This is a genomic window from Bacteroides sp. OF03-11BH (assembly GCF_003604005.1).
Lineage (GTDB): Bacteria > Bacteroidota > Bacteroidia > Bacteroidales > Bacteroidaceae > Bacteroides > Bacteroides ovatus.
Genome location: NZ_QTMW01000013.1, coordinates 1 through 115,343, shown reverse-complemented (window position 1 = coordinate 115,343; position 115,343 = coordinate 1). Strand labels below are relative to the sequence as shown.

Below are 115,343 nucleotides of genomic sequence, written 5' to 3'. Positions count from 1 at the left end.
TTAGAAAAACGCTGTTTGCAGCGGTTTTGCTTTTCCAGCTGAACGCTATTGCCGCCTTTGGTCAGACGGTGGTGAAAGGTAGTGTGAAAGATAATACAGGTAAACCCATCAGCGGTGTAGTGGTGACAGACGGGGCACATTTCAATACGACTGATGCAGAAGGAAATTATGTTCTGAACACTGATCCGACACGTTATCCAATGGTTTACATCTCTACTCCGGCAGCGTATGAGCTTCCTTCCAAAGAGGGGGTAGCAGATGGTTTCTATCAATATCTGGATGCCGGGAAAAGCGAAAACCAATGTGACTTCGTATTGACTAAACGGCAGAAGCCGGTGGATGAATTTGTCTACATCGTCCTTTCCGACCCGCAAGTGAGAAACGAAAAGCAACTGGACCGCTTCCGCACGGAAACAGTGCCCGATCTGAAACAGACTGCCGACTCACTAAAGAACTTCGAAATCATCGGCATGGGACTGGGGGATCTGGTGTGGGATGCCATGAACCTGTACGCTCCTTACCGGCAAGCGGTGTCCAACTTGGGAATGACGATGTTCCAACTGATGGGAAACCACGACTTCAACCTGCTCTACAAATCTATAACGCAGACGGATCATCCGGCGGATGGTTATGGGGAACAGAATTATTATCAGTCATTCGGCCCGGCTAACTATTCATTCAATATCGGTAAAGTGCATGTGATAGCAATGAAGGATATTGATTACGACGGCAACAAGAAATACACGGAACGCTTCACGCCGGAAGATTTGGACTGGTTGAGAAAAGATTTAAGTTATGTGCCTAAAGGAAATATCGTGTTCCTGAACGTTCACGCTCCAGTAGCTAATAACACGGTAGCTGCGGGGGGAAATGCGCGCAACGCCAATGCGCTTTTCCAACTGTTGAGGCCTTACCAAGTACATATTTTCTCCGGACACACGCACTTTTATGAAAATCAGTTGCCCGCCCCTACCATTTACGAACATAATATCGGAGCGGCCTGCGGCGCATGGTGGGCAGGACACGTGAATCGTTGCGGAGCACCAAACGGTTATCTGGTGGTACAAGTGAAAGGTGATGATGTGAAATGGCGTTACAAGGCAACAGGGTGTTCGCCGGACTATCAGTTCCGGCTTTACCAACCGGGAGAGTTTGAAAGCCAGAAAGACTATGTGGTAGCCAATATCTGGGATTGGGACTGGACGTATACGGTAAACTGGTACGAGGATGGAGTGTTGAAAGGTGCTATGCAGGCTTTTGACGATGAGGATCAGGATTATATCAATATGGTAAAGGGAAAGAAAACGGGTTATCGCACACGTCATCTTTTCCGTGCACAGCCTTCTAAAGATGCAAAATCTGTCAAGGTGGTGGTTAAGAATCGTTTCGGGGAGATATTCACGGAAGAGATAAAACTCTAGTTTTATTTCGGTCTGTTTATACTGGTAGTAATTATAATTATACTGGTAGTAAATTATAAAAGTCATGAGGGAGTTTAAGCTTTAACTTCCTCATGACTTTTATTTTTGAAACAATCTCACTTTAACGGAAAATCCGGCACATTGCTACTTTCATCGGTACTTTCCTCATCGCCCATAGTGCACAAAGCAGGGAACAGATGGCGCAGACCACAAATGTAACTCCGGTAGATACAAGGATATTTCCCAAGCCGACCAACGGAGAAACAATACCTCCGGAAGCAAAACAGAGTGCTCCCAACAGGGCGGAAGCTGCTCCGGCGTAACGGCGTTCGCTATCCATCGCCAAGGTGGTGGAGGAAGTAAAGGTCAGTCCCATTGTGAAAAGTAATGCGAACATCAGCAGTTCATAGGTCCAAAAGCCGCATCCGTTATACAAGGCAATCATCACACAGACGGACAGACACAACATACCGATGCATCCGGTCAGCGTCCCAGTTTCAGGTTGGCGGAATTTCACGGAGATAGCTGCTGCCACCCCGATAGCTACCGCATTCACCGCGAAGCAAGCTTCACCTTACGGTACATATTATATCGCATCTTTACTTCAGGAGTGGTTGTGCTTCTTTCTATTCTTTCTCCTATTTGATATGCTAGCTGCCATTCGTTAAAAAACATTATATTTGAGCCTATATAGGGTTACAACTTACTTGTTTTTTTTCATAATTTTGCAAACCAAAAATAGAAAAATAGGTATCAAGATGAAACTAAGATATTATCAAATCGCCATTCGTTACAAGAACAAAATGCATGACTTTCACGGTTGGGGTGTAGCAGCGCAGATTTGATAACCCTCCTATTTTCACTACAGAGAATTCACTACAGAGAATGCCAGAGAACACAGCGTTCAAATAATCTTCATTAATTTGTGTCAACTGACATATTTCAAAAGAAAAAAACTCTGTGTTACTCTGTATTATTCCGTGGTGAAGAAAATTCAAAATTCTACTATTAATTAAATTTCTTTTCACTTTATGAGCAAAAAAAGATGGCTCATAGTGCCGCTATGTGCCGTGCTATGCAGTCAGGGACTGTTTGCCCAGACGCTTGACAGGAGAGTGTTGGGCATTGACGAAATGTTCCGTCTGGCAGACGAGAACAGTCAGAGTATTCAAACGTATAAAACCGGAAAGGAAGCAGCCGATGAAGCTTTGAAGGCTGCCAAGTCACAACGTTTGCCGGACATAGGTGCCTCACTCTCATTTAGTTACCTGGGCGACGGATATATATGGGACCGTGACTTCAAAAACGGGCAGAATATCCCTATGCCACACTTCGACAATAACTTTGCGTTGGAAGCGCAACAAGTGATTTACGCCGGAGGAGCCATCAACAGCAGTATTACTCTGGCTGAACTCGGTCAGCAAATGGCTGCATTGGACTGGCAGAAGAACCGTCAGGAAATCCGCTTTCTCCTGACCGGCTATTACCTGGATTTATACAAGTTGAATAACCAGCTGCAAGTGTTACAGAAGAATCTGGATTTGACGGAACAGGTGATCCGCAACATGGAATCACGCCGCACACAGGGAACGGCCTTAAAAAATGACATCACCCGCTATGAGCTACAGAAAGAGACGCTGAAACTGCAACTGGCAAAGGTGCAGGATGCCCGCAAAATAATGAATCATCAACTGGTGACTACCTTACATCTGCCTGCCGGAACAGAAATCGTTCCCGATTCTACCTTGCTGAACGAGGAAGTGACAGCATTAGCCGAAAACGACTGGCAAATGATGGCCAGTCAAAGCAATGTCGGACTGCAACAAGCCCAGCTGGCTATGAAAATGAACGAGCAGAAAGTGAAATTGGAACGCTCGGAACTGCTTCCGAAAATTGCACTTGTGGCCGGTGAACATTTAGATGGTCCTATCACCATCGAAGTCCCGGTGCTCGACAATAACTTCAATTACTGGTATGTGGGGGTCGGTATCAAATACAATCTTTCTTCTTTATTTAAAAACAACAAGAAAGTGCGCCAGGCAAAACTGAACGTCCGCAGAGCACAGGAGGAATATTCACTGGCACAGGAACAAATAGAAAACGGTGTACAGGCGAACTACGTCAACTTTCTCACCTCTTTCACAGACCTGCGTACACAGGAGAAAAGCGTGGAACTTGCCGACCAGAACTATAACGTAACCAGCAACCGTTATAAAAACGACCTTGCTCTGCTCACCGATATGCTCGATGCCAGCAATATGAAACTAAGTGCCGACCTCGGTCTGGTCAATGCACGTATTAACTTGATATACAGTTATTATAAAATGAAATATATCACACACACTCTCTAGCAGAGAAGTAATGACTTATCAAAAAGAATCCAACTTATAATAGAACCAAATTCTCATCTCTCTTAAAATAGAACAGATTATGATAGCTAGAAAAACCCAGAAGATAATATACAACATTGTAATTATCTGTTTACTTATCGGTGGTGTCACTTATGTTTGTTCCCGGTTTATCCACTTGGGAAATATCGAATATACGGATAATGCGCAGGTGAAACAACATATCACGCCGATCAATACCCGTGTACCGGGATTCATCAAGAAAATCTACTTTGACGAGTATCAGCAAGTGCGCAAAGGCGACACGCTTCTTATCATCGAAGATGCGGAATTCCGTCTCCGTGTGGCACAGGCAGAAGCGGATTTGGCGAATGCCACCGCAGGACGCCAGGCCACTACCATCGGTATCGCCACTACGCAAAACAATTTAAGTGTGAGCGACGCAAGTATTGAAGAAGTACGTGTACAGATGGAAAATGCCAAACGTGAACTGAACCGTTTTGAGAAACTGTTGCAGGAAGACGCAGTGACGAAACAGCAATATGACAACGTACATACAGCATACGAAGCTGCCAAAGCTCGTTATGAACAGGTGTCACGGGCTAAAATGTCTACTTCTTTAGTGAAAAGTGAGCAGACTCATCGCCTGGGACAGAATGAAGCAGGTGTCCGCCTGGCAGAAGCTGCGTTGGAACTTGCCCGTCTGAATCTCTCTTATACAGTCATCATTGCTCCGTGTGACGGCACGACAGGAAAGAAAGAAATCCTGGAAGGGCAACTGGTGCAACCGGGACAGACTATGGTTGATATCGTAGACAGCAGTGATTTGTGGGTAATCGCCAATTACCGCGAAACCCAGCTTCCGAATATCAAGGAAGGTGCAGAAGTGGAAATAACCGCAGACGCCGTGCCGAACGTCACATTCAAAGGAGTAGTAGAATCCATCTCCGATGCAACAGGAGCCGCCTTCTCAATGATTCCGCAAGACAACGCCACCGGAAACTTCGTGAAAGTGGAGCAACGTATTCCCGTACGTATCAGTCTGAAAGGAAACAAACCAGAAGATTTGAAACGCATGCATGCCGGTTTTAACGTGGAATGTGAAGTGAAATATTAACACTCCAATTCCCAATCGCTTTAATTTTTTAATTTTCAATTCTTAATTTTCAATTCTTATGAGTGCTCCTGTTCTGAACGGTCCTTTTGTTTTGCCGATGTTCCGCAGTTTCGTGCCGCGGAAGATGCAACCGTGGATTTATCTTTTCATAGCCGTCACCTTCCAACTTTCGGGAGGTGTCTATTTGGGTGCATTGAATCAGATGATCGGCAGCATGTCACTGATGCGGGAGGATATTTTAATGTGCATGTACGCCAACCTGGCCGGTATGGCGATCTACTTTCCGTTACTGTTCCGCATGAAGTTTCGTTTTACCAATAAAACCCTGCTTACATCGGCCGCACTGGGAGTATTACTCTGCAACCTGATAGCACCGCATATCACCTTTCTCCCTCTATTGTGGTTGGTCTGCTTCATCGAAGGTATGTGCAAAATACAGGGAACTTTCGAGTGTATGTCAAACATTCAGCTGTGGATGACCCCTAAACGGGATTTCACCGTTTTCTTTCCCTGGCTTCATATTGTAATTTTGGGAAGCATCCAGCTATCTGACCTACTTACGACCCGTTTGATGTATCATTATCACTGGACATACATGAACCTGTTCGTTGCCGGTCTGATGCTGATTGTCTTATTGATACAGTTCACTTGTGTGAAGCATTTCCGGTTCATGCGTAAATTTCCTCTGTTTGGTATCGACTGGCTGGGCGGGATACTATGGGCTGCCTTATTAGCGGAAATCGCCTTCCTCTTCAACTACGGAGACTGGTACGACTGGTGGAACAGCCCGGTCATCCGCCAACTTACCATCGTGATTTTCATCACTTTAGGAATTTGTATTTGGCGCATGATGACCGTTCGACACCCATTTCTCGAACCAAAGATGTGGACGTACCGCCATTTTTTGCCTTTATTGGGATTAGTCACTTTAGTGGAAGCGTTCCTCGCCACGGAGCACGTGCTGGAGGAAGTCTTTTACGAGGAAGTAATGAAATATGAAGAACTGGTCAGTTCCCAACTCGATTGGCTTGCCATTGTCGGTATCGTATGCGGTTGTGTGTTTTCGTATTGGTGGATGCACGTCAAGCAGTATAATTATGTACGCCTGGTCATTGTCGGCTTTATCGGGTTGATCGGTTACCTGATCGGTTTCTACCTGACTTTATCCACCGACATCCATATTTCACAGCTTTACCTGCCGACCGTATGTCGGGGCTTCGCTTATGCCGTATTGAGTGCTACTTTTATGGTGTGTCTGGAGGAAATCATGACTTTCCAGCATTTCTTCCAGGGATTAAGTGTGTTCAATATGCTGCACATGGTAGTAGGCGGCGTAGTGGGAGCCGCAGTCTATGCACAGGGATTGGCGTATTATGTTCCCGACAATCTGGCCCGTTACGGTTCAGCCATCGATCATGTAGCTTTCAGCAGTAGTCCGTTCAATCTGGGTCACTATATGGAAGAGTTTATCAGTCAGATGATGGAGATAAGCATCAAGCAGATTTACGGCTGGGTGGCTTATGCCTGCATTTTCCTCTTCCTATTGTTATTGCTTTACGATTTCCCGGCTCGACGCTCACTAAAAAATATACCAAGCTGGAAAGAGGTGGCAAGGGAGGTGAAAAATACGTTCTGGCGGACAACACACACGCCGTCGGAGAAAGAAATAGAAAGATAACTATTAGACACAGATCGTATGATAACCGCATGTTTATATCAAACGAAAAATATGTGATCCTGCGTCATCTGTATCTGATAATAGTAAGTTGTCCATTAATTGTATCCGACTTCATTATTTTAGCCATTTTGCTATAAAATTAATAGAAATTATTAATCAACAGCTACAATTTCGAACTTTTATTCCTACATTTGCGGTCAAATGATAACTTATTAACAAATTTCATAAATACCATGGCTAAAATAACGAAAGAAGCCGCTTTGCTCTATCATTCACAGGGCAAACCCGGTAAGATTGAGGTAGTGCCTACCAAACCTTACAGTACACAAACCGACTTATCACTCGCATATTCTCCCGGTGTAGCAGAACCTTGTCTCGAAATTGAGAAGAATCCGCAAGATGCGTATAAATATACGGCTAAAGGTAATCTGGTAGCCGTTATTTCCAACGGTACAGCCGTACTCGGACTGGGTAATATAGGTGCATTGAGCGGTAAACCTGTAATGGAAGGTAAAGGTCTGCTTTTCAAAATTTACGCGGGCATCGACGTTTTCGACATCGAAGTGGATGAAAAAGATCCGGAGAAATTTATTGCTGCAGTAAAGGCTATTGCTCCTACTTTCGGAGGTATCAACCTGGAAGACATCAAAGCTCCCGAATGTTTTGAAATCGAACGTCGCCTGAAAGAAGAACTGGATATACCTGTCATGCACGACGATCAGCACGGTACTGCTATTATCTCCAGTGCCGGTTTGGTGAATGCCCTGCAAGTGGCCGGAAAGAAAATCGAAGATGTAAAAATCGTTGTGAACGGTGCAGGTGCATCTGCCGTATCTTGTACTAAATTGTATGTGTCACTGGGTGCACGTCTCGAAAACATCGTCATGCTGGATAGTAAAGGCGTTATCAGCAAGGCGCGCACGGATCTGAACGAACAGAAAAGATTTTTTGCAACCGACCGCACGGATATTCACACGCTGGAAGAAGCAATCAAAGGTGCAGATGTATTCCTCGGCCTGTCGAAAGGAAATGTGTTAAGCCAGGATATGGTGCGCAGCATGGCTCCGATGCCGATTGTGTTCGCATTGGCTAACCCGACACCGGAAATCTCTTACGAAGATGCCATGGCAGCACGTCCTGACGTACTGATGGCTACCGGACGTTCCGACTATCCGAACCAGATTAATAATGTAATCGGTTTCCCGTATATCTTCCGCGGTGCTTTGGATACTCACGCTAAAGCTATCAACGAAGAGATGAAGATTGCAGCCGTACACGCTATCGCTAATCTGGCAAAACAGCCGGTACCCGATGTAGTTAATGCGGCATACCACGTGAACAACCTCTCTTTCGGCGCGGAATACTTTATCCCGAAACCGGTAGATCCACGCCTCATCACCGAAGTTTCCTGCGCAGTGGCAAAAGCTGCTATGGAAAGCGGAGTGGCCCGCACTGAAATCAAAGACTGGGATGCTTACTGTGTTCACCTGCGCGAATTGATGGGTTATGAATCCAAGCTGACCCGCCAACTGTATGATACAGCCCGCCGTTCACCGCAACGTGTCGTATTTGCCGAAGGTATCCATCCGAATATGCTGAAAGCTGCCGTTGAAGCGAAAGCCGAAGGTATCTGTCATCCTATCTTATTAGGAAATGACGAGGCTATCGGAAAACTGGCAGAAGAAATGGATCTTAGCCTGGAAGGTATTGAAATCGTCAATCTCCGTCACCCGGACGAATCGGAACGCCGCGAACGTTACTCACGCATTCTTGCAGAAAAACGTGCACGCGAAGGCTTTACTTATGAAGAAGCCAACGATAAAATGTTCGAACGCAACTACTTCGGTATGATGATGGTGGAAACAGGAGATGCGGATGCTTTCATCACCGGACTTTATACAAGATATAGCAATACGATCAAAGTGGCCAAAGAAGTAATCGGTATCCAACCGGGCTTCAAACACTTCGGAACAATGCATATCCTGAACTCCAAGAAAGGTACTTACTTCCTGGCAGACACACTGATTAACCGCCACCCGGATACGGAAACATTGATTGACATCGCTAAATTGTCTGATAAAACAGTTCGCTTCTTCAATCACACGCCGGTTATCTCAATGTTGTCATACTCCAACTTCGGTGCTGATACTGCAGGTAGCCCTGTGAAAGTGCACGAAGCTGTTGCCCACATGCAGGAAGAATATCCGGAACTGGCTATTGACGGTGAAATGCAGGTAAACTTTGCCATGAACCGCGAATTGCGTGATACCAAATATCCGTTTACCCGCCTGAAAGGAAAAGATGTAAATACATTGATTTTCCCGAACTTGAGTTCAGCAAACGCCGGTTACAAACTGTTGCAGGCAATGGACCCGGATACGGAATTCATCGGCCCTATCCAGATGGGATTGAACAAACCTATTCATTTCACCGATTTCGAAAGCTCTGTCCGCGACATTGTCAATATCACAGCTGTAGCCGTGATCGACGCCATCGTTGACAAAAAGAAAAGAGGAGGTAAATGAAACGTCCGTTATCCAAATCACAAATAGTTTGCATCAGCCTGCTTTGGTTGGCGCTTTGCTATCTAGTTCTGACAAAAGCCGAACGAATTGACGGGATGACGGTGGTAATGCTTGGCATTTCGGCAGCATTAGTATTTATTCCTGTCTATAAGTCGATCAAAAAGAACAAATAAATATCTTTTTTCCTATTTTTAATGCGATAAAATATCAAATTTGATGTTTTATCGCATTTTTCTTTATAAAATGTTTGCTAGTTCAATTTTTATCTTTACTTTTGCAACCGAAAATAAATATCCGATGTACCCATACGCAGATGTGCAAATCTGCTATATAGCACAAAAGCACATAGTCAAACGGTATATTAGCAAATTGTCAAATTAGCACTTTATTTATATCAACCAATTAAAGAAAGAAAAGATTATGAATGCAGCAAAGGTATTAGACGATCTGAAAAGAAGATTTCCCAATGAACCGGAGTATCATCAAGCAGTAGAAGAAGTACTTTCTACTATTGAAGAAGAATACAACAAACATCCGGAGTTTGATAAAGTAAACTTGATCGAACGTTTGTGTATTCCTGATAGAGTATATCAGTTCCGTGTGACTTGGATGGACGATAAAGGTAATATTCAGACCAATATGGGTTACCGTGTTCAGCATAACAACGCAATCGGCCCTTACAAAGGCGGTATCCGTTTCCACGCATCTGTGAACCTTTCTATCTTGAAGTTCCTTGCCTTTGAACAAACATTCAAAAACTCACTGACTACTCTGCCAATGGGTGGTGGTAAAGGTGGTTCCGACTTCTCTCCTCGTGGAAAGTCAAATGCCGAAGTAATGCGTTTCGTACAGGCATTCATGCTGGAACTGTGGCGTCACATCGGTCCTGAAACTGACGTTCCTGCTGGTGACATCGGTGTTGGTGGCCGCGAAGTAGGTTTCATGTTCGGTATGTATAAAAAACTGGCTCATGAATTTACCGGAACATTTACAGGTAAAGGCCGCGAATTCGGTGGTTCACTGATTCGTCCGGAAGCTACAGGTTACGGTAACATCTACTTCCTGATGGAAATGTTGAAGAGAAAAGGAACTGACTTGAAAGGTAAAGTTTGTCTGGTTTCTGGTTCTGGTAACGTTGCTCAATATACAATCGAAAAAGTAATCGAACTGGGTGGTAAAGTAGTTACTTGCTCTGACTCTGACGGTTATATCTACGATCCGGACGGTATCGACCGCGAAAAACTGGATTATATCATGGAACTGAAGAATCTGTACCGTGGCCGTATCCGTGAATACGCAGAAAAATATGGTTGCAAATATGTAGAAGGAGCTAAACCTTGGGGTGAAAAATGTGATATCGCTCTTCCTTCTGCTACTCAAAATGAATTGAACGGTGACCACGCTCGTCAGTTGGTAGCAAACGGTTGTATCGCTGTATCTGAAGGTGCTAACATGCCTTCTACTCCGGAAGCTATCAAAGTATTCCAGGATGCAAAAATCCTTTATGCTCCGGGTAAAGCTGCTAACGCCGGTGGTGTATCAGTATCAGGTCTTGAAATGACTCAAAACTCTATCAAATTAAGCTGGAGCGCTGAAGAAGTAGACGAAAAGCTGAAGAGTATCATGAAGAATATCCACGAAGCTTGCGTTCAGTACGGTACAGAAGCTGACGGATACGTAAACTATGTGAAGGGTGCTAACGTAGCCGGATTCATGAAGGTTGCTAAAGCAATGATGGCACAAGGTATCGTATAATCAGCAAAAGATATATAAGCTATAGTTTATTTAAAAGCTCCCGTCTTCCGTGAAGGAAGTGCGGGAGTTTTTTTATGCAATAAAAAGATGTACGACACCCGGGTGTCAGCACAATAATCTTTGTAGAAAAATAAATAGCAGACAATACACACACAATTCATAGTTATTCTCTATCTTTAGATAGAAATTATCTGTTTGACAAGCGAGCAAAAGAAGCCTATCTTTGTTATATATTATAAACCCCGGATGAAAGAATAAAAGGAAACAGTCTGCTTATACTTGTATCCGACTAAAAAATCTATTTATGGAAAAGAAAAAACTTACTGCAGCGAACGGTCGTCCTATCGCTGACAATCAAAACTCGCAAACCGCAGGTCAACGCGGACCTGTAATGTTACAAGATCCCTGGCTTATAGAGAAGCTTGCCCATTTTGATCGTGAAGTAATTCCTGAAAGACGTATGCACGCTAAAGGTTCGGGAGCTTACGGTACGTTTACTGTCACCCATGACATTACAAAGTACACCCGTGCTGCTATTTTCAGTAAAGTCGGAAAACAAACAGAATGTTTTGTCCGTTTCTCCACCGTAGCCGGAGAACGTGGAGCTGCTGATGCAGAACGTGACATCCGTGGTTTTGCTATGAAATTCTATACGGAAGAAGGTAACTGGGATTTGGTGGGTAACAACACTCCTGTATTCTTCTTACGTGATCCGCTTAAATTTCCGGATCTGAATCATGCCATCAAACGAGATCCGAAAACCAATATGCGTAGCCCGAACAGTAACTGGGACTTCTGGACGCTTTTACCGGAAGCATTACATCAAGTTACTATCACTATGAGTCCGCGTGGTATTCCTTATTCATATCGCCACATGCACGGATTCGGCAGTCATACTTATAGTTTTATCAATGCAGAAAATCAACGTATTTGGGTTAAATTCCATCTGCGTACCTTGCAGGGTATCAAGAATCTGACAGACCAGGAAGCAGAAGCAATAGTTGCTAAAGATCGCGAATCTCATCAACGTGATCTCTTCGAGAGCATCGAAAAGGGCGATTATCCGAAATGGTTATTCCAGATTCAGTTAATGACGGAGGAAGAAGCGGACAACTATCGTATCAACCCGTTTGACCTGACTAAAGTATGGCCGCACAAAGATTTCCCTCTACAAGATGTTGGTGTCCTTGAACTGAACCGCAACCCGGAAAATTATTTTGCTGAAGTGGAACAAGCTGCTTTCAACCCGATGAATATTGTAGACGGTATCGGTCTGTCTCCCGACAAAATGTTACAAGGTCGTTTATTCTCTTATGGCGACGCACAACGTTATCGTCTAGGAGTGAATGCAGAACAAATTCCGGTCAACAAACCTCGTTGTCCTTTCCACGCCTATCATCGTGACGGTGCTATGCGCGTAGACGGTAACTACGGTGCTACTAAAGGGTATGAACCGAACAGTTACGGCGAATGGCAGGATTCTCCTGACATGAAAGAACCGCCTCTCAAAGTTACCGGTGAAGTTTACAACTACAATGAACGGGAATATGACGATGATTATTATAGCCAACCGGGTGACTTATTCCGACTGATGCCGGCTGAAGAGCAACAATTATTATTCGAAAATACAGCCCGTGCCATGGGAGACTCCGAATTGTTTATCAAACAACGTCATGTGCGCAACTGTTACAAAGCCGATCCTGCATATGGAACAGGAGTTGCCAAAGCGCTGGGTATTGACTTACAAGAGGCTTTGAAAGAATAATCTGCTATCACTTTCCTCTACAGGTACTCCTTCTTCCCAAAGAAAGAGTACCTGTTTTCTTATACCCCATAAGGTATAATTCATAAATCTACAACTAAATTTATACCCTAAAGGGTGTAAAATAGAAAATTTACATTATCTTTGTACCCAAAAGGGTATAATATGAACGATAAATCATTATCAGAATACGTCAAGCAAATGCGTAAAGAACATAACTTGACCCAAGTAGAACTGTCCGAAAAATCAGGAGTCGGGTTACGTTTTGTACGCGAACTCGAACAGGGGAAACAGACTTTGCGTCTTGATAAAGTAAATCAAGTGCTTAGTCTCTTTGGAACGGAAGTGGGTGTTGTACCAATAAGTAAATTCAACAAGCTATGAGACAAGCACTCATATACAACCAAGACCAGTTGGCAGGATTGCTTACAGAAGATGAAAATGGCTATACCTTTCAATATGATACAGCCTACATTAAATCCAGCGATGCGGAATCTATCAGCCTCACACTGCCAATCTCGGAAAAGCCATATACAAGTCTAATATTATTCCCATTCTTTGACGGTCTTATTCCTGAAGGCTGGCTTTTAGATATTGCTGAAAAAAGTTGGAAGATAAATCGACGTGACCGTATGTCACTACTGCTTGCCTGTTGCAAAGATTGCATCGGTGCAGTTAGTGTGATTCCCATCTTAAATAAAGAATAATGATGAGCAGATGCCTATATTGTTATCAGGAACTTGGCGAGGGAGAAACTGATTTTCACCCTCAATGCGGAAAGAAAATATTTGGGAGCAAAACAGTTCCTCTCCTACCTTATACAAAAGCGGATATTAAGCAACTTGCCGAACAAGTCATACGCTCACAAACCACACTTACAGGAGTGCAAGCAAAATTGTCTCTCGATATATCATCGTCCCCCAACCAACCGCAACGCTTTACTATCGTTGGTTTATGGGGACGTTATATTCTCAAACCGCAAACGGAACAATTTAAATACATGCCTGAAGTTGAGGATTTAACGATGCATCTTGCCGAATTGGCTAAAGTGAACGTTGTCCCTCATTCATTGATTCGTTTTGCCGATGGCGAATTGGCCTATATCACTAAACGCATAGATAGAACCGCAAAGGGTGAAAAGTTGCCAATGGAGGATATGTGCCAGCTCTCGGAACGCCTCACAGAGTATAAATATAAGGGCTCTTATGAAAAGATAGCAAAGATAATTATGCAATATTCCTCTGTGCCAAAACTTGACGTAATAAATTTCTGGGAACAAGTCGTTTTCTCATGGCTGACCGGAAATGCGGATATGCATCTGAAAAACTTTTCACTTTATAGTCAGCGTAAAGGCTATTATTCACTGACCCCGGGATATGACATGATCTCTACGGCACTCCTCATGCCGGAGGACACTGAAGAATTGGCTTTGACACTTAATGGAAAAAGACGCAAAATCAAGCGTTCTGATTTTGAAGTTGCCATGAATAGTTGCAGTTTAGAGAAAAAGATCATAGACAACCTATTTTCTAAATTTACCAAAGTTGCCGAAAAATGGTTAGAGTTCATAGATATTTCTTTCTTGCCTAAAGAAATGAAGCAACAGTACAAGCTGATTATAACAAGAAGGTATCAATCCTTCTTTGATGCGCAAATATAAAAACAGGCTAATACAACGAAATGACATGAAACTTAGAGAGGATAAAATTCTAAACATAAGGATCTATTAATTAGATATTTAATAGTTCCTTTCCTCTCGCTTTAAGAAAGAGGGCTTCCGAAAAGAAGCGGACAGCCTCTTTTATATATCATTACCGACAACTCTGATTTTTCTTTTAACATTCTACAGAAATAGCCACTCAACTATTTTAACTATCTTTGTCCCCTGTATAACCCCTTAATATTTATAACAGACTGATGAAACTAAAAAATTTATTCGCCGGAATGATATTATGTCTGGCAGTTGCTTCCTGCATTCAGGATGAAGCTCAAAATGTTGAAGCAGCTATAGATGGATGCAGTGGAAACCATATCCAACAGTACTTGATTGATCGAAATGACTTCACCATTCAGTTGTATGTATCAAAAGCTGCTGACCCATCCAAAACAAACATCAATTTCGACCTCCCTACTGGAGCTTCTATAAAGCCGGTACGGCAGTTAACCGGAGACGAAGCTAACGTCTATAACTTTAATGACGAAAACCCTAGAGAATTTAAAGTTACATCAGAAGATGGTGCTTTTTCTGCGACCTATACAATCAAACTTTGGCAGACAGAAATGCCTTTAGTATACGATTTCGAGACGCTAAGTTCAGATGCTCCTTATCACAAATTCTATGAAGATAAATCTTCTGAAAATATTATCCGTCGACTAGAGCTAGCTAGTGGAAACCCTGGATTCGAATTAACAAAAATGGCAAAAACACCAGAAGACTACCCCACGGTACAAGTAAACGGAGGAGTTAATGGCGGCAAATGTGTAAAACTGACAACGAAAGACACAGGTAGCTTTGGAAGTATGGTAAAAATGTATATTGCTGCTGGTAACTTATTCGTTGGCTCATTTGAAGTAGGACAAGCCTTAAACAACGCAATGAAAGCCACTCGCTTTGGTTTCCCATTCTTCTACTATCCACTCAAGTTGGAAGGATGGTATAAATATAAAGCAGGTGACAACTTCTCATCAAAGGGAGAAATCATAGATGGAAAAAAAGATAAATGTGACATTTACGGTGTACTATATGAAACAGATGATAATGTACAATTCCTTGATGGCTCTACTTCACTCACTTCACCCAATATTGTAGCCTTGGCACGAAACCTTGATGCACTTCCTGAAACAGAGAGTTGGAAACAATTCAGTTTTAATTTCGAACCAAAGAATGGCAAATCTATTGACTCTGACAAACTAGAGAAAGGTATCTACAAACTTGGCATCGTATTCTCTTCCAGTGTAGATGGTGCTAAGTTTGAGGGAGCTGTAGGTAGTACGCTTCATATAGACCAAGTAGAGATTGTCTGCACTTCTAACCCGAGTGAATACCCCGTAAATCAATAATAAACCCAACCAATTGATAAGATAATGAAGAAAACAATATATAATAAAGTAGTAGGGATTGTATTCCTCGCAATACTTTTTTCACATGTTGCATATGCCCAAAACGAACGTAACAAAGCTCTTATCTACTCATATTTACATGGATGGGAGTATAGTATCAAAGCCGGATTGAGCATTGGAGGTACTTCTCCTCTTCCCCTACCTAAAGAAATACGTAGTATTGATAGCTATGCGCCAAACATAGCTATTGCTATTGAGGGAAATACCACAAAATGGTTCGGCAAAGACAAAAAATGGGGAATGACCGCAGGTATACGGCTTGAGAATAAAACGATGACTACCGAAGCTACCGTAAAAAATTACGGAATGAAGATCATCAATACTAATGGTGGCGAGCTACAAGGTCTTTGGACTGGTGGCGTAAAAACAAAAGTGAAAAATTCATATCTCACCATTCCTGTATTGGCTAATTATAAGATAAGTGACCGTTGGAAAGTATCACTTGGTCCTTATGTTTCTTATATGACTGAAGGCAACTTCTCCGGACATGTATATGAAGGTCATCTACGCACGCCTGATGAAACAGGCCAGCGTGTCGACTTCAACGGTGAAAGTATTGCAACTTATGATTTTTCAGACAACTTACGCAAATTTCAATGGGGAGCTCAATTAGGCGGTGAGTGGAAAGCTTTCAAACACCTTAATGTCTATGCGGATTTAACATGGGGACTAAACGATATCTTTAAGAAAGACTTTGATACAATAACATTTGCAATGTATCCTATCTACTTGAATATTGGGTTTGGATATGCGTTCTAAAAGAGTAACAGATATAGAACAGGCACAATGCAGTGCACATTACAGCCGTTTTTAATATAGGATTCTTATGTACCAAGAAGTATTCTACTAAAAATATCCCCGCTACAATTCAAATTTGTAACGGGGATAAATATTTTTTCTAAGAGGAACACTCAATATATTAATAATATTATTCTCCGATGATTTCTAGTTCGTCAACAAATAATGTACTATTAACCGCACCTTTAAATGAGTCTCCAGCTTTACTTGATGAGCAAACAATAGCCATTTTATATTTTTTTGATGAATCATAAACCTTACCTTCAAAATAAGTAAATGCTTCATTAAATTCGACCCATTTGTCTTCTGTATCCGAACCATCTTTTATTTGCGCAATAGCTACACGATATTCCGAATTAGTTATCGTATTCCCATCCAGTATAACTTCTTCTTCTTTTTCATTTGTAGCTTCATACAATAAAGCATAAATTCCACATTGATCTTTATCACCTGTATTTTCTTTTACATCATTTTTATCAGAACCATCTACAAAATTGTCCCCAGCTTTATACTTAAAGGCTCCCTTAAAATAAAGAGGCTTTTTAGTATAAGAAATACCAAACTTGGTCAACTTCAATTGTTCCTTAGGATCAGTAACGGCTTGAAATTCAAACCTACCAGTAAATAAAGAACCCGGCGTTATAGCAGGTGCCATACCAAAACCTGCACCCTTTGTATATTGAGTTATCAACTTAGCTGCAGTACCTTTATAACCAGCTTCTTTTTCTTCCAATGTACCATAAGACAAATTGTACTTATTAGTAAAATCAAAAGCTTTAAGATATGCAACACCATTATTAGCCGTAGCCAATTCATCAAGAGGAAGAGGAGAAGACCATTTCATTTTATCAGGATTAGTTTTGTCTGCTTGTTCACCCCATTCTTCAAATGAATATTTCAATATATTATTTTTCCCTACAATAGAAACTGTATATACCTTTGTAGTCCCATCCTCTGCCATCACAATATATTCCACAGATTTACCACCTGAAAAATCTTGTGCTATACCACTGACAGGAGAAACTGTAGCTTTATCAGAAACTTGAAACGTAGGAATCAATGCCTTTAAATCATCATTAGTTGTAGCATCATTAACTTTAAAAGCTATAGTTCCATTTTCATCATCAATGACAGGTTGTTCTGTAACAAACTCACTATCAATCACAAAATCTGAAATCTTCGCTTCACTGCTTTCATTACCAGTCATCTTATCTCCTTCAAAAGCAACATCCACTGTTTGGCCCAAAGCTGCAACAGTTACACCAATTTTCATACTAACTTTTCCGTCTTTCACTGTTCCACTTACTGACGTAGGAAGTGTTCCTAACAATTGACCAAACTCTGTAGTAAACTTCAGATCTTTCTGACCACTAAAAGATTGTACTCCATCTTTTTCTTCCACAGTACAAGGCACTTCAATATCACCTACCAATTGACCTGCAAATGAAAATTTTTTCAAAGACAATATGACTTGTGATGTTTGATCACCTGATTTAGCAATAGATATCACTTGAGAGACAGGATCAGCTGCACTTCCATCAATGGATACTACCAAATTACCTTTATAGCTACCACTAATATCAGTAACTTCTGTCTGATCATCACCATTCTTTCCATTATCATCATCGTCACTACAAGACGTAAACAATGTCGCAGTACACAATACTGCAAACAGATAATAAAATAATTTCTTTTTCATTTCTAAATTCTCTTTTTAATTAATAAAAGCAAATACGCGATATACCATCGCATAGATCCAAAATTTCACAGCTGCAAAGTAACTACTATTTCCACATCTCCGCAAGGTCTATTTTTCTTGTTTCTGTTCTATTTTTAAAGAAATATACTCAAAACCCCTTGTAATATACCATTTTTCAAGTCAAAATTATAATTTAAGAAAAGAAAAGAGAGCCTATTTCCCTAAATCTACATATCTTTGTTATAAAGTAAGAAGTACGAAACATGGAAGAATTACCCAAAATAGACTTACCTGAAGAATGGCTTATAGGTACAGGAGTTAACAAAGAATTACTCAAATTATATACAAATTTTCCCTGCCGATTGAAATCGGAAATATTCGTATTATGTATGGATGGAGAAATTGAGGCTTCAGTTAATCTAAACCGTATCACAGTACGAGCTAACGATTTTGTTACTATCATGCCGGGAAGCATTCTTCAGATACACAGTGTAAGCGGAGAACCAATACTTTATTTTGGAGGATTCTCATCAAAATACATAGAACAAGCCAATTTGACACCTTCATCTATCAAGACTTTATTTATAACGATAGGACGACCTGTCATTTCATTAAAACCGGAAGGGGCCAAGTTATTGGCGGAGTACTTTCAATTCTTGATAAAATTATATGCCTTTTTCAATGAATCAACCCGTAAAGGTATTACTCCGCACTTGTACAACAACATACACGCAGGGATAGCTGCCATGTATAACACCCAACTACAAAACACCAAAGAATTTTTATCTAAAGGTGAATTAATCTACAAAAACTTCACTCAACTGGTGATGCAGAATTACAATCATACCCGAAATGTAGCATGGTACGCCGAAAAACTCAAAATCTCAAATATTCACCTATGTACAACAGTTAAGAAAGTCACTGGGAATACATGTGCAGAAATCATTGCACACATGGTCATCATGGATGCCAAATCACAATTAAAGTCCACCCATCTTTCCATTCAAGAAATTTCTAATTCACTCAATTTTGCCAACACATCGTTTTTTGGCAAATACTTTAAACGATATGTCGGCATGAGTCCATTAACCTATAGAAATAACGGATAAATAGAATAAACCATACACCACCTTAAGCCTCCGGCATCAAGACTACTCCCAGCTTCTTCTTACCGTCCATCTTGACTACCACAGGCTTTTCAAAGCGAACGTGACGGAGATAGTTCGTTTCCTGCACTGCCGGTTGCGCATTGAGGAAATCCTGATTATACACTCCATCATTCATAAAGGCGTTTATCGTGAAATACCCTACCCCGAAAGAAGTCAGATTCTGGAAAAAGTGTGTCCCCTGACTGGGATCTACCCGGTAATTAGTCAGACCGGCTTCCACAATCACACGGGCAGCTGAAATATGAGGCCACTTCACCGGAATACCAAGCCATGCATCACTGCTCCCCCAGCGTCCCGGACCAACCAATATATAGTTCTTTCCTTCGTTCAGGAACTGTTGATTGATCTTTTCTATCTCCCAAGCAATCGTCTGATTATTGGAGGCACTATAATTGTCCGTTTTTACATAAACCACATCATATACCTCATTCATAATGCCGTGTCCCAATGAATTATACGAACGGAGAATCACATTCTCATCAGGAATCTCGTTCAAATCTTCGTCCAGCATTTCTTTGCTGTCTACGATAGGACGAATCTGCAATAGATAGAAAGTTCCGGATTTATCATGTTCGCGACTTAACGTTGCAGCAAATTCAATTTCAACCGGACGGCGCATCTCCTGTTCACCATATTTCAATACTAACTGCAGAATACGAGCTAACGGAAAAACATCATGTTGCAGGATATTAGCAAAAGTAATCACCTTACGTCCTCCCGGATATAAACCATCACGAATGATCTGATCGTACGGATCGTAGGTAGAAGCAATATAACGCAGAGCACCGTCACTTTCTGCCTCTTTGACATGAAGTTTCAGCAAATTAAAACCATCGTCGATAGAAAAATCATGTCCGGCATTTTTCAAATCCAATGCATAGAAACGGGTTTGAGTCTCCTTGAGAGCAATTTCCATTTCGCTGGTCTGTAACACCTGATTAGGATGATAAGGAGAAAAACGAAGGGTCATGCCACCGTCAACAATATATTTTCCTAATCCCAAAGCCAGATTCACCGTTCCCTCTTCTGCCTTTTCATTCCCCAACGGATAATAATTGAGCGAGCGTGCCACACCGGACATGGAAGGATAATAACGGTCACCATACTGATTGCCAACTACTTCCTGTAAGATAACAGCCATTTTCTCCTGATCGATTACATTCGACGTAGCTTGCATATACGCTTTGCTGTCACGGAAATAAACCGAAGCATACACCCCTTTGATGGCATCGGAAAGCATCCGCAACATTTCATAGCGGTCGTCCAGATAAGGAATCATGTAAGTGTTGTAAATTCCGGCAAACGGTTGATAGTGAGAATCCTCCAACAAGGAAGAAGACCGAATGGCAATCGGAGACTTCACGACATCGAAGAAAGTGAAAAAGTCCTCTATCAACCGGTCCGGCAACTTTGCCTTCAGGAAATATTTTAAAATCGTGGCATCATCCGCATCCGACAACGCAATCTGATACAGATTGTTGGTGTCCATGAACTCATCAAAGACATCCGTGCAAAGCACCACTGTTTTCGGAATAGCAATACGCGCATTTTCAAACTCGTCAAACTCCGGATGACGCTTCACCATATTATCAATAAATGCCAGCCCACGCCCTTTTCCTCCGAGAGAGCCATCCCCGATACGGGCAAAGTTAGAATAACGGTCGAAGCGGTCGCGCTTAAAGACCGCCACGACTCCCTGGTTCTTCATCTTACGATACTTCACAATCGCCTCAAAGATGATTTTACGGTGAGCATCCACATCCTGAAGACTATTCCAGGTTATCGGTTTCAAAAATTCAGCCACCGGGAACATGGCACGTGAATAAAACCAACGCGACACGTGATTCCTGCTGATATGATATAAGAAAGATTCCGCAGGTACGGCAAAAAGAATGTTTTGCAGCTCCTTCAAATTCCGGACGCGGGCAATCTCCTCCCCGGTATCCGGATTGCGGAAAATAAAATCACCAAAACCAAAATTATCGGAGACGATACGGCGCAAATCAACGTCCATCTTCTTGGAGTTCTTATCGATAAAGCTGGCACCATACTTGGCTGCATAAGACGAATTTTCAGATTCGGAAGACTGAATAATCAAAGGAACAAACGGATCATTCTTACGTATCTCCGCACACAGCTTGATACCTGCCAGACCGTCTTTCTCTCCCCGTTCCACTTTCGGGAAACGGACGTCAGTGATTACCCCCAATATATTATTCTGATACTTATGATAGATCTCCATCGCCTCCTGATACGTACGTGCCAACACTATTTTAGGACGTCCGCGCATACGGAGCGTACGCTGGTGTGCATTCAAGGCTTCGGTAGAGAATTCCTGACTCTGCTTCAACACGAACTTATACAGATTCGGCAAAATGGAAGAATAGAAACGAATGCCATCTTCCACCAAAAGAATCAGCTGCACACCGACCTCCTGTACATCGTGTTCCAGATTCATCTTGTCCTCTATCAACTTAATGATAGACACCAACAGGTCGGTATTACCCAACCAGCAGAACACATATTCGAACGCACTTAAATCTTCATTGATAATCCGTTTGGTAATACCATGGCTAAAAGGAGTCAGTATGACGATAGGAATATGCTCGTATTTCTCTTTAATGTGACGGCCGATATCGAAACTGTCATTATCCCCCGTGCTCGGCATACAAATCACCAGGTCGAACGACATATTTTCCAACTGTGACAATGCTTCCTCCTCCGTAGATACCTGCGAGAAACGAGGTGGATAGCGCAGAGACAAAGAAGTGTATTCATTGAAAATCTTCTCATCAATGCGCCCGTCATCCTCCAACATGAAAGCATCGTAAGGATTAGCGATTAATAACACGTTAAAAATCCGCCTTGTCATCAAGTTAGCGAATTGTGTATCTTTGAAGTAAAGCTGGTTTAATTTATATTTACTAAGCATAAAGTCATTCTCCTTTCTTATTTCAAATCGTCTATCTGCAGAATCACATTTTGCAAAGTTAATTCTTTAAATCTCATTTTCCACCATCTTCTTTATAAAGTTTACTTGTTTATCTCTTATTATTTTGTAGATTTGTAACTTTAAGTTTATTCAAAAAGACTTTTTATTCACATGAAAAAAGTAACTTTATTAATGAGTGGAATCATGGTGATGTCATGCGCTCCCCAACAGAAAAAGCTAGTCTACCCCGAGACGGCAAAGGTAGACACCGTAGACGTGTACTTCGGTACACAAGTTCCCGACCCTTACAGATGGCTGGAAAATGACACCAGTGCAGCTACTACTGCCTGGGTAGAAGCACAAAACAAAGTAACGAATGAGTATCTAAGTCAGATTCCATTCCGGGAAAACTTGTTGAAACGATTGACCACACTGGCCGATTACGAGAAGATCAGTGCGCCAATCAAGAAACATGGCAAATATTACTTCAGTAAAAATGATGGCCTGCAAAACCAGAGTGTATTCTACGTACAGGATTCACTGGACGGCGAGCCTCGCGTTTTCCTCGACCCGAACAAGCTCTCGGACGATGGCACAGTGGCACTGACCGGTCTTTACTTCTCAAACGATGGCAAATATACCGCTTACAGTATCTCACGCAGCGGATCGGATTGGTCTGAAATATTTGTCATGGACACTGAAAGTGGCAAGTTATTGGAAGATCACATCGAATGGGCCAAATTTACCGGTGCCGCCTGGCAAGGAGACGGATTCTACTACAGCGCCTACGATGCTCCCGCCAAAGGAAAAGAATTCTCCAACGTAAACGAAAAGCACAAAATCTATTATCACAAAATAGGTGAACCGCAATCGAAAGATAAACTGATTTATCAGAATCCGGCTTATCCGAAACGTTTCTATACAGCCAGCACCAGCGAAGACGAACGTATTCTCTTCCTCACAGAATCCGGTGCCGGAAGAGGCAACAACTTATTTATAAGGGACCTGAAAAATCCGAATTCTCCTTTTATCCAACTGACTACCGACCTCGACTACCAATACTACCCGATTGAAGTGTTCGGCGACCAGATTTATATTTATACTAACTATGGTGCACCGAAAAACCGGATCATGGTAGCCGACATCAACCGTCCGAAACTGGAAGACTGGAAAGAACTCGTTCCCGAATCGGAAGCCGTTCTTTCAAATGCAGAAGTGATCGGTGGCAAACTGTTCCTTACTTACGACAAAGATGCTTCGAACCATGCATACGTTTACGGCCTCGACGGCAAGCAGATTCAGGAAATCCAACTGCCTTCACTCGGTTCGGTAGGCTTTAGCGGCAACAAAGACGATAAAGAATGTTTCTTCGGATTTACTTCATTCACCATTCCGGGTGCCACTTACAAATATGATATGGACCAGAACACCTACGAACTATACCGTGCACCGAAAGTACAGTTCAACTCGGATGATTTTGTGACGGAACAAGTATTCTTTGCCAGCAAAGACGGTGTAAAAGTCCCGATGTTCCTTACCTATAAAAAAGATCTGAAGAAAGACGGCAAAAATCCTGTATTCCTCTACGGATACGGTGGTTTCGGCATCAGCCTCAACCCGGGTTTCAGTGCAATGCGCATCCCATTCCTCGAAAATGGCGGTATCTACGCACAAGTCAACCTGCGTGGTGGCAGCGAATACGGTGAAGACTGGCACGTAGCCGGAACTAAGATGCAGAAGCAGAATGTATTCGACGACTTCATCTCTGCTGCCGAATATCTTATCAACGAAAAATATACGAATAAAGATAAAATCGCCATTGTAGGTGGCTCCAATGGCGGTCTGCTGGTAGGTGCCTGCATGACACAGCGTCCGGACCTGTTCCGTGTAGCAATTCCGCAGGTAGGCGTGATGGATATGCTTCGCTATCATAAATTTACTATCGGTTGGAACTGGGCAAGCGATTACGGAACAAGCGAAGACAGCAAGGAAATGTTTGAATACCTCAAAGGCTATTCTCCATTGCACAACCTGAAACCGGGCACAAAATATCCGGCAACACTGGTAACCACTGCCGACCATGACGACCGTGTGGTTCCCGCCCATTCATTCAAGTTTGCCGCTACGCTGCAAGCAGACAACGACGGTACAAACCCGACACTGATCCGCATCGACAGCAAAGCAGGTCACGGTGCAGGCAAACCGATGGCAAAAGTACTTGAAGAACAAGCAGACATCTACGGTTTCATCATGTACAATTTGGACATGAAGCCGGATTTTAAGAAGTAAAAAGTACAAAGTATTAAATTCAGGTATCAAGTATTAAGTATTAGCACTGAATACTTGATACCTAATGCTTTTTCTACTATCATTTTATCATTATTTAATCAAAATAATGGCATAAAATCAATCACATCTGAAAAATTTTCCTATATTTGCAGTGAGTTAGTTGACATTTTATCAGAATTAACCTTTTAAAATATAGTATCATGAACATCCAGAAAATCATGTCCTCTTTGGAGGCTAAGCATCCCGGTGAATCTGAATATCTTCAGGCAGTGAAGGAAGTTCTTCTTTCTATCGAAGATATATACAATCAACATCCTGAATTTGAAAAAGCTAAAATCATAGAAAGATTGGTAGAACCTGACCGTATCTTCACTTTCCGTGTGACATGGGTGGACGATAGAGGCGAGGTACAGACCAATCTCGGCTATCGTGTACAATTCAATAATGCGATAGGCCCATATAAAGGTGGTATCCGTTTCCATGCATCCGTTAATCTTTCCATTTTGAAGTTCCTCGGCTTCGAACAAACATTCAAGAATGCACTGACTACCCTGCCTATGGGTGGCGGTAAAGGCGGTTCCGATTTCTCTCCACGCGGCAAGAGTGATGCTGAAATCATGCGTTTCTGCCAGGCATTTATGCTGGAATTGTGGCGTCATCTCGGACCGGACATGGATGTGCCTGCCGGTGACATCGGTGTAGGAGGACGTGAAGTGGGCTATATGTTCGGCATGTACAAAAAACTGACTCGTGAATTTACCGGTACATTCACCGGCAAAGGATTGGAATTCGGCGGTTCATTGATTCGTCCGGAAGCTACTGGTTTCGGAGGACTGTATTTTGTCAACCAGATGCTTCAGGCAAAAGGGATTGATATAAAAGGTAAGACAGTGGCAATCTCCGGTTTCGGCAACGTTGCCTGGGGAGCAGCTACTAAAGCTACCGAACTGGGTGCAAAAGTGATTACGATTTCCGGTCCGGACGGATATATCTACGATCCGGATGGTATCAGTGGTGAAAAAATTGACTATATGCTCGAACTTCGTTCTTCGGGTAACGATATTGTGGCTCCTTATGTCGAACAGTATCCGAACGCAACCTTCGTAGAAGGAAAACGCCCGTGGGAAGTGAAAGCAGACATCGCACTTCCTTGCGCCACCCAGAACGAATTAAATGGAGAAGATGCTCAAAATCTCATAAAAAATGACGTACTTTGCGTCGGAGAAATTTCCAACATGGGATGTACCCCTGAAGCTATCGATCTTTTCATTGAACATAAGACGATGTATGCTCCCGGTAAAGCGGTCAACGCAGGTGGTGTAGCCACTTCCGGTCTGGAAATGTCTCAAAACGCAATGCACCTTAGCTGGAGTGCTGCCGAAGTGGACGAAAAACTCCATGCAATCATGCACGGCATCCATGCACAATGCGTGAAATACGGCACGGAACCCGACGGATACATTAATTATGTGAAGGGTGCCAACATTGCCGGATTTATGAAAGTAGCTCACGCAATGATGGGGCAAGGCGTTATTTAGAAGACTTTGTTTAGTTGTATTTGTATTTGTGGTTTGCGCTGCTCGTCTCCTGTGACAGGACGCGGGTAGCGCTATTTTTTTGAGATTAACATTATTTTCGCTGGAATTAATTATCTTTGTAGCATGATAGGTTAAATAATAGTTTGTGAATTTGTTATATGCGATAAACAACTCACAACTAATAATTTACCATTATTGGTTTTGTAATTAATAATCAAGTAATAAATAAAAAATGCTACAACCCGAATTGAAATTTCGCCGTGACAAAATTCGCAGTCTGATGGTGTCGCAGGGCATTGACGCCGCACTTATCACGTGTAATGCAAATTTAATTTACACGTATGGCTGTGTAGTCAGTGGCTATCTTTACCTCCCCCTTCATTCGCCTGCACTATTATTTTTTAAACGTCCTAATAACATCACAGGAGAGCACTCATTCTCTATCCGCAAACCGGAACAAATTGTTGATCTGCTGAAAGAACAAGGATTACCGATGCCAACCAAACTGATGTTAGAAGGTGACGAACTTCCTTATACGGAATATTGTCGTCTGGCCGGTCTCTTCCCGGAAGCGGAAGTGGTAAATGGTACCCCGTTGATTCGCCAGGCACGCAGCGTGAAAACACCTGTAGAAATTGAAATGTTCCGCCGCTCCGGCATTGCTCATGCAAAGGCTTATGAGCAGATTCCAGGTGTTTATCGTCCCGGTATGACGGATATTGAATTTTCCATCGAAATAGAACGCCTGATGCGCCTGCAAGGTTGCCTCGGAATTTTCCGGGTATTCGGACGCAGTATGGAAATATTCATGGGTAGCGTACTGACCGGAGATAATGCCGGTTACCCCTCTCCTTATGATTTTGCCTTAGGCGGTCAGGGACTTGATCCTGCCTTGCCGGGAGGAGCAAATAAAACTCCGTTAAAAGAGGGACAAAGCGTTATGGTGGACTTAGGTGGCAACTTCAACGGTTACATGAACGATATGAGCCGTGTATTCTCCATCGGCAAACTGCCCGAAGAAGCTTACACCGCCCATCAGGTTTGTCTGGATATCCAAGAAAAAATTGCTTCCATTGCCAGACCGGGTATTGCCTGTGAAGTGCTTTACGACACAGCAGTCGAAGTGGTCAAAGCAGCCGGATTTGCCGACAAATTTATGGGAACAGGACAACAAGCCAAATTTATCGGTCACGGCATCGGGCTTGAAATTAACGAAGCTCCGGTACTGGCTCCCCGCATAAAGCAACAATTAGAACCGGGTATGGTCTTTGCCCTCGAACCGAAAATCGTTATTCCGGGTGTAGGTCCCGTAGGTATCGAGAACTCTTGGGTAGTGACCAACGAAGGAATAGAAAAACTGACGAACTGCAATGAAGAAATCATTGAATTAAGTTAAACAGACGATGAAAAAGATGTGTCCGGCAAAGAACAGGCACATCTTTTTCTACTAATAATAACACACTTAACCCCCAAAACCAATGAAACAACCTTTCATTCTAACCCTTGTATCCTCTGTTGCCTGTGCTGTAACAGCCGCCAACAAAGCACCGGAAAACACCACACCGACAAAGTCAAAAACACCCAACGTTGTATTTATCTATGCCGACGATCTCGGCTACGGCGATCTGGAATGTTACGGAGCTAAAAACGTACAGACACCCAACGTCAACCGACTGGCAAAATCGGGAATCCTTTTCACCAATGCTCACGCAACAGCCGCCACCAGCACCCCTTCCCGCTACTCCATGCTAACCGGAGAATACGCATGGCGCAAAGAAGGAACGGATGTAGCGGCAGGAAATGCCGGAATGATTATCCGTCCCGAACAATACACCATGGCAGATATGTTCAAAAGTGTCGGTTACACCACTGCCGCAGTAGGCAAATGGCATCTGGGACTCGGAGATCAAACCGCCACTCAAGACTGGAATGCTCCGTTACCGTGCGCACTGGGCGATTTAGGTTTCGACTATCATTACATTATGGCAGCCACAGCCGACCGTGTACCCTGTGTATACATCGAAAACGGGAAAGTAGCCAACTATGATCCGAGTGCTCCCATCGAAGTCAGTTATCAAAAGAACTTCGAGGGTGAACCTACCGGAAAAAGTAATCCTGAATTACTTTATAACCTCAAGCCAAGTCACGGTCACGACATGTCGATCATTAATGGAGTTTCACGCATTGGTTTTATGAAAGGCGGTGGAAAGGCACTCTGGAAAGACGAAAACATTGCTGATTCACTTACCACACACGCCATTCAATTCATCGAGGAAAACCAAAACAAACCTTTCTTTCTCTACTTTGCCACCAATGACGTACATGTGCCCCGCTTTCCTCACGACCGTTTCAGAGGAAAAAATCCGATGGGATTAAGAGGCGACGCTATCGTACAGTTCGATTATTGTGTCGGTGAAATCCTGAATACACTCGAAAAACTGGGATTAAGAGAAAATACACTCATTATTCTTTCAAGTGACAATGGCCCGGTAGTAGACGACGGATACGATGACAAAGCAGAAGAACTACTCAACGGTCATAGTCCTGCGGGACCACTACGGGGCAACAAATATAGTGCCTTTGAAGGAGGAACCCGTATTCCTGCCATCGTCAGCTGGCCTGCAGGAGTAAAAAAAGGAATGACTTCAGACTTATTGGTTTCACAAGTGGACTGGCTCGCCTCTTTCGCTTCCCTGACCGGAGCTACGATGCCTAAGAATACTGCACCGGATAGTTACAACTATCTGGGAAGTTGGCTGGGTAAAGAAAAGACAGACCGCCCGTGGGTGATAGAGCAGGCTTCTAATCACACACTTTCCGTCCGCACCAAAGACTGGAAATACATCGAACCGAATGACGGACCGAAAATGATTCAATGGGGACCGAAGATAGAAACCGGAAACTCTAAAGAACCCCAGCTTTATAAGATGAAAGAAGTGAAAGAGGTAACCAACTATGCAAAGAATATGCCGGAGAAAGTGGCAGAACTGCAAAGTATCCTTCAAAGCGTACGCGAAGGAAAGGACTTAATCGGGAAATAATTCCAGATATGAAACACTGAAACGCTTTTATTTTAATGACAACAATATCATGAATTATCAATCAATCCCGTTGATAGGCAGTGCCCTGCTCCTATCTACCCTATCTGCCAACGGACAGAAAAAAAATACCCAGCCCAATATCCTCTTCATCCTTTGTGACGATATGGGATATGGAGACTTAGGATGCTACGGTCAACCATTTATCCGTACCCCTCATATAGACGCCATGGCCGGTGAAGGAATGCGTTTTACGCAAGCATACGCAGGAAGTCCCGTCAGCGCCCCTTCCAGAGCTTCATTCATGACAGGACAACATTCAGGCCATTGTGAAGTACGAGGTAACAAGGAGTACTGGAAAAATGCACCGATCGTGGAATATGGACAGAATAAAGAATACTCAATAGTGGGGCAACACCCTTATGATCCCGACCACGTAATCCTGCCGGAGATAATGAAAGATAACGGCTATACCACAGGTATGTTCGGTAAATGGGCCGGAGGTTACGAAGGTTCCTGTTCCACTCCCGACAAACGGGGGATAGACGAATACTACGGTTATATCTGTCAGTTTCAGGCTCATCTTTATTATCCCAATTTCCTGAACCGTTATAGTAAAGCGTTGGGTGACACCGGAGTGGTACGTGTAGTGATGGATGAAAACATCCAATATCCGATGTATGGTCCCGACTACCTGAAACGTCCGCAATATTCGGCCGACATGATTCACCAGAAAGCATTGGAGTGGCTGGATCAGCAAGACGGCAAACAACCGTTTTTCGGCGTATTGACTTACACCTTACCTCATGCGGAACTCGTTCAGCCGGAAGATTCTATCCTGAATGAATACAAAGCTAAATTCAACCCGGATAAAGAATTTAAGGGAAGCGAAGGCTCACGATACAACGCCATCACGCATACACACGCCCAATTTGCCGGAATGATTACCCGCCTGGACTATTACGTGGGCGAAGTTTTGAAAAAACTGAAAGAAAAAGGACTGGACGAAAACACATTGGTTATTTTCTCCAGTGACAACGGCCCTCACGAGGAAGGCGGAGCTGATCCTACTTTCTTCGGCAGAGACGGAAAACTACGCGGACTGAAACGTCAATGTCACGAAGGAGGAATACGTATTCCATTTATCGCCCGTTGGCCGGGACACATACCTACAGGCGAAGTAAACGATCACATCTGTGCATTTTATGATTTAATGCCGACGTTCTGCGAAGTTATTGGTATCAAAGACTACGAAAAGAAATACCGCAATAAGGAAAAAGAAGTCGATTATTTCGATGGGATTTCTTTCGCCCCCACACTCCTGGGTAATAAAAAGCAAAAGAAGCATGATTTTCTGTATTGGGAATTTGATGAAACAGACCAGATTGCCGTACGCATGGATGATTGGAAAATGGTAGTGAAAAAAGGAACACCGTTCCTCTATAATCTAAAAACAGATATTCATGAGGATCATGACATAACACTCCAACATCCGGATATCGTGGAAAAGATGAAGGCTATCATCTTTGAACAACATACTCCGAATCCTCATTTTTCGGTGACGTTGCCCAAACGATAAACACACAGATAAAGAAATAATGAGTAATCAGCAGTTGGAAAGCAAGTTATCATTCATTCCTATACGGTTTTCACCACAGAGGACACGGAGGGTACAGAGGTGAATCTTGTTCATGCCGGTACTGAAATGAACTAATTTCGAGCTTGTGCAGATTTATTTTTGATACCTAATGGGGTTATGGCTAATGATACATGAATTTATTCGTCTGACAATTGTTGTTCTTTCGTCTGACAATTGTCAGACGAAAAAGAAACAGCTGTCAGACGAAAGTTCAACAACTGTCAGACGAATAAATCTATGTATGATGAATATTAAATCATCGCATATTACCAATTAAATCTTAGAAGAACTAAGATTAGTTCATTCCTGCCTTGTTTTACTCCAATTCAACTACTGATTCGCATAAATCAGTGTCTGAATACTATAGGATTACGATGCCTGATTTTATATCTGTTCCGTCCTTCTATCAGCGAATAGGCGTCATTCCCATCTTCTTTGCCCGTTCCAGCATGAAAGCATGAGCCGCCTCATATTCATTCGGAATCACTCCATCCAAGATTGCATCTTTGATAGCACTCTTCAAGACTCCGACCTCACGACAAGGTTCCAAGCCGAAAATCTCCATAATTTCTTCTCCGCTCACAGGTGGCTGGAAATTACGGACACGGTCTTTCTCTTCCAAATCCTTCAGTTTCTGTCGAACCAACTGGAAGTTATTCAGGAAACGCTGTTTACGTTCCATATTCTTGGAAGTAATATCCGCTTCACAAAGCATCATCAAGTCGTCAATGTCATCACCCGCTTCGAAGAGCAGACGGCGTACAGCCGAGTCTGTCACCACATCATCTGCGATAACGATCGGGCGCATGTGCAGGCTGACCAGCTTTTGTACATACTTCATCTTCTCATTCATCGGCAACTTCATCTTGCGGAAGATATGCGGAATCATCTTTTCACCGATAAAGTTATGATTATGGAACGTCCATCCCGCTTTAGGCTCCCAACGTTTCGTGGCAGGTTTGGCAATGTCGTGCAACAAAGCAGCCCAACGCAGCCAAAGATTATCAGTCTTCTTGCTGATATTATCCAGCACTTCCAACGTATGATAAAAATTATCCTTGTGAGAACGCCCGTTCCGTGTTTCCACACCCTGCAAGGCAGCAAATTCCGGAAAAATCAACGACAGCAAACCGCTACGCTCCAAATCAATAAATCCTTTTGAGGGGATTGGAGAAAGAATAATCTTATTCAGTTCGTCCGCAATACGTTCACGGGATATAATTTCAATCCGTTCCTTATTCCGGCAAAGCGATTCGAAAGTATCATCGTCAATGTAAAAACCCAATTGCGTAGCAAAACGGATGCAACGCATCATGCGCAAGGGATCATCGCTGAAAGTAATATCCGGGTCGAGGGGAGTGCGGATTGTCTTTTCCTTCATATCCTCCAAACCTCCAAACGGATCTACCAATTCACCAAAACGTGCTTTATTGAGACATACGGCCAGAGCATTGATCGTGAAATCGCGACGATTCTGATCGTCTTCCAGCGTGCCGTCTTCAACAATAGGTTTACGCGAATCCCGTTGATAAGATTCTTTACGTGCACCAACAAACTCTACTTCCGTGCCTCTATATTTTACTTGTGCTGTTCCGAAATTCTTGAAAACAGAAACATGAGCACCACGTCCCAACTGTTTTCCAAGGGCTTCCGCCATTGCAATTCCACTTCCTACAACTACTACATCTATATCTTTAGAGGGACGTTGCAGAAAAATATCACGAACATAACCACCTACCACATAACACTCCATACCGAGTGTATCAGCCGTTTCGGCTATCTGTCCGAAGATGGGTTCGCTAAAATGCTGCTTCAATTCCTCTTGAGTCAACTCTATCATTCTTTTTAGTTATAAGTTTTGAGGGGACAAAATTACAAAAATAAGGGATATATTTGTATTTTTGCCGCTAATAAAACCAGTAAATAGAATTTGTGATGAAAAAACTGATTATCCTCTTTTGTGGTACGCTGGCATTAGCTGCCTGCGGAAATGGCCTTGAGAAAAAAGCCAATGAAAAACTGATGGTTGCCAAGGCTGCCTACGAACGTGGCGACTATGAAGAAGCTAAGTTACAAATTGACAGTATCAAGATTCTCTATCCCAAAGCGTTCGAAGCACGTAAGGCGGGACAGGCACTGATGCTCGATGTTGAAACAAAGGCACAGCAAAAAACGCTTGCTTACCTGGATAGCGCCTTTCAGGCAAAGACAGAAGAATTCAATGCCATCAAGGACAAATTCAAACTAGAAAAAGATGCCGAATATCAACAAGTCGGCAACTACCTCTGGCCTACACAGACCATTGAAAAAAATATGCACCGTTCGTACCTCCGCTTCCAAGTGAACGAGCAAGGTATAATGAGTATGACTTCCATCTACTGTGGTGCCGGCAACATTCACCATACAAAAGTGAAAGTGATTGCTCCTGACGGCAGTTTTGCAGAAACTCCAAGCTCCAAAGACAGCTACGAGACAACGGACATGAACGAGAAAATAGAAAAAGCTGACTACAAACTAGGGGAAGACGGAAATGTGATCGAATTCCTGAATCTCAATAAAGACAAAAATATCCGTGTGGAATATATAGGCGACCGCACCTATAAAACGACAATGAGTCCAACCGACCGCCAGGCCGCAGCAGGTGTTTACGAATTAGCACAAATCCTCTCGGCCATGGAACAGATTAAAAAAGAACAAGAGGAAGCCAACCTGAAAATCGGATTCATCAATAAGAAGAAAGAACGGAAAGCACAGGAAGAAATTACCGATTAGTAAAAGGAAAGCCATCCACCAGAAAAAGCCATTGGTTAATAATAAAATAGACGGGAATAGTTGTTATTTTTCATAAACGACAACTATTCCCGTCAAATGCATAATGAGACTCTTAATCCTCTGCGTGAGAGAAAAGGCGTTTCCTGGTAGGGAGAAAAGGCGTAGTCTGCCATCATCAAACGGCGTAGCCTGATAACCAAAAACGGCGTGGTCTACACGCCTTTATTTTATCCTTCTATTCAACTGATTATTAGCCTTTTCCTGCTTTGATTTTCCGACCCGTTTTCCGGTCGTCTTCTTTTTACCGACTGCAGACTTTGTCTTTCCGGCAAAAGGATTGTTACTTTTTTTGATTAACATAGACAGCACTTATATAAACAGTACTTATTTCTTATAATTCTTATTCTCCTTCGTAATACTCACCCAAAAACCAGCGAGCCACAAAATCCCAGTTTTCCTGCAATAACTCCTTTCCGTTCTCAAACGGGAACTGTGCTTCCGGCAACAAATCGTGTTCCATTCCATATTTCAGCAGATCGAACGGACACAAACCTTCTTCACAAAACAGCTCGTATGCTTCCTCTTCAGCCAGTTCGGCATTGTAGAGCGGATTACGTTTGTCTGCAAAATATTCGGCTACATCAGGACCGATCAACAACCCTTTCGGATTGGCAAAAACCACAAAGTTACCGAACTCCTTTAAGTCAGGCAACAAAGAATCCTCTTCATCTTCCCACTTCAACGACTGCACAAAGAAAAATTTTAGCGCTTCGTAAGAGTCAAAGTATAAAAGCGGTTCACCTTTGCTCGCTTCAAGGAAACGTTCTACGTTCGTAGGCATCTTTTCTCCCGGCAAAGCTACCGGCAGAGGCATCCGCTTCTTTTGCATCAGCTCCGTTTCCATCAGCCAGTCCGTTGCCAGATAATCGCTGATAGGAGCCAATTCGAACGCAGCATCCAAACGGTTGTAAAGCGTATCCGCAAACTCCAGCAAATCCGCATCCATCGGGTTCTCTACTCCATCAAAATCATCGCCAACCGGAGAATTGATGGCCCACAAAAGGAAAACAATATCTTCACGGTTAATTTCGTCCGGCAAATATTCCTCCGTCAGTGCGTAAAAAGGCAAATAACGTCCGTAGCTTTTCCGGTGCCAATGAATAAACTGACGCCAATTTCCTCCGTCTGCTACGCAATCTTCCAAATACAAGGCACACGTCAAAGCCACTCGCTTCTGGTCTTCCTCCCACTCTCTCCCACCGTATATAAAAGAATCTGCCACCAACGGCAATAGCTGGTTAGCGAAATCCAGATACCATTCATCCGTATCCACTGCTTTTGCACGACCATGAGCGTCCAGCCATGCTTTCATATATATCTTCTGTTGCTTCATACTACAAACGTTTCAAAGCCAGTTTGATAACCTTTTCTACCGGAGCATCCGGCTCCTCCTTCAAGATAGCCAACACCACCTTCTGTGAAGGTGCAGCAGCAAAGCCTAGCATCGTCAATGCAGACACCGCCTCTTCCTGCACTTCCGCATTGGCAGGTTGCAACAACAAACCTGCGGAAGCCCCTCCGGCAGCAGACATACCCATTGTTTTTATCTTATCTTTCAGGTCGACAATCACGCGTTGCGCAGTCTTCAGCCCGATGCCTTTCACCGTTTTCAACATGTTCGCATTTTCAGTACTGATTACGTTCACCAGTTCGGCAGGCGAGAGAGCCGAAAGAATCATACGAGCCGTGTTCCCACCGATTCCGGAAACGGAAATCAATAATAGGAAAATCTCCCGTTCCTGTTTCTCGGCAAATCCGTAGAGCACATACGCATCTTCACGAATCGCCTCGTAAATATATAGCTTACAACTTTTCTTTCCCTGAATAGCCGAATAGGTATTCAAAGATATATTGGCGGCATATCCCACCCCGTTACAGTCGATCACCGCGGTTGCCGGACTTAGTTCGGCAAGTTCGCCTCTAATATATTCTATCATAACAGGGACAAAGATAAAACTTTCTCACCACAGATTACACTGATTTTCACAGATTATTCTTTTGTGCATTAGATATGAAGAATATGAAAAAAATAAAAATATTAAAGCAGATGAACCAAAGTTAGTAGTAATTTGTTTACTTTTGCAAGCAAAAGAAAGAAATTTGTTCATTAAAACCAAGAAAAGAATGAAAAAAGTAAGAGCTGCCATCGTTGGTTATGGCAACATTGGACATTATGTACTTGAAGCGCTTCAGGCGGCACCTGATTTCGAAATAGCCGGAGTCGTTCGTCGTGCAGGAGCAGAGAACAAACCGGAAGAGTTAGCAAACTACGCAGTAGTGAAGGACATAAAAGAGCTGGGAGAAGTAGACGTAGCTATTCTTTGCACGCCGACCCGCAGCGTAGAAAAATATGCAAAAGAATATCTGGCGATGGGTATTAACACGGTAGACAGTTTCGATATCCACACCGGTATCGTAGACCTGCGCCGTACCTTGAATGCTACCGCCAAAAAACATAAAGCCGTATCGATCATCTCTGCCGGATGGGATCCGGGAAGCGATTCCATCGTACGCACCATGCTGGAAGCAATTGCTCCGAAAGGCATCACCTACACCAACTTCGGTCCCGGTATGAGCATGGGACACACAGTAGCCGTAAAAGCGATTGACGGAGTGAAAGCTGCCCTTTCCATGACCATTCCGACCGGCACGGGAATCCACCGCCGCATGGTATACATCGAACTGAAAGACGGATATAAATTCGAAGAAGTAGCCGCTGCCATCAAAGCAGATCCTTACTTCGTGAACGATGAAACACACGTGAAACTCGTTCCGAGTGTAGACGCCCTGCTGGATATGGGTCATGGTGTAAATCTGACTCGCAAAGGTGTATCCGGCAAAACACAGAACCAGTTGTTCGAATTTAATATGCGTATCAATAACCCCGCACTGACCGCACAAGTACTGGTATGCGTGGCACGCGCTTCCATGAAGCAACAACCGGGATGCTACACGATGGTAGAAGTTCCCGTTATCGACCTTCTCCCCGGCGACCGCGAAGAATGGATCGGACATTTGGTATAATATATTTTATACATAAAACAAAATTAAAATAGAGAAAGGCGGTACACCTTTCTCTATTTTTTTTATCTTTGTGAGCATACTACAAAAAACACAATTATGAGAAAACTATTCATTCTCTGCGCATTTCTATTACAGCTCCTGTCGCCTGTCTACCCACAACAAGCCACAACAGCCACCATAGAGCCCAATCTGAAATACGGAAAACCCTCCAAAGAAGAACTGTCTCTTACCTCTTATGCCCCGGACACCACCGCTACGGCTATTTATCTCTTCCATCAGGGACAAAGTGACTTCATCTACCATGACGGTTTTCAACTAACTACCGAGCACTGGGTACGCATCAAAATCCTGAAACCACAAGGAGTGTCATACGCCGACGTGTCCGTTCCCTACTACTCTCCTACCGATAAAGATGAAGGACAGGAAAGAGCCAGTGAGATAGAAGGCTGCTCCTACAATATGGAAAACGGGAAATGCATAAAAACACCCATGAAGCGGGAATCCATCTCTTTCGAACGGTTCAATAACCTGTATAAAATACTAAAATTCTCTCTGCCTGCTGTCAAAGAGGGCACTATCATCGAATATCACTACAAACTCTACTCCGACTATTTCTCACACATCGACAACTGGATGATGCAGGAAGAACTCCCGATGCTCTACAACCAGTATAAAATCACCATCCCTCATGTATTTGTCTACAACATCGAACTCCGGGGAAAGGACTACATACAAGTGAAGCAAAGAGACTCCTCCATTCATGCCACGGAACGTGAGGGATCCAGTGCAGGCGGAGTCAGCAAAGACTTCACCGTTTCGGCACAAGAAACCACCTTTACCTCACGCAACCTTCCGACTATCCGTCAGGACGAATCCTACTGCTGGTGTCCGGAAGACTATAAGGTGCAAGTGAGCTTCGATCTGCAAGGCACTCAATTCACCCCCAATGAATACAAACCATACAGCCAGAAATGGGAAGATGTAGACAAGCAGTTGCTCAAACCGGAAAATACACAGTTCGGCGAACACCTCTCACTCACCAACCCTTTCCGCCCTGAAACCAAACAAGCCTACAACAGCGAAATGAATTTCGAGGAGAAAATCATCTGCGCCTTCCAGGTGCTCAAAAAGAAAATGGCCTGGAACGGACGGTATCAGCTCTACAGCAAAGAGCTCGAAAAAGTAATCAAGAAAGGAAGCGGCAGTAATGCCGACCTGAATTTCATCCTTATCAGCATCCTGAAAGACTTCGGGCTGGAAGCCTATCCGGTGGTTATGAGCCGACGTTCATCAGGTATGCTGCCGTACAACTTTCCTTCTCTGCAAAAACTAAATACATTCTTTGTTGCTATCCACGATATAAACAAACAAAAATATGTATTTTTAGACAGTTCTATGGACGTACCTGCCTTTAATATATTGCCGCTTGAATTGTCTGTAAACAAAGCACGCATGCTTTCCCTAAAAGAGAAAGAAGAAAAGAAATGGGTGAACGTGATGGCTCTTTCCCACAACAAAAGTTTTATGAAGATTGATGCTCGAATAGAGGGAAATCAAGTGAAAGGACATCGCAGCACGGTTCTCTACGGGCAGGAAGCCATCGAATATCAGGCAAATGAAAATCATAAACAGGACAATCTCGTTTCGAATCCTGAAAACAAAGTCAGCCAGAAAGAGAAACTCACTGTCACCAACCTGAAAGTGAAAAAGCAGGAAAATGACTGGGCACTGATAGAAGAAGAGTTTGACTTCGTCCTGCAAGCCGACCGAACGGACGATCACCTTTATATCAATCCAATGCTCTTTCCGCAATTGAAAAGCAATCCTTTTATCCAGACGGAACGGGTACTTCCCATCGAATTTCCCTACCCGTACAAATTCACGATGCTGTCTACGCTGACTCTCCCCGAAGGATATGAAGTGGAAGAACTTCCTCAATCACAATCTATCCGGTCGGAAGGAGACGGATTACAGTGTAAATATATGATTCAGCAACAGGGAAATACAATCCTGCTCAATTATGTATTCCACCTGAAAGGCTACATATTCCTTTCCGAACAATACAAACAACTGCAGGAACTATGGGCCAAAGTAATCGAAAAAAACAACGCACTCATCGTGCTCAAAAAAATATAAACTTTACCTGTTTACACCAATGATCCGTTCCAGCCACCCCATCCTGAAACAAAGGATATGCCGGGCATTCGGTCTGTCCTGTGTCCTTATCTGCCTAAGTCTGCACATACAGCCGGCATGTGCACAGGATATTCTCAAGGATGCCAATTCCGTTATCGTTGAAGCACGCACAGAGGTTCTCTGCAAATCTATGACCCAATCCATAGAAAAAGAAAGCCTGACAATCAGCGTCCTCAACCGTAAAGGATTGGAGGCAGCCCGTTTCTTCTGCGGATGTGACATGTTCCGTTCTTTGCAGAAATTCTCCGGAGAAATCCTCAATGCCACCGGACAAAGTGTACGTAAGATAAAGAAATCCGAACTACAGAAAAGTGAATACAGCTCTTCGCTTACCACGGACGATTATTTTTATTATTACGAATGTAATCATCCTTCTTTCCCTTTCACAGTGAAATACGAATGGGAAATGAAATGCAACAACGGACTGATCGGTTATCTCCCTTTTGTCCCGCAGGCAGAATTTAACCAGGGAGTGGAGAAAGCGACTTACCGGATCGAGCTGCCCGCAGGACAAGGATGCAGATACCGCGAACTGAACACGCAGGGAAAAGGAATCGAAGTGAAGGAGTCCACCGGAGCCGACGGGCAGCAAGTAATTGAAGCCACCGCTTCCAAGCTCTCTCCCATCATCAAAGAACCTTTCAGTCCGGATTTCGCCGAGCTATTTCCACGTGTCTACTTTGCTCCCTCCGCTTTCAAGTACGACAAGTTGGAAGGCGATATGAGCAGCTGGCAAAAGTACGGAGAATGGCAATACCAACTGCTCAACGGACGCGACCTGCTCACCGAACCTTTCCGCGCCAAGCTGCACGAACTGACAGCCAGCTGCACTACCGACCGGGACAAGGTGAAAGCAATCTACGATTATCTGGCCAAAACCACCCGTTACGTGAGCATCCAACTAGGCATCGGAGGTTTACAGCCCATTGCCGCCGCCGATGTTTGCCGCACGGGATTCGGCGACTGTAAAGGATTGTCCAATTACACCCGCGCCATGCTGAAAGAGTTGGGAATTGCTTCCACTTATACAGTCATCAGCACCACCAACGAGCGCTTGCTACCAGACTTCTCCAGTGCCAACCAGATGAATCACGTCATCCTGCAAGTTCCGCTTCCCCAAGATACGCTCTGGCTGGAATGTACAAATCCATCGCTTCCCTTCGGCTATGTCCACCAAGACATTGCGGGACACGACGCCTTACTCATCGAACCGACCGGCGGCCAGATGTATCGCCTGCCCACCTATCCCGACTCGCTGAACACACAGCACATCGTTGCCAACATCACCCTCTCCCCCACAGCCGAGGCACGGATAGAGGTGAACGAAATCTCCCGGATTTTTCAATATGAGAATGAAGCAGGCATCGTCTATCTGGAGCCTAACAAACAGAAAGACCGCATCCGTTCAAGCATCAACTTATCCCAAGCCGATATTCAGAACCTGCAAATCAGCGAGTGCAAGGAGCCCAATCCGTCTATCACCTTCGACTACACTGCCACCAGCAATCAATACGGGCATAAAACGGGCAACCGTCTGTTTATCCCCACCAATGTGTTCCGAAAAGAATTCAGTGTTCCTCCTGTGACGAAGCGCACCTATCCCATTTACATCAACTACGGATACACAGATACCGACAGCATCCGCATCCAACTGCCGGAAGGATATGTAATCGAAGGACTTCCGAAACCGCTTGACGTGAAAAGCAAGTTCGGCAGTTTCCATTCCGGTATTCAGGTGAAAGATAAGGAAATCTACATCACTCACCGATTGTTTATGCACAAAGGGGGTTACAGTCCGGATGAATATGCGGCATTCATTGATTTCCGCAAGCAAGTGGCAGGACAATATGGAGGAAAAATCATTTTAAAAAAAGAATAAGGGGGGAAACGCTTTACGGAAAATAAAGTATCTTTGCGACTCAATATTTTTTGTGACTTAACCATTCAAAAAAAGGAACATTGAAGAACAAACGATACAATCATATAGAAGAATGGGCAAATACCCTTAGCCACGGAATAGGCATCCTGCTTGGAATCGTGGCCGGATATTTCCTATTGGAAAAGGCTTCCGAGAATATGGAACCGCAGTGGGCAGTTGCTTGTGTATCCGTCTATCTGGCGGGGATGCTTTCCTCTTATATCAGTTCTACGTGGTATCACGGCAGCCGTCCGGGGAAACTGAAAGAGTTGCTCCGCAAATTCGATCATGGAGCTATCTACCTGCACATTGCCGGAACCTACACTCCTTTTACCCTGCTCGTTCTGCGGCATGCCGGCGGATGGGGATGGGGAATCTTCGCTTTCGTCTGGCTGTCGGCTATCGCCGGTTTCATTCTTAGCTTCAAAAAGCTGAAAGAACACAGCAATCTCGAAACGGCTTGTTACGTAGGTATGGGCGCCTGTATATTGGTAGCCATGAAACCTTTGTTAGATCATCTGGGAGAACTGGGAGCCACTACCGCTTTCTGGTGGCTGATTGGCGGAGGAGTTTCGTATATTGTGGGAGCTGTTTTTTATTCATTGCGCAAACCCTATATGCATGCCACTTTCCACTTGTTTTGTCTGGGAGGCAGCATCGGGCACATCATTGCCATCTGGCTGATTCTGTAAGGAATGGTAGGGACAAAAAAAAGGCTATCTATCCCAGACAGCCAATCTTTGTTAACCTTAAATCTAATACTATGAAAAACACAGTACAAAGATACGGACTTTTCGGTCATCTCCAAATTTTCAGGCCAAAGCAGCCTAACTTATAACACGGTTTAATAAAAAGCAGATGTTCGTTAACGTTTAACGCAATAAAGTTAAAAATTAACGAATCGTTTATTAACGATTTAAATGATTGAATTGCCGCTAATGAGTTTTTTCCTTCTGAATTTGAAACGAACAAACAAACAGATTCACAAATTCGTTATATAGAAAAGAGGAACTTAAAAACGAAAACGATTTAGAACGTAAACTTATGGATTGGGAAAATCACCTGATAAAACACCTGCAATGGTCGGACTCCATCATCAACCGGGAGGCAAAAGAACACGTAGCCCGTGAAATTGCCGCCACGGCAAAAGACGGAGATGTGATAGGAGCCGGCTCCGGCTCTACAGTCTACCTGACTCTGTTCGAACTCTCACGACGAATTCGTGGAGAGCACTTGCATATCGAAGTGATTCCCGCCTCACAAGAAATCTCGATGACCTGCATACAGCTAGGCATCCCCCAAACTACCCTCTGGAACCAACGGCCCGACTGGACATTCGACGGAGCAGACGAAGTAGATCCGCAACAGAACTTGATTAAGGGACGTGGCGGAGCGATGTTCAAAGAGAAACTACTGATTAGAAGCAGCCGCAAAACGTTCATCATCATCGACCCCAGCAAGCGTGTGAATCAGCTGGGAAGCAAATTTCCCATCCCTGTAGAGGTCTTTCCGGACTCACTGACTTATGTAGAGCATGAGTTGCAGCGACTGGGTGCCTCGGAGATTGTTCTTCGTCCCGCTCGTGGCAAAGACGGACCTATCTTTACAGAAAACGGCAACTTTATCCTCGACACCCGTTTCAACTACATCGACTCTTCGCTCGAAGAACAACTGAAGGCAATCACCGGTGTTATAGAGAGCGGACTTTTCATAGGTTATGACATCAAAGTGATCGTGGCGGAATAAAATAACACAAGCTGAAAATCCCATTTTGTAAAGACGTAAATTTGATTTGTTCTAATGCAAATTAAATAGTATAGCTTTACCTTTATTTTAGTTAGTAGAACTAGGTTATCTGACACCCGGGTCTCAGACATACCGACACCCGGGTGTCAGACAACTTATACTTGCAGTCTTTTGCATTCTTCTTTACTATCACTCATAATTTCAATCACTATTAGATTGTAACATTTAACTCATACCTCCAAAACACGAATATTAAAAACGCCTAGATAAAGAAAAACACCGGGAAATTTATTAAAAATTTGGGTAGAATATTAATCCCTTCTCAAAAATCAATGAGAAGCAAAGACTACTAAATTGATAAAGGAAGTTTCAATAAAAGAAACCGGAAGAATAGGTTAATTTTTAAAATCCGAAACAAAAACATTGAAAAACAACAAGATAGGAGAAAAAAGCAGAAGGAAAGGAGGAAAGAAAAATCAATAAGTCTTAGCAGAACTTGGTACATTCGTGATTGTAAACTTACCGTCAATATCAGTGATAGTACCAAGGGTAGTGCCATTCACCAATATTGAAGCACCTACGACAGGTTGCCCATCTTCTTCAGAGGTAACCAAACCGGTAACTCTGGATGTTTGCGCTGTCACTAGACCTATACCTATAAAAAGGAAGGTCATTAAGAACATCAATTTTCTTTTCATAAATTCTCTCTTAAATTTAACCTATAAACAGATTTTTTGTCTCTAACAGGTTGCAAAGATAACACTAATTATGACAAACCGAAAAAAGTGTTACGTATTTAACTAAAAAGTATCGTTTTGAAAGCAAGAAGTATTCAAAAACTGATAGGTTAAAATAACACCTTTCCGATTTAGCATATTTTAAAAGATAATTTCTATCATAAAGATAGCACCAAAATCAGGCTTTTCAAGGAAAAGTGAACATTATTGCCTCCAAAACGGTATCTTTTTATCATTTTGCACCTTCAAAAGGGTTAAAGAACTATTAACAATGATAAAGGCAGAAACTTCTACATACCAAGTTCTGCTAAAACTTTGCGCGTTTCTTATGTAGGAATGATTTCGCAGGACGTTTCCATCAAACCGGGAGTGATAAAAGTTGTTTTGAAAAGCGACGCGAAAGCACTGGATGAGGTTGTGGTGACAGCCATGGGTATCTCACGCGAGAAAAAAGCACTGGGTTACGCCGTTCAGGACGTAAAATCGGATCAACTGACGCAAGCTGCCAACTCTAATCTGGCGGGAGCGTTGCAAGGTAAGGTGTCCGGTTTGGACGTGAAGCCTTCAAGTGGTATGCCGGGAGCTTCTTCACAGATCACTATCCGTGGTGCACGTTCTTTCTCGGGTGACAACACTCCGCTTTACGTTATTGACGGAATGCCGGTGACCAGTACGCCGGATGTTAGCACAGACATTCAGAACAATGGTAGTGTGAGCGGAGCGGACTTCGCCAACCGTGCGGTAGATATCGACCCTAATGATATTGAAAGTATCAACATTTTGAAAGGACAGGCTGCATCTGCACTTTATGGTATCCGCGCTTCCAATGGTGTGATTATCATCACAACCAAGAGTGGTAAAGGAGTGGAAAAAGGCAAACCGCAGGTTAGCTTCTCTTCTAATGTCAGCTTCGATGTAGTCGGTCGTCTGCCGGAGTTCCAGAAAACATACGCACAAGGTTCGGGTGGAGTATTCAGCACTACTTCGGGAACGTCTTGGGGACCTAAGATTTCCGAACTTCCAAACGACGCAACGTATGGAGGTAACACAGATAACGAATACACGCAGAAGTTCGGTAAGCAACAAGGAAAATATTATGTTCCCCAGCGTGCAGCAGCCGGTCTTGACCCGTGGGCTACTCCACAGGCATATGACAATGCAAAAGACTTCTTCGACACAGGAATCACCTGGAGCAATTCATTGAATGTAGCGCAGATGCTCGACAAAAGCTCCTACTCTATCTCATTGGGAAATACACATCAGGACGGTATTATCTCAAGCACTGGTATGGACAGATATAATGTAAAGGTTAGTGCTGACACGAAACTGACTAACAACTGGAGTTCCGGATTTACAGCTAACTATATCACTACTTCTATCGACAAGGCAGTGACTTCCGGTAACGGTCTGTTGAGAACGGTTTACGCAGCTCCTCCCAGCTATGATCTGGCCGGTATTCCAAGTCACGTAGACGGTAACCCGTACACACAGAATTCTTTCCGTGGCAGCTTTGACAACGCTTACTGGGCGATGGAAAACAACAAATTTACGGAAGATACCAACCGCTTCTTCGGAAATGTGTATGCAAGCTATCAGACTGATTTCGGCACAACGAACCACAAGTTGAACGCGAAATACATGGTTGGTGTGGATGCTTACACCACTCACTATGTAGACAGCTACGGATATGGTAGCAACACCGGTGGCGGTCGCGGACAGATCGAGAACTACGGCTGGACAAATGCTACATACAACTCATTGCTGACCATCAACTACGACTGGCATATCAATGAAGACTGGGGACTGAACGCGGTAGTGGGTAACGAAATTATCCAAAGCAACAGAAAGAAGTATTATGAATATGGTACGAACTACAACTTCCCGGGATGGAACCACATCAACAACGCCACTACTCAACAGACAGAGGAAGAGACATGGAAAAACCGTACGGTGGGATTCTTCGGTAACGTATCGGCTTCTTACAGAAATATGCTTTATCTGACCCTCACCGGACGTCAGGACTATGTATCCAATATGCCACGTAACAACCGCTCTTTCTTCTATCCTTCTATTTCGGCTGGTTTTATCCTGACGGAATTAGATGCATTGAAAAACAATATAGTTAATCACGCCAAATTGAGAGTATCGTATGCGGAAGTAGGACAAGCAGGTGATTTCCTTGAAAACTACTACTCTACTCCTACGTATGGAGGTGGATTCTATACGTTAACTCCAATCATGTACCCGATGAAAGGTACTACCGCCTATACTCCGTACTACACGATTTTCGACCCGAAACTGAAACCGCAGAATACACGTTCGTATGAAGTGGGCGCTGACGTGAACTTCCTCGATAACTTAATCACATTCAGTTATACGTACTCACGCCAGAACGTTAAAGACCAGATTTTTGAAGTGCCTTTGGCTTCTTCTACCGGTGCTAGCAAACTGCTCACCAACGGTGGTAAGATTCATACCAACACGCATGAATTCACTCTTGGCTTCAATCCAATCCGGACGAAGAATATCAACTGGGATTTTGCATTCAACTGGACGAAGATCGACAACTACGTAGATGAACTGGCACCGGGTGTGGAGAATATCTCTCTGGGAGGATACGTTACTCCGCAGGTACGCGCTTCAGCAGGTGAGAAATTCCCTGTCATCTACGGTGTAGGCTTCAAGAGAGATGCGAATGGTAATCGTCTGGTAGACGAAAACGGTTTACCTATCGCTGGTGAAGCACAGGTTATCGGTAAGGTTTCTCCGGACTTCCTGATGGGCTTCAACACCACATTACGCTTATGGAAGTGTACAATCAGCGCAGTGCTCGATTGGAAACAGGGTGGTCAGATGTATAGTAGGACAACCGGACTGGCAGACTACTATGGTGTCAGCAAGAGAACGGAAAACCGTGATGGTACTATCATCTTTGACGGCTACAAAACTGATGGAACTAAAAACGATATCGCCATCACAGGTGCAAACGCACAACAGGTATATTACAGCCGTTTGAACGACATCGACGAATCTTCTGTATATGACAACTCTTTCATCAAACTGCGTGAAGTGGCTGTCAACTACAAAATTCTTCAAAAACGTTCGATTGAACTTTCTGTAAACGCATTTGCCAGAAACATTCTGATCTGGGCACAATTGCCTGACCTCGATCCGGAAGCCAGTCAGGGTAACAACAACATGGCAGGAGCATTTGAAGATTATTCAATGCCGCAAACAGCTAGTTTCGGCTTTGGTTTCAACATTAAATTTTAATCTGCAAGACAATGAAAAAATATAAATCAATAGAAAAATTGCTGGCAGTTTCTTTCTTGACTGCTACCATTGCTTCTGCTTGTACGGAAGACGCAATGGATAAAATCAATGAAAACCCTAACAATCCGTTGGATGCGCCCGCTAAGTTCTTAATTACGGACTTAGGCGTAAGTACTGCATTCAGCACTGTAGGAGGGGATTTCTCGCTCTATTCTTCTGTTTACATAGAACATGAAACGGGTATATCCAACCAGCTTTACCGCGCGGAAGTACGCAGCGGAGAGCCCACAACGGCTACTACCTACAACAATGCATGGATCAACGTGTACTCAAATATCAAGAATGCTAAAATCGTTATCAAGAAATGCGAAGAAGATCCTTCGGAAAAAGGAAACGTAGTGACGGAAGCGATTGCTAAAATCCTGCTCGCCTACAATGGAGCTGTGGCAGCCGATGTGTTTGGAAACACACCGTATAGCCAGACAGGTATCCTCAATCCGGACGGTACACCGATGTATATGCAACCTAAAATGGATACACAGGAAAGTATCTATCAGGAAGTAATGCAGAACCTGGATGATGCCATCACTCTACTGAATAACGGTACTGCCAAAGATACGGGCTTATCCGGTGCAGTCGGTTCTAAAGACTTGATCTATGGTTCAAACACCAGTACACAGGCAAGTATGTGGCTTAAAACGGCCTATGCGTTAAAAGCACGTTATACAATGCGTCTGCTCAATAAAAGTGCCAACAAGACTACAGATCTTCAGAATATTCTTACTTATGTGAGCAAATCATTTGCCAACGCAAGTGAAGAATGTAAGTTGGCCGTTTACGATGCTGATTCGCAATTGAATCCGCTTTGGTCCTTCAGCTACAGCCGCAACAGTTTAGCAGCTAGTGCAAGTCTGATTGAAAAGTTCGTTGAGCGCAATGACCCCAGAGCACCGCAAGCGTTCCTGGAACCTGATCCTACCGGATATATCACTTATGGATACGGAGCTACGCAAGCTACGGACATCGCAGGCATCAAAGCGGCTCCTAACGGAACTCCGCAAGAGTTGCAGAATAATTATGGTATGTCGATGATATCATGGGCTATGTCGGCTCCTACTCTTTTAATCAGCTATCACGAAGTGAAATTCCTTGAAGCAGAAGCATTGTGCCGTTTGGGAGGCAGACTGGGCGAAGCTAAGACTGCTTTGAAAGATGCAGTCACTGCCGGATTCGAGAATCTGGGAAATTCAATTATAGATGCTGCAGACACTTGGATATATGATGGTGACAGCGATTTGGGTGCAGATGTGGCAGAAGCCTATTTCACGGATGAAGTGGAACCGTTATTCGATGCCAACCCTCTGCAAGAGACAATGATACAGAAGTATCTTGCTTTCTTCGGCGCATCCGGCGAATCACTGGAAGCCTATAATGACTACCGCCGTCTGAAAGGTGCAGGAGAAAACTTCATTGTACTGAAAAACCCGCAGAACAGCAGTAAATTCCCATTGCGCTTCGGTTATGGAGCAGACGATGTATTGGCAAATCCTGAAGTGAAAGCTGCTTTCGGTGATGGACAGTACGTATATAGCGAGGCCGTATGGTGGGCTGGCGGAAACAAATAATGAACTTAAAATCTCTCAAAGGAGAGACTTTACATAGAGTCGTTTCTGTACTCTAACAAATTAACAGAGACGAACAAAAATAGGCCAACCGTGAGGTTCGCCTATTTTATTTTATCCAAATGCATTAGATGAAGTTAGAGTAATACCATTTTTCTACCCAATCATACTTCTTTTCCATGCTTTTACGTTTTTAACGCTTAAGCACTTTTTTAATAAACTAAAAAAAATCTCGTAAGAATCAATCTTACCACTGCAAATCGGGTAAATATTTACTCAACGTAGTGCGGAGAATACCCAAGGTGATAGGTTTCACTAATACTTCAGTTGCTCCTGCATTCATTGCATTTTCCTTATCAGAGCTAAAAGCATAAGCCGTCTGCATGATAATAGGAATTTCTGTGTTAGATTCACGAATTATCTTCGTTGCTTCCAATCCGTTCATCACCGGCATCTTAATATCCATTAGCATTGCTTTGGCTCTTTGCTGGTGTTGCTGAAACAACTCCACCATTTCCTGGCCATTTTTAGCCCACTCGATATCACACTTTTTGCCTATGATAGCCTTGATTAATTTAAAGTTGCTGTCATCGTCTTCAGCTACCAAAATTAAAGGTCTGAATTCATTCATTTGTTCGCTTTCCATATCGCTTATATATTGTTTTTTTTATCTGTTTTTTTAGAGCTATCTTCCTTTTCAGCCCGCAAGGTATAAAAAATATTCATATATTTCGCTATCTTTGCGCCTCAATTTAAAAGAATAGTATGATTTCTGTTGACGGACTAGCCGTAGAGTTTGGCGGCACTGCTTTATTTAGTGATATTTCTTTCGTAATTAATGAAAAAGACCGCATCGCTCTGATGGGCAAAAACGGGGCTGGAAAAAGTACGCTGCTGAAGATTTTGGCAGGCGCACGGCAACCGACACGTGGAAAAGTTTCCGCACCCAAAGATTGCGTAGTAGCATACCTGCCTCAACATCTGATGACGGAAGACGGAAGAACAGTGTTTGGCGAAACGGCACAGGCTTTTTCACATCTTCATGAGATGGAAGCGCAGATCGAAAAGTTGAACAAGGAGCTTGAAACACGGACGGACTACGAGAGCGACAGTTACATGGCGCTGATCGAGGAAGTGTCCAGCTTGAGCGAGAAGTTTTATTCAATCGATGCTACTAATTATGAAGAGGATGTGGAAAAGGCATTGCTTGGATTAGGATTCACCCGAGGAGATTTCCAACGCCAGACGAGTGATTTCAGCGGTGGATGGCGAATGCGTATCGAACTCGCCAAATTGCTGTTGCAGAAACCGGATGTGCTCTTGCTCGATGAGCCGACGAATCATCTGGATATCGAATCTATTCAATGGCTGGAGGATTTTCTTATTAATAATGGAAAAGCGGTCATTGTAATTAGTCACGACCGTAAATTCGTGGATAATATTACAACACGCACCATCGAAGTAACGATGGGACGTATCTATGATTACAAGGTAAATTACTCGCAATATTTGCAGCTGCGCAAGGATCGCCGCGAACAGCAACAGAAGGCTTATGACGAGCAGCAGAAGTTTATTGCTGAAACGAAGGAGTTTATCGAACGGTTCAAGGGGACTTATTCAAAGACGTTGCAGGTGCAGAGCCGTGTCAAAATGCTGGAGAAGCTGGAATTGCTCGAAGTGGACGAGGAAGATACTTCTGCATTGCGACTGAAATTCCCGCCTTCACCCCGTTCGGGCAGTTACCCGGTCATCATGGAGGGTGTTGGAAAGACATACGGAGACAAAGTGGTATTCCGCAATGCTAATCTGACGATTGAGCGTGGTGATAAGGTAGCTTTCGTTGGTAAGAACGGTGAGGGTAAGTCTACGCTCGTGAAGTGTATCATGAAGGAGATTGAGCATGACGGTACATTGACTCTCGGACATAATGTGCAAATCGGATATTTCGCTCAAAATCAGGCTTCGCTGATGGATGAAAACCTGACGGTTTTCCAAACGATTGACGATGTAGCCAAAGGAGATATCCGGAACAAGATTCGTGATTTGCTGGGGGCGTTTATGTTTGGCGGTCCCGAGGAATCGATGAAAAAGGTCAAAGTGCTTTCGGGTGGAGAGCGTACCCGTCTGGCTATGATTAAATTATTGCTGGAACCTGTCAACCTCCTGATTTTAGATGAGCCGACGAATCATCTGGACATGAAAACGAAAGATATTCTGAAACAGGCATTGCTGGATTTTGATGGTACGCTGATCGTCGTTTCACACGACCGTGACTTCCTTGACGGGCTGGTTACCAAGGTGTATGAGTTCGGTAATCAAAAGGTGACGGAACATCTTTGCGGTATCTATGAGTTCCTCGAAAAGAAGAAAATGGATTCGTTGCAAGAACTGGAAAAGAAATAATAAATAATAAAAAGAGGGTATCGGCTACAGGCGAAATAAAAGTATTTGTATATTTGAACTTTGAAGCTCTGAAAAGCGGATAACCTCTAAAAGAAAGGATGAAAGGGAAGAAACGAATTATAGTAACTCTGCTGTTTTTTATCAACATTATTATGTTGGTGGCAGCGGTTATTCCCCATCATCATCACCCCAACGGAATGATTTGCATGAAGCAGGACTTGCCTGTAGAACAGCAATGTCCCACGCATCATCATCACCCGGGAAACGACTCATGTTGCAGCAGTGAATGTATGACTCGTTTCTACTCTCCCACTCCATCCATACATACGGATAGCGGACCGGATTACGTATTCATCGCTACCTTATTCACGGATGTAATCATCGAGCATTTATTACGACCGCAAGAGAAACGGATTAAAAACTATTACGTTTACCGAGACTCTCTGCATGGTACGGATACTCATCGTACCACTTCTCTTCGTGCCCCTCCCTACTCTGTTTTTGCGTAAAAGCGTAAATGCAAATTAGTTGCATCTGCGCTACCTCATCTTTGTAGCGTAAAAAGAAAACAGTAAAATTTAGTAGGAAAATATCATTATGAAAAAACTTATTTTCGTGGGAATCCTGGGCTTATTCGTGCTGGGATCCTGTAATAATAGTACCGTCACACACACACACGATGAACACGATCATGCCGCGGAAGGACATAATCACGAGGCAGAAGGACCCGATCATTCCCATGAAGGCGAATGTAGCGGAGAACACAATCATGAAGCAGCCGATGAATACAACGAAGCTGCCGAAGCCCACAGTGATGAAATCATTCTTCCGAAAGCGAAAGCTGAAGCAGCCGGTGTAAAGGTGAGCGTTATTGAACCTGCACCTTTCCAGCAAGTGATTAAAACCAGCGGACAGGTGCTGGCTGCTCAAGGGGATGAATCGGTTGCCGTAGCTACAGTAGCCGGCGTGGTATCTTTCCGTGGAAAAGTAACGGAAGGTATGAGCGTCGGCAGCGGCACTCCGCTAGTCACTATTTCTTCAAAGAATATCGCCGATGGTGATCCGGTGCAACGTGCCCGCATTGCCTACGAGGTATCCAAGAAGGAATACGAACGTATGAAGGAGCTTGTTAAAAACAAAATCGTATCCGACAAGGATTTTGCACAAGCGGAGCAAAGTTACGAAAACGCCCGTCTTAGTTACGAAGCTCTTTCCAAGAATCATTCGGCTATCGGCCAAAGCATTACGGCTCCTATTGCCGGATATGTGAAAAGTATTCTCGTGAAAGAAGGTGACTATGTGACAATCGGACAACCGCTGGTAAGCGTGACGCAGAACCGTCGTCTTTTCCTCCGTGCCGAAGTGTCGGAAAAGTATTACCCGTATCTCCGCACCATCAGTTCCGCCAATTTCCAGACTCCTTATAATAATCAGGTGTACGAGTTGAAAGCATTGAACGGTAAACTTCTCTCTTTCGGAAAAGCTGCCGGAGACAATTCTTTTTATGTGCCTGTCACTTTTGAGTTCGACAACAAAGGGGAAGTGATTCCCGGCTCATTTGTGGAGGTATTCCTGCTTTCTTCAGCAATGGAAAACGTGATTTCTCTTCCGCGCACCGCGCTGACAGAGGAACAAGGCATATTCTTCATATATCTGCAACTGGACGAAGAGGGTTATAAAAAACAGGAAGTAACGATAGGAGCCGACAACGGCAAAAGCGTTCAAATCCTAACTGGTGTAAAGGCTGGCGACCGTGTAGTGACCGAGGGTGCTTATCAGGTTCGACTGGCAAGCGCAAGCAATGCAATCCCGGCACACAGCCACGAACACTAAAGAGACTAGGCGTCGCAACCGTTTTTTTTGTGCGGCGCATCTATCAAGTTATTTATAACTCTCAATTAATGAAATATCATGCTTAATAAAATTATACATTACTCCCTACACAACCGGCTGGTGGTAGTTTGTGCGGCCATCCTCCTGCTTATTGCGGGAACGTATACCGCCATGCATACGGAAGTAGACGTATTCCCCGACCTAAATGCACCTACGGTAGTAATCATGACCGAAGCGAACGGTATGGCTGCGGAAGAAGTTGAACAACTCGTTACTTTTCCTGTTGAAACTGCCGTAAACGGAGCTACGGGTGTGCGCCGTGTCCGCTCTTCCTCTACTAACGGATTTTCCGTTGTTTGGGTAGAATTTGATTGGGGAACGGATATTTATCTCGCTCGTCAGATTGTTAGTGAGAAATTAGCGGTGGTCAGCGAATCGCTGCCGGTCAATGTCGGCAAACCGACTCTTGGACCACAGTCTTCTATCTTAGGCGAAATGCTCATCGTCGGTCTGACTGCCGACTCCACTTCCATGCTCGATCTTCGCACGATTGCGGACTGGACCATCCGTCCACGCCTGCTGTCTACCGGAGGAGTGGCACAAGTGGCTGTGCTCGGAGGAGATATCAAAGAATACCAGATTCAGCTAGATCCCGAACGGATGCGTCATTACGGCATCTCGATGGGAGAAGTGATGGCTGTAACACAGGATATGAACCTAAATGCCAATGGAGGTGTGCTCTATGAATTCGGAAATGAATATATTGTACGTGGTGTACTCTCCACTTCGAAAACAGAGCAACTTGGCAAAGCGGTAGTAAAGACAGTGAATAACTTCCCTGTCACGCTGGAAGATATTGCAAACGTAACCATCGGCCCGAAGGCTCCGAAACTGGGTACTGCTTCAGAACGCGGCAAATCTGCCGTCCTGATGACTGTTACCAAGCAACCGGCTACCAGCACACTGGAACTGACGGACAAACTGGAAGCATCTCTGAAAGACCTCCAGAAAAATCTGCCGCCGGACGTAAAAGTTTCAACGGACATATTCCGTCAAAGCCGCTTTATCGAAAGCTCCATCGGCAATGTGAAAAAATCACTCTTTGAAGGAGGTATTTTCGTTGTCATCGTGCTTTTCCTGTTCCTGGCAAATGTACGTACTACGCTGATCTCATTGGTGACACTGCCTCTTTCCCTGCTCGTTTCGATCCTGACTTTACACTACATGGGGCTGACAATCAACACCATGAGTCTTGGAGGTATGGCGATAGCTATCGGTTCATTGGTAGACGACGCCATTGTCGATGTGGAAAACGTATATAAACGACTGCGGGAGAACCGCCTGAAAGCGGAAGCAGAAAGACTAAGTACGCTCGAAGTGGTATTCAATGCGTCGAAAGAGGTGCGCATGCCTATCCTTAATTCAACGTTGATTATCGTAGTCAGTTTTGTTCCGTTATTTTTCTTGAGCGGCATGGAAGGCAGAATGTTGGTTCCACTAGGTGTTGCTTTTATCGTGGCCCTGTTTGCGTCTACGATAGTTGCCCTGACACTAACTCCGGTACTCTGCTCTTATCTATTAGGAAGCAATAAGACGAACAAGGAACTGAAAGAAGCTCCTGTTGCCCGCTGGATGAAAGGGATTTATGAAAAAGCACTGACTTGGGTACTGGCACATAAACGTGTGACTCTCGGAAGTACAATCGGACTTTTTGTAGTTGCCCTCGGAGTGTTTTTCACACTTGGACGCAGCTTCCTTCCTTCGTTCAATGAAGGATCGTTTACTATCAATATCAGTTCTCTGCCAGGTATTTCGCTGGAAGAAAGCAACAAAATGGGACATCGTGCCGAAGAGTTATTGATGACAATTCCCGAAATACAAACGGTAGCCCGGAAAACGGGACGTGCCGAATTGGATGAACATGCGTTAGGAGTCAATGTTTCTGAAATAGAAGCTCCGTTCGAATTGAAAGACCGCTCGCGCAGTGAACTGGTAGCTGATGTACGTGAAAAATTAGGTACGATCACCGGAGCAAACATAGAAATCGGACAACCGATCAGCCACCGTATCGACGCAATGCTATCGGGTACGAAAGCGAATATTGCTATCAAATTATTCGGTGATGACCTGAATAAAATGTTTTCACTCGGTAATCAAATCAAAGGAGCGATCAGTGACATTCCCGGTGTTGCCGACCTGAACGTGGAACAACAGATTGAACGTCCGCAGCTGAAAATACAGCCTAAACGGGAAATGCTGGCTAAGTTCGGTATTACCCTGCCGGAATTTTCGGAATATGTGAATGTAGCTTTGGCTGGAAAAGTGATCTCACAAGTGTATGAACAGGGCAAGAGTTTTGACCTGATCGTAAAAGTGAAGGATGATGCCCGGGATGAAATAGAGAAAATCCGTAACCTGATGGTAGACACGAACGACGGCCGCAAAGTTCCTTTGAGCTATGTAGCGGAAGTGGTATCGGCCATGGGTCCGAATACGATCAACCGCGAGAATGTGAAACGTAAAATTGTCATTTCCGCCAATGTGGCCGATCGTGACTTGCGCAGTGTTGTGAATGATATTCAGAAACGTATCGACACATCGGTACAATTACCCGAAGGTTATCATATCGAGTATGGTGGACAGTTTGAAAGCGAGCAGGCTGCCAGCCGGACATTAGCGTTGACTTCATTTATCAGTATCGTGGTTATCTTCCTGTTGCTGTACAATGAGTTCCGCAGTGTGAAAGAATCCGGGGTTATCTTGCTGAATCTTCCGCTGGCACTGATCGGTGGTGTATTTGCTTTGGTGATTACAACAGGAGAAGTCAGTATTCCGGCTATCATCGGTTTCATTTCCTTGTTCGGTATTGCAACGCGTAACGGTATGTTGCTCATCAGTCACTACAATCATTTGCAAAAGGAAGAAGGTTTGAATGTATATGATAGTGTGATTCAAGGTTCTCTCGACCGCCTGAATCCGATTTTAATGACGGCATTGTCTTCTGCACTGGCACTGATTCCATTGGCACTTGCCGGCGACTTGCCCGGTAACGAAATTCAAAGTCCGATGGCAAAAGTGATTCTAGGAGGATTATTAACGTCTACTTTTTTGAACGGTTTTATCGTTCCGATTGTTTATCTGATGATGCATCGGAAAAAGGCCCAGAAAAGCCTGTAGAGAGGGATATTTTTCCTCGGTGAGAAAACCATCGTTCCCCGGTGAGGAAACAAGTGTTTCTCGGTGAGGAACGGGTCGTTCCTCGGTGTCAAACAAATAGATGCCTTATCATAAAGTATCTATCAACAATAGATTGTAATAAATAAAGAAATTAGAAATGAAACAAATCATGACCATAAGCGCTGCACTTCTTTTCTTAACCATAGGTGAAGTGCAAGCCCAAAACGGAATTGAACAGGTATTGAAGAATATCGAAACGAACAATAAGGAGTTGCAGGCAAACGAGCAACTGATTACCTCGCAGAAGCTGGAAGCCAAAACGGATAATAACTTGCCTGATCCTACTCTCTCTTACGCGCATCTATGGGGAGCAAAAGATAAAAGCGAAACAATCGGTGAGCTGGTTGTTTCACAAAGCTTTGATTTCCCTAGTTTATACGCCACACGTAACAAGTTAAACCGTCTGAAAGCCGGAACTCTTGACAGTCAGTCGGATGTTTTTCGTCAGGAGAAACTGTTACAGGCAAAAGAACTTTGCCTGGACATTATCATGCTTCGTCAGCAAAAGCATATTTTGGAGGAACGTCTCCGCAATGCGGAAGAACTTGCTAAAATGTACGCCAAACGTCTCCAAACAGGGGATGCAAATGCTCTCGAAACCAATAAAATCAACTTGGAACTGTTGAATGTCAAAACGGAAGCGTCTCTGAACGAAACGGCACTTCGCAATAAGCAGCAGGAACTGAATACGCTGAATGGTAATATTCCGGTGGTTTTCGAAGAAAATCAATATCCGGCTATACCGTTCCCAAGCGATTACCAAATGTTGAAATCAGAAGTCATGGCTACAGACCGTACCTTAATGGCACTAGGCAACGAGGCTCTCGTTGCCCGTAAACAGATTGCTGTCAATAAATCCCAGTGGCTGCCGAAGCTGGAACTCGGCTACCGTCGGAATACAGAGACTGGTGTGCCTTTCAACGGTGTAGTGGTGGGCTTTTCCTTCCCGCTTTTCGAAAATCGGAATAAGGTGAAAATTGCTAAAGCGCAGGCACTCAACATCGACTTGCAAAAGGATAATGCTACACTGCAAGTGGAATCTGAATTGGCACAACTTTACCGGGAAGCGAAAACGCTGCATGCTTCAATGGAAGAATATAGCAAGACTTTCCAGTCTCAACAAGATTTGGCATTGCTGAAACAAGCTTTGACAGGTGGACAAATTAGTATGATCGAGTACTTCGTTGAAGTATCGGTGATCTATCAAAGTCATCAAAATTATCTGCAATTGGAAAATCAGTACCAAAAGGCAATGGCACGGATTTACAAAAGCAAGCTATAAATAGTACATAAAACCCTTTAGGTATGGGTTACGCTGAACATACTAATTTCTATTTTTAAGTTATATAAGTATGTTTATATAATAAATTAGGCACGGATTACACAGAATTCACGGTCTTTAGTATTGTCATAACTATAAAGCAACAGTGTTAATCCGTGTAATTCGTGCCTAAATATATCTCCTCTCTTTTTCTTCAAATTCCGACTGGATATTTCAAAACAATACATTACATTTGCAACGAACATAAAATCTGAATTATGAGACCTAAACATTTCTATTTATTCATGTTATGCTGCATCCTTACGCTACTAAGTGGCTGTAAAGATGATGACGACAATCCACTGCGTTTTTACAACAGTGAATACGAAGTACCTATGGGTGGCAGACGTTACCTCGGCCTGGAAAGCGGAAATGGTGACTACTCACTTGCAGTGAAAGACACACGCATCGCAAGTGCCGGAACTGAAACTGGCTGGAGTGGAGTACCTGCCGGACGTATGATTTATGTAACCGGTATCCTCACCGGAACGACTTATCTGACAGTAACAGACAACGCCACACAAGAAACCTGCACTTTACCAATCAAGGTGGTCGATAATTACGAAAATATGGAGTTGCTACGCAGCTACTTGTCTAACTTACCCAACGGAGATGCGAATCTTCTACCCGGTATTTCCGACATTTTTCTGATTAACAACCACGCACGGGATGCTTATTTTTTCAAACAAGGAGAACAGACCGCCTTTTCATCCGGACTTGAATTAATAACCCAAGGAAGTTACAAACTGGAAAAAGAAGAAGGAGACGATAAGAAAATGACACTAACCCTCACTTTTTCGGAAGATATGGCAACACCTGTTTCCGATCATAAATTCATAATATGGGGAAACTCGTACTTATTTCATCGGTTGGATAAAAGCCTAAATCTGAACTGGAACACTCCGCCCATTGGAGAAACGCGGACATCACCTGCACCTCCTCCTTCCTACACGCTGGAAGAAATAGCTGAAGGCACAGAAATCGGAAAAGGCAGACAGCTTAGCTTTAGTCTTTCCCAACAGGAAATACCTGCGGGAATACTGCCTTAATCAGTAACGTATTCTGATAAGATGCGTATATTTTCCGGTAAGTATCCACTACGGATGCGCCATTCTTGCGGATAAAGATTATTGGCACGATTGCCGATGTTCTTCACAAATCCGAGAGGAATATGCCGATAAGTAAGCAAAACATATCCACGAGGGGCTGTTACCGGTAAGGTAATGGCCTCTTTTCGTAAATATGTGATGGCCTGTTCATAACTTATTTCTTCCGTAGCGAATGCTTCCCGGCATAAAAGTGAGGTACACATTGCCAACGCATGGTTAGGGATCAAATCCTTTCCTTTCACCTCGCCTATCTCAATCCCTGCCGACACAATTTTCAGGCTTTGTTTCATCGTCGCCAATTCATTAGTATAGTACTGTGAGAAAGCTCGGATATTTGTTCCTTCCGCCAATAAAATATACTTGTCCGAATTTTCATCATTCAACCAACTTTTAGCCATATTCAGATATTCTTTCGATACAGGAGAAGATGCTGCTGTTCCTTTCTTATCCTTCTTCTTGAAAGCTTTCTCTTTGGCGGAAGAAGATACTGGGATCTCTTCTTCCGTCTCCGGCTTACGAAAAGCCACCAGAAAAAAGCCTTCACCTTTCGTCTTATGAGGGAAAAAATGATAGACGGGAATAGAAGATTTAGAATGATCCCCTTTATCTGACAAAAGATCTCCTGTTATATTCCAATTCTCCTGCACCTGCACAGTTAATGGTTCGCCCCCATACTCTTGTTGAATCCAACGTGCATTCTCTTCATCCTCTTTTGTATTAAATGTACACGTACTATATATAAGAATACCTCCGGGCTTCAACGCATCCCAGATATCTGCAATAATCCGTCGCTGGCGCTGCCAACAGATTTCCACATTCTCGGGGCTCCACTCTTCCACAGCTACCGGGTCTTTACGGAACATACCTTCACCGGAACAGGGAACATCTGTAAGAATCACATCAAAGAAAGAGAGTAAAGCCGAAAAATCTGCCGGATCATTATTGGTCACTACCACATCCGGATGTCCCCACTTCGTCAGGTTTTCAGCAAGAATCTGCGAACGATTCCGGATTACCTCATTGGCTACCAACAGGCTCCCTTCGGGAAGTACACTACGGGCATGAGTCGATTTTCCACCGGGAGCCGCACAAAGATCCAACATCTTCACCGGTCCCGTGATATATTGCCGGAGTACCTGCTCCACAAACATGGAAGAAGCTTCCTGAACATAATAACAGCCTGCATGGAATAAGGGATCGAACGTGAAAGTGAGACGCTCCTCCAAATAGAATCCTTCGGAAGACCAAGGTACTTTATCCGATAAAGAATGATTGATTTTCAATTGATTCAACCGGATGCTAACCGGTGGTTCCTGTTGGAGGGCAACAGCCAGTTTGTCGTATTCTTCATCGCCCAATAGAGCGCGGGTGTAGTCTATAAAAGAAGCAGGTAATTCCATCTTTCGTTTATTAATTTCCGCAAATATCAAAAATATTTCGTCTCTTTGCAACTTTCTATGATATTAACTACGTCTAACAGATAAAGAAATAAATTAAAAAACTATTGATATGAAAAATTTTCTATTAGCATTGATGGTTGTACTGACCACTTGCACACTGGCTGTTGCCCAGACCACCGTTGTTCGTGATTCCATCGGGAAAGTAAAAGTAACTGTGACCAAAGACAATAAAGCAAATACGAACAATACTGCTGTCACAGTGATTGGTGTAGACACAGCAGATGCTGATTCTGCAGACGTAAATGCAAACTCAAGTAATGTTAGCACCACTCATGGCAAAGCCAGCTTCACATTCGATTCGGATGACAGCGATTTCCCCTTCCACAATGTTAGTGCCGGCGGAGGTATTCTGGTAGCAATCATTGCAATCATTGCTGTATTCGGATTTCCGGTATTCATTCTATTTGTAATCTTCTTCTTCCGTTATAAAAACCGGAAAGCACGTTATCGCCTTGCCGAACAGGCACTTGCTGCCGGCCAACCGCTTCCGGCAGAGTTTATCCGCGAAAACAAAACAGTCGATTCGCGTTCACAAGGCATCAAGAACACTTTTACGGGTATCGGTCTTTTCATCTTCCTCTGGGCAATCACCGGCGAATTCGGAATTGGAGCTATCGGCTTACTCGTTACATTCATGGGTATCGGACAATGGATTATCGGTAGTAAACAACAGACTCAAGACGCAAATGCTACCCGGATGTATACGGGTAATAAGGATGAAAAAAAGAACCCGAATAACGTTAGAACCGATAGTTTCGAAATCATCCCTTCTGAATCCGAAGAGAAAGACAAAGGAGTAAACGAAGAAAAGAACGACGAGAATAAATGAGCCAACTCAATGATATATCGTTAGTCGCACAGGTCGTGGTGTTCAAGAACACCAGGGCCTTCGACCAGTTGGTGAAGGAGTACCAATCGCCCATCCGGCGATTCTTCCTGAACCTGACTTGCGGCGACAGCGAATTGAGTGACGACCTTGCGCAAGATACATTTATCAAAGCATATACGAACATTGCCTCTTTCCGGAACTTGTCAAGTTTCTCTACGTGGCTGTATCGTATTGCTTATAATGTTTTTTATGATTATATTCGCAGCCGGAAAGAGACAGCCGACTTGGATACAAGAGAAATAGACGCCATCAACAGCACCGAACAGGAGAATATCGGGCAAAAAATGGATGTCTACCAGTCACTCAAAATGCTTAAAGAAGTGGAAAGAACCTGCATCACGTTGTTCTACATGGAGGACATTAGTATCGACAAAATTGCAGGGATTGTAGGAGTACCGTCAGGGACAGTGAAAAGCCATCTGTCACGCGGGAAAGAAAAATTAGCAACGTATTTAAAACAAAACGGTTATGACAGAAATAGACAATGATAAGCTCTTGCGCGATTTCTTCGCAGAAAACAAGCAGGAAATAGCAGATAACGGATTCAGTCGCCGTGTCATGCACCACTTACCCGATCGTAGTAATCGCCTGGCTCGTATCTGGAGCGCTTTCGTGATGACTGTGGCTGCCGTACTTTTCGTATGGTTAGGCGGATTGGAAGCAGCTTGGGGAACAATAAGAGAAGTATTTATCGGTATGATTAATCATGGCACTACCAGCCTTGATCCAAAGTCTATTATTATCGCAGCTGCTGTACTATTATTTATGGCTACACGAAAGGTAGCTTCTATGGCATAAACAAAATAGATACAGATTAAAAGTCCGAAGTATAAGTTCCCCGGACTTTTATATTCTTGAGTTAAATAATTCTTTATCCCTCTTTTTGTGTTAAACAATAATAAATCTACCCTTCACTCCAAGTAAGCCCAAACATAGATGTTGTATATTTGTTGCTCTGTAAACTAAAATAGAGAGAAGAGTTTTGAAGTTACGTATATTTATTTTATTTCTGTTCCTGCCTTTATTACATGTTCAGGCAGATGTCATCGACAGTCTGATGACGCAGCCCAGAGACTCAATCGGACTAACAAGCGATTCCCTAGTATTGCATTTCTTGGAAGAATCGGGAATCCCTATATCTGATAATAATAAAGTAAAACTGCTAAAAAGCGGGCGGGAGAAATTTATCGATTTATTTGAGGCCATCCGGGAAGCTAAACACCATGTTCATCTGGAATATTTCAACTTCCGAAATGACTCCATTGCCAATACTTTATTCACTTTGTTAGCCGAAAAAGTGAAGGAAGGAGTTGAAGTACGAGCTATGTTTGATGCTTTCGGAAACTGGTCGAACAATAAACCGCTTAAAAAGAGACATCTCAAAAAAATACATGAACAAGGAATCGAAATCGTAAAGTTTGACCCGTTCACCTTCCCTTATATCAATCACGCCGCTCACCGGGATCATCGTAAAATAGCTGTTATCGATGGAAAAGTAGCATATACAGGCGGAATGAATATCGCGGATTATTATATCAACGGACTACCCAAAATCGGAACCTGGCGTGATATGCACATGCGTATCGAAGGAGATGCCGTCAATGATTTGCAGGAGATTTTCCTGACTATCTGGAACAAAGAGACTAAACAGAATATAGGAGGAGAAGCTTATTTTCCTCAACATCAGGAACAGACAGACAGCACGAATATCGTTGTAGCAATTGTAGACCGTACCCCGAAAAAGAATAGCCGTATGTTGAGTCATGCCTATGCCATGAGCATTTACTCGGCACAAAAGAATGTTCATATTGTTAATCCTTATTTTGTACCGACCTCTTCCATCAAAAAGGCATTGAACCGTACAATCGACCGGGGAGTAGATGTAACAATCATGGTTTCCTCCGCTTCCGATATCCCGTTTACTCCGGATGCTGCACTTTACAAGTTACATAAACTAATGAAAAGAGGAGCTACTGTCTATATGTACAACGGAGGATTCCACCATTCAAAAATAATGATGGTAGACGATTTGTTCTGTACAGTCGGTACTGCCAACCTGAACAGCCGCAGTCTACGATATGACTACGAAACCAACGCTTTCATTTTTGATAAAAAAACAACCGGTGAATTGAATAATATGTTTCGAAATGATATCGAGCATTGCACCCAACTGACACCGGAATTTTGGAAAAAGCGTTCTCCATGGAAGAAGTTCGTCGGCTGGTTTGCTAATTTATTCACTCCATTTTTGTAATTTTGTACGGAAAATCATTTTCACCACAGATTATGCAACTTATTCATTATGAAACAATATCTGGATTTACTCAATCGTGTACTTACCGAAGGCACGAAAAAAGATGATCGTACCGGAACCGGAACAATCAGTATCTTCGGTCATCAAATGCGTTTTAACCTTGATGAGGGCTTCCCGTGCCTGACAACCAAAAAACTGCATCTGAAATCAATCATATACGAATTGCTTTGGTTTCTACAGGGAGATACAAATGTGAAATACCTTCAGGAACATGGAGTACGTATTTGGAACGAATGGGCGGATGAAAATGGTGACCTGGGGCATATCTATGGCTACCAATGGCGTTCATGGCCTGACTATAACGGTGGATTTATCGACCAGATCAGTGAAGTAGTGGAAACAATCAAACATAATCCGGATTCACGCCGTATCATTGTAAGCGCTTGGAATGTAGCAGATTTGAATAATATGAATTTGCCTCCCTGCCATGCTTTTTTTCAGTTTTATGTAGCAGACGGACGATTGAGTCTACAACTGTATCAACGCAGTGCTGATATTTTTCTTGGTGTTCCTTTTAATATTGCTTCATACGCATTATTGCTGCAAATGATGGCACAAGTGACGGGATTGAAAGCCGGAGATTTTGTCCACACCTTTGGTGATGCGCATATCTACCTGAACCATCTGGAACAAGTGAAGCTCCAATTATCACGCGAACCTCGCCCATTGCCACAAATGAGAATCAATCCGGACGTGAAAAGCATCTTCGATTTTAAATTTGAGGACTTCGAGTTAGTAAACTATGATCCGCATCCGCATATTGCAGGAGCAGTAGCCGTGTAAAAAAGATGAGTAAAGTATCAATCATTGCTGCCGTAGACCGCCACATGGCTATAGGCTTCGAAAATAAACTTCTTTTCTGGTTACCGAATGATTTGAAACGTTTCAAAGCATTAACTACCGGAAACACTATACTTATGGGACGCAAAACTTTCGAGTCATTACCGAAAGGCGCATTGCCCAATCGCAGAAATATCGTTTTATCTTCCAATCCGGATACAGTATATCCCGGTACGGAAGTTTTTCCTTCACTCGAAGCAGCTTTGAAAAGTTGCCGGGAGGATGAACACATTTATATTATAGGAGGTGCAAGCATTTATCAGCAGGCTCTTTCTTTCGCTGACGAACTTTGCCTGACAGAGATAAACAGTACGGCTCCCGAAGCGGACGCCTATTTTCCGGAAGTATCCCAAGAGCTGTGGCAAGAGAAAAGCAGAGAAGCTCATCCTGCGGATGAGAAACATCTCTGCTCCTATGCTTTTGTTGATTACGTGAGAAAATAATGATTAATCTTCATCTTCTATGTCGACCATAATCGGCATTTGCCGCTTAATGGCTTCATGGAAGGAGATTAATGTTTCGGTACGTGCCAAGCCCAATGGTTGCAACTTATCGTGAATAATACTCAATAAGTGGTGGTTATTCTTTGCGTAGATTTTGATAAACATATCGTATTTTCCGGTAGTGAAATGGCATTCCACCACTTCGGGAATAGCTTCTAACGCTTTTGTTACCGAATCAAAGGATTCGGGGTCTTTTAGATATATACCAATATAAGCGCAAGTCTCATATCCGATTTTCTCGGGGTCGATGACATACTCCGAACCTTTTAATATTCCTAGATTAGTAAGCTTCTGAATACGCTGATGGATCGCAGCGCCGGAAACATTACATGCTCTTGCCACTTCCAAAAAAGGAATACGCGCATTCCCTGCAATCAGTTTCAGAATTTGCTCATCTAAAGCATCTAATTGATGATGTCCCATTTTTGAATCAAATTGTTTTTATCAATGAATCTTTTATGCAAAGTTAGCGATTTTTCGACAACAAATACTATAATCTATTACTTTTATTTGCAGAAAGCGGATAAGTCAACAATAGTTCGTACCTTTGCGAAAAACATAAATATACTATTTATATGAAACATATTTGCTGTATCATTCTGTGTTTCTGTACTTCTATAGGAAGTTACGCACAGAATTTTGCTGATTATTTTCAGAACAAAACATTGCGAGTGGATTATATTTTTACCGGGGATGCTACACAACAGGCTATTTATCTGGATGAGCTATCACAACTTCCTACCTGGGCAGGACGTCAACATCATCTTTCGGAACTTCCACTGGAAGGTAACGGACAAATTCTTGTGAAAGACCTTGCCAGTAAACAGTGTATCTACAAAACTTCATTTTCTTCTTTATTTCAAGAATGGCTGTCAACAGACGAAGCCAAAGAAACAGCCAAAGGATTTGAGAATACCTTTCTTCTTCCCTATCCCAAACAGCCTGTGGAAGTAGAAGTTACTTTGTATTCTCCACGAAAGAAAACAATGGCTACTTACAAACATATCGTGCGCCCGGATGACATATTGATTCATAAACGGGGAGTATCACATATTACTCCACATCGGTATATGCTGCAAAGTGGCAATGAAAAAGACTGCATAGATGTTGCTATCCTGGCAGAAGGGTATACAGAAAAAGAAATGGATGTATTCTATCAGGATGCACAACGCACCTGCGAAAGTTTATTTTCTTACGAGCCGTTCCGCTCCATGAAGAGTAAATTTAATATTGTTGCCGTAGCCAGTCCTTCTACAGACAGCGGTGTCAGTGTTCCTCGCGAAAACCAGTGGAAGCAAACGGCGGTTCACTCCCATTTCGATACTTTTTACTCGGACCGTTATCTGACTACCAGCCGGGTAAAGTCTATCCATAATGCATTGGCAGGCATCCCCTACGAACATATCATTATCCTGGCTAACACGGATGTATATGGTGGTGGAGGAATATACAATTCGTATACGCTGACCACGGCCCATCACCCGATGTTCAAGCCGGTAGTCGTACACGAATTCGGACACAGTTTCGGTGGATTAGCTGACGAATATTTCTATGATGATGATGTGATGACAGATACTTATCCGCTGGATGTCGAACCATGGGAACAGAATATTTCAACACGTGTGAACTTCGCTTCCAAATGGAAAGATATGCTTCCGTCAGGTACCCCGATCCCGACCCCCATTGCTGAAAAAAAGAAATATCCCGTAGGAGTATATGAAGGAGGTGGCTACTCTGCCAAAGGCATTTATCGTCCGGCTTATGACTGTCGCATGAAAACAAACGAATATCCGGAGTTTTGTCCGGTTTGTCAACGTGCCATCCGTCGAATGATTGAATTTTATGTTCCTTAATGGAATACAATTATATTATTGTCAAACTTAAAACCCAAACCTCATGATTAGACTTCAACCAATTAGTACGTCGGATCTGCAACATTACAAATTCATGGAAGAGCTTCTAATTGATTCGTTTCCACCGGAAGAGTACCGTCAGTTGGAACAACTGCGCGAGTACACTGATCGTACGGGCAACTTTCATAATAACATCATCTTTGATGATGACCTGCCAGTCGGCTTCATTACCTATTGGGATTTTGACAGTTTCTACTATGTAGAACACTTTGCAACCAATCCTGCCCTGCGAAATGGAGGCTATGGAAAACGCACGCTGGAATACTTATGCAATTATTTGAAACGCCCGATCGTATTGGAAGTAGAACGTCCGATAGAGGAAATGGCAAAACGACGTATCAGCTTTTATCAACGTCAAGGCTTTACGCTGTGGGAAAAAGACTATAGCCAACCTCCTTACAAGCCCGGAGATGATTTTCTGCCCATGTATTTAATGGTACACGGAGAATTGGATTGTGAAAAGGATTTTGAAACAATCAAAAAGAGAATACATAAAGAAGTATATGGAGTAAAAGACAACTAATTAAATTAGGTAGCAGCTCGAAATTAGTTTCACAAATGGAAAACCTTACTCCAGCTACGTATATATAAAAAGGGCGTTCAATTTGAATTGAACGCCCTTTTTATATATATTGAATTAACTAATTACTTCTCACCACGTTTCGTAGCCGAATAGTTAATCTTCAAAGCATAAGATTTTCTAAGAGCATTTTTTACATCAGTAACAATACCCATCTTTGTCTTCTGATCTACTTTCAGAGACACAGTCATCTTAGCAGCATCGCCTTCATTCATACTCGCACGTTCCTGAAAAATGAAGTCTTGTACTTCACCCACTTCAGCATAACTGTCATTCAACTGAATACGACTTTCAGTACCCATTTTCGCGCGATATTCTTGTGTAGGTTCCCCTACATAAATGAATGTTACCAGTGATTTCTTCTCCAGTTTTTCGAGTTCAGTACCTTGCGGAAGTGTAAACTGCACCTTTAATGTTACCTCACGCATCGTTGTTACAATCATAAAGAAGAACAACAAGGTAAAGATAAGGTCAGGCAACGAAGAAGTATTCAATGCCGGCATTTCACGTTTACCAGTCTTATTAAATTTTCCCATTACTTACTTCTTTTTTTCTCCGTATTTTTTAGGTTCTGCTTCAGAAATTCGTTGCGGATAAACTTCACGAACAGCTTTCTGCTGTGCATCATTCAGTTCAGCGTAAGTAACCCCAAACTTTTCTTGAGCTAACTCATCTCTCAATTCATTGTATGCAGCTACCAATTCGTTCTGCACACTTATATATGCCTGATAAGAAGACCCGCGGTCATTCTGCAAAGAAATTACATGCTTATCATTAACAAGAGTAGTACCAAAGAAATCGACATTTTTTTGTGTCTTTTCCGGCATATTCTCAGCGTTATTGATGTTAGCAATAAACTCTTTGGCTTTCTGCCTCAACTGATCAACACCAATATAATCATTCCCGCACATCAAAGCATCATCTTTATTCAGATAAACCTGCAGGATGTTACGTTCTTTAATTTTATCGGTATTCTCATTCTTTTCATCTTCGGGTGGTGGAGGCAAAAGTCTTGCCAAACCACGGTCCGTATCCATTGATGTTGTAATCAAGAAGAAGATCAGCAACAAGAAAGCAATATCCGCCGTAGAACTTGAGTTTATATCAGGAACTTTTCTTTTTCCTTTTGCCATTTTAATAACTTATTTAATCGAGTATCCTCAATTGATTACGACAATTTTTTCTTTATACCACTCGCAATGATTGCAACAACTGTCACAAACAACAATATGTAAATAGAATAAAGGAACATATCAGTTACTTTCAGCCAAAAAGGAACATTGTCTGTACCACTATAGCCAGGAATCTGCATTGGTGTACCATCACCCATTGCCCAAGCTACAATAAGAACAACAGCTAAAAGAACCAAACCAAGTAAAGACTTGATGGCATTTGCCGGGTTATCCTTCAAAGCTGCACCAAATTGGAATACAGCAGCAATAACAGTGGCTGCAATGGCTAAGCCAAACAAAACGTACATCAGATAGAGTAAGGCGTCTGTTTGAGCCGGTTGCCACATTTCGGGATCTACTCCCGGAATTAAGGCATCGCCCGAGGCATCTCCTCCTAAGAAGAACAAGCCAATAACGATCAGAATAATAGCAAACATCGCATACAGTGCGTAATACGATATTCTATATGTTAACTTACTCATTTTAGATTATTTTTTGTATTTCAAGTTATATTTGATTACCATATCAAGCAAAGAGATAGAAGAATCTTCCATTTCACTTGTAAGAGCCTCAATTTTAGAAAGTACGTAGTTGTAGAATACCTGAAGGATCAATGCTACGATCAAACCGAAGATAGTTGTAATCAAGGCAACTTTCATACCACCTGCAACAACCGTCGGAGAGATATCACCTACCTGCTGGATTTTATCAAATGCCTGCACCATACCAATTACAGTACCCAAGAATCCGAGTGACGGAGCCATTGCGATAAACAGTGTGATCCAAGAACATCCTTTTTCAAGGTAACCTGCCTGTACACCACCATAAGATACAACTGACTTCTCAACTACGTCAATACCTTGATCGATTCTCATCAAACCTTGGTAGTAGATAGAAGCAACCGGACCTCTGGTGTTACGAGCAATGTCTTTAGCAGCTTCAACATCACCTTTTTCCAAAGCAGCTTCGATAGATGCCATGAATTTTTTTGTGTTGATTTCAGCCAAACTCAAATAAATGATACGTTCAATACAGAAAGCCAAACCGATCACCAAAGCGATAGCTACCAAACTCATGAAAGATGCAGTACCTTCGATGAATTTAACTTTGATTTCCTTGTGAATACCACCCTCTTCTGCAGCAGGAGCATCAGCTGTAGTAGCTTCAGCGGCAGGAGCAGCTTGTTGTTCAGTTTGTTCTGCTGCAGGAGCGTCTTGAGCCTGAGCAAGTTGAATTGAGCCAAAAGTGAAGGCCCCAATCACAGCAACAATTGCAAATAACTTTTTCATTGTGTGTCTAATTTTTAAGATTAATTAATTGATTATTATTATTGTATTTACTTCTCATCTCTCTTTCATTTCTGCGGAGAGACGGGGATTCGAACCCCGGATACGCTTTTGGCGTATACACGCTTTCCAGGCGTGCCTCTTCAACCACTCGAGCATCTCTCCCTCTGAGTTTTCAGCATTTTCAGCTACAAATGTATTCTTTTTTTTCTTTTCAAGAAGCATTCTCCCTCTTTTATCTCGAATAAATACGGCAAATTAATATAATTTAAAACCTTTCGAACCTTATTTGCGGATTCCGAACACTTTTAGCGCATTCACAGAAGTGACCTGTGCCACGTACTCCGGATCCCTCTGATAAATATCAGCCACCTTCATGAGTGTGTCTCTCACATTGGCACTTTCATTTCTCTTTCCCCGGTTCGGCACGGGAGCCAAATAGGGAGAATCGGTTTCGAGCACAATGCGCTCTAAAGGAACAGTCGTCAATGCCTCCGGCAAAGTCGATTTCTTGAAAGTTACAACTCCATTGATACCTAACATAAATCCTTCAAATTCCAACAATTTCGCCGCTTCTTCCGATGTCCCGGTAAAACTATGAAAAATGCCGGTCAAAGAGGTATTTTTATAGGGTTCCATTACCTTATATATATATTCAAACGCTTCTCTTGAATGGATTACAATGGGAAGACCATATTCCAGCGCCCACTCTATTTGCTTTTCAAAAACCAAGATTTGCTCTTTCAGAAAAGTCTTGTCCCAATAAAGATCAAGACCTATTTCTCCGATAGCCACAAACTCACGGGAAGTCGACAAGTATTTGTGAACAATCGCTAATTCCTGTTCATACGATTCATTGACAGAAGTAGGGTGCAGTCCGATCATCGGATAGCAAAATCCCGGATAATCCCTACAAACCGACAACATAGCATCAATGGTCGTACTGTCTATATTGGGCATAAAAATATAGGAAACTCCCGCTTTCTGCGCACGTTCCATCACCAATGGCAGGTCTTCGGTAAATTCTTCAACAAAAAGATGAGAATGAGTATCGATCAACATGATATTTCTTTTTCTTCTTTTATTTTTTCGCTGGAGCGATAATAATATATCAGTCCATAGTCGCGGCATTTTTCTAATCGGGTATCATTGGGAGTGACATCCTGGTATTTGGCTTCTACCTGATTCCAGATATCCAAAATCAATTCATCGGCACGGTCACGCATAGACGCCAGTTCATCAAGACTACGATTGGTTAATGCCTGATAGTTCTTCTGCCGTTCATAGCTTTCCAGAAAAATATCATAATGCACTTTTACGCGTGCAATAGTCGGATTATAAATAGGTATGCCACCTTGAGTGGTCCTTAATTGTTCGCCTTCGATTATTTTCTTCCCCCACTCTACCAGAGAGGCTTCACTCAACAGGTCCGGTACGGTATTGGAAGCAGGCAAGCCATATAACTCTTTATGTGCCACCTTGATTTCATCACGAAGCACTGCCAAATTGAGCACCTGAATAAAATGAGAGATATACAGCCGGGCAGTCTTCACATTCATCTGGTGTTTACGGCTGGCACGCGACTGATTATCGTAGCACTGGGTATAATAAATTTGCGCTGCCTCAAACCGATGCAAAAAGTTACGCGCTTCAAATAATGTCTTCAATGTAATAGCCAAGTCACGCACATTATACATCTCTCCCTTTTCGACAGCCGCTTTCAGCGCCCGAACTCTTGCTTGATCAGTATTTGGTAGTCGTCTATAAGGCATATCTCCGATACTTAACTACATTTCACGATACATTAATAATTTCACCAGATTCTTCAGTTCTTTTTTTCTGTCTTCCGCAACAGCTACCGCCGCCAGACTTTCCATAGCGAACGTATAATATTCACGCATTTTGCTTTCACAAATATTGCGGATATTCAACTGATTATAGATTTCAGTTACCGCTTCGATTTTTTCAGAAGGTTGAAAAGCCTCCGCATTCAACCAACGATTCAATTCAGCATGCTGCTTTTCATCCGCACGGTTCAGTGCTTTGATAAGCATATATGTTTTTTTATTGCAGAGGATGTCTCCACCTATCTTCTTCCCGAACACTTCCGGATCACCATATACATCCAACAAATCATCCTGTAACTGGAATGCTACTCCAATATGCATTCCAAAATTATATAGATTTTCTGCATCTTCAGCAGTCGCTCCTGCCAGAATTGCACCTATTTTAAGACTACCCGCAAGCAACACGGCTGTTTTCAAACGAATCATTTCAATGTATTCGTCTTCTGTAACGTCACAGCGAGATTCAAATTCCATATCCAGTTGCTGTCCTTCACAGATTTCGAGTGTAGTCAAACTGAATAAATCCATCACTTCTTTCAGGTGTTCCGGTGGACAACCCGTCATATACCGAAATGCCAGAATCAACATAGCATCTCCCGAAAGTACAGCAGTATTATCATTCCAGACCTTGTGCACGGTAGGTTTCCCTCTGCGCACATCCGAACGATCCATCAAATCATCATGCAACAAGGTGTGATTGTGGTAAACTTCAATCGCAGTGGCAGGATCGTATATAGACGCAACATCCTCCCGATACAAGTTATATCCCATCAACATTAATACAGGACGTATCCGCTTCCCACCCAGAGAAAGGATATATTCAATCGGTTCATAAAGTCCTTTCGGCGTCCGGGTAAACTGGATTTCAGAAATATGATTATTTATCTTATCGAGTAATTGAGAAGCTGTAAACATGATGAATAAAAAAATTAATGAATAAAAAGAGGCTGCCGAAAGCAGCCTCTCCATTTATAGTGTTACAAATTACTGCAATCTAAACATCACAGGAACTGTAAATTTAACACGTACCGGTTTTCCGCGCTGCATACCTGGTTTCCACTTCGGCATGGTATTAATCACACGGAGGGCTTCTTTATCCAGATACGGGTCGACGCTACGTACAACCTTCGCATCTACGATACTACCGTCTCTGTTAACAACGAACTGTACGATAACACGTCCTTGAGTTCCGTTTTCCTGTGCGATAGTCGGATATTTAATATTTTTTGCCAGATACTGCATCAAAGCTGCTTGTCCGCCCGGGAAGTCCGGCATATTTTCTACAACCTCGAAAATAGTCTGTTCTTCCGGTTCTTCTTCAACCACTTGTACAGGCACATATTTTACTTCTACACGAGCTTGATTATCTTCATTGATAATAGTTGTTGTTTCCTCAATATCAGCTTTATCATCCACAATCTCCAGCAATTCTGCTACCTTTGGAGCTTCAGGTGGTGGTGGAGCTGCTTGTTCAGGGGTTTCGGTAATAGGAATAATTTCCTCTTCAAACACGACATCGGCTACTGCCTGGCTTGTATCTATCTTCACGTCACGCTGGGTCCATTCGAACGCCACGAACATGAAAGCTAGAACTACCACGTAACCAACGAGCAACCATGTAGACTTCTTGCCTTCCAGGTCTGCCTTGGGTGATTTTTTAACTTCCATAAATTTATTAATATAATGATTAAAAAAAAGTGTCCTTTCATGTGTCTCCGGGCAAATATAGTACATTTTCATGTATTCGTTTCCCTCTTTGCCTCTTTTTATCCGGCTTTTTAACTTTTTTAATTCTTTCGTACTTGTCTTGCTCCTTTTAACGGCAAACTTATGGTTGATTTTCAAATTTACCGTATCTTTGGCGAACAAATCAGATGAACTGAATATGAAAAAGATAACAATTGCAATCGATGGCTTTTCCTCTTGTGGAAAAAGTACAATGGCCAAAGATCTTGCCCGCGAAGTGGGTTACATTTACATTGACAGTGGAGCCATGTATCGTGCGGTCACTTTATATAGTATAGAGAACGGGATTTTCAACGGAGACGTGATCGATACGGAGAAACTGAAAAAAGAAATCAAGAATATTCGTATATCTTTCCAGCTGAATAAAGAAACCGGACGTCCCGACACGTATCTGAACGGCGTGAATGTGGAGAATAAAATCCGTTCAATGGAGGTTTCTTCCAAAGTGAGCCCTATCAGTACGCTTGACATCGTACGTGAAGAAATGGTGGCGCAGCAACAAGCAATGGGAAAGGAAAAGGGCATCGTCATGGATGGCCGGGATATAGGAACTACCGTTTTCCCGGATGCGGAACTGAAAATATTTGTAACCGCCACTCCCGAAATCCGTGCTCAACGCCGTTATGACGAGCTGAAAGCAAAAGGACAGGAAGCCAGCTTCGACGAAATTCTGGAAAACGTGAAACAACGGGATTATATCGACCAGAACCGGGAAGTAAGTCCACTTCGCAAAGCTGAAGATGCTCTGCTTCTGGATAACACCCACTTATCGATTGAAGAGCAAAAGGAATGGCTTTTCGGACAATTTAATAAGGTAAGTAAATAATTTGCTTTATGATCAAGGTAGAGATAGACGAAGATTCCGGCTTCTGCTTTGGTGTGGTGACAGCCATTCATAAGGCAGAAGAGGAGTTGGCAAAGGGAGAGACTCTCTATTGTCTCGGAGATATTGTACACAATAGCCGGGAAGTGGAAAGGCTTAAAACGATGGGATTAATCACGATCAACCGGGAAGAATTCAAACAACTGAAGAATGCCAAAGTATTGCTTCGCGCACACGGAGAGCCACCGGAAACTTACATGATTGCCCGTGAAAATAATATAGAAATTATCGATGCGACCTGTCCGGTAGTATTACGTTTGCAAAAACGTATCAGACAAGGGTATCTGGCAGACAGTGACAAAGAAAAACAAATTGTCATATACGGCAAAAGCGGTCATGCTGAAGTGCTGGGATTGGTGGGTCAAACAGATGGAAAAGCAATTGTCATCGAAAAGGCAGAAGAAGCCAAAAAGTTGGATTTAAACAAAAGCATCCGTCTTTTCTCACAGACTACCAAGTCACTGGACGAGTTTCAGGAAATTGTGGAATACTTCAAGCAACATATTTCACCGGAGGCGACTTTCGAATATTATGATACTATCTGTCGTCAGGTTGCCAACCGGATGCCTAAGCTTCGGGAATTTGCGGCTACACACGATTTGATATTTTTCGTCAGCGGCAAAAAGAGTTCAAACGGAAAAATGCTGTTCGAGGAGTGTTTGAAGGTGAACACCAATTCACATTTGATAGATAACGAGAAAGAAATAGATCCTTCTCTCCTTCAAAACGTAAATTCAATTGGCGTATGTGGTGCGACTTCTACTCCTAAATGGTTGATGGAGAAGATTTACAATCACATTCGGACGCTCATCAAAGAATAACAGCTTTATTCTGACAAAGAATAATAGCAAAGCAACATAAGGAAACGGCAAAGTAACATGAACGAATAAAAGGAAAGCGAAAAAAGGTCATTTGAACATTTTTAATGTTTTCTTCTTACGAAAAAAAACTTCATAACCACTGCTTTCAACTTTTTGTTGTACATTTGCCGCGTCAAACTAATTAATGAGAGATTGTTATATGGGAACAGTTAAGTGTATCGGAATTTTGACCTCCGGAGGTGATGCTCCGGGAATGAACGCTGCTATACGTGCAGTGACACGTGCAGCCATCTACAATGGATTGCAAGTTAAAGGTATATACAGAGGATATAAAGGTCTGGTTACAGGTGAAATCAAAGAATTCAAGAGTCAGAATGTGAGTAACATCATCCAGTTGGGTGGTACTATCCTGAAAACGGCACGTTGTAAAGAGTTCACGACTCCGGAAGGTCGTCAGTTGGCTTATGACAACATGAAAAAAGAAGGCATCGATGCTTTGGTTATCATTGGTGGAGACGGCTCACTGACAGGTGCGCGTATCTTTGCACAGGAATTTGATGTTCCATGTATCGGACTGCCGGGAACTATTGACAACGACCTTTATGGTACAGATACGACCATCGGATATGATACTGCATTGAATACCATATTGGATGCCGTAGATAAGATTCGCGACACAGCCACTTCACATGAACGTTTGTTCTTCGTTGAAGTTATGGGACGTGATGCCGGTTTCCTTGCGTTGAACGGAGCTATCGCTTCGGGTGCGGAAGCTGCCATTATTCCGGAATTCAGTACGGAAGTCGACCAACTGGAAGAGTTTATCAAAAACGGATTCCGCAAATCAAAAAACAGTAGCATTGTATTGGTAGCCGAAAGCGAACTGACAGGAGGAGCCATGCATTATGCCGAACGTGTGAAAAACGAATATCCGCAATATGATGTACGTGTGACGATTTTAGGTCACCTGCAACGTGGTGGTAGCCCAACTGCCCACGACCGTATCCTGGCAAGCCGCCTCGGTGCTGCTGCTATCGATGCTATTATGGAAGATCAACGTAACGTAATGATCGGAATCGAACATGATGAAATCGTTTACGTACCGTTCAGCAAGGCTATTAAGAATGACAAACCAATCAAGAGAGATCTTGTCACTGTATTGAAAGAGCTTTCAATCTAATCTTTTTATTTTTAGGAGTTCAGCTTATATCAGTATATAAGATAAAGAGCGGTGGATGAACGGGAGATTTCCTTATCATTCACCGCTCTTCTTTCATTTATTCAATGCTTCTTTTCACCACAGAGGACACGGAGGACACAGAGGTGAATTTGTTTTATGACTTACGGTTGCGACCCTAATTTTGATGCGTAATCCTCCTACTATAAAGTTGAAAAAACATGAAAACATCTGCCACCTGCAACCAAACGCGTGTAATACACTAGTTAATAGATAGTTGTAACGTTGCAGATACTGTTGCAGATAGGTTGCAGATCAAAGTATCTGCCACACAGTATAAGCCTTGCAAAGCCAATTCTCCATGGGTGCAGAAGTTTATTGTATACATTAACTTCCCGTTTCCAGGCGGGGAACTGTCGTTTCCGGCATTAGAAATTACAGTTTCCACGGCAGGAAACGAGAGTTTCTAAGGCGGGACACTACAGTTTCTCCATAGGGTCCCCCAATTATCCCATAGCTTTGCACAAAGGGATCAAGGCTTTTTCTTTGATTATATAACGTGTTGCAGATACTTTATCTGCAACCTATCTGCCACAGGTATCTGCAACGTTACAACTATCTATTAACTAGTGTATTACACGCTTTTCGTTGCAGGTGGCAGATGTTTTTATGTTTTTCAACTTTATAGTAGGAAAAAATTTCATTCATTTCCGTACCTTTATGAGTCTTTTTATCCATAAATAATATCCAGTCAGTGGTAGTGCAGACCCCAATAAGGCAGCAATAAAGGTAAGTATGCGAGTAAACATTCCTCCCCAGTTACCAACATGCACAGAATAAATCCAACCACGAATCTTTCCCGACTTGTCTTGATGTTGATAAAGACTTGTTTCTGTAAATTCACCATTATCCGTATTGAAAGAATAACGGTCAGATGCCCGCTGATTACCGAAACGGTTGAAAGACACGCTTGCCGTACCAGAAGAAATACTGATTTGCTTATACTCCGGATTCTGACGTCTTAGTTTATCATAAATCTCTTGCCAATAAACGAATGGTGAAGTTACCGAGTACATATCACTATGATTGTTTTCCGGACGTCTGCTTCTTTCACCCTTTCGAACCTCATTTCCTTCTCTTTTCTTTTCCCGATGGGCTGCCAGTTTGGTATTTCTCTTTTGAGCATCACTTTTCTGTTCATGTCCTTGGGCGGCACGTTGCTGTACTTCTACCCCGAAGACCTTATAGAAAGCCGTCCGATACCACGGAAAAGACCAGGTCAATCCCGTCAGTGCCATAGCCAGTAGAAAGATCAGAGCATACATTCCACCTGCCACATGCAAGTCATACCAAAACCTTCTCCAACCTTTTGTTGCTGTTATTTTCAGGCTATTCTTCAATGCTTTACGTGTACGCGGCCACCAAATGACAATTCCCGAAATCAGTACAAAAACAAGTAAAAGCGTACTGACACCTACAATCATTTTGCCCCAAAAGATTCCTTCATTTCCCGGATTCATACTATCCAGAAGCCAGCGATGCATTCGGAACATAAACATAAAAAAGCCGCTACGCTCGCTTTTTCCTTTTACTTCGCCCGTATACTGGTCTACATACAAAGATGCACGACGTGGTTTGGAAAGACTAACCTGATACGCACGTCCGGGATCAGAAGATATGCTGACACCGGTCACCGCTACACTGTCAGGCAATGTCGTCGCCACTTTTTCAAGCAACTTATCCATAGGAAGAGGAGGCCCCTTTACCGTTTCTACGTAGTAAAGGTCGCGTCGAAACCACTCATTCGCCTCATTTTCAAATACCAGCATGGCACCGGAGAAGCAGACAAGAGTTATTATCAGTCCGAAAGGGACGGAAAGCCACAAATGTATCTTTCTGAATATTTTTTTCATGTTTTCATTACTATTTCTTGAAAAAGCCTGCAAAGCTTTCCGCTCGGCAGGCTTTTATCTACAAAAGATTCTCTATTTAACCGACTGTATTATTTTGAAAGATATTCCATCTTACCTACCGTAGTGATAGCGTCAGCCTCTACCGTCAAACCTTTGACTGCCTTGCCTGTTTTTGCGTCTATTTTATAGAAGGCCGGTTTCTCGCCCGTAGTCACAGTGACAGCCATATAAGCATACCCTTTTTCTCCATAAGGCTCGCCACCAAACTTTCCGTCAGCCGGCAGACCTGTAACAGGCATAATCGTCTGATCTTCCGCCTTGAAAACAGCTAATTCGCTAACATCTGCACTTGTACCGCCATTAATCATATCTTCCGCTCCCTTTTTATACAATTGAAGCAGGAAGTAATCTTCAGAGATGTGCCAGCAACGGAAAATAGGATGTTTAGTGCCTATCTCTTCAAAGTTCACATAGTAATCCGGATCGAAATCTGTTGCGCCTGCTTTGATACGCATTGCGCCCGAAGGCTTCTGTCCTGTTACCTTCTTCAAATCTGAAGATGAAACTGCCGTACGTCCATATCCGGGAGAGAACACATAGACGTCACCATTATCAGCGGCCCAAATGGTCTGATAATATTGTGAACGCATACGACCGCATGCATAGCCTATTTTATCAGTCTTGGCAATCACCGGAGTCTCATTGAAGTTCGTGCCACTATAAATTGCCACATAAGCATTATCCGGGTATTGTGTAGAAGGAATGACACCGGCTGTATATGCACCGCTGCCGCTACCACCGTCAGTCTTAGTCACAAGTTCCTGATCTGTCACAGCTTCCGGCCATTTTTTAATACCGTACTTACTCATTCCCATTGGGATGACAGATGTATAAATCTTATTGTTAGCTTCAACCAGACCTGCCCATGAAACTTTTTCACCATTACCCAAGTAATTTTCGGCAAGCAAGGTACCCTCTTCCTGACTGCCATCGGTCGCATCCAAATAGTTGAACAACAATGCTTGAGCCACATTCTGATCCTCATCTGTTATTTTCGAGTCCCCGGTGGAAACAGTCACCACTTTATCCCCCCAGGTTCCATAAGACGTGATACGATTATAAGTGTATGTGTACTTTTCTTTCATTTTACCATCTGCCCCCAGATAATAGGAAGCTCCTGTACCTGCGCCACCTTTATTATAAACTAAAGCAAACACATAATCCAATCCTTTATATACCCAATAGGTACCGCCAATCACCTCGGTTCCATTCCCTTGAGTCGACACTGTTCCTTCATCCAAAGAATTGGCTACTACCAAATAACTTGCTTCACCGGTTGTGGCAGCCACCACATAAGCCGTTTCTCCATCAATTGGCGGGTTATCCACCGGATTATTATCATCGTCGCAAGATGCCACAAACACACCGCTACTCAAGCAAAAAGCTATGGCAAAAGCCTGTAATAAAAACTTCTTCATATATTCTTTATTATTGATTGATACTAAAAACTTACTCTTATTATTTACCGAAAAACACTCTGAACTTTCCATAGAATGCGCGCCCCGCTTTTTGCAGACTAAAATTGTCAAACAGTTGGGCATCGGTGAAATTCCGACATTCAAATGATACATTATAACGTCCATTCTTCATGGTGTAGGACAAAGACAGATTATGAGAAAACTGTTCCGGCACCATATTCTTTGAATCTTTATCTCCGAGATTCTCCCAGTAAAGAGGAAAATCGTGCTGCCAGTAGCTATCATAGCCGATGCTCAACACATTTCCTTTGACAAACAGGTCATTCCAATAAAAATTTGCATTGATATTAGCATAACGATAGGGCAGATTCGGCATACGCACTTTATAGTGCATGCTTTCTTGCAAAGAGGAACCCGCCAGAAACTTTTCGTAATCACGAGTATCGATGCTATTGAATGTTCCTCCTATATCAAACCAACGCGAGAAGCTATAAAGCAATGACAAATTATACCCTTTGGTCCTTACGTGACCGTGGTTCTCATAATATCCGTAGCTTGTTCCTCCCAATACGTCCAGTCCTCTTTTTATATAATCTTTCGTATCCCGATATATCAAACCGGCCTCGGCATACAATCCATGCTTGCCAAACTGATGATTATAGCTGAAACTCAAATTGACATTATCACTTTTCTCCGGTTTCAGATTCATTTTACCAGCTTCAAGGTCTTCATCTCCAAAGAGTTCGTCCGTGGTCGGCAGGCGGAAAGCCTTTTCGTACGAAAGTTTCACCTGAAGATCTTTCCATATAAAATAGGTACCTGCCGCTCCATATCCAAGAGCACTTGCCGTATTGGACAGATTGATATAATTGCCTATTCCATCCGTATTCTGCGATACCGGTCCCTTGTTGTATTGCCGATAATATTTGGCAAATGCCGACACATTCCATCTGTCCGACGGCATCAGACGGTAAGAAAGCCCGCTGACGTTTTTACGGGTGATTTTAGGAATAGAAAAGTCCGTGAATTTGGAAGAAGCACCGATGGTAGAGCGGCTCGTACGTTCAAAATCACTGATTACATGACTGAAAGTAAACGTATGCGCCTGTCCGATATGGTAATTCATCTTCAGCGTCCCATTCCAGTTTTTATTTTTAGATTCACTGTTCTGGTAAGACTGTTCTCCCCGGCTGCCTTTTTCATAAAAATCTCCACGCCAGTTGTAAGCCCGCGAAGCGGTATCGACATTGTTGGTGATATTATGATTGTAATTGGCAGTCAACAGCAGATCCAGGTTTTTCACCAATAAGTTCTTTTTGTAATATTCTAAAGAAGGGACCAACGAATGTCCTTTGCGGAATTTTTCACCGAACACGACATCTTGATAAACGCCTGTTTGTAACTCTTTATAGAAATGGGAATAATTGAAACTCAACGCCAAACGGTCTGCCCATTTCTTTCCTACCAGGCCGATTTTTCCAATCACGGCTTCATTATGATACTGGTCATTAAAACGTTTCAGATGATAAATCTTATTTTTGTCAAGTGGCGGGAAACGTACGCTTCCATCTTCTTTAATCTCAAATTCGCGTACGTAAGTATCTACATAATAATCATTATCCGAAAAGTTTTGAAAAGCATTGACTTCATACATAAAACCATTCTTAAACGTTTGTCCGAAGCGCACGTATGATTTATGAGTATTAAACGATCCGTAAGAATAGGAAGCATCCATAAACCACTTTCCGGGTTGTTTGTTGGTGACAATATTAACCACTCCCCCAATGGCATCGGTTCCGAATCCTACGGGAACCACTCCTTTATAGACTTCTATACGGTCAGCAAAATTAATAGGAACATTGTTCAAATCGAATGCAGCACCGGCTCCTTCCTGTGGTACGCCGTCAATGAAGATTTTCACATGTTTTCCGCTAAAGCCATCGATATACAATTGCATATCCGACCCCACTCCACCTGATTCGCGGAGTTTTACACCGGGCACTTTAGTCAGTGCACCCGCCAAAGTCTGCGTACTGTTATGCAATTTCTTCGCATCAATGGCTACCGCATTAAAAGCAGACTGATTCACACGGCCGACTCCGGATGTCGTGACCAGCACCTCTCCCAGTTCTTTTACCGCCGGCGCGATAGTGACGTTTACTTTTATTCTTTCTCCCTTGGCTAATTTAACTTTCTTTTCTACCGTTTGATAACCGATAGCCGAAACGACGAGTGTATATTCACCTGCTGTAGTTTTCAAATGATATATACCTTTTTCATCGGTATAGCATCCTTGGTTGGTTCCTTTCAGATAAACTGTCGCAAAATCCACCACTTCTTTCTCCGTGGACATCACTCTGCCCGAAATTAAACTACTACGGTGACGCCCATGTTGTGAATATACGGATACGGAAAACAAGAATGCCAGAAAAACCAAAAAATATTTATTGCTCATCTCCTTTTTACCTTTTTACTTTATAACCTTTTCATTGCTTTAAAAGCGATGCAAAGGTAAGCAGAAAGAGGGATGCCAAACAATCCCTATCTATTGGTAAAAATAAGACAACAAAAATGAGGTATATAGATATGTACAATACCTATATATAAGTAAATACTGGATAATTTAAATAAAAAAAGAAAAGAAAACCTACTTCAGCCAACTCGCCAACGCACGTTCCGTTACCTCCCACAACTGCTCTTTTTGCACATGATTCGTGTATTTATCAGACAAGTTTTTCCGGTGGTTATTGACATACAGTTGCCCTGTCACACCGGCTTCCTTTTCGTCCAACAGTAAACCGATTGCCGTAGAAGCCCCTTTCTTGGGTTTACGGATAAAAGGACGGAAAAAAATATCCGTCAACGGATCGAACCACTTGTGCATAGTGATGATATCAGTAGAAACAATTCCCGGATCGGCAGCATTGACGGTAATCCCCTTCTCTCGAAGTTGCTCGGAAAGTTCGAAAGTAAATAATAATAAAGCCAGCTTCGTGTTACTGTAAACAGGAATCCTCCAAAACGTTCCCGTTTTCCCTCTATGAAAGAAATCCGGGAAGTCGAGCTTGCCGATTGCGTATGTACAGGAAACCATATTTACGATACGCGCTCCACGCACCATCAACGGAATTAATTTCCGGGTAAGCAGATAAGGTCCCATGTAGTTCACACTTACCGTTCGTTCGAATCCTTCGGAAGTAGTATGAAAACCTGTCTCCATCGTTCCGGCATTATTCATCAACAAAGAGATGGGAAGATTCCTTTCTAAGATCTGACTGGCAAAAGCAACTACGGATTGCATAGAAGATAAATCGATAGCTATTACTTCCAAATCCGGGTTTCCGGTTTCCTTGCTCAAACGTTCACGAACAACCTCCGCTTTCTGCGGATGATAACAAGCCATTATGATTCGATAACCGGCTTTGGCTACGGCACGTGTTATTTCTGTTCCCATTCCTCCGTCCGCACCGGTGATGATTGCCCATTTCATTTCACTCATTTTTTCTCCAGTTTATCAATCTCCTTTTGTAAAGAGGAAGGTAATTGTTCTTTCAAATGTTGATGACAAGCCATTTCTATCGTATACATACGTCCTATGCAATAATTACTGTGTCCACAGTTGCAACGTGCTTGTTCCTCCTGTTTCATCCGGTTCACAAATCCCGGTTCGTTGAGCAAAGCTCTCGCCATCTGCACGGCATCAAAACCGGAATCGAGCACTTCATCTATTTTCTGACGGGAAACAAGACCACCGACATAAATCAACGGCGCATCCGGAAGAGCCGCACGGAATTTCAGTGCATCTTCAAGGAAATAGGCCTCTTTGAAGGGTACAGAGGGTATCATCCATTTGCCAAACATACGGACTCCGTATTTCAGCCACCAACAATTCATATAGTAAGACATCGAACGAATCGGCATGGCACCTCTCATTACATACATCGGCGCTTTACTGACAAAACCACCACTCAACACCAATCCATGAGCGCCAAGTTCCAACAGACGTTTGGCCACTTGTATGGATTCGTCTATCTCCATTCCTCCTTTGAAGCCGTCGCGCATATTCATTTTTACGAAAACTGCCATATCACTGCCTGCCGCTTTCATCACTTCTTCCATCACCATATCCATAAAACGCATCCGGTTTTCGAGCGAACCACCATATTCATCTTTCCGATGATTGGTGTAGGGAGACAGGAATTGACTAATCAAATAGCCGTGCCCCGCATGTACTTCAACGGCGTCAAATCCGGCTTTCCTCGCCAGATTGACTGCATTTCCATACGCTTTCGCCATTTCCGGCAGCTCCTCTTTTTCCATTCCACGCACAAACGTAGGAGAATAGAGGTTGAAGCCTGAAGATGCGGATATAGGAGTGACACCACAAATATTTCTATGGGACATATTTCCACAATGCCCGATTTGTATACCTACTGCGGCACCTTCATCGTGCACAGCCTTTGTCAGTTCATGTAAACGGGGAATAATGGACGGACGCAACCACAACTGACGGTCGAAAGAAAGTCCGCTTTGTGTCACGGCAGCATAAGCCACTGTTGTCATACCCACTCCCCCCGCAGCTACCGACCGATGGTAATCCAGCAACATCTGCGTGGGAGTATTCTCCGGACACATACTCTCAAAAGCTGCCGAACGGATCGTTCGATTCCGCAGCGTCAAAGGGCCAAAGGTGACCGGGCTAAAAAGTTTAGATTCCATAGTAGTTGATATTTTATTTAAGTCATATGTAAATCGTGATGAAGAGCGTCCCTAATAAAGGAAAGGAAACACTCGTTTCCGTTCTCCCACTGCGTCTCCGAATTCTTCGCGATAACGGCACCAAATAGCGTTGGCACGGGGAACAAGGTTAGCAATCGTCCACCAAAGGAAGACCAAGCCGGAAAGTGAACAAGTGAGTATCGCCCAACCTGCCCATTCTACTATCTCACCGAAATAGTTGGCGGAAGTGACATAACGGTACATCCCTTTTTGAGGCAGATAATGCCGGGTATCTCCCGGTTTGCGCAAATGGCGGATGATATAATCCGAATGCCAGTTCAACAACATACCTGTGAAAAAGAGCAGTGTGCCTATAATAAACCACGGCGAAGTGAACCAACCGGATTGATACATCGTTTCGGGAGCAAGATAAAAGATCCATTTTCCTTGCATATAGCCATTCAGCAAATTAAAAAGAACTCCCATCGACATGATTGCCAGCGGCATCTTACTTTTCCCAGTCAGCAACAGTGGGAAAATGAAAGCACGCTGAAAATAGTGGATTTGAAAGAAGAGGAAGAAAGTAAAGATCACCGGCTCGAACCTACGTTCGGAATATATCCACATCACGCACATCACCACGAAAACCGGAGCTTCCATCAATATCCAGGCTAGTTTATTGGAGATAGCTACACCCCACGATGCCGTGCGGAAAATACCATATCCGGCTTTCACAAAGTAAAGGGAGATAAAAACAAGCAAAGCAATCAGGCTCATCACACCCAGAAACAGATTAAAAGCATCTATACTCATATCGATCTATTTTGTAACACGCAAAAATAACAAAAATGAGATAAACGACGATACAAAAAATAGAAAGAATCTGAAGTACATTCTTTTACGAACATAAAAAAGGAGAAAATGTAAAATTTCCCGGATGCATACCTGAAATGATCAGACACACATCCGGGATTACTTATCTATTCAATAAAAGGATTTGTTTTTATCAGCGTTTCTTAATTGGAATATAAGCCAAATCATCAAGCACATTCTTATAAGCCGGGCGGATAATCCGTTTACCGTCGAAAGTCAATTCTTCATTGCGGTGTGCACACCAGCCTACGATACGCGCCATGGCAAACAGAGGGGTGAAGATTTCCTGCGGCAAACCGATCATTTCATAAACGAAGCCCGAATAGAAGTCGATATTGCTGGATACTGTCTTTCCATTGTTTTTAACACGTCCGAAAGTAGCGATGGCACGTTCTTCCAACAGTTCGAGAAAAGCAAATTCGCTTTCTCTGCCTTTTTCACGGGCAAGGTCGCGAGCCAGTTCCTTCAATAGAAGAGCACGAGGGTCGGAAATGGTATAAACGGCATGTCCTATACCATAGATCAGTCCGGTCTTGTTATACACTTCTTTGTTCAACATCCGGGTGAAGTAAGTGTCTATTTCATCGACACTTGTCCAGTCCTTGATATTCTCTTTCAGATGGTGGAACATGTCGGCAACCTGAATATTGGCACCTCCATGAAGCGGGCCTTTCAGCGAACCGATACCTGCGGCGATGGCCGAATAAGTATCTGTTCCGGTAGAAGAAGTAACACGAACGGTGAAAGTGGAGTTATTACCACCACCATGCTCTGCCTGAAGAATCAGCAACAAATCGAGGGTGCGTGCATCCAGTTCGGTATAGTCTTTTTTCAGCATATACAGGAAATTCTCGGCAATAGAAAGCTTTTCCTGCGGATGGCGGATATGCAGAGAACGTCCGAAAGTAGCATGACGAAGCATATTATAAGCATAAGCGATGATAGTGGGGAATTTCGAAATCAGTTCAATACTCTGACGCATCAGGTTATCCCGGGAAGTATCATCCGCATTTGCGTCAAAACGATACATTTCGAGTACACTGCGTGAAAGAATATTCATGATGTTGTTTCCTTCCAACTCGATGATGTTCATTTTCGTTTTCTGTTCCAACGGCATATTGTCGTTAATCAACTCACGGAAAGAAAGCAGTTCTTCTTTATCCGGCAGACGTCCGGAAAGCAGCAGGTAAGCCACTTCTTCAAAACCAAAGCGTTTCTCTTTGATAATGGCATGAGAAATATCTTCCACATCATAACCGCGATAGAACAGTTTTCCCGGTATGGGCTTCAGTCCACCACCCGGAACACGTTCATATCCTACTACATTACCGATTCTGGTTAAACCTACCAATACACCTGTGCCGTCTTCATTACGCAATCCGCGCTTCACATCAAACTTGGAGAACAATTCTGTATCAATCCGGGTAGCTTCCTTCATTTCCTCGGAAAGCTTGTAAATCAAGTACTCTTTTTTCATCTTTCTTCGTTTTTTATTCGTTACTTTTGTTTTTCAATTCTTTCCACGATCTCACGAGTGAAAGCGGAAGTAGAGAGGGAGGTTCCATTCGGCATAAAACGGGCTAAATCGTGTGTAGCGCGAGCGTCCAAGAAGCTTTGTTCCAAGGCTTTCTCTATCAGAGCAGCCGCTTCTTTCCAGTCAAAATATTCGAGCATCATTACTGCCGAAAGGATAATAGAACAAGGGTTCACCACATCTTTTCCCGCAATATTGGGGGCTGTTCCGTGAGTCGCTTCAAAGATGGCATGACCTGTCTGGTAGTTGATATTTGCTCCCGGAGCGATACCGATACCGCCTACCATAGCCGCCAGTTGGTCAGAAACATAGTCTCCGTTGAGGTTTAAGGTGGCTATCACGGAATATTCTTCGGGAATCAGGAGTGTATTTTGTAAGAAAGCATCCGCAATGCAATCTTTTATCACCAGTCTGCCATCTGCCAAAGCATCGCCAAATTCACGTTGCGCCAGTTCGTAGCCCCATTTTTTGAAACCACCTTCGGTAAACTTCATGATATTCCCTTTATGCACCAGCGTTACGGAAGGCAAATGATGGTCGAGCGCATACTGGCAGGCAGCACGTACAAGACGCTCCGTGCCCTCACGTGATACAGGTTTCACACCGAAAGAAGAGGTTTCCGGGAAACGGACTTTTGTCACGCCCATTTCATCTTTCAGGAATTGATAGAACTTTTCAGCTTCCGGAGTTCCGGCTTCCCATTCGATACCTGCATAAATATCTTCCGTATTTTCACGAAACACACACATGTTCACTTTCTCCGGTGATTTGACAGGCGACTGTACGCCCTGATACCAACGAACCGGACGAAGACAGACGTATAAATCAAGTGTCTGACGCAGTGCTACGTTCAACGAACGGATTCCACCTCCGACAGGAGTTGTCAACGGACCTTTGATTCCTACCAGGTATTCCTGAAAAGTTTCCATTGTTTCATCCGGCAACCAGGAACCAGTCGCGTTGAAGGCACGTTCTCCCGCCAACACTTCTTTCCATTCGATCCGACGTTTGCCGCCGTATGCTTTCCGGATAGCTGCGTCCACTACGGCTTGCATGGCAGGAGTCACTTCGGCTCCTACTCCATCGCCGGTAATATAAGGTACGGTAGGCACATCGGGTACCAACAGCGTACCATCTGTTTGCATGGTTATTTTGCTCATTTTTTATCTTGCATTTAAGGCAGAACCGGCACGGAACCAAGCTATCTGCTGTTCATTATAGGTATGTTGCACTTCAAAACTTTCTTTCGTTCCGTCTTCGTGATGAAGAACAATCGTCAAATTGCGCCCCGGTGCGAAATGGACTAAGCCTGATACGGACAGAAGATCGTGTTCCCGAATTTTATCATAGTCTGCTTTATCTACAAAAGTAAGAGCAAGCATTCCTTGTTTTTTCAGATTTGTTTCGTGGATACGGGCAAAACTCTTAGCCAAAATGACACGTACATTGAGGAAGCGTGGTTCCATGGCTGCATGTTCACGGCTGGAACCTTCTCCATAATTCTCTTCGGCAACAACAATAGACGGAATACCTTCGGATTTATACATCTTTGCCGTACCGGAAACTGTTCCATAAGTATTTGTCGAACGATTCCAAACACGGTTCGTTTCACCATTGAAAGCATTGACAGCCCCCATCAGCATATTGTCGGAAATATTCTCCAAATGTCCACGGAAGCGGAGCCACGGACCTGCCATAGAGATATGGTCGGTAGTACATTTTCCCTGTGCTTTAATCAATAAAGGCATGTTCAGCAAGTCCTGTCCGTCCCATGCCGGGAAAGGAGTCAGAAGCTGGAGACGTTGGGAATCCGGTTTTACCCTGATTTCCGTTTTTGCTCCGTGGGGGGCAATATATCCCTCATTTCCCTGTTCAAAACCTTTCAAAGGAAGTTCATCTCCTACAGGCTCGGAGAGTTTCACTTTTTCTCCGTTATGATTCACCAATCTGTCTTTCAACGGGTTGAAACAGAGATCACCGGCTATCGTTAACGCCATCGTTAGTTCCGGAGAAGCTACAAACGCATAGGTATTGGGATTACCGTCAGCGCGTTTGGCAAAATTACGATTGAAAGAGGTGACGATTGAGTTTTTCCGTGTCGGATCGTCCGTCTGACGTTTCCACTGACCGATACAAGGTCCACAAGCATTTGCCATAATCGTGGCTCCCAGCCGTTCAAAAGCTTCAATCATGCCGTCTCTTTCGGCAGTAGCCCGAATTTGCTCCGAACCCGGATTGACGATCAGCGGAGAAGCGACGCTCAAATTCTTTTCTGTCACCTGCTTTGCCAGAGAAGCTGCACGGCTCAAATCCTGATAAGAAGAATTGGTACATGAACCTATCAAGCCCACCTCCATTTTACGAGGGTAGCCGTTCAATAACACTTTTTCTGCAAATTCAGAGATAGGAGTAGCGGCATCCGGTGTAAACGGCCCGTTTATATAAGGTTCGAGTTCTGACAAGTCTATTTCAATTACACGATCGTAATAGTTGGATGGTTCGTCGGTCACAATGTCGTCTGCACGAAGATCTGCATCAACAGATTCAGCCCAATCGACTACACAATTTCTTCCGGTAGCTCTCAAATAAGTAGCCATGCGCCCGTCAAAGGGGAATAAAGAGGTAGTAGCTCCAACTTCGGCACCCATATTGCAAATGGTAGCTTTCCCGGTAGCAGAAAGGGATTCGGTTCCGGGACCAAAATATTCGATAATAGCATTCGTTCCTCCTTTTACGGTAAGGATGCCGGCCAGCTTCAGAATCACGTCTTTCGGAGAAGTCCAACCGCTCAGTTTTCCGGTCAGACGAACACCAATAATCTTCGGCATTTTCAGCTCCCATTCCATTCCTGTCATCACATCCACAGCATCCGCGCCACCGACACCGATAGCCACCATGCCCAGTCCGCCTGCATTAGGCGTATGAGAGTCTGTTCCCACCATCATACCACCGGGGAAAGCATAGTTTTCGAGCACTACCTGATGGATAATTCCTGCTCCCGGTTTCCAGAAGCCAATGCCATAACGGGAAGATACATCACGGAGGAAATCGTATACTTCTTCATTAGTCAGTCTTGCCGTAGCAATATCCGCCTTTGCACCTTTATACGCCTGTATCAAGTGATCGCAATGCACTGTCGAAGGCACAGCCACCTGATCCTTACCTGCATTCATAAATTGGAGCAAAGCCATCTGCGCAGTTGCATCCTGCATAGCCACACGGTCGGGACGGAAATTCACATAATCCTCCCCACGTTTGTAATCTTTCAAATCGGCTACATCATACAGATGAGCATACAAAATCTTCTCGGCCAACGTCAAAGGGCGTTTCAGTATAGCCCGTACGTGTTCTACCTTTCCTTTATAAGCAGCGTAGAAAGCTTCTAACATAGTCACATCATATACCATATTGCTTTTTGTTTTTTTAGTCTATCTATTAAAATAACGAACGGCGTTCGAGTAATGTTTAACAAAATGAAATATTTTTTCTACCCGGAACGAAGATTTGTTACCTTTGCGCCTATTATGAGTAATAATCCGAAAAGTCCCATTATAGACCTTCAGCAACAGCAACTCCTCCTGCGGATGGAGTATGAATATGAGAAGGAAGAATTTAAGCGGCAGACCGAAACAATGGGCGTTGCCCGTAAAGTGAAGCGCGGTCTCTGCTGGTATCCTGTCTCTCTTGGCCGAAGTTACTACAATTCGCTGAATCAGCTTGTAATAGATATTACACGGACCGAAAATAAAGAAATAGAGCATTCCTTTGAGTTCGGCCGTCCTGTTTGCTTTTTCCACCAGTCATTCGAAGGAAAAGTGAAATATATGGATTTCATCGCTACCGTCAGCTTTGCCGACGAAGAACGAATGGTCGTTGTACTCCCCGGAGCGGGAGCTTTAGCGGAACTGCAAACTGACGGTATACTGGGAGTACAACTTTATTTTGACGAAACATCGTACCGGGCCATGTTCGAGGCACTGGAAGACACGATACGCGCCAAAGACAACCGCCTGGCGGAACTGCGCGACATTTTGCTGGGTCCCCAAAAGCCGGGATTCCGCGAATTATATCCTGTCCGCTTCCCATGGCTGAACAGTACACAGGAAACAGCAGTCAACAAGGTGCTATGTACGCGTGATGTATCTATTGTTCACGGTCCTCCGGGAACCGGAAAGACAACGACTCTTGTCGAAGCGATTTACGAAACATTGCACCGGGAACCACAAGTGCTTGTCTGTGCGCAAAGCAACACGGCTGTCGACTGGATTTGTGAGAAACTGGTAGACCGGGGAGTACCCGTGCTACGCATTGGAAATCCAACCCGAGTCAACGACAAAATGCTTTCATCCACCTACGAACGCCGGTTTGAAAGTCATCCTGCCTATCCGGAGCTTTGGGGAATTCGCAAATCAATCCGTGAAATGGGTAGCCGGATGCGACGGGGTAGTTATTCTGAACGGGAAGGTATGCGTAATCGCATAAGCCATCTCCGCGACCGCGCCACGGAGTTGGAAATACAAATCAATGCCGATCTTTTCGACAGTGCCCGCGTGATTGCTTCTACCCTAGTCAGCAGCAACCACCGCCTGCTCAACGGACGTCGTTTTTCGACTTTATTCATCGACGAAGCTGCACAAGCCCTCGAAGCTGCCTGCTGGATTGCCATCCGTAAGGCAGACCGTGTCATCCTTGCAGGAGATCATTGCCAGCTTCCGCCGACTATCAAATGTATAGAAGCCGCTCGTGGAGGACTGGATCACACGTTAATGGAAAAAGTGGTTCAGCTAAAGCCTTCTGCTGTCTCTTTACTAAAAGTACAGTACAGAATGCACGAGGCCATCATGCAGTTTCCTTCCGACTGGTTCTACCACGGAGAATTGGAAGCCGCCCCGGAAGTACGCTACCGAGGTATTCTTGACTTTGACACTCCTATGAACTGGATTGATACTTCAGAAATGGACTTTCACGAAGATTTTGTAGGCGAGAGTTTCGGACGCATCAACAAGCAGGAAGCCAATCTATTACTACAGGAACTGGAAGCATATATCGAACGTATCGGCAAAGAACGGATACTGGATGAAAGAATTGATTTCGGTCTGATTTCACCCTACAAAGCGCAAGTGCAATATTTGAGGGGAAAGATCAAAGGGAATAGCTTTTTACGTCCCTTCCGCAGCCTCATCACCGTAAACACGGTAGACGGTTTTCAGGGACAGGAGAGAGATGTTATTTTCATCAGTCTTGTACGTGCCAACGAGGATGGACAGATTGGCTTCCTGAATGATTTGCGAAGAATGAATGTAGCGATTACAAGGGCACGAATGAAGCTTGTTATATTAGGAGATGCCTCCACCCTTACCAAACATCCTTTCTATAAAAGACTGATGTTATTCATTAAAAAGGAGGATTAAATTTAATCCTCCTTTTAACAAAGTGCACTTTCTCACGAAACCGCACTTCGTTTTAACACAAACAAAACAAACAATATTTTATTTCACATCAGTACTATTCTTTATTTAAGAAGTCAATAAATGACTTTTATTTTCAATATACAAATACAGATCTTAAAAAGAAATATCAACTTCCACAAAGGTAAAACACACTAAATCACCACTTCTGAAAAATCAAAAGCAGCGTCATTCGTTTATCTATTTAGTGATGTTAATCATTCTTCAGGGCTGGTTAAGTTAATTCATACTTCTCGTTTATTTTATCTGATGACGCAAAGATAAACATAAACTTGCATTTTTTGTCCATATAATCAATATATTTTTGAAAAAAAATTTCGGCAAGCCTCATTTGTTCATTTCTAAATCTCTTTTTAACAAAAAAAAGAGAGAAAGCAAACAGCCCTCTCCCTTTTAGAAACTTGTATAATTTATCCAGTTTAATTATTTTCCGGACGAAGTTTACGAACAGTTACAGCAGTCTGCCACATTTCGCTTTCACGTAGTTGACGGAGCTCTTCATTCAATTTTTCACGATAATCAGGTTGTGAATTACTATCGATAGAAATCTGTGCTTCGTTACCAGTCTTGACGCTATGATACAACTTTTCAACTACCGGTTTGATAGCGTCGTGGAAAGGGCCCATCCAATCAAGAGCACCACGTTGAGCAGTAGTAGAACAGTTAGCGTACATCCAGTCCATACCGTTCTTTGCAAACAACGGCATCAATGACTGTGTCAGTTCTTCCACTGTTTCATTGAATGCTTCAGAAGGAGTATGACCGTTTTCACGCAATACTTCGTACTGTGCCAGCAACAAACCTTGGATAGCGCCCATCAATGAACCGCGTTCACCTGTCAAGTCAGAAGTAGCTTCACGTTGGAAAGTTGTTTCGAACAGATAACCGGAACCAATACCGATACCCAGTGCGATGGTTCTATCCATTGCTTTGCCTGTAGCATCCTGATAGATAGCATAAGAAGAGTTCAAGCCACGTCCTTCGAGGAACATTGTACGCAAAGAGGTACCCGAACCTTTAGGAGCAACCATGATAACGTCGATATCAGTAGGAGGAACTACACCTGTACGGTCGTTCCAAGTGATAGCAAAACCATGTGAGAAATAAAGAGCTTTTCCGGCAGTCAGGTAAGGCTTGATAGTAGGCCATACAGACATTACTGCTGCGTCAGACAACAAGCACATTACGATAGTACCTTTCTCGCAAGCTTCTTCAATGCCGAACAAAGTTTCGCCCGGAACCCATCCGTCTGCTACTGCTTTATCGTATGTTTTTCCTTCACGTTGACCAACGATTACATTGAAACCGTTATCACGCAAGTTCAGTGCCTGTCCAGGTCCCTGTACGCCATAACCGATTACAGCAATTGTTTCATTTTTCAATACTTCACGAGCTTTTTCCAATGGAAATTCGTCACGGATTACTACAGTTTCAGTAGTACCTCCAAAATTCAACTGTGCCATTTTCTTTTTGTTTTTAGTTTTTGATGACTTACGTCATCCGTTATTAATTAATTTTGTATTCTCACATTTATTCAAATATCACTTTCGAACGGCAAACAACTTCGCTGCCATTCTTCTTTACTTCTACGTGAAACTCGTTTGCATTCACTTCATCGCAGAAGAAAGAGAGCTCATCACCAAAATAACTTTCGGCTACGTACGCCATCTCGAAACGGCGGATACGTTTGGTCTTGTATAGCTCTATCGGGAACAAATCAAGGATATGCTCGATGTAACGGATGCTGTTCACATGACCGTTAATATCAATATCACTGTATTTTGCCGTCAGGGTAGCCATTGGCTGGTCGCTTGTCACTTTAATACGTGAAGGCTTTTCAATAGGACAAGGTTCGTCACAGACATAATCTACGATACTTCCTCCGTGCAAGGTCAGTAAATCGGCCGGTTTGCGGGTATTGAGATTAATCATCGCCCATACGGAACGCGCATAACCAATCTTTTTCCCATCCTTATCAATAATAGCGAAGTTACGGTCAGTAAACAAGCGGTAAACATTTTCCACCCATGTTTGAACTGAAAAATCCTCATATTGATAAGGCATTTCATCCAACTCAATGGCCAGACGCGAAAGTACCCAAGTGTAATTATCCTCGTTCAGTGTTGCAATACCAAAGCCACGGTCACTTGCGTGAAAACCGGCACAATTCAACAAATGATTTCCCAGTACGCCCATAGTCAGACGTCCGTTAAAGTCAACATGGAACGGTTCTGCCACAAACTGATAAGTTCCTATTTTATTTTCTTCACTCATTATTCTTGTTGGTTTTTACTCTGGTTATACATGGCTTCCCGTCCATCGAGAAACTCGTTCACCCGTTCAAAGCAACTGGTAGTAATCGCTACGCGTCCCGACCGAACAAACTGCAAAACACAATTTAAAGCCTTCAGTTCACCGTAGAGTGAGGTTATATCTTCGCTCATACCATTTTTCTCGACAATAGAAAATACCGGATTAACTTCAACTACACGGGCATTGTATCTGCGGATCAACTTGGATGCTTCCGGAGTTTCCTGAAAAGCAGGAGTAGATACCTTATATAGTGCAATCTCATGGAAGTATATTTCATCCTCGGTAAAATAATGTGCCTGAATCACATCGATCTTCTTTTCGATCTGTTTCACTACCTTCTCAATGGTGTCCTTATCCGTCAAAGCTGTAATCGTATACTTGTGTACACCTTTAATAGAAGAAGCAGATACATTCAGACTCTCGATGTTGATTTGCCGACGAGTAAATACAGCAGTTACCTGATTCAGCAATCCGGCTATATTTTCGGAATGAACTATTATCGTATATAATGTCTTGTCACTCATAATCCTAAATTTTAATTGCGAACTTTCAATCTTCCATTCTCAATATTCAACTTCTCCTAGCATTCCAACAGCATCTGATTGACCGAACCACCCGGAGGAGTCATTGGCAAAACATTGCCTTCTTCCACTACGCACGCTTCGAGCAGGAACGGACCATCTGTCGCCAGCATTTCTGCAATAGCTTCTTTCAGTTCTTCACGGGTGAAAGCACGTTTGGAAGGAATATCATAAGCCGAAGCAACCTTCATATAATCCGGATTCAACATCGGAGTAAACGAATAGCGGCGATTGAAGAACATAGCTTGCCACTGGCGTACGTTTCCGAGGTAATTATTATTCAGGCAGATAATTTTCACCGGAGCTTTCTGCTCCATAATCGTACCCAACTCCTGAATATTCATTTGCAGTCCACCATCTCCCATAAATACGCATACGGTACGTTCCGGTGCTCCAAAAGTTGCCCCGATAGCTGCGGGAAGACCGAAGCCCATAGTTCCAAGTCCTCCGGAAGTGATGATACTGCGTTCTTTCGTATATTTGAAGTAACGTGCAGATATCATCTGATTTTGACCTACATCTGTTACCAAAACTGCTTCATGTTGAGTGGCATTGCTTACCGCACGTACCACTTCTCCCATACTCAAAGAGTTTGTGGCAGGATGAAGTTCAGGACGGATTACTTTTTCCTCCTCTACTTTCTCATATTCTTTGAAGCTATCAATCCATTCGGTATGAGTGTTCTTTTTCAGGAGCTTCGTCACAGAAGCCAGTGTTTCCTTGCAATCTCCCAATACAGCTACATCTACCTTTACATTCTTATTAACTTCCGCAGGATCGATATCAAAATGAATCACTTTTGCCTGTTTGGCATAAGTAGCCAAATTACCGGTCACACGGTCGTCAAAACGCATACCGACAGCAATCAGCACATCGCATTTATTGGTATTGATATTCGGTCCCAGATTGCCATGCATACCCAACATACCTTTATTCAACGGATGTTCTGTCGGCAAAGCCGAAAGTCCGAGCAGCGTACAACCCGCAGGCATATCCGCTTTTTCGATAAACTCGCGCAATTCGCTCTGTGCATTTCCCAGTTCAACACCTTGTCCAACCAATACAAGCGGACGTTCAGCGTTATTAATCAGTTCGGCAGCAGCCTGTACAGTCTCCTCGTCCGTATCGGGAACAGGAACATAACTACGGATAAAATCGACTTTCGTTGGTTCGTATTTCGTTTTCTCCACTTGCGCATTTTTGGCAAAGTCCAGTACCACCGGCCCCGGACGACCACTACGGGCAATGTAAAACGCACGTGCTACCGCCCAGGCTACATCTTCCGCACGGCGAATCTGATAACTCCATTTAGTGATTGGCTGGGTAATACCTACCAAGTCAACTTCCTGAAAAGCATCGGTCCCAAGAAAGCCTGTTCCTACCTGTCCGGCAATCACCACGATAGGCGTACTATCGATCATCGCATCCGCAATGCCTGTTACCGTATTGGTTGCTCCGGGACCGCTCGTCACCAGGCAAACACCTACATCACCCGATACACGGGCATAACCTTGTGCGGCATGGGCGGCTCCCTGCTCGTGACGAACCAAGATATGGTTCAATATATTTTGATGATCGTACAAGGCATCGAATACCGGCATAATAGAACCACCGGGGTAACCAAAGATGGTAGTCACTCCCTGATGTTCCAAGGAGCGCATCAAAGCCTCTGCACCTGTTATTAAATCTTTCATATTAGTTGATAGTTGATAAATGATAAATGATAGTTGAGAAATGACAGTTGAAAATGAATGGTTTACAATCATTGCGCTAAGTGCTGCGCAGCTAACTATTACCTATCAACTATCACCAACTATATTATATAATTCTCACTGCTCCCTTATCGGCAGAGCTTACCATGCTGGCATACGCCTTCAGGCTCTTCGGTACATAACGGTCACGAGTGACAGGAGTCATCGGACGGGCCGCCAGTTCTTCATCCGTCAGTCGCACGTTAATCTTCCGGGCCGGAATATCGATTTCGATAATGTCTCCGTCTACAATTTTTCCGATATTGCCTCCAGCTGCCGCTTCAGGAGAAATATGTCCGATACTCAATCCGGAAGTTCCACCGCTGAAACGTCCGTCGGTAATCAAAGCACATTCTTTTCCGAGATGACGAGATTTGATATAAGAGGTAGGATAAAGCATTTCCTGCATACCGGGACCACCCTTCGGACCTTCGTGCGTAATGACGACTACATCGCCACTGACGACTCGGCCTCCGAGGATGCCTTCACAGGCTGCTTCTTGCGAATCAAATACTTTGGCAGGTCCGGTAAACTTCCAGATACTTTCGTCTACACCTGCTGTTTTTACCACACAACCGTCTTGGGCAATGTTGCCTTTCAATACGGCCAATCCACCGTCTTTGCTATAAGCATGTTCCAAATCACGGATACATCCGTTTGCACGGTCTTTATCCAGTTCCTTATAGTACATGCCCTGTGAACCAAGTACGAGATTGAATCTATTTCCGGCTGCACTCGAATATTTTTTAATTGCCTTTTCGCTTACATTCGGGCTGGTGATTGAATATTCATTAATAGCTTCCGCCAATGACATTCCGTCTACCCGTCGAACAGATGTATCTATCAGACCGCCTTTTGCCAGTTCATCCATGATAGCAATAATACCACCGGCACGGTTTACATCCTGAATATGATATTTCTGTGTATTGGGAGCCACCTTGCAGAGACAAGGAGCCTTGCGGGAAAGCATATCGATATCATCCATCTTGAAATCTACCTCTGCTTCATGAGCAATAGCCAACAGGTGAAGAACTGTATTAGTAGAACCACCCATTGCTATATCCAGCGTCATGGCATTCAAGAAAGCCTGACGGGTAGCAATGCTACGAGGAAGCACACTTTCGTCTCCTTCTTCATAATATAACTTTGCATTTTTTACGATCAGTTCTGCTGCATCTTTGAAAAGCTGCGTACGATTCTCGTGTGTAGCTACGATGGTTCCGTTTCCGGGAAGAGCCAGTCCGATTGCTTCATTCAGGCAGTTCATTGAATTGGCGGTAAACATACCGGAACAACATCCGCAAGTAGGACAAGCATTTTGCTCGATATTCGCTACTTCCTGATCGCTGACACTTTCATCAGCCGATTTAATCATCGCGTCGATCAAATCCAGGTGCTGACCATTCCATTCTCCGGCTTCCATCGGACCGCCCGATACAAATACGGCAGGAATATTCAAACGCATAGCCGCCATCAACATTCCGGGAGTAATCTTATCGCAATTGCTGATACATACCATTGCATCTGCCTTGTGCGCATTAACCATATATTCTACACTGTCTGCAATGATGTCACGTGAAGGAAGCGAGTAAAGCATACCATCATGTCCCATTGCTATACCGTCGTCAATAGCTATTGTATTGAATTCCGCAGCGAAGCATCCCAGCTTCTCAATCTCCGCCTTCACCAGCTGACCGATTTCATGCAGATGCACATGTCCCGGAACAAACTGTGTGAACGAATTGACGATAGCGATAATGGGTTTACCCATCTGGTTCTTCTTCATGCCGTTGGCTGCCCATAACGCACGGGCTCCCGCCATCCGACGGCCTTGTGTACTAAACGAACTGCGTAATTGCTTTTTCATTTCAATCTATCTTTTAATTAAAGAGCCTTCCTCACACAAGTGAGAAAGGCTCTAAATTCTATCTTTTATGGTACGAACACATACAACACAAAAACCTTTCTCACGCTCTTGATGGGACCACCACGACGCGAATAATATGCAGGACTGCTAGGTTAATAGATGTATGTAACATATTCATATCTTCTTTTCTTTATTTTCGTGCTGCAAAGGTAAGGGCTTTTTTATTATATCCAAACAAATCGAAGAAAAAAATCACTTAAAAGCGAATAATTGTAAGAAAAGAGAGGTATTATTTCTCTATTTTATCACTTAAAGGTTGAATTTACAACTATTATCTAAGTGCACACTCCACCTTCTTTTTCTGACAAAAGCACTTAATAATCTGAAATTTACCCTCCCTATACCGGAGGACAAGCAAATAATTCGTATCTTTGTCGCCCCGGATTACCGGGAATTATTAATCAGAAACAAAAAATATCAGATGGAAACAGTAGAAAACAAGTACATTACCGTTGCATACAAACTATATACAATGGAAGATGGTGAAAAAGAGTTGTTCGAAGAAGCAAAAGCAGAACATCCCTTTCAATTCATTTCAGGATTAGGAACAACACTCGAAGACTTCGAAAATCAAATAACTGCTCTTTCTAAAGGTGATAAATTTGACTTTACCATTCCGGCAGATAAGGCTTACGGACAATATGACGAACAACACGTCATTGACCTCCCCAAAAATATATTTGAAATAGATGGCAAATTTGACAGCGAACGTATTAAAGAAGGTAACATCGTACCTTTGATGACTGGTGACGGTCAACGCGTAAATGCCAGCGTAGTAGAAATCAAACCGGATATTGTAGTAGTTGACCTCAACCATCCGTTGGCTGGTGCCGACCTGATCTTTGAAGGTGAAATACTGGAAAGCCGTCCTGCTACGAACGAAGAAATTCAGGAACTTGTGAAAATGATGAGTGGTGGTGATGGCTGTGGTTGCGGATGCGACAGCTGCGGTGATGGCTGTGGCGACGACTGCGGTTGCGAAGGCGGACACTGTCACTAAATAAAGTATTAAATTATAAAGTATTAAGTATTAATTCCGTGCGGACACAGCCGGGCCTTAATACTTAATACTTTTTTTATGCCGTTATTTGAGCTAATACTTAATACCTGATACTTAATACTTGAAATCAGCATCCTTTATGCGTCATGATGTCAAGCACCATTTTATCCGTTTCGTTCATGGCTTGCGAGCCGATCCTTGTCAGGTTGCGGATACTTTGATCTACATCTTCGTCGATAATTCCCTCTACGGAAGTCACACAACGGTCTTCCATTGCCATCATTGCAGATAATACGGCTGTCGAAACTCCGGTAGTTACTTTCAATGCACAACTCGGTTTTGCACCGTCACAAATCATTCCTGTCAGATTAGCAATCATGTTTTGAACGGCGAAGGCAACCTGATTGTAGTTTCCCCCCATCAACCAGGTGATTCCACAACTGGATCCGGTAGCAGCTACCACGCAGCCACACAAAGCTGACAGACGTCCTAAACTTTGTTTGATATATATAACAGTGAGATGGCTTAACATTAAAGCACGGATAAGTTCTTCTTCGCTCTTTCCGTTCTCTTCGGCAAAGACAACGACAGGGAGTGTAGCGGATATCCCCTGATTACCACTGCCAGAATTACTCATGACAGGAATCATTGCACCCGCCATCCGGGCGTCGCAAGCAGCTGATGTATAAGAAAGAATATGAGAAAATACGCTGTCACCCATCACTTTATGTTCGTAAGTTCCCCGAAGCATTTTGCCTAAAGAATGTCCGTAGTTACCTTTAAAGGCTTGCTCGGCAGCAGCTTTATTCAAACGGGCTGTATCAAGAATGAAACGAATCTCATCCAACGGAGCAGTCAGTGCAAAGTCATAGACTTTACGCAAGTTTAATTCGAGCGAAGCATCTTCCTCTTCCTCGCTGACTGTATGTTGCTTGTCGAACAATGTCTGTTCATCTTTGGCTATATATATAAAGGTAGTATGCCCACCGGCAATGATAGCTTTAGCTGTTTTATCTCCCGCTTTACAAATCACTTCGATATAAAGCTTTTCCGTAATATCTTCTTTCAGAGAAATACAAATCCGTTTTTCTGCAATGAACCGTTTCCCCTGTTCCACTGCTTCCGGCGTACAGTCCCTCAACACCTCCAACTGATAGTCTGATTTGCCAATCAACGCACCTAAAGCCACAGCTATGGGAAGGCCTACCATACCCGTTCCCGGGATTCCGACTCCCATGGCATTCTTTAGTATATTAGCACTTAACAAGACGTCTATCTTTTCCGGTTTCACTCCCAACGTTTCAGCAGCTTTAGCTACACAAAGCGCTACTGCGATAGGTTCCGTACATCCAATAGCCGGAATGACTTCTTTCTTAATCAACTCTATAATTTGCCTTCTTTCTGATTCAGTCATGGACTTATAAGTTTTGGTTCCACAAAAATAGGAAAATCTTTCTTTTCCAACATTCTATAATGAACAAATAAAATCTCATATTGTTATAAAATCTCCCATACACCAAACTTTAACAGAAAGAATTGATAGAAAAATGAAAGCAAAACACGTGATTCTCTATTTGCTACTGGCTATTGTTTCCTCTTCATGTATCCGCGAAGAAGCTCTCAATGCAGAAGCAGACATATTAAGTTGCGCACTACCAGGAGTAGCCATGACAACCAGTCCTATTATTAACAATAATTCCATCACTATCTTCGTCGGTCCGGGAACTGATATTTCAGAACTTACACCTGAATTTACATTGACTCCGGGAGCTACAATTAATCCTCTTAGCGGTACGGAACGAAATTTCAATACTCCACAAGAATATACTGTTACAGCTGCCGATGGTGTTTGGAAGAAAACGTATATCATATCCGTTATCGACACGGAACTTGCCACGAACTATAATTTCGAAGATACGCTTGGCGGAAAGAAGTACTACATATTTGTAGAACGCGAAGGAGGTAAAGTCGTTATGGAATGGGCCAGCGGAAATGCGGGCTATGCCATGACCGGCGTAGCCAAAACTGCTGATGACTATCCCACTTTCCAAATAACGGACGGAAAAGCCGGCAAATGCCTTTCTTTAGTGACACGCAGTACCGGATTCTTTGGACAAATAGCAGGAATGCCTATCGCGGCAGGAAATCTGTTTATCGGTTCCTTTGATGTAAGCAATGCAATGAGTAATCCGCTTAAAGCAACTAAATTCGGTCTTCCTTTCCGGCATGTACCTACTTATCTGGCTGGCTATTATAAGTACAAAGCGGGAGATCAGTTTACAGAAGGAGGCAAACCTGTAAATGGGAAACGGGATATCTGTGACATATATGCCATCATGTACGAAACCAGCGAATCTGTTCCAACCCTTGACGGAACGAACGCATTTACCAGCCCAAACCTGATTTCAACAGCACGGATTAATAATGCCAAAGAAACGAACGAATGGACTTACTTTAAGCTTCCTTTCACCACTCTCCCCGGCAAATTCATAGATAAGGAAAAGCTAATGGATGGAAAATACAATATAGCCATAGTGTTCACCTCAAGTCTGGAAGGAGATCATTTTAACGGAGCAATCGGAAGTACGTTGCTCATTGACGAGGCCGAGTTAATCTATCACTCGGAAGATTAGTGGAACTAAATAACTTTATAACAACAAAAACGATGAAAATCTATCCGTATATATTCAGTTTACTAACCTGTATAGGAATAGCCCTCCCCGGCTATGCACAGGTTGATCGAAATGAAACACTGATCCGTTCCGCCCTTCACGGACTGGAATATGAGATAAAAGCAGGTTTCAGCATTGGCGGCACAGCCCCGCTTCCTCTTCCGGTGGAAATCCGTTCCATTGACGGATATAACCCGACATTAGCTATCAGTATAGGAGGTGAAGTGACCAAATGGATTGCCGTTCAGAACAAGCTCGGAATTATAGTCGGATTGCGACTTGAAAACAAAGCAATGACTACCGAAGCCACCGTGAAGAATTACAATATGGAGATTCTCGGGCAGGGAGGTGAAAGAATCAGCGGAGTATGGACAGGCGGAGTAAAAACCAAAGTACATACTGCCGGACTGACAATACCTCTAATGGCTACCTACAAACTAACCAACCGGTGGAACATCAAAGCCGGGCCTTATTTCTCCTATCTACTTTCAAGAGAATTTTCAGGTCACGTATACGAAGGATATTTGCGGGAAGATAATCCCACCGGTCCGAAGGTTGAGTTTACCGACGGTAAAATTGCAACATACGATTTCTCGGACGACTTGAGACATTTCCAGTGGGGATTACAGATAGGAGCCGGATGGCGAGCCTTCAAGCACCTCAATGTGTATGCCGATCTTACCTGGGGATTGAATGATATATTTAAAAACGATTTTAATACAGTCACTTTTGCCATGTACCCCATCTACTTGAATATAGGTTTCGGGTATGCTTTTTAAGTCCCACTAGGCTCTGCCACCTGCTTCACTCCGGAGTAGGTTACTTTCACCGTCTGTTGCAATACAGGCACTTTCACATTAATAGTCATGTCTGCATTTCCACCTTCTACAGTTCCCGTAACTGTTACAGGACAATTACCCAAAGAGGCAGCATCTCCTTCAAATGTAAGATCTTGCTGTCCGGTGAATGTAGACATACCTTCCCCCTTTTTCACTTCACATTTATCAATGACAATATCTCCAAATTTTAATATCTGCTGGTTGATGAACAATTCAAAATCCTTCAGTTCAATCTTCACTTCCGTATTGCTGACCTGCGAAAGCGTGATAAACTTCTCTATTCCGTCGCCGATGACAATTTCCTGATCGGAGCCATCCGGTATCATGGATATATCCAGATTTCCCCAATACGTTCCGATTACATCCGGAGCCGTTATCACAGCTTCCTCTTCGGGAGGATTCTCATTATTCTTGTTATCACTATCGTCGTCATCACTGCTACAAGCAGCAAAGAGAGTAAGAGAACATACCAATGCCCATAAATACAATAGATTCTTTTTCATACGTCTTTGGTTTAGTTATTACAATAAATTCGTCCTTTATAAACTAAAAAGAAGAAAAAAGGTTCAATATGCTTCCTTTTTCGAAGTTATTTCGAGTTCGCAACTTTCTTACCGAAAACTTTGTTATATTTGCATATAGTAATTTTAAAAAAGCCACAACTATGTTTAATTCATTTGGCAATATCTTTCGACTCACAAGTTTCGGTGAGTCTCATGGAAAAGGAATTGGAGGAGTGATTGACGGATTCCCATCAGGAATTACCATCGACGAAGAATTTGTACAACAAGAACTAAATCGCCGTCGTCCGGGACAATCAATCCTTACCACCCCACGCAAAGAAGCTGATAAAGTAGAGTTTCTTTCAGGTATTTTTGAGGGGAAATCAACCGGGTGTCCTATCGGTTTTATCGTTTGGAATGAAAACCAACACCCCAATGACTACAACAATCTGAAAAATGTATATCGTCCTTCACACGCTGATTACACATACACGGTGAAGTATGGAATCCGTGACCATCGCGGCGGCGGACGTTCCTCTGCACGCGAAACGATTTCGCGCGTTGTAGCCGGTGCATTGGCTAAGCTGGCACTCCGCCAACTGGGAGTCAATATCACTGCCTATACCTCACAGGTAGGTCCTATCAAGCTTGAGGGTACTTACTCGGACTATAATTTCGACCTGATAGAAACCAACGATGTACGTTGTCCGGACCCTGAAAAAGCAAAAGAAATGGCAGACCTTATATATAAGGTAAAAGGTGAAGGCGATACCATCGGAGGTACACTGACCTGTGTCATTAAGGGATGCCCCATCGGATTGGGACAACCTGTTTTCGGTAAACTTCATGCTGCCCTGGGTAACGCCATGTTAAGCATCAACGCTGCCAAAGCATTCGAATACGGTGAAGGATTCAAGGGTTTGAAAATGAAAGGTTCCGAACAGAACGATGTTTTCTATAACAATAACGGACGGATCGAGACGCATACCAATCACTCCGGAGGTATTCAGGGGGGATTGAGTAATGGTCAGGATATTTATTTCCGTGTAGTGTTCAAACCGATTGCCACGCTGCTGATGGAACAGGAAACTGTCAACATTGATGGCGTCGACACCACTCTGAAAGCACGCGGACGTCATGACGCTTGTGTATTACCTCGTGCCGTACCTATCGTAGAAGCAATGGCCGCCATGACTATACTCGATTATTACTTACTGGATAAAACGACGCAACTCTAATGAACGAGATTCAGAAATACATAGCGGCACACGAACCAAAGATGATGGATGACTTGTTCAGCCTTATTCGCATTCCCAGTATCAGTGCTCTGCCGGAGCACCACGACGATATGCTGGCTTGTGCGGAACGCTGGGCACAACTGTTATTGGAAGCAGGTGTGGACGAAGCATTGGTAATGCCCTCACAGGGCAATCCGGTTGTTTTCGCTCAAAAGATCGTGAACCCGGATGCAAAGACTGTATTAATCTACGCTCATTACGATGTGATGCCGGCCGAACCATTGGAACTCTGGAAAAGCGAACCGTTTGAACCGGAAATACGTGACGGACATATCTGGGCACGTGGAGCGGATGATGACAAAGGACAATCGTTCATTCAGGTGAAAGCATTTGAATATCTCGTCAAAAACGGATTACTGAAGAATAATGTGAAGTTCATCTTCGAGGGTGAAGAAGAAATAGGTTCACCCAGTCTGGAAGCTTTCTGCGAAGAACATAAAGAATTGCTGAAAGCAGACGTTATTCTGGTGTCGGATACGAGTATGCTAGGAGCTGAACTGCCCTCATTGACTACTGGTCTGCGCGGGCTGGCTTATTGGGAAATAGAAGTGACGGGACCGAATCGTGACTTGCATTCCGGACATTTCGGGGGTGCGGTAGCCAATCCGATCAACGCGCTTTGCCAGATTATTAGCAAAGTAACGGATGCCGACGGACGTATCACTGTTCCCGGATTCTACGATGATGTGGAAGAAGTGCCGCAAACCGAACGGGAAATGATAGCCTATATTCCTTTTGACGAAAAGAAATACAAAGAAGCAATCGGTGTAAAAGAGCTTTTCGGAGAAAAAGGATATAGCACATTGGAACGTAACAGTTGCCGTCCGTCTTTTGACGTATGTGGTATTTGGGGCGGATATACAGGAGAAGGTTCTAAAACCGTACTGCCTTCAAAGGCTTATGCTAAAGTATCTTGCCGGTTAGTACCGCATCAGGATCACCATAAGATTTCGCAAATGTTCGCAGATTATATTCTTAGTATCACTCCTGATACAGTACAAGTGAAAGTGACTCCCATGCACGGGGGACAAGGATATGTGTGCCCGATTTCACTTCCTGCCTATCAGGCAGCAGAGAAAGGTTTCGAGATCGCTTTCGGGAAAAAGCCGTTGGCGGTACGCCGTGGCGGAAGTATTCCCATCATCTCTACTTTCGAACAGGTATTGGGAATCAAAACCGTATTGATGGGATTTGGACTCGAATCGAATGCGATCCATTCTCCGAACGAGAACTGCTCATTGGATATCTTCCGGAAAGGGATAGAGGCAGTCATAGAGTTTCATCAGGAATATGCCAGACGATAAAGCGGATAAATAACAATCAAGTTATAAACGATACATATAAAAAAGTGGTGGACAAGCTTGATTACAAGCATTTGTCCACCACTCTTTTATATATCTATCACACTGACAAATTACATGACCGGAGTCTCGAAAAGGAAGGTAAATGATTGGCTGTCTTTTAAATCCTTCACTGCATCACCTGCATAAATTTCGCCCTTTGTCAGAGACAGTTTCTTAATGCCGGCTTTCGGACTAAAATCAATTTTCTTCAAATCCAGCCAAAACAAATTCGGAGTCAGGGTAGATTCGAAATAATATACCTTATTCTTCTGATCGGATACGGAACGCCAACGGGTAGAAGATATATAAGGCTTCTCCGGTGTATTAATACCAAATGGCACGGAAACATTACGCATCACACTCAACACGCTGGGAACTGCAATCTTTGCATCCGCAATTTGGGGAATGGCATGAATGTAGAATGAAGCCCGTACAAAACGGTCGCTTGCCCGATTGGTTCCGGGTAACATCTGTAAGCCACCGATTTCTTTCCAGTAATCATTAATGGCCAACTGCTGTTCATATCGAGGAGAATTTGTCATCACCCGGTATTCTTTTCCTTCGTGAATACTTAATTTCCCATCCAGATATTCCAATACAGCCGTATTGCCTGTTTCATCGGTTATGGCCAGATGTAAGGTAGACTCCGGTCCTCCATTCGGCATACGGGGAGCATCAATGCGGAAAGTCTCCTTTTTCAATTCATCCACCGCTTCGCGTACCGTGGCAAAGTTATCAAGCACATACTGTGTCCAAATGCTGATGCCCATTGCCGGACGGGTATCGCCGGGAAGAGAGTAAATGGATTCCGGCAAGAAAAGCAGGCTAGCCACTAATCCTTTCTCGTTCATTCCGTCACAAGTACCTATATCATATCCTGTAGCAATCACACTTCCATATTTGGAAGTCCAGTTCACAGTTTTCTCTTTGTTATGTCCCATACGTTGGATGCCACGCGGAAATACATAGATATTCGTCATGATATCTTCCTTCCAGTCCATTGTACGTCCTGTTACCACCATCTGGTCAGGGCCTATATACACTGCACGCGTACATGCTTCTACAGGCTGTATACTCATCAAAGAGACGACAGCCAACACCAATGCAACTCCTGCTAATTTTTTCTTCATGTTCATTCTATTTAAATAATTGATCTTCTTATTTATAAATAACAAACGCGCCACGATTATTGCCTAAAAGAAAGAGGATTTTAATGAAAAAAAGGCATTTATTCAATGCAGGAAGAAATTTTGGGTTTTCAACGTATGAGGGTTACCATCACAGAGATCACTTCTTAGCGAAAAATATTAAATAAATTTAAGTGTTACTATTGCAGTCATTACTACTTTAGTTCGTCCAATAAATAAACATACAATTATCATGATAAAAGAGTACACCAAACAAACTATAATCATTTGCTTTCTATTACAAGGAATCGCATTATCAAGCAGAGCGCAAGAACAACAAGTGTGGCAACGATACTACGATAAATGTCGAAGAGAAGCAAGTATTATTGACACTCTCCCCTCCAAATTGGAAAAAGCCTTGCACTGGTCGCCAACAATAAATAAAGAACAAAAAGAGGTTATACGCTATATACTATGGAATATGGTTTATGTGGAAGGTGGTACAGCCAATCTCGGAGACAACAACAACTATCCCGTGGATGTAGCCTCTTTTTTCATCAACCGATATGAAGTTAGTCAGGATGAATGGTATGTCATTATGGGAGAAAATCCTTCTAACCAACACAGACGTAACTATCCGGTAGACCAAGTCAATTGGTTCAACGCTCAACGATTTACCCAAAAACTTTCTCAATTAAGCGGTCTACCCTTCCGTCTCCCCTTCGAAGCAGAATGGGAATATGCAGCACGTGGGGGACTAAAAACCAAGAATTTCATCTATGCCGGCAGCAATAATGCAGAACAGGTTGCCGCCTGGTTTAGAGAAAAATATTACAATACTTACGTATCCAAAGAAACAGGAACGAAGAAGCCCAACGAACTGGGACTTTATGACATGAGTGGAAACGTATATGAATGGTGTATGGACTGGTATGACAGAAAGGTTCCTTTTACCGGAAACATCGCTCCGGTTATAAGCGAAAAAGATACGCATAAAGTGTTGCGTGGAGGTAGTTATTATACCTTCGAGAAATATTGTAAAGTCACCAGCCGCTACGGAGTTAACCCGCAACGATGGGATATTGATTATGGATTACGGCTGGTAGTGTCACTGCCAGATTAAAAGTACACAATCTTTGTATAGTGCTTACTTCATTTTCTATTCATTAGTTTGTACTTTTCCTCTAGTTGTTGTAACGCCTGCTTAAGCTGAATCGCTTTTTCTTGAGATACACTGCCTCCCTCTTTTTCATACCACTCCAACTGCTGTTTAATGAGCCTACGGGTAGTTTGCAATGACTGTTGCAATGAATCACGTTGCGCCATTTTGTTACTAAATTGTTCCACAATACCCGATGCTTCATAGATGTGTATAGCACCATCAATGTCTCCCTTCTCTACCAATGCCATAGCTTGTCGCTCCATGGCCGACAGCTCGTCCTTGTTGATACGTGCAAACTTATCGGCATAGTAATCCAGCAACTTCATACGCTTATCATACTCCTGACTGAGTTGTGACATCTCTTGTTCAAAAGTAGCAATATCTGCCTGCTGCAACTCACGTGTCACACGGAGTTCCTGCAATTTGCGTTCATACTCCCGCTGATAGTAACTCTTGCCTATGTTGTAGAATTTGCGCCTGCTCTGCTCAATATACCCTTTCGGACAGAGTACTACTTTATAGAGTATATCTCCACTTGCCACCCATTGCTCTACCTCTTTGAGATTAACGATCTCCATACCCTGTTTGCTGATACGGATATCAAAAAGAAGGTCGCCCGATTCCATGTGAGGTAGTTTCAGTATAAAAGTACCCGCGCCATCAGTGAGAGTAGGCACACCACCTTGTACAACAACCTCTACTCCTGCTACAGGAGTAAAATCAGAGTTCATTTTCACAGCCACTCCTTTGAGTGTAACTTGAGCCTGAATACCAAGAACACATAGCCCACAAAAAACTGATGACAACAAATATTTTCTCATGACAACAACTGAATGAGTAGATTTAGTGTAGGTTGATAGTCTTGACCTATGCGATCCTTCATCTGTTTACTGTAAAGCAATAAAACCGGAGCATAAAACTCTTCACTTTTATACAACTTACGAGTTTTGAGATGAGCCACCAGTTCTTTACCCGCTTGGACATCGGTATGTAAAACATGAAGTGCTAGTATGAAGGCCTGCTGAATGATCCCCTGACGGGCTGTTCCCATCTGTCGCATGGTTTGCTCTGCTTTATAAAAATCATTATCTAGCAGTAATGTCGACACCCAGTCATACATATAGGTATAACATTGCACTTTTGAGTTTGCATGATATTCATAAAATAAAGAGATAGTACTTTCATATATATCGAGAGCCTTCTGATAGTGGTGAGTGAAGTAAGCCAAATCTCCGCATTTGTTCAGGAACTGTATTTGCATATAAACGCCTCGAATAGGAGATTCCTCGGTCAAATTATTCATAACATCAGCTAATTTGGCAGTAATCTCTGAAGCCTGTTTGTATTGTTTATTCTGCATAGCATAGTAGAGGCATACAAAATAGTAGTCTGCCATCAGTTCGTGGTACATGAAGAGACTGGAGCGGCGCGCATCCTCTGCCTCGGTCATGAAACGATCAAAATAGGGCTTTGCCTCCTGTTTAGTGTGTATACATAGCACAGCCTGGGCCAATAGCGCACGGGCACGTCCGACAGCAGCATCTTGAGGTGGCATCTGATTCATGAGTTGAGAGATACGATTAGCTTCGTTCCACTGCCCCAGCATCATATAGGCCATCATTTGAATATACTTTAGCTGTGCAAAACTGTCGTTATCTCCCTCCCTTTTCTTCAATTCAGTTTCTATGGCAGGAGCATCTGCTACGACTTCCTGTGCCCGATGACCTGTGAGATTAAGCGACAGACGATTGAGTTTATTATAAGCCAACATACGGACATGTCCGTGCTGGGTAGCACACTTATCACTAAGATCATAAAAATAAAGAGCTGTATCTACATGCCCAGTATTGAAAAAAAGTGCTCCTAAAAAGGCATAACAAGCATTGACCTGCGAATAAACAGCCTTGTTGTCCTGACATGCTTTCAGGGTCTCAATAATCTCTTCACTATATTTCAAGATTTCATAACGCCCCAAATTGTAGGCGGCGTTGAGCGCTGTGAACCATATATTTATAGCATATTCTGACGCCTCGGTCTTCAGGAAAGGATGAATCTTTTCGATAGCATCGTATGCCTCATTATGCTGTTGGGTGTAATAGTAGCATTGATAGAGATTGTAATAGAGGTTATAATAAAGTTCGCGTTGTGTACTCTGCTCCTCGTCGGGGAGAGTGTTGAAAATAGCCAAGCCTTCTTCATCAGCATCCACCGCTTCGACATAGCGATCCAGCTCATAATAGGCAGCAGCTAACAACTGATAGATAGTAATACGCTCTATTTTATATTGAGAAGGATTGTTACGATACAATTTCTCTATGATCTCATCAGCTTTCAGATAGGCAGCTAACATCTCGTCATATTTCTTTTTATAATTGGCATTGTTTCCTTTCGCCACCCAATACTCTACCTGCGTATCAGCTTTAGCATCAGTCATATTAAGTTTAGCAATGTCCGCCTGGGCTTGTTCCAGCCCTTTCTTGTCGCCCATCACCCCATAGATAGTAGTCATGTTTTGATAACAGACCATAAGCTTAGATTCGTAGTCTGGTGCCTGTGTGGGACCTAAAGCTAATAGTATCTTCACAGCCTCTTTGAGCGAATTGAGCGCTATTCGGCAACCTTTCAATTTTGTTTCGGGAGTACCCTTACGTACCATTTTAAAGAGTACAGTCGATAAGTTGATATCAAGGTTTACAGTAAGTTCGGCTGTAGCCAGTATGTTCCGCGGTAACTTTTCGAGCAATTGTTGTGCTTTGTCAAAGTAGCCGATACTCTCATCCAAACGGTTCATATCATCATAGATAAGGCCTAGTTTCGTATACCAATCAGCCAAATCATAAGGTGTTTTGCTGTGCTCTATGGCTTTCTTGTAGTAAGTCTCTGCATCTGTAAAATTCCGTTGATGATAAGCAAAGTTTGCGTAATCGGCATTACGGTCCATGTGTGTGGGACTACTGTCAGCTATCTTCTTGAATAAATCTCCTGCCTTCCGGTAACTCTCCTCACCACCTTGTAACACCAATGTTTGTGCATAGCGTTCAACAGTGGGTATCATACTTTCGATATCTTCATCCCACTGTTTCTTTAAGCCAAGGTCATGAGCCAATCTTTTTTCCAATTGTAATCCTTCGTATAGTCCGATAGCCTCATCCAGCTTTCCCTGCGTCACTAGTTGTTGTGCCTGTTTTTCTATAGGTTCCAAATAGTCTGTATTGATAGCTACCAGCAAAGGTACATAACAGTCTAACATCTCTTGTGCAGTGTTCAGAGCCGCTTGTATCTCTTTCCGGCGTTGCATATAGCGGTCGCTATTCACTTTACCTTCCTCTTTGAGTTGTTTGAGTTGAGCCATGGCACTGGTATACTTAGCCTTCGCATTGGTTTTACCTATCTGGTAGAATTGCTCAACTCTAGCCGTATACTCCTCTTTAGCACACATATCTACCCGATAGTTTTTGGTAGGTGCATATACCCATTGGTTCACCATATATTGATTAACCACCACCCAGTCACGATAGGCTATCTGTTGTATAAGTAGCCGCTGTCCCTCTATATGATTGGGTAGTTGTACCTCAAAACAGCCCCGCGCATCACTGGTAGTGGGTGTAGCCCCCTCTATCACTATATTTACTTACGGCAAGGCTTTTTTACCAGAATTTTGTATCATTACAGTGCCGCGTTGGCTCTGTGCACGTATAACCCAAAAAGTAGCTGCACATAGCGCAACTGTAAGTAGGAGTTTTTTCATGAGTACACTGTTGTTTGAAGGTTATACTATTTTTTGCGCAAGGCTATGCGCATCTGCTCGGTAGGCGACGGAGCTACCCCATTATAATCCCAGATTTCGAAACCTGCTTTCATCACTGTGAGACGATAGCTAGTGGCTTGCTGCGATAATGGTACCTCTATCAAGAAGGAGCCATCGGCCCCAGTTTGTGCAGAATAGCCCAGCACTTGTACACGAGCATCAGCCACGGGTTGTCGTTCTTCGTCGGTCACAACACCTTGTAGCACACCAGCATCATTATTACGACAGATGCTTAGAAAACAAGTATTGGTGTAACTTAGTGTAGTATCTACAGGCATATACCCCTTAGCTTTGAAACTTAGCGTGAAGTCGTCGAGCCAAGCATACTTGCGGTTGATGCCTTCAAATTCCACCACCTCTTGCAACGTAGCCAGTTCACGGGTTTCCACTACATCGGCATACTTCAGTGTGAGCGTAGCTCCCCGAAAGGGCAGTGTGGTAGATATATTCTCCTTCAGTTCGACCCTAAACGTCACAGGTTGCCATAACTGATAGGCCAGCAAGAAGAAAGCCACTATCACCACAGGCAGCAAACAAAGCAGTACAAAACGTCTAGTACGCGGTAAGTCTACAGGATTGGGACGTATGAAACCTTCATTTTCCAGTTGCGTTAACTGATAGTCAAAGTGATGAAACAGCTCATTGTAGTCGGCATAAGTATCACAGAAGTGTCCATATTCTTGCTCACTGTATTGTTTTAGTTTCTCCAGTAGTGCCGCGCCATGCTCGTCGCGTTTAGCATAAATGTAAATTTTTGGACGTTTACCACCACTCGCTTTCACTTGTTCAAAAGCGACTTGCAGTTCGCGTAGCGTATATTGCCCCAAACGAGTATGGAAAAGAAAAATCACAATATCACATTGGCGAATGTAATCATCGTATCTATTCTGCAGATGCTCCTCAGAAAGGTAGCTGGGAAAATCACGCCAGGTACGCTGTTCGAAGCAGATGGCACGTTTCCTATATCCCTTATTCTTCTGCGAAAAGTAGAGGTCCATCTGCAATTTATCTTCATCAAGTTCTGCCGACGAAGCAATAAAGACTTTCACGTTTTTCATGTATCTAAATGTTGTGCCGTTATATACGAATGTTATATGGATCTATTGATCGGCCAATCTATAAAGTTCATATCCTCCCAATGCCAATATGTAGGGCAAATTATAAATAACATCAGCATCCTTCTCTACCTCCTCGGGATGCCTTTGTAGTAGTTCGCTGAAAGGCATAATAAGAGGATGTAGCAAAAACACCTTATCCTTCACCTTAGCACGTTTCCAGCCGGCCACCGTACGCTCGGCATTCCATCGGTACTTCTCCATGCGCACTAACAGATACAAAACTTGGGCTGGCAGTTCTTCATTGAACATAGATTTGGATATGTGTGTCGGTGAGCAGTTACTCCGTCTGATGCCATAGCCCAGTGTGCGACAAAATACACTATAGGCATCTAGTTGATAGCGGTTAGCCCAGCGCAGCGGCTCGCTTAATTTATTCCATAGATATTGCGCCTGGTGGTTCATCAAAATAAAGTCGGCAGAGTGGTTGCCATAGGATTCATACATTTTCTTCAATACCTCTTTTTGTTTGAGGCTTTCATCAGCATAACAACAATCGTATAAGTAGTTCACATACAAAGCCAGTTTGTCTTGTAAGATGTTTTTCTTTATTCCCCTGTCTACCATGCCAAACACTTTGACATAGCGATAACGTCCCTTCTCATCGTCCACCATTGACGACAAATCATTATTAAATTCCTGACGGATAAGCACACGACACTGATATTGATAAACTTCATGCGGCAAGTTTAGTCCTAATGAAAGGCTCAAATCGGGATCATGCACACAAATAGCCACTGTAAGCATACAATGCTTATTTTGTGCCCACTGCTGCAGGCGGGTACGCATAGCGGTACTACAAATGTCGTCATGGCAATATTCCACCTCAATATCATCTATTTGATTCTCTATATAGGGAAATTGAGCTTTGAAGTAGTCTTCCTGTGCCTCCATCTCGCGATCTACTAAAGTGATGCGGGTACGTATACGTTCATCTGCAGGCAGGCGGTCATCATAATTGGCATAATGGCAGATACGTAGTGCTTCGAGTAGCAACGAGCGTCCCACTCGGTTGAATCCCACAATAACCAAATGCACATAGTCTTGACTGGTAGCGCTCCAACTTCCATCAGGTTGTTGCGTTATGCTTATGGGACGATAATCCAGCGAATCATAACGCCTTTCACAATCGGCTGCATAAAGGCTCCATAGCTGCCGGGCCAAGTTTTCGTGGAGATTAAAGGGGCGAAAGAAAATATTAGGCTTGCCTTCTATACAAAAGACTTCGGGCGGCAGATTCATTTTCTGTATGTTGGAATATGAAGGGATGCTGTCGAACTGTACATACACAGGCATCATCTTGCCATCAGAACATTTACCACGCAGAGCACTCACCAAATGCACAATAGCGATATTTTTAGCATCGCGCCCGTAACGTTCTTCATCACCCAACACATACACTTCAATAGCACTCTCTATGTTCAACCGCTGGAGTTCCTCAATCGACTCAATGTTGCCAAAGTAAACAAGCACTTGTCTCTCTATCTCGATGGGTAGGGCCGACTGTATACGATGGCGCACTGTCGCCGCCTCTATACCGCTCATCAGCAAGATGCGTGCTGAAGGACATTCGTCATACAGTTCGCGTATCATATTGATAGACAATTCATTGAATCCTATTAGCACATAATGATTTTTTATATTACGGTAGGTCATTCGCCCTGTGTATACCACCCCCACACGCCGCTCTATAATATTAGAGATGGTAGAGATGAGCACACCGCCCAGTAAAACGGATCCCGAAATGCTGATAAGTCCCACTAATATCCTGTTAGGCCAGGCAGTCTCTTCTATTTGGTTACCGGGATCGACAAAGTTATTGTACACCACCCAAAGTCTTTCTCCCCATTCCTCGTGTCCATGCAGTTGGATGGAAAAGAGCATCGCGATAATAAAAAAGATAGTCAGCACCGTAGCAATGGTAACGAGTAGCAAGGTGAGCTGTGACTTGATACCTCCCGAAATGGTGCGATCCATGTACTCTTGTGAGAATATCTTCTTGTAGTAGTTAATAAAGCGGTTCATCTGAATAATTTATTGATAGTCGTATTTTATAAGTAGAACATTTAGAGTTGTGTACAAATATAGTGTTTTTTAATAAACTATGTAGTTTTTCACATAACTATTTTCTACAATGCACTTTACCTTGTTATTGTGAGGCATATAATATGAAATTAGGTAAGATACACTATTTCTATGCAGGTAATGTCTCTATTATTTAAAGTTTTTCAGTGCATAGATTTAAGATTTTCAGTGCAGGAATTTATTATCTTTTATGCACTCGGGTAGTTGTCCCATTACAATGGGACAATAGTCACCTTATAGAATGACTAATGTCACTTTATAAGGTGACAGGGCAGAAGCATTATATTTTTTACTATATTCTCGTTTGTAATTTCCTTACTATAT

General features: G+C 43.2%; 90 protein-coding genes, 1 tRNA gene and 1 pseudogene (1 of these 92 running past the window's edge). 51 read left to right on the top strand and 41 right to left on the bottom strand.

The window, feature by feature from the left end:
* On the top strand, positions 1-1,421 hold the 3' portion of the coding sequence (locus DXA54_RS12220; protein WP_004310100.1) for a calcineurin-like phosphoesterase C-terminal domain-containing protein. The gene continues 16 nt to the left of window position 1, outside the view; the window shows 1,421 of its 1,437 coding nt (coding positions 17-1,437); its start codon lies beyond the left edge, outside the window; its stop codon occupies positions 1,419-1,421.
* Between the two features lie 121 nt (positions 1,422-1,542).
* Here DXA54_RS12220 and DXA54_RS12215 read toward each other — a convergent pair.
* Positions 1,543-1,986 (bottom strand): annotated as a pseudogene (locus tag DXA54_RS12215) (Bcr/CflA family drug resistance efflux transporter); the annotation flags it as partial.
* A gap of 466 nt (positions 1,987-2,452) precedes the next feature.
* Here DXA54_RS12215 and DXA54_RS12210 point away from each other — a divergent pair.
* The 12 genes from DXA54_RS12210 (at position 2,453) to DXA54_RS12155 (ending at position 16,485) form a co-directional block, all read left to right on the top strand.
* Positions 2,453-3,772, top strand: coding sequence for a TolC family protein (locus DXA54_RS12210; protein ID WP_008776331.1), 1,320 nt, complete (start codon positions 2,453-2,455; stop codon positions 3,770-3,772).
* A gap of 79 nt (positions 3,773-3,851) precedes the next feature.
* The gene (locus DXA54_RS12205; protein WP_120079578.1) at positions 3,852-4,886 is read left to right on the top strand and encodes an HlyD family secretion protein; all 1,035 of its coding nucleotides are present in this window, start codon (positions 3,852-3,854) and stop codon (positions 4,884-4,886) included.
* 58 nt (positions 4,887-4,944) lie between these two features.
* Complete coding sequence (locus DXA54_RS12200; RefSeq protein WP_120079576.1) at positions 4,945-6,564, top strand: hypothetical protein; 1,620 nt, start codon at positions 4,945-4,947, stop codon at positions 6,562-6,564.
* A 233-nt stretch (positions 6,565-6,797) separates the two neighbouring features.
* Positions 6,798-9,089, top strand: coding sequence for an NADP-dependent malic enzyme (locus tag DXA54_RS12195; RefSeq protein WP_120079574.1), 2,292 nt, complete (start codon positions 6,798-6,800; stop codon positions 9,087-9,089).
* Positions 9,086-9,262 (top strand): hypothetical protein, encoded by a 177-nt coding sequence (locus DXA54_RS12190; RefSeq protein WP_004297674.1) that lies wholly within the window; start codon positions 9,086-9,088, stop codon positions 9,260-9,262. The genes DXA54_RS12195 and DXA54_RS12190 overlap by 4 nt, the downstream gene beginning before the upstream one ends.
* Before the next feature lie 247 nt (positions 9,263-9,509).
* Positions 9,510-10,844, top strand: coding sequence for an NADP-specific glutamate dehydrogenase (locus tag DXA54_RS12185; RefSeq protein ID WP_004297671.1), 1,335 nt, complete (start codon positions 9,510-9,512; stop codon positions 10,842-10,844).
* Between the two features lie 304 nt (positions 10,845-11,148).
* Positions 11,149-12,609, top strand: a complete 1,461-nt coding sequence (locus DXA54_RS12180) for a catalase (protein ID WP_004297668.1) — start codon at positions 11,149-11,151, stop codon at positions 12,607-12,609.
* Positions 12,610-12,771: 162 nt separating this feature from the next.
* On the top strand, positions 12,772-12,990 hold the full coding sequence (locus tag DXA54_RS12175) for a helix-turn-helix transcriptional regulator (protein ID WP_004297664.1): 219 nt from the start codon (positions 12,772-12,774) through the stop codon (positions 12,988-12,990).
* The gene (locus DXA54_RS12170; RefSeq protein WP_004297663.1) at positions 12,987-13,313 is read left to right on the top strand and encodes a HipA N-terminal domain-containing protein; all 327 of its coding nucleotides are present in this window, start codon (positions 12,987-12,989) and stop codon (positions 13,311-13,313) included. The genes DXA54_RS12175 and DXA54_RS12170 overlap by 4 nt, the downstream gene beginning before the upstream one ends.
* 2 nt (positions 13,314-13,315) lie before the next feature.
* Positions 13,316-14,266, top strand: a complete 951-nt coding sequence (locus tag DXA54_RS12165) for a HipA domain-containing protein (RefSeq protein ID WP_004326059.1) — start codon at positions 13,316-13,318, stop codon at positions 14,264-14,266.
* A gap of 257 nt (positions 14,267-14,523) precedes the next feature.
* Complete coding sequence (locus tag DXA54_RS12160; protein ID WP_120079572.1) at positions 14,524-15,666, top strand: PCMD domain-containing protein; 1,143 nt, start codon at positions 14,524-14,526, stop codon at positions 15,664-15,666.
* Between the two features lie 24 nt (positions 15,667-15,690).
* The gene (locus DXA54_RS12155; RefSeq protein ID WP_004326061.1) at positions 15,691-16,485 is read left to right on the top strand and encodes a porin family protein; all 795 of its coding nucleotides are present in this window, start codon (positions 15,691-15,693) and stop codon (positions 16,483-16,485) included.
* 169 nt (positions 16,486-16,654) lie between these two features.
* On the opposite strand, the gene DXA54_RS12150 is transcribed toward DXA54_RS12155, so the two are convergent.
* On the bottom strand, positions 16,655-18,223 hold the full coding sequence (locus DXA54_RS12150) for a PCMD domain-containing protein (RefSeq protein ID WP_120079570.1): 1,569 nt from the start codon (positions 18,221-18,223) through the stop codon (positions 16,655-16,657).
* Positions 18,224-18,486: 263 nt separating this feature from the next.
* On the opposite strand from DXA54_RS12150, the gene DXA54_RS12145 reads away from it, so the two are divergent.
* Entirely contained in the window at positions 18,487-19,332 is an 846-nt protein-coding gene (locus DXA54_RS12145) for a helix-turn-helix domain-containing protein (RefSeq protein WP_120079568.1), read from the top strand.
* A gap of 22 nt (positions 19,333-19,354) precedes the next feature.
* Here DXA54_RS12145 and DXA54_RS12140 read toward each other — a convergent pair whose 3' ends face one another.
* On the bottom strand, positions 19,355-22,324 hold the full coding sequence (locus DXA54_RS12140; protein WP_120079566.1) for a PEP/pyruvate-binding domain-containing protein: 2,970 nt from the start codon (positions 22,322-22,324) through the stop codon (positions 19,355-19,357).
* A gap of 171 nt (positions 22,325-22,495) precedes the next feature.
* Here DXA54_RS12140 and DXA54_RS12135 point away from each other — a divergent pair, with 171 nt between their 5' ends.
* The 5 genes from DXA54_RS12135 (at position 22,496) to DXA54_RS12115 (ending at position 30,768) form a co-directional block, all read left to right on the top strand.
* A complete protein-coding gene (locus DXA54_RS12135; protein ID WP_120079564.1) occupies positions 22,496-24,613 on the top strand; it encodes a prolyl oligopeptidase family serine peptidase in 2,118 nt (705 codons plus the stop codon).
* A gap of 200 nt (positions 24,614-24,813) precedes the next feature.
* Complete coding sequence (gdhA, locus tag DXA54_RS12130) at positions 24,814-26,151, top strand: NADP-specific glutamate dehydrogenase (RefSeq protein WP_004297996.1); 1,338 nt, start codon at positions 24,814-24,816, stop codon at positions 26,149-26,151.
* A 232-nt stretch (positions 26,152-26,383) separates the two neighbouring features.
* A complete protein-coding gene (locus DXA54_RS12125; protein WP_004306834.1) occupies positions 26,384-27,547 on the top strand; it encodes a M24 family metallopeptidase in 1,164 nt (387 codons plus the stop codon).
* A gap of 82 nt (positions 27,548-27,629) precedes the next feature.
* A complete protein-coding gene (locus DXA54_RS12120; RefSeq protein WP_004310061.1) occupies positions 27,630-29,192 on the top strand; it encodes a sulfatase family protein in 1,563 nt (520 codons plus the stop codon).
* A gap of 49 nt (positions 29,193-29,241) precedes the next feature.
* Positions 29,242-30,768, top strand: a complete 1,527-nt coding sequence (locus tag DXA54_RS12115; protein WP_120079562.1) for an arylsulfatase — start codon at positions 29,242-29,244, stop codon at positions 30,766-30,768.
* A gap of 466 nt (positions 30,769-31,234) precedes the next feature.
* On the opposite strand, the gene DXA54_RS12110 is transcribed toward DXA54_RS12115, so the two are convergent.
* Positions 31,235-32,668, bottom strand: coding sequence for a CCA tRNA nucleotidyltransferase (locus tag DXA54_RS12110; protein WP_004321787.1), 1,434 nt, complete (start codon positions 32,666-32,668; stop codon positions 31,235-31,237).
* Positions 32,669-32,763: 95 nt separating this feature from the next.
* Here DXA54_RS12110 and DXA54_RS12105 point away from each other — a divergent pair, with 95 nt between their 5' ends.
* Positions 32,764-33,600, top strand: a complete 837-nt coding sequence (locus DXA54_RS12105; protein WP_004297988.1) for a hypothetical protein — start codon at positions 32,764-32,766, stop codon at positions 33,598-33,600.
* A 222-nt stretch (positions 33,601-33,822) separates the two neighbouring features.
* Here the strand turns inward: DXA54_RS12105 and DXA54_RS28395 are convergent, their stop codons facing one another.
* Genes DXA54_RS28395 through ruvA form a run of 3 tightly spaced genes read right to left on the bottom strand, consistent with a single transcriptional unit; the run spans position 33,823 to position 35,597 of the window.
* Complete coding sequence (locus DXA54_RS28395; RefSeq protein ID WP_004297987.1) at positions 33,823-33,960, bottom strand: hypothetical protein; 138 nt, start codon at positions 33,958-33,960, stop codon at positions 33,823-33,825.
* Positions 33,961-34,000: 40 nt separating this feature from the next.
* Positions 34,001-34,993 carry a DUF3843 family protein gene (locus DXA54_RS12100; RefSeq protein ID WP_004321790.1) on the bottom strand — a complete coding sequence of 331 codons (993 nt, stop codon included), beginning with the start codon at positions 34,991-34,993 and terminating at the stop codon, positions 34,001-34,003.
* A 1-nt stretch (position 34,994) separates the two neighbouring features.
* Positions 34,995-35,597 carry a Holliday junction branch migration protein RuvA gene (gene ruvA, locus DXA54_RS12095; RefSeq protein ID WP_004306823.1) on the bottom strand — a complete coding sequence of 201 codons (603 nt, stop codon included), beginning with the start codon at positions 35,595-35,597 and terminating at the stop codon, positions 34,995-34,997.
* Positions 35,598-35,784: 187 nt separating this feature from the next.
* Between ruvA and DXA54_RS12090 the strand changes: the two genes are divergently transcribed.
* The 5 genes from DXA54_RS12090 (at position 35,785) to rpiA (ending at position 42,544) form a co-directional block, all read left to right on the top strand.
* Entirely contained in the window at positions 35,785-36,684 is a 900-nt protein-coding gene (locus DXA54_RS12090) for a diaminopimelate dehydrogenase (RefSeq protein WP_004321792.1), read from the top strand.
* A 96-nt stretch (positions 36,685-36,780) separates the two neighbouring features.
* Entirely contained in the window at positions 36,781-38,820 is a 2,040-nt protein-coding gene (locus DXA54_RS12085; RefSeq protein WP_120079560.1) for a DUF3857 domain-containing protein, read from the top strand.
* Between the two features lie 19 nt (positions 38,821-38,839).
* The gene (locus tag DXA54_RS12080; protein ID WP_120079558.1) at positions 38,840-40,759 is read left to right on the top strand and encodes a transglutaminase-like domain-containing protein; all 1,920 of its coding nucleotides are present in this window, start codon (positions 38,840-38,842) and stop codon (positions 40,757-40,759) included.
* An 80-nt stretch (positions 40,760-40,839) separates the two neighbouring features.
* Entirely contained in the window at positions 40,840-41,490 is a 651-nt protein-coding gene (trhA, locus tag DXA54_RS12075; RefSeq protein ID WP_004297979.1) for a PAQR family membrane homeostasis protein TrhA, read from the top strand.
* Between the two features lie 352 nt (positions 41,491-41,842).
* On the top strand, positions 41,843-42,544 hold the full coding sequence (gene rpiA, locus DXA54_RS12065) for a ribose 5-phosphate isomerase A (protein ID WP_120079556.1): 702 nt from the start codon (positions 41,843-41,845) through the stop codon (positions 42,542-42,544).
* A gap of 476 nt (positions 42,545-43,020) precedes the next feature.
* Here the strand turns inward: rpiA and DXA54_RS12060 are convergent, their stop codons facing one another.
* The gene (locus tag DXA54_RS12060; RefSeq protein WP_004297975.1) at positions 43,021-43,242 is read right to left on the bottom strand and encodes a carboxypeptidase-like regulatory domain-containing protein; all 222 of its coding nucleotides are present in this window, start codon (positions 43,240-43,242) and stop codon (positions 43,021-43,023) included.
* Positions 43,243-43,575: 333 nt separating this feature from the next.
* Between DXA54_RS12060 and DXA54_RS12055 the strand changes: the two genes are divergently transcribed.
* Positions 43,576-46,554 (top strand): SusC/RagA family TonB-linked outer membrane protein, encoded by a 2,979-nt coding sequence (locus tag DXA54_RS12055; protein WP_256372823.1) that lies wholly within the window; start codon positions 43,576-43,578, stop codon positions 46,552-46,554.
* Positions 46,555-46,565: 11 nt separating this feature from the next.
* Positions 46,566-48,179 carry a SusD/RagB family nutrient-binding outer membrane lipoprotein gene (locus DXA54_RS12050; protein ID WP_120079552.1) on the top strand — a complete coding sequence of 538 codons (1,614 nt, stop codon included), beginning with the start codon at positions 46,566-46,568 and terminating at the stop codon, positions 48,177-48,179.
* Between the two features lie 244 nt (positions 48,180-48,423).
* On the opposite strand, the gene DXA54_RS12045 is transcribed toward DXA54_RS12050, so the two are convergent.
* Positions 48,424-48,822 (bottom strand): response regulator, encoded by a 399-nt coding sequence (locus DXA54_RS12045; protein ID WP_004297972.1) that lies wholly within the window; start codon positions 48,820-48,822, stop codon positions 48,424-48,426.
* A 119-nt stretch (positions 48,823-48,941) separates the two neighbouring features.
* On the opposite strand from DXA54_RS12045, the gene DXA54_RS12040 reads away from it, so the two are divergent.
* The 6 genes from DXA54_RS12040 to DXA54_RS12015 all read left to right on the top strand — a co-directional run bounded on the left by DXA54_RS12040 (position 48,942) and on the right by DXA54_RS12015 (position 58,019).
* A complete protein-coding gene (locus tag DXA54_RS12040; RefSeq protein WP_004311684.1) occupies positions 48,942-50,579 on the top strand; it encodes an ABC-F family ATP-binding cassette domain-containing protein in 1,638 nt (545 codons plus the stop codon).
* Between the two features lie 98 nt (positions 50,580-50,677).
* Complete coding sequence (locus tag DXA54_RS12035; RefSeq protein WP_004306814.1) at positions 50,678-51,088, top strand: DUF6769 family protein; 411 nt, start codon at positions 50,678-50,680, stop codon at positions 51,086-51,088.
* 88 nt (positions 51,089-51,176) lie between these two features.
* On the top strand, positions 51,177-52,412 hold the full coding sequence (locus tag DXA54_RS12030) for an efflux RND transporter periplasmic adaptor subunit (RefSeq protein WP_004306813.1): 1,236 nt from the start codon (positions 51,177-51,179) through the stop codon (positions 52,410-52,412).
* 78 nt (positions 52,413-52,490) lie between these two features.
* The gene (locus tag DXA54_RS12025) at positions 52,491-55,589 is read left to right on the top strand and encodes an efflux RND transporter permease subunit (protein WP_115485239.1); all 3,099 of its coding nucleotides are present in this window, start codon (positions 52,491-52,493) and stop codon (positions 55,587-55,589) included.
* Positions 55,590-55,746: 157 nt separating this feature from the next.
* Positions 55,747-56,931: a TolC family protein gene (locus DXA54_RS12020; RefSeq protein WP_004311687.1), complete on the top strand. Its 1,185-nt coding sequence runs from the start codon at positions 55,747-55,749 to the stop codon at positions 56,929-56,931.
* Between the two features lie 257 nt (positions 56,932-57,188).
* Positions 57,189-58,019 carry a hypothetical protein gene (locus DXA54_RS12015; protein ID WP_004321813.1) on the top strand — a complete coding sequence of 277 codons (831 nt, stop codon included), beginning with the start codon at positions 57,189-57,191 and terminating at the stop codon, positions 58,017-58,019.
* Here DXA54_RS12015 and DXA54_RS12010 read toward each other — a convergent pair.
* Positions 58,016-59,479, bottom strand: coding sequence for a methyltransferase RsmF C-terminal domain-like protein (locus DXA54_RS12010; protein ID WP_004321816.1), 1,464 nt, complete (start codon positions 59,477-59,479; stop codon positions 58,016-58,018). The two genes, DXA54_RS12015 and DXA54_RS12010, sit on opposite strands and share 4 nt — an antisense overlap.
* A gap of 109 nt (positions 59,480-59,588) precedes the next feature.
* Here DXA54_RS12010 and DXA54_RS12005 point away from each other — a divergent pair, with 109 nt between their 5' ends.
* The 6 genes from DXA54_RS12005 to DXA54_RS11980 all read left to right on the top strand — a co-directional run bounded on the left by DXA54_RS12005 (position 59,589) and on the right by DXA54_RS11980 (position 64,025).
* Positions 59,589-60,368, top strand: a complete 780-nt coding sequence (locus DXA54_RS12005) for a DUF6249 domain-containing protein (protein WP_004306807.1) — start codon at positions 59,589-59,591, stop codon at positions 60,366-60,368.
* A complete protein-coding gene (locus DXA54_RS12000; RefSeq protein ID WP_004297960.1) occupies positions 60,365-60,916 on the top strand; it encodes an RNA polymerase sigma factor in 552 nt (183 codons plus the stop codon). The genes DXA54_RS12005 and DXA54_RS12000 overlap by 4 nt, the downstream gene beginning before the upstream one ends.
* Positions 60,897-61,226: a DUF5056 domain-containing protein gene (locus DXA54_RS11995; protein ID WP_004306806.1), complete on the top strand. Its 330-nt coding sequence runs from the start codon at positions 60,897-60,899 to the stop codon at positions 61,224-61,226. Before DXA54_RS12000 ends, DXA54_RS11995 begins: the two co-directional genes overlap by 20 nt.
* Positions 61,227-61,410: 184 nt before the next feature.
* Entirely contained in the window at positions 61,411-62,682 is a 1,272-nt protein-coding gene (gene cls / locus DXA54_RS11990; RefSeq protein ID WP_165863242.1) for a cardiolipin synthase, read from the top strand.
* A gap of 48 nt (positions 62,683-62,730) precedes the next feature.
* The gene (locus tag DXA54_RS11985; RefSeq protein WP_004297955.1) at positions 62,731-63,525 is read left to right on the top strand and encodes a thymidylate synthase; all 795 of its coding nucleotides are present in this window, start codon (positions 62,731-62,733) and stop codon (positions 63,523-63,525) included.
* Between the two features lie 5 nt (positions 63,526-63,530).
* Complete coding sequence (locus DXA54_RS11980) at positions 63,531-64,025, top strand: dihydrofolate reductase (RefSeq protein WP_120079550.1); 495 nt, start codon at positions 63,531-63,533, stop codon at positions 64,023-64,025.
* A gap of 3 nt (positions 64,026-64,028) precedes the next feature.
* Here the strand turns inward: DXA54_RS11980 and DXA54_RS11975 are convergent, their stop codons facing one another.
* On the bottom strand, positions 64,029-64,508 hold the full coding sequence (locus DXA54_RS11975) for an Lrp/AsnC family transcriptional regulator (protein WP_004297952.1): 480 nt from the start codon (positions 64,506-64,508) through the stop codon (positions 64,029-64,031).
* Positions 64,509-64,660: 152 nt separating this feature from the next.
* Here DXA54_RS11975 and DXA54_RS11970 point away from each other — a divergent pair, with 152 nt between their 5' ends.
* Positions 64,661-65,938, top strand: a complete 1,278-nt coding sequence (locus DXA54_RS11970) for an IgA Peptidase M64 (protein ID WP_120079548.1) — start codon at positions 64,661-64,663, stop codon at positions 65,936-65,938.
* Positions 65,939-65,981: 43 nt separating this feature from the next.
* Positions 65,982-66,521, top strand: coding sequence for a GNAT family N-acetyltransferase (locus tag DXA54_RS11965; RefSeq protein ID WP_008650303.1), 540 nt, complete (start codon positions 65,982-65,984; stop codon positions 66,519-66,521).
* Positions 66,522-66,643: 122 nt separating this feature from the next.
* Here DXA54_RS11965 and DXA54_RS11960 read toward each other — a convergent pair whose 3' ends face one another.
* From DXA54_RS11960 to DXA54_RS11920, 9 genes are all read right to left on the bottom strand, one after another.
* Positions 66,644-67,114 carry an ExbD/TolR family protein gene (locus DXA54_RS11960; protein WP_004297931.1) on the bottom strand — a complete coding sequence of 157 codons (471 nt, stop codon included), beginning with the start codon at positions 67,112-67,114 and terminating at the stop codon, positions 66,644-66,646.
* Between the two features lie 3 nt (positions 67,115-67,117).
* Entirely contained in the window at positions 67,118-67,711 is a 594-nt protein-coding gene (locus DXA54_RS11955; protein WP_004297930.1) for an ExbD/TolR family protein, read from the bottom strand.
* Positions 67,712-67,746: 35 nt separating this feature from the next.
* Positions 67,747-68,232, bottom strand: coding sequence for a hypothetical protein (locus DXA54_RS11950; RefSeq protein ID WP_004297929.1), 486 nt, complete (start codon positions 68,230-68,232; stop codon positions 67,747-67,749).
* 6 nt (positions 68,233-68,238) lie between these two features.
* Entirely contained in the window at positions 68,239-69,039 is an 801-nt protein-coding gene (locus tag DXA54_RS11945; RefSeq protein ID WP_120079546.1) for a MotA/TolQ/ExbB proton channel family protein, read from the bottom strand.
* A gap of 74 nt (positions 69,040-69,113) precedes the next feature.
* Positions 69,114-69,201 (bottom strand) — tRNA-Ser (locus tag DXA54_RS11940).
* Between the two features lie 120 nt (positions 69,202-69,321).
* Positions 69,322-70,098 carry a TatD family hydrolase gene (locus tag DXA54_RS11935; protein WP_004327306.1) on the bottom strand — a complete coding sequence of 259 codons (777 nt, stop codon included), beginning with the start codon at positions 70,096-70,098 and terminating at the stop codon, positions 69,322-69,324.
* Positions 70,092-70,808: a hypothetical protein gene (locus DXA54_RS11930; RefSeq protein WP_004297925.1), complete on the bottom strand. Its 717-nt coding sequence runs from the start codon at positions 70,806-70,808 to the stop codon at positions 70,092-70,094. The genes DXA54_RS11935 and DXA54_RS11930 overlap by 7 nt, the downstream gene beginning before the upstream one ends.
* Positions 70,809-70,823: 15 nt before the next feature.
* Positions 70,824-71,798: a polyprenyl synthetase family protein gene (locus tag DXA54_RS11925; protein ID WP_004306794.1), complete on the bottom strand. Its 975-nt coding sequence runs from the start codon at positions 71,796-71,798 to the stop codon at positions 70,824-70,826.
* Between the two features lie 69 nt (positions 71,799-71,867).
* A complete protein-coding gene (locus DXA54_RS11920; protein ID WP_004306792.1) occupies positions 71,868-72,551 on the bottom strand; it encodes an energy transducer TonB in 684 nt (227 codons plus the stop codon).
* 217 nt (positions 72,552-72,768) lie between these two features.
* Here DXA54_RS11920 and cmk point away from each other — a divergent pair, with 217 nt between their 5' ends.
* The 3 genes from cmk to pfkA all read left to right on the top strand — a co-directional run bounded on the left by cmk (position 72,769) and on the right by pfkA (position 75,513).
* Entirely contained in the window at positions 72,769-73,455 is a 687-nt protein-coding gene (gene cmk / locus DXA54_RS11915; RefSeq protein ID WP_120079594.1) for a (d)CMP kinase, read from the top strand.
* An 8-nt stretch (positions 73,456-73,463) separates the two neighbouring features.
* Entirely contained in the window at positions 73,464-74,333 is an 870-nt protein-coding gene (locus DXA54_RS11910) for a 4-hydroxy-3-methylbut-2-enyl diphosphate reductase (protein WP_004312427.1), read from the top strand.
* A gap of 199 nt (positions 74,334-74,532) precedes the next feature.
* Positions 74,533-75,513: a 6-phosphofructokinase gene (pfkA, locus tag DXA54_RS11905; protein ID WP_004297914.1), complete on the top strand. Its 981-nt coding sequence runs from the start codon at positions 74,533-74,535 to the stop codon at positions 75,511-75,513.
* 701 nt (positions 75,514-76,214) lie between these two features.
* Here pfkA and DXA54_RS11895 read toward each other — a convergent pair.
* The 9 genes from DXA54_RS11895 to DXA54_RS11855 form a co-directional block, all read right to left on the bottom strand.
* On the bottom strand, positions 76,215-77,423 hold the full coding sequence (locus DXA54_RS11895; protein WP_120079544.1) for a PepSY-associated TM helix domain-containing protein: 1,209 nt from the start codon (positions 77,421-77,423) through the stop codon (positions 76,215-76,217).
* 89 nt (positions 77,424-77,512) lie between these two features.
* Complete coding sequence (locus DXA54_RS11890) at positions 77,513-78,901, bottom strand: DUF4374 domain-containing protein (protein WP_004306780.1); 1,389 nt, start codon at positions 78,899-78,901, stop codon at positions 77,513-77,515.
* A 40-nt stretch (positions 78,902-78,941) separates the two neighbouring features.
* Positions 78,942-81,356, bottom strand: coding sequence for a TonB-dependent receptor (locus DXA54_RS11885; protein ID WP_120079542.1), 2,415 nt, complete (start codon positions 81,354-81,356; stop codon positions 78,942-78,944).
* 192 nt (positions 81,357-81,548) lie between these two features.
* Complete coding sequence (locus DXA54_RS11880; protein ID WP_004321850.1) at positions 81,549-82,400, bottom strand: SDR family oxidoreductase; 852 nt, start codon at positions 82,398-82,400, stop codon at positions 81,549-81,551.
* Entirely contained in the window at positions 82,397-83,620 is a 1,224-nt protein-coding gene (locus tag DXA54_RS11875) for an NADH:flavin oxidoreductase (protein WP_008650285.1), read from the bottom strand. The genes DXA54_RS11880 and DXA54_RS11875 overlap by 4 nt, the downstream gene beginning before the upstream one ends.
* A 51-nt stretch (positions 83,621-83,671) precedes the next feature.
* Positions 83,672-84,433 carry a DUF1295 domain-containing protein gene (locus DXA54_RS11870; protein ID WP_008650284.1) on the bottom strand — a complete coding sequence of 254 codons (762 nt, stop codon included), beginning with the start codon at positions 84,431-84,433 and terminating at the stop codon, positions 83,672-83,674.
* Between the two features lie 193 nt (positions 84,434-84,626).
* On the bottom strand, positions 84,627-85,970 hold the full coding sequence (locus DXA54_RS11865; protein ID WP_008650283.1) for a citrate/2-methylcitrate synthase: 1,344 nt from the start codon (positions 85,968-85,970) through the stop codon (positions 84,627-84,629).
* A 20-nt stretch (positions 85,971-85,990) separates the two neighbouring features.
* Entirely contained in the window at positions 85,991-87,187 is a 1,197-nt protein-coding gene (icd, locus tag DXA54_RS11860; protein ID WP_008650282.1) for an NADP-dependent isocitrate dehydrogenase, read from the bottom strand.
* Between the two features lie 3 nt (positions 87,188-87,190).
* Complete coding sequence (locus DXA54_RS11855; RefSeq protein ID WP_008650281.1) at positions 87,191-89,434, bottom strand: aconitate hydratase; 2,244 nt, start codon at positions 89,432-89,434, stop codon at positions 87,191-87,193.
* Positions 89,435-89,500: 66 nt separating this feature from the next.
* On the opposite strand from DXA54_RS11855, the gene DXA54_RS11850 reads away from it, so the two are divergent.
* Positions 89,501-91,438: an AAA domain-containing protein gene (locus DXA54_RS11850; RefSeq protein ID WP_050428295.1), complete on the top strand. Its 1,938-nt coding sequence runs from the start codon at positions 89,501-89,503 to the stop codon at positions 91,436-91,438.
* A 476-nt stretch (positions 91,439-91,914) separates the two neighbouring features.
* On the opposite strand, the gene ilvC is transcribed toward DXA54_RS11850, so the two are convergent.
* The 5 genes from ilvC to ilvD all read right to left on the bottom strand — a co-directional run bounded on the left by ilvC (position 91,915) and on the right by ilvD (position 98,007).
* Positions 91,915-92,958: a ketol-acid reductoisomerase gene (gene ilvC / locus DXA54_RS11845; protein WP_008650279.1), complete on the bottom strand. Its 1,044-nt coding sequence runs from the start codon at positions 92,956-92,958 to the stop codon at positions 91,915-91,917.
* A gap of 67 nt (positions 92,959-93,025) precedes the next feature.
* On the bottom strand, positions 93,026-93,769 hold the full coding sequence (locus DXA54_RS11840) for an acyl-[acyl-carrier-protein] thioesterase (RefSeq protein ID WP_008650277.1): 744 nt from the start codon (positions 93,767-93,769) through the stop codon (positions 93,026-93,028).
* On the bottom strand, positions 93,769-94,332 hold the full coding sequence (gene ilvN, locus DXA54_RS11835; RefSeq protein WP_008650275.1) for an acetolactate synthase small subunit: 564 nt from the start codon (positions 94,330-94,332) through the stop codon (positions 93,769-93,771). The genes DXA54_RS11840 and ilvN overlap by 1 nt, the downstream gene beginning before the upstream one ends.
* A 56-nt stretch (positions 94,333-94,388) precedes the next feature.
* Positions 94,389-96,083: a biosynthetic-type acetolactate synthase large subunit gene (gene ilvB, locus DXA54_RS11830; RefSeq protein WP_008650274.1), complete on the bottom strand. Its 1,695-nt coding sequence runs from the start codon at positions 96,081-96,083 to the stop codon at positions 94,389-94,391.
* Between the two features lie 124 nt (positions 96,084-96,207).
* Positions 96,208-98,007, bottom strand: coding sequence for a dihydroxy-acid dehydratase (ilvD, locus tag DXA54_RS11825; RefSeq protein ID WP_008650273.1), 1,800 nt, complete (start codon positions 98,005-98,007; stop codon positions 96,208-96,210).
* 481 nt (positions 98,008-98,488) lie between these two features.
* Here ilvD and DXA54_RS11820 point away from each other — a divergent pair, with 481 nt between their 5' ends.
* Positions 98,489-99,067, top strand: a complete 579-nt coding sequence (locus DXA54_RS11820) for a peptidylprolyl isomerase (RefSeq protein ID WP_004306740.1) — start codon at positions 98,489-98,491, stop codon at positions 99,065-99,067.
* Between the two features lie 127 nt (positions 99,068-99,194).
* Here DXA54_RS11820 and DXA54_RS11815 read toward each other — a convergent pair whose 3' ends face one another.
* Entirely contained in the window at positions 99,195-100,481 is a 1,287-nt protein-coding gene (locus tag DXA54_RS11815) for a serine dehydratase subunit alpha family protein (RefSeq protein ID WP_008650272.1), read from the bottom strand.
* Positions 100,482-100,614: 133 nt separating this feature from the next.
* On the opposite strand from DXA54_RS11815, the gene DXA54_RS11810 reads away from it, so the two are divergent.
* Both DXA54_RS11810 and DXA54_RS11805 read left to right on the top strand, forming a co-directional pair.
* Positions 100,615-101,700 (top strand): PCMD domain-containing protein, encoded by a 1,086-nt coding sequence (locus DXA54_RS11810; protein WP_008650270.1) that lies wholly within the window; start codon positions 100,615-100,617, stop codon positions 101,698-101,700.
* A gap of 32 nt (positions 101,701-101,732) precedes the next feature.
* On the top strand, positions 101,733-102,518 hold the full coding sequence (locus DXA54_RS11805; RefSeq protein ID WP_004306732.1) for a porin family protein: 786 nt from the start codon (positions 101,733-101,735) through the stop codon (positions 102,516-102,518).
* Here DXA54_RS11805 and DXA54_RS11800 read toward each other — a convergent pair.
* Positions 102,515-103,081 carry a calycin-like domain-containing protein gene (locus tag DXA54_RS11800; RefSeq protein ID WP_004306730.1) on the bottom strand — a complete coding sequence of 189 codons (567 nt, stop codon included), beginning with the start codon at positions 103,079-103,081 and terminating at the stop codon, positions 102,515-102,517. The two genes, DXA54_RS11805 and DXA54_RS11800, sit on opposite strands and share 4 nt — an antisense overlap.
* A 161-nt stretch (positions 103,082-103,242) precedes the next feature.
* Here DXA54_RS11800 and aroC point away from each other — a divergent pair, with 161 nt between their 5' ends.
* Both aroC and DXA54_RS11790 read left to right on the top strand, forming a co-directional pair.
* A complete protein-coding gene (gene aroC, locus DXA54_RS11795) occupies positions 103,243-104,319 on the top strand; it encodes a chorismate synthase (RefSeq protein ID WP_004306728.1) in 1,077 nt (358 codons plus the stop codon).
* Positions 104,319-105,683, top strand: coding sequence for a dipeptidase (locus tag DXA54_RS11790; protein WP_008650268.1), 1,365 nt, complete (start codon positions 104,319-104,321; stop codon positions 105,681-105,683). Before aroC ends, DXA54_RS11790 begins: the two co-directional genes overlap by 1 nt.
* 110 nt (positions 105,684-105,793) lie before the next feature.
* Here DXA54_RS11790 and DXA54_RS11785 read toward each other — a convergent pair whose 3' ends face one another.
* Positions 105,794-106,852: a linear amide C-N hydrolase gene (locus DXA54_RS11785; RefSeq protein WP_008650267.1), complete on the bottom strand. Its 1,059-nt coding sequence runs from the start codon at positions 106,850-106,852 to the stop codon at positions 105,794-105,796.
* A 250-nt stretch (positions 106,853-107,102) separates the two neighbouring features.
* On the opposite strand from DXA54_RS11785, the gene DXA54_RS11780 reads away from it, so the two are divergent.
* Positions 107,103-107,972, top strand: coding sequence for a formylglycine-generating enzyme family protein (locus DXA54_RS11780; protein WP_008650266.1), 870 nt, complete (start codon positions 107,103-107,105; stop codon positions 107,970-107,972).
* Between the two features lie 29 nt (positions 107,973-108,001).
* Here DXA54_RS11780 and DXA54_RS11775 read toward each other — a convergent pair whose 3' ends face one another.
* The 4 genes from DXA54_RS11775 to DXA54_RS11760 form a co-directional block, all read right to left on the bottom strand.
* Complete coding sequence (locus tag DXA54_RS11775) at positions 108,002-108,832, bottom strand: hypothetical protein (protein ID WP_004321866.1); 831 nt, start codon at positions 108,830-108,832, stop codon at positions 108,002-108,004.
* Positions 108,829-111,633, bottom strand: coding sequence for a tetratricopeptide repeat protein (locus tag DXA54_RS11770; protein WP_243647654.1), 2,805 nt, complete (start codon positions 111,631-111,633; stop codon positions 108,829-108,831). Before DXA54_RS11770 ends, DXA54_RS11775 begins: the two co-directional genes overlap by 4 nt.
* A gap of 152 nt (positions 111,634-111,785) precedes the next feature.
* Positions 111,786-112,877, bottom strand: coding sequence for a carboxypeptidase regulatory-like domain-containing protein (locus tag DXA54_RS11765; protein WP_008650264.1), 1,092 nt, complete (start codon positions 112,875-112,877; stop codon positions 111,786-111,788).
* Positions 112,878-112,919: 42 nt separating this feature from the next.
* Positions 112,920-114,959: a hypothetical protein gene (locus tag DXA54_RS11760; RefSeq protein WP_120079540.1), complete on the bottom strand. Its 2,040-nt coding sequence runs from the start codon at positions 114,957-114,959 to the stop codon at positions 112,920-112,922.
* Positions 114,960-115,343: the final 384 nt, after the last annotated feature.

Bases quoted from the DNA above. Each gene is read 5' to 3' on its own strand.
- DXA54_RS12210 (WP_008776331.1), top strand. From the start codon at position 2,453: ATGAGCAAAAAAAGATGGCTCATAGTGCCGCTATGTGCCGTGCTATGC.
- DXA54_RS12205 (WP_120079578.1), top strand. From the start codon at position 3,852: ATGATAGCTAGAAAAACCCAGAAGATAATATACAACATTGTAATTATC.
- DXA54_RS12200 (WP_120079576.1), top strand. From the start codon at position 4,945: ATGAGTGCTCCTGTTCTGAACGGTCCTTTTGTTTTGCCGATGTTCCGC.
- DXA54_RS12195 (WP_120079574.1), top strand. From the start codon at position 6,798: ATGGCTAAAATAACGAAAGAAGCCGCTTTGCTCTATCATTCACAGGGC.
- DXA54_RS12190 (WP_004297674.1), top strand. From the start codon at position 9,086: ATGAAACGTCCGTTATCCAAATCACAAATAGTTTGCATCAGCCTGCTT.
- DXA54_RS12185 (WP_004297671.1), top strand. From the start codon at position 9,510: ATGAATGCAGCAAAGGTATTAGACGATCTGAAAAGAAGATTTCCCAAT.
- DXA54_RS12180 (WP_004297668.1), top strand. From the start codon at position 11,149: ATGGAAAAGAAAAAACTTACTGCAGCGAACGGTCGTCCTATCGCTGAC.
- DXA54_RS12175 (WP_004297664.1), top strand. From the start codon at position 12,772: ATGAACGATAAATCATTATCAGAATACGTCAAGCAAATGCGTAAAGAA.
- DXA54_RS12170 (WP_004297663.1), top strand. From the start codon at position 12,987: ATGAGACAAGCACTCATATACAACCAAGACCAGTTGGCAGGATTGCTT.
- DXA54_RS12165 (WP_004326059.1), top strand. From the start codon at position 13,316: ATGAGCAGATGCCTATATTGTTATCAGGAACTTGGCGAGGGAGAAACT.
- DXA54_RS12160 (WP_120079572.1), top strand. From the start codon at position 14,524: ATGAAACTAAAAAATTTATTCGCCGGAATGATATTATGTCTGGCAGTT.
- DXA54_RS12155 (WP_004326061.1), top strand. From the start codon at position 15,691: ATGAAGAAAACAATATATAATAAAGTAGTAGGGATTGTATTCCTCGCA.
- DXA54_RS12150 (WP_120079570.1), bottom strand. From the start codon at position 18,223: ATGAAAAAGAAATTATTTTATTATCTGTTTGCAGTATTGTGTACTGCG.
- DXA54_RS12145 (WP_120079568.1), top strand. From the start codon at position 18,487: ATGGAAGAATTACCCAAAATAGACTTACCTGAAGAATGGCTTATAGGT.
- DXA54_RS12140 (WP_120079566.1), bottom strand. From the start codon at position 22,324: ATGCTTAGTAAATATAAATTAAACCAGCTTTACTTCAAAGATACACAA.
- DXA54_RS12135 (WP_120079564.1), top strand. From the start codon at position 22,496: ATGAAAAAAGTAACTTTATTAATGAGTGGAATCATGGTGATGTCATGC.
- gdhA (WP_004297996.1), top strand. From the start codon at position 24,814: ATGAACATCCAGAAAATCATGTCCTCTTTGGAGGCTAAGCATCCCGGT.
- DXA54_RS12125 (WP_004306834.1), top strand. From the start codon at position 26,384: ATGCTACAACCCGAATTGAAATTTCGCCGTGACAAAATTCGCAGTCTG.
- DXA54_RS12120 (WP_004310061.1), top strand. From the start codon at position 27,630: ATGAAACAACCTTTCATTCTAACCCTTGTATCCTCTGTTGCCTGTGCT.
- DXA54_RS12115 (WP_120079562.1), top strand. From the start codon at position 29,242: ATGAATTATCAATCAATCCCGTTGATAGGCAGTGCCCTGCTCCTATCT.
- DXA54_RS12110 (WP_004321787.1), bottom strand. From the start codon at position 32,668: ATGATAGAGTTGACTCAAGAGGAATTGAAGCAGCATTTTAGCGAACCC.
- DXA54_RS12105 (WP_004297988.1), top strand. From the start codon at position 32,764: ATGAAAAAACTGATTATCCTCTTTTGTGGTACGCTGGCATTAGCTGCC.
- DXA54_RS28395 (WP_004297987.1), bottom strand. From the start codon at position 33,960: ATGTTAATCAAAAAAAGTAACAATCCTTTTGCCGGAAAGACAAAGTCT.
- DXA54_RS12100 (WP_004321790.1), bottom strand. From the start codon at position 34,993: ATGAAGCAACAGAAGATATATATGAAAGCATGGCTGGACGCTCATGGT.
- ruvA (WP_004306823.1), bottom strand. From the start codon at position 35,597: ATGATAGAATATATTAGAGGCGAACTTGCCGAACTAAGTCCGGCAACC.
- DXA54_RS12090 (WP_004321792.1), top strand. From the start codon at position 35,785: ATGAAAAAAGTAAGAGCTGCCATCGTTGGTTATGGCAACATTGGACAT.
- DXA54_RS12085 (WP_120079560.1), top strand. From the start codon at position 36,781: ATGAGAAAACTATTCATTCTCTGCGCATTTCTATTACAGCTCCTGTCG.
- DXA54_RS12080 (WP_120079558.1), top strand. From the start codon at position 38,840: ATGATCCGTTCCAGCCACCCCATCCTGAAACAAAGGATATGCCGGGCA.
- rpiA (WP_120079556.1), top strand. From the start codon at position 41,843: ATGGATTGGGAAAATCACCTGATAAAACACCTGCAATGGTCGGACTCC.
- DXA54_RS12060 (WP_004297975.1), bottom strand. From the start codon at position 43,242: ATGAAAAGAAAATTGATGTTCTTAATGACCTTCCTTTTTATAGGTATA.
- DXA54_RS12050 (WP_120079552.1), top strand. From the start codon at position 46,566: ATGAAAAAATATAAATCAATAGAAAAATTGCTGGCAGTTTCTTTCTTG.
- DXA54_RS12045 (WP_004297972.1), bottom strand. From the start codon at position 48,822: ATGGAAAGCGAACAAATGAATGAATTCAGACCTTTAATTTTGGTAGCT.
- DXA54_RS12040 (WP_004311684.1), top strand. From the start codon at position 48,942: ATGATTTCTGTTGACGGACTAGCCGTAGAGTTTGGCGGCACTGCTTTA.
- DXA54_RS12035 (WP_004306814.1), top strand. From the start codon at position 50,678: ATGAAAGGGAAGAAACGAATTATAGTAACTCTGCTGTTTTTTATCAAC.
- DXA54_RS12030 (WP_004306813.1), top strand. From the start codon at position 51,177: ATGAAAAAACTTATTTTCGTGGGAATCCTGGGCTTATTCGTGCTGGGA.
- DXA54_RS12025 (WP_115485239.1), top strand. From the start codon at position 52,491: ATGCTTAATAAAATTATACATTACTCCCTACACAACCGGCTGGTGGTA.
- DXA54_RS12020 (WP_004311687.1), top strand. From the start codon at position 55,747: ATGAAACAAATCATGACCATAAGCGCTGCACTTCTTTTCTTAACCATA.
- DXA54_RS12015 (WP_004321813.1), top strand. From the start codon at position 57,189: ATGAGACCTAAACATTTCTATTTATTCATGTTATGCTGCATCCTTACG.
- DXA54_RS12010 (WP_004321816.1), bottom strand. From the start codon at position 59,479: ATGGAATTACCTGCTTCTTTTATAGACTACACCCGCGCTCTATTGGGC.
- DXA54_RS12005 (WP_004306807.1), top strand. From the start codon at position 59,589: ATGAAAAATTTTCTATTAGCATTGATGGTTGTACTGACCACTTGCACA.
- DXA54_RS12000 (WP_004297960.1), top strand. From the start codon at position 60,365: ATGAGCCAACTCAATGATATATCGTTAGTCGCACAGGTCGTGGTGTTC.
- DXA54_RS11995 (WP_004306806.1), top strand. From the start codon at position 60,897: ATGACAGAAATAGACAATGATAAGCTCTTGCGCGATTTCTTCGCAGAA.
- DXA54_RS11985 (WP_004297955.1), top strand. From the start codon at position 62,731: ATGAAACAATATCTGGATTTACTCAATCGTGTACTTACCGAAGGCACG.
- DXA54_RS11980 (WP_120079550.1), top strand. From the start codon at position 63,531: ATGAGTAAAGTATCAATCATTGCTGCCGTAGACCGCCACATGGCTATA.
- DXA54_RS11975 (WP_004297952.1), bottom strand. From the start codon at position 64,508: ATGGGACATCATCAATTAGATGCTTTAGATGAGCAAATTCTGAAACTG.
- DXA54_RS11970 (WP_120079548.1), top strand. From the start codon at position 64,661: ATGAAACATATTTGCTGTATCATTCTGTGTTTCTGTACTTCTATAGGA.
- DXA54_RS11965 (WP_008650303.1), top strand. From the start codon at position 65,982: ATGATTAGACTTCAACCAATTAGTACGTCGGATCTGCAACATTACAAA.
- DXA54_RS11960 (WP_004297931.1), bottom strand. From the start codon at position 67,114: ATGGGAAAATTTAATAAGACTGGTAAACGTGAAATGCCGGCATTGAAT.
- DXA54_RS11955 (WP_004297930.1), bottom strand. From the start codon at position 67,711: ATGGCAAAAGGAAAAAGAAAAGTTCCTGATATAAACTCAAGTTCTACG.
- DXA54_RS11950 (WP_004297929.1), bottom strand. From the start codon at position 68,232: ATGAGTAAGTTAACATATAGAATATCGTATTACGCACTGTATGCGATG.
- DXA54_RS11945 (WP_120079546.1), bottom strand. From the start codon at position 69,039: ATGAAAAAGTTATTTGCAATTGTTGCTGTGATTGGGGCCTTCACTTTT.
- DXA54_RS11935 (WP_004327306.1), bottom strand. From the start codon at position 70,098: ATGTTGATCGATACTCATTCTCATCTTTTTGTTGAAGAATTTACCGAA.
- DXA54_RS11930 (WP_004297925.1), bottom strand. From the start codon at position 70,808: ATGCCTTATAGACGACTACCAAATACTGATCAAGCAAGAGTTCGGGCG.
- DXA54_RS11925 (WP_004306794.1), bottom strand. From the start codon at position 71,798: ATGTTTACAGCTTCTCAATTACTCGATAAGATAAATAATCATATTTCT.
- DXA54_RS11920 (WP_004306792.1), bottom strand. From the start codon at position 72,551: ATGGAAGTTAAAAAATCACCCAAGGCAGACCTGGAAGGCAAGAAGTCT.
- cmk (WP_120079594.1), top strand. From the start codon at position 72,769: ATGAAAAAGATAACAATTGCAATCGATGGCTTTTCCTCTTGTGGAAAA.
- DXA54_RS11910 (WP_004312427.1), top strand. From the start codon at position 73,464: ATGATCAAGGTAGAGATAGACGAAGATTCCGGCTTCTGCTTTGGTGTG.
- pfkA (WP_004297914.1), top strand. From the start codon at position 74,533: ATGGGAACAGTTAAGTGTATCGGAATTTTGACCTCCGGAGGTGATGCT.
- DXA54_RS11895 (WP_120079544.1), bottom strand. From the start codon at position 77,423: ATGAAAAAAATATTCAGAAAGATACATTTGTGGCTTTCCGTCCCTTTC.
- DXA54_RS11890 (WP_004306780.1), bottom strand. From the start codon at position 78,901: ATGAAGAAGTTTTTATTACAGGCTTTTGCCATAGCTTTTTGCTTGAGT.
- DXA54_RS11885 (WP_120079542.1), bottom strand. From the start codon at position 81,356: ATGAGCAATAAATATTTTTTGGTTTTTCTGGCATTCTTGTTTTCCGTA.
- DXA54_RS11880 (WP_004321850.1), bottom strand. From the start codon at position 82,400: ATGAGTGAAATGAAATGGGCAATCATCACCGGTGCGGACGGAGGAATG.
- DXA54_RS11875 (WP_008650285.1), bottom strand. From the start codon at position 83,620: ATGGAATCTAAACTTTTTAGCCCGGTCACCTTTGGCCCTTTGACGCTG.
- DXA54_RS11870 (WP_008650284.1), bottom strand. From the start codon at position 84,433: ATGAGTATAGATGCTTTTAATCTGTTTCTGGGTGTGATGAGCCTGATT.
- DXA54_RS11865 (WP_008650283.1), bottom strand. From the start codon at position 85,970: ATGAAAAAAGAGTACTTGATTTACAAGCTTTCCGAGGAAATGAAGGAA.
- icd (WP_008650282.1), bottom strand. From the start codon at position 87,187: ATGAGCAAAATAACCATGCAAACAGATGGTACGCTGTTGGTACCCGAT.
- DXA54_RS11855 (WP_008650281.1), bottom strand. From the start codon at position 89,434: ATGGTATATGATGTGACTATGTTAGAAGCTTTCTACGCTGCTTATAAA.
- DXA54_RS11850 (WP_050428295.1), top strand. From the start codon at position 89,501: ATGAAATATTTTTTCTACCCGGAACGAAGATTTGTTACCTTTGCGCCT.
- ilvC (WP_008650279.1), bottom strand. From the start codon at position 92,958: ATGGCACAGTTGAATTTTGGAGGTACTACTGAAACTGTAGTAATCCGT.
- DXA54_RS11840 (WP_008650277.1), bottom strand. From the start codon at position 93,769: ATGAGTGAAGAAAATAAAATAGGAACTTATCAGTTTGTGGCAGAACCG.
- ilvN (WP_008650275.1), bottom strand. From the start codon at position 94,332: ATGAGTGACAAGACATTATATACGATAATAGTTCATTCCGAAAATATA.
- ilvB (WP_008650274.1), bottom strand. From the start codon at position 96,083: ATGAAAGATTTAATAACAGGTGCAGAGGCTTTGATGCGCTCCTTGGAA.
- ilvD (WP_008650273.1), bottom strand. From the start codon at position 98,007: ATGAAAAAGCAATTACGCAGTTCGTTTAGTACACAAGGCCGTCGGATG.
- DXA54_RS11820 (WP_004306740.1), top strand. From the start codon at position 98,489: ATGGAAACAGTAGAAAACAAGTACATTACCGTTGCATACAAACTATAT.
- DXA54_RS11815 (WP_008650272.1), bottom strand. From the start codon at position 100,481: ATGACTGAATCAGAAAGAAGGCAAATTATAGAGTTGATTAAGAAAGAA.
- DXA54_RS11810 (WP_008650270.1), top strand. From the start codon at position 100,615: ATGAAAGCAAAACACGTGATTCTCTATTTGCTACTGGCTATTGTTTCC.
- DXA54_RS11805 (WP_004306732.1), top strand. From the start codon at position 101,733: ATGAAAATCTATCCGTATATATTCAGTTTACTAACCTGTATAGGAATA.
- DXA54_RS11800 (WP_004306730.1), bottom strand. From the start codon at position 103,081: ATGAAAAAGAATCTATTGTATTTATGGGCATTGGTATGTTCTCTTACT.
- aroC (WP_004306728.1), top strand. From the start codon at position 103,243: ATGTTTAATTCATTTGGCAATATCTTTCGACTCACAAGTTTCGGTGAG.
- DXA54_RS11790 (WP_008650268.1), top strand. From the start codon at position 104,319: ATGAACGAGATTCAGAAATACATAGCGGCACACGAACCAAAGATGATG.
- DXA54_RS11785 (WP_008650267.1), bottom strand. From the start codon at position 106,852: ATGAAGAAAAAATTAGCAGGAGTTGCATTGGTGTTGGCTGTCGTCTCT.
- DXA54_RS11780 (WP_008650266.1), top strand. From the start codon at position 107,103: ATGATAAAAGAGTACACCAAACAAACTATAATCATTTGCTTTCTATTA.
- DXA54_RS11775 (WP_004321866.1), bottom strand. From the start codon at position 108,832: ATGAGAAAATATTTGTTGTCATCAGTTTTTTGTGGGCTATGTGTTCTT.
- DXA54_RS11765 (WP_008650264.1), bottom strand. From the start codon at position 112,877: ATGAAAAACGTGAAAGTCTTTATTGCTTCGTCGGCAGAACTTGATGAA.
- DXA54_RS11760 (WP_120079540.1), bottom strand. From the start codon at position 114,959: ATGAACCGCTTTATTAACTACTACAAGAAGATATTCTCACAAGAGTAC.